This is a genomic window from Bacillus sp. N6 (assembly GCF_052805735.1).
The window spans coordinates 525001-640343 of sequence record NZ_CM127843.1; the positions used below are offsets into that span (position 1 = coordinate 525001).

The 115343-nt window shown below is 35.0% G+C and carries 90 protein-coding genes, 16 tRNA genes, 2 rRNA genes and 3 pseudogenes (2 of these 111 only partly in view); 86 read left to right on the forward strand and 25 right to left on the reverse strand.

Annotated elements, in window-relative coordinates:
* The 17 genes from ACUXVC_RS02680 to ACUXVC_RS02760 all read left to right on the forward strand — a co-directional run.
* Positions 1-1384: ribosomal RNA gene (locus tag ACUXVC_RS02680) — 23S ribosomal RNA — on the forward strand; it begins 1538 nt to the left of the window's first position.
* Positions 1385-1485: 101 nt separating this feature from the next.
* Positions 1486-1601, forward strand: a 5S ribosomal RNA gene (gene rrf / locus ACUXVC_RS02685).
* Positions 1602-1609: 8 nt separating this feature from the next.
* A tRNA-Asn gene (locus tag ACUXVC_RS02690) sits at positions 1610-1684 on the forward strand.
* A 2-nt stretch (positions 1685-1686) separates the two neighbouring features.
* Positions 1687-1778 (forward strand) — tRNA-Ser (locus tag ACUXVC_RS02695).
* Positions 1779-1795: 17 nt separating this feature from the next.
* A tRNA-Glu gene (locus tag ACUXVC_RS02700) sits at positions 1796-1870 on the forward strand.
* A 4-nt stretch (positions 1871-1874) separates the two neighbouring features.
* Positions 1875-1950 (forward strand) — tRNA-Val (locus ACUXVC_RS02705).
* A 26-nt stretch (positions 1951-1976) separates the two neighbouring features.
* Positions 1977-2053: transfer RNA gene (locus ACUXVC_RS02710), tRNA-Met, on the forward strand.
* Positions 2054-2056: 3 nt separating this feature from the next.
* Positions 2057-2132: transfer RNA gene (locus ACUXVC_RS02715), tRNA-Asp, on the forward strand.
* A 9-nt stretch (positions 2133-2141) separates the two neighbouring features.
* Positions 2142-2217 (forward strand) — tRNA-Phe (locus ACUXVC_RS02720).
* Positions 2218-2235: 18 nt separating this feature from the next.
* Positions 2236-2311: transfer RNA gene (locus ACUXVC_RS02725), tRNA-Thr, on the forward strand.
* A gap of 10 nt (positions 2312-2321) precedes the next feature.
* Positions 2322-2405 (forward strand) — tRNA-Tyr (locus ACUXVC_RS02730).
* 7 nt (positions 2406-2412) lie between these two features.
* Positions 2413-2486, forward strand: a tRNA-Trp gene (locus ACUXVC_RS02735).
* Between the two features lie 19 nt (positions 2487-2505).
* A tRNA-His gene (locus ACUXVC_RS02740) sits at positions 2506-2581 on the forward strand.
* 63 nt (positions 2582-2644) lie between these two features.
* Positions 2645-2719: transfer RNA gene (locus tag ACUXVC_RS02745), tRNA-Gln, on the forward strand.
* Positions 2720-2724: 5 nt separating this feature from the next.
* A tRNA-Gly gene (locus ACUXVC_RS02750) sits at positions 2725-2799 on the forward strand.
* Positions 2800-2813: 14 nt separating this feature from the next.
* Positions 2814-2884 (forward strand) — tRNA-Cys (locus ACUXVC_RS02755).
* A 10-nt stretch (positions 2885-2894) separates the two neighbouring features.
* A tRNA-Leu gene (locus ACUXVC_RS02760) sits at positions 2895-2976 on the forward strand.
* Positions 2977-3141: 165 nt separating this feature from the next.
* Here ACUXVC_RS02760 and ACUXVC_RS02765 read toward each other — a convergent pair.
* Positions 3142-3461 (reverse strand): annotated as a pseudogene (locus tag ACUXVC_RS02765) (DUF3884 family protein).
* 352 nt (positions 3462-3813) lie between these two features.
* Between ACUXVC_RS02765 and ACUXVC_RS02770 the strand changes: the two are divergent.
* From ACUXVC_RS02770 to ACUXVC_RS02825, 12 genes are all read left to right on the forward strand, one after another.
* The gene (locus tag ACUXVC_RS02770) at positions 3814-4533 is read left to right on the forward strand and encodes a YebC/PmpR family DNA-binding transcriptional regulator (RefSeq protein WP_000532949.1); all 720 of its coding nucleotides are present in this window, start codon (positions 3814-3816) and stop codon (positions 4531-4533) included.
* A 148-nt stretch (positions 4534-4681) separates the two neighbouring features.
* Positions 4682-5143 carry an NUDIX hydrolase gene (locus ACUXVC_RS02775; protein WP_000400463.1) on the forward strand — a complete coding sequence of 154 codons (462 nt, stop codon included), beginning with the start codon at positions 4682-4684 and terminating at the stop codon, positions 5141-5143.
* A 483-nt stretch (positions 5144-5626) separates the two neighbouring features.
* Positions 5627-6403 (forward strand): transglycosylase domain-containing protein, encoded by a 777-nt coding sequence (locus tag ACUXVC_RS02780; RefSeq protein WP_000664716.1) that lies wholly within the window; start codon positions 5627-5629, stop codon positions 6401-6403.
* 187 nt (positions 6404-6590) lie between these two features.
* Positions 6591-7241, forward strand: a complete 651-nt coding sequence (locus ACUXVC_RS02785; protein WP_000841308.1) for a DsbA family protein — start codon at positions 6591-6593, stop codon at positions 7239-7241.
* Positions 7242-7356: 115 nt separating this feature from the next.
* Positions 7357-7430: transfer RNA gene (locus ACUXVC_RS02790), tRNA-Gly, on the forward strand.
* 202 nt (positions 7431-7632) lie between these two features.
* Positions 7633-8775 (forward strand): tRNA epoxyqueuosine(34) reductase QueG, encoded by a 1143-nt coding sequence (gene queG, locus ACUXVC_RS02795; protein ID WP_095691448.1) that lies wholly within the window; start codon positions 7633-7635, stop codon positions 8773-8775.
* A gap of 44 nt (positions 8776-8819) precedes the next feature.
* Positions 8820-9707, forward strand: coding sequence for an amidase domain-containing protein (locus ACUXVC_RS02800; protein WP_144465805.1), 888 nt, complete (start codon positions 8820-8822; stop codon positions 9705-9707).
* Between the two features lie 58 nt (positions 9708-9765).
* Positions 9766-10254 carry a tRNA (uridine(34)/cytosine(34)/5-carboxymethylaminomethyluridine(34)-2'-O)-methyltransferase TrmL gene (gene trmL / locus ACUXVC_RS02805; RefSeq protein ID WP_000538147.1) on the forward strand — a complete coding sequence of 163 codons (489 nt, stop codon included), beginning with the start codon at positions 9766-9768 and terminating at the stop codon, positions 10252-10254.
* A 126-nt stretch (positions 10255-10380) separates the two neighbouring features.
* A complete protein-coding gene (locus ACUXVC_RS02810; RefSeq protein WP_065481947.1) occupies positions 10381-12450 on the forward strand; it encodes a sensor domain-containing protein in 2070 nt (689 codons plus the stop codon).
* 391 nt (positions 12451-12841) lie between these two features.
* On the forward strand, positions 12842-14737 hold the full coding sequence (locus ACUXVC_RS02815; RefSeq protein WP_000353273.1) for a PrkA family serine protein kinase: 1896 nt from the start codon (positions 12842-12844) through the stop codon (positions 14735-14737).
* A 452-nt stretch (positions 14738-15189) separates the two neighbouring features.
* The gene (gene yhbH / locus ACUXVC_RS02820; RefSeq protein WP_000503516.1) at positions 15190-16365 is read left to right on the forward strand and encodes a sporulation protein YhbH; all 1176 of its coding nucleotides are present in this window, start codon (positions 15190-15192) and stop codon (positions 16363-16365) included.
* Positions 16366-16493: 128 nt separating this feature from the next.
* Positions 16494-19430 carry a leucine-rich repeat domain-containing protein gene (locus ACUXVC_RS02825; RefSeq protein ID WP_375853515.1) on the forward strand — a complete coding sequence of 979 codons (2937 nt, stop codon included), beginning with the start codon at positions 16494-16496 and terminating at the stop codon, positions 19428-19430.
* Between the two features lie 223 nt (positions 19431-19653).
* Here ACUXVC_RS02825 and opuD read toward each other — a convergent pair whose 3' ends face one another.
* Positions 19654-21204, reverse strand: coding sequence for a glycine betaine transporter OpuD (gene opuD, locus ACUXVC_RS02830; protein ID WP_064531949.1), 1551 nt, complete (start codon positions 21202-21204; stop codon positions 19654-19656).
* Positions 21205-21450: 246 nt separating this feature from the next.
* Here opuD and colA point away from each other — a divergent pair, with 246 nt between their 5' ends.
* The 7 genes and pseudogenes from colA (at position 21451) to ACUXVC_RS02865 (ending at position 31396) form a co-directional block, all read left to right on the forward strand.
* Entirely contained in the window at positions 21451-24348 is a 2898-nt protein-coding gene (colA, locus tag ACUXVC_RS02835; RefSeq protein WP_144465803.1) for a collagenase ColA, read from the forward strand.
* Between the two features lie 246 nt (positions 24349-24594).
* Positions 24595-25143, forward strand: coding sequence for an NfeD family protein (locus ACUXVC_RS02840; protein WP_001173146.1), 549 nt, complete (start codon positions 24595-24597; stop codon positions 25141-25143).
* 12 nt (positions 25144-25155) lie between these two features.
* Positions 25156-26724: a flotillin family protein gene (locus tag ACUXVC_RS02845; protein WP_095691443.1), complete on the forward strand. Its 1569-nt coding sequence runs from the start codon at positions 25156-25158 to the stop codon at positions 26722-26724.
* A 248-nt stretch (positions 26725-26972) separates the two neighbouring features.
* Positions 26973-28007 (forward strand): annotated as a pseudogene (locus ACUXVC_RS02850) (HAMP domain-containing protein); the annotation flags it as partial.
* 81 nt (positions 28008-28088) lie between these two features.
* The gene (locus tag ACUXVC_RS02855; protein ID WP_369812832.1) at positions 28089-28949 is read left to right on the forward strand and encodes a methyl-accepting chemotaxis protein; all 861 of its coding nucleotides are present in this window, start codon (positions 28089-28091) and stop codon (positions 28947-28949) included.
* 144 nt (positions 28950-29093) lie between these two features.
* Positions 29094-30701, forward strand: coding sequence for an ATP-binding protein (locus ACUXVC_RS02860; protein WP_003269387.1), 1608 nt, complete (start codon positions 29094-29096; stop codon positions 30699-30701).
* 2 nt (positions 30702-30703) lie between these two features.
* Positions 30704-31396, forward strand: coding sequence for a response regulator (locus ACUXVC_RS02865; protein WP_000503468.1), 693 nt, complete (start codon positions 30704-30706; stop codon positions 31394-31396).
* A gap of 46 nt (positions 31397-31442) precedes the next feature.
* Here the strand turns inward: ACUXVC_RS02865 and ACUXVC_RS02870 are convergent, their stop codons facing one another.
* Positions 31443-32747, reverse strand: coding sequence for a CitMHS family transporter (locus tag ACUXVC_RS02870; RefSeq protein WP_144465802.1), 1305 nt, complete (start codon positions 32745-32747; stop codon positions 31443-31445).
* A 254-nt stretch (positions 32748-33001) separates the two neighbouring features.
* Here ACUXVC_RS02870 and ACUXVC_RS02875 point away from each other — a divergent pair, with 254 nt between their 5' ends.
* The 20 genes and pseudogenes from ACUXVC_RS02875 to ACUXVC_RS02970 all read left to right on the forward strand — a co-directional run bounded on the left by ACUXVC_RS02875 (position 33002) and on the right by ACUXVC_RS02970 (position 53484).
* Positions 33002-33256, forward strand: coding sequence for a hypothetical protein (locus ACUXVC_RS02875; RefSeq protein WP_000857376.1), 255 nt, complete (start codon positions 33002-33004; stop codon positions 33254-33256).
* 135 nt (positions 33257-33391) lie between these two features.
* On the forward strand, positions 33392-33895 hold the full coding sequence (locus tag ACUXVC_RS02880) for a nitrous oxide reductase accessory protein NosL (protein ID WP_095691442.1): 504 nt from the start codon (positions 33392-33394) through the stop codon (positions 33893-33895).
* A gap of 286 nt (positions 33896-34181) precedes the next feature.
* Complete coding sequence (locus ACUXVC_RS02885) at positions 34182-35051, forward strand: ankyrin repeat domain-containing protein (RefSeq protein ID WP_000287335.1); 870 nt, start codon at positions 34182-34184, stop codon at positions 35049-35051.
* A gap of 151 nt (positions 35052-35202) precedes the next feature.
* On the forward strand, positions 35203-35883 hold the full coding sequence (locus tag ACUXVC_RS02890) for a GNAT family N-acetyltransferase (protein WP_095691441.1): 681 nt from the start codon (positions 35203-35205) through the stop codon (positions 35881-35883).
* A gap of 308 nt (positions 35884-36191) precedes the next feature.
* Entirely contained in the window at positions 36192-36758 is a 567-nt protein-coding gene (locus ACUXVC_RS02895; protein WP_064531964.1) for a glycerol-3-phosphate responsive antiterminator, read from the forward strand.
* On the forward strand, positions 36755-37852 hold the full coding sequence (locus tag ACUXVC_RS02900) for an ABC transporter ATP-binding protein (protein ID WP_000571382.1): 1098 nt from the start codon (positions 36755-36757) through the stop codon (positions 37850-37852). The genes ACUXVC_RS02895 and ACUXVC_RS02900 overlap by 4 nt, the downstream gene beginning before the upstream one ends.
* Positions 37852-38784, forward strand: coding sequence for a carbohydrate ABC transporter permease (locus tag ACUXVC_RS02905; RefSeq protein WP_064531968.1), 933 nt, complete (start codon positions 37852-37854; stop codon positions 38782-38784). Before ACUXVC_RS02900 ends, ACUXVC_RS02905 begins: the two co-directional genes overlap by 1 nt.
* Positions 38781-39602 (forward strand): carbohydrate ABC transporter permease, encoded by an 822-nt coding sequence (locus ACUXVC_RS02910; RefSeq protein ID WP_000635948.1) that lies wholly within the window; start codon positions 38781-38783, stop codon positions 39600-39602. The genes ACUXVC_RS02905 and ACUXVC_RS02910 overlap by 4 nt, the downstream gene beginning before the upstream one ends.
* 21 nt (positions 39603-39623) lie before the next feature.
* Positions 39624-41000: an ABC transporter substrate-binding protein gene (locus ACUXVC_RS02915; RefSeq protein ID WP_144465801.1), complete on the forward strand. Its 1377-nt coding sequence runs from the start codon at positions 39624-39626 to the stop codon at positions 40998-41000.
* A gap of 453 nt (positions 41001-41453) precedes the next feature.
* Positions 41454-42158, forward strand: a complete 705-nt coding sequence (locus tag ACUXVC_RS02920; RefSeq protein WP_016083591.1) for a metallophosphoesterase family protein — start codon at positions 41454-41456, stop codon at positions 42156-42158.
* A gap of 212 nt (positions 42159-42370) precedes the next feature.
* Positions 42371-43042, forward strand: coding sequence for a response regulator transcription factor (locus ACUXVC_RS02925; RefSeq protein WP_064532092.1), 672 nt, complete (start codon positions 42371-42373; stop codon positions 43040-43042).
* Entirely contained in the window at positions 43039-44289 is a 1251-nt protein-coding gene (locus tag ACUXVC_RS02930) for a sensor histidine kinase (RefSeq protein WP_095691439.1), read from the forward strand. The genes ACUXVC_RS02925 and ACUXVC_RS02930 overlap by 4 nt, the downstream gene beginning before the upstream one ends.
* Before the next feature lie 231 nt (positions 44290-44520).
* Positions 44521-45342: a transporter gene (locus ACUXVC_RS02935; RefSeq protein WP_095691438.1), complete on the forward strand. Its 822-nt coding sequence runs from the start codon at positions 44521-44523 to the stop codon at positions 45340-45342.
* Positions 45343-45355: 13 nt separating this feature from the next.
* The gene (locus ACUXVC_RS02940) at positions 45356-46105 is read left to right on the forward strand and encodes a C39 family peptidase (protein WP_372587753.1); all 750 of its coding nucleotides are present in this window, start codon (positions 45356-45358) and stop codon (positions 46103-46105) included.
* Positions 46106-46527: 422 nt separating this feature from the next.
* Positions 46528-47430, forward strand: a pseudogene (locus tag ACUXVC_RS02945) (cache domain-containing protein); the annotation flags it as partial.
* 120 nt (positions 47431-47550) lie between these two features.
* Positions 47551-48369 (forward strand): methyl-accepting chemotaxis protein, encoded by an 819-nt coding sequence (locus ACUXVC_RS02950; RefSeq protein ID WP_432804035.1) that lies wholly within the window; start codon positions 47551-47553, stop codon positions 48367-48369.
* A 78-nt stretch (positions 48370-48447) separates the two neighbouring features.
* Positions 48448-50052: a sensor histidine kinase gene (locus ACUXVC_RS02955; protein WP_048656053.1), complete on the forward strand. Its 1605-nt coding sequence runs from the start codon at positions 48448-48450 to the stop codon at positions 50050-50052.
* Entirely contained in the window at positions 50049-50756 is a 708-nt protein-coding gene (locus ACUXVC_RS02960) for a response regulator (RefSeq protein ID WP_000598666.1), read from the forward strand. The genes ACUXVC_RS02955 and ACUXVC_RS02960 overlap by 4 nt, the downstream gene beginning before the upstream one ends.
* 122 nt (positions 50757-50878) lie before the next feature.
* Positions 50879-52225 (forward strand): 2-hydroxycarboxylate transporter family protein, encoded by a 1347-nt coding sequence (locus ACUXVC_RS02965; protein WP_000512722.1) that lies wholly within the window; start codon positions 50879-50881, stop codon positions 52223-52225.
* Between the two features lie 59 nt (positions 52226-52284).
* Positions 52285-53484, forward strand: coding sequence for an NAD(P)-dependent malic enzyme (locus tag ACUXVC_RS02970; RefSeq protein ID WP_144465800.1), 1200 nt, complete (start codon positions 52285-52287; stop codon positions 53482-53484).
* 292 nt (positions 53485-53776) lie between these two features.
* Here ACUXVC_RS02970 and ACUXVC_RS02975 read toward each other — a convergent pair whose 3' ends face one another.
* Positions 53777-54301: a DUF4871 domain-containing protein gene (locus tag ACUXVC_RS02975; RefSeq protein WP_089170390.1), complete on the reverse strand. Its 525-nt coding sequence runs from the start codon at positions 54299-54301 to the stop codon at positions 53777-53779.
* 187 nt (positions 54302-54488) lie between these two features.
* Positions 54489-55415: a DMT family transporter gene (locus ACUXVC_RS02980; protein ID WP_144465799.1), complete on the reverse strand. Its 927-nt coding sequence runs from the start codon at positions 55413-55415 to the stop codon at positions 54489-54491.
* A 120-nt stretch (positions 55416-55535) separates the two neighbouring features.
* Between ACUXVC_RS02980 and pdxR the strand changes: the two genes are divergently transcribed.
* The gene (gene pdxR, locus ACUXVC_RS02985; RefSeq protein ID WP_095691435.1) at positions 55536-56936 is read left to right on the forward strand and encodes a MocR-like pyridoxine biosynthesis transcription factor PdxR; all 1401 of its coding nucleotides are present in this window, start codon (positions 55536-55538) and stop codon (positions 56934-56936) included.
* A 32-nt stretch (positions 56937-56968) separates the two neighbouring features.
* Here pdxR and ACUXVC_RS02990 read toward each other — a convergent pair whose 3' ends face one another.
* The 3 genes from ACUXVC_RS02990 to ACUXVC_RS03000 form a co-directional block, all read right to left on the reverse strand.
* Entirely contained in the window at positions 56969-57481 is a 513-nt protein-coding gene (locus ACUXVC_RS02990) for a GNAT family N-acetyltransferase (protein WP_000351212.1), read from the reverse strand.
* A 145-nt stretch (positions 57482-57626) separates the two neighbouring features.
* On the reverse strand, positions 57627-59072 hold the full coding sequence (locus ACUXVC_RS02995) for a HAMP domain-containing sensor histidine kinase (protein ID WP_095691434.1): 1446 nt from the start codon (positions 59070-59072) through the stop codon (positions 57627-57629).
* Between the two features lie 65 nt (positions 59073-59137).
* Positions 59138-59809 carry a response regulator transcription factor gene (locus tag ACUXVC_RS03000; RefSeq protein WP_063245908.1) on the reverse strand — a complete coding sequence of 224 codons (672 nt, stop codon included), beginning with the start codon at positions 59807-59809 and terminating at the stop codon, positions 59138-59140.
* 330 nt (positions 59810-60139) lie between these two features.
* Between ACUXVC_RS03000 and ACUXVC_RS03005 the strand changes: the two genes are divergently transcribed.
* Complete coding sequence (locus ACUXVC_RS03005; protein ID WP_001085006.1) at positions 60140-60262, forward strand: hypothetical protein; 123 nt, start codon at positions 60140-60142, stop codon at positions 60260-60262.
* Between the two features lie 506 nt (positions 60263-60768).
* Here ACUXVC_RS03005 and ACUXVC_RS03010 read toward each other — a convergent pair.
* Positions 60769-61275, reverse strand: coding sequence for a GNAT family N-acetyltransferase (locus ACUXVC_RS03010; RefSeq protein WP_016083577.1), 507 nt, complete (start codon positions 61273-61275; stop codon positions 60769-60771).
* A gap of 226 nt (positions 61276-61501) precedes the next feature.
* On the reverse strand, positions 61502-62308 hold the full coding sequence (fdhD, locus tag ACUXVC_RS03015) for a formate dehydrogenase accessory sulfurtransferase FdhD (RefSeq protein ID WP_095691433.1): 807 nt from the start codon (positions 62306-62308) through the stop codon (positions 61502-61504).
* 300 nt (positions 62309-62608) lie between these two features.
* Here fdhD and fdhF point away from each other — a divergent pair, with 300 nt between their 5' ends.
* The 7 genes from fdhF (at position 62609) to ACUXVC_RS03050 (ending at position 74171) form a co-directional block, all read left to right on the forward strand.
* A complete protein-coding gene (gene fdhF, locus ACUXVC_RS03020; protein ID WP_095691432.1) occupies positions 62609-65545 on the forward strand; it encodes a formate dehydrogenase subunit alpha in 2937 nt (978 codons plus the stop codon).
* Between the two features lie 12 nt (positions 65546-65557).
* Positions 65558-66040, forward strand: coding sequence for a DUF1641 domain-containing protein (locus ACUXVC_RS03025; RefSeq protein WP_001040540.1), 483 nt, complete (start codon positions 65558-65560; stop codon positions 66038-66040).
* Between the two features lie 155 nt (positions 66041-66195).
* Complete coding sequence (locus tag ACUXVC_RS03030) at positions 66196-68067, forward strand: glycerophosphoryl diester phosphodiesterase membrane domain-containing protein (protein ID WP_095691431.1); 1872 nt, start codon at positions 66196-66198, stop codon at positions 68065-68067.
* 368 nt (positions 68068-68435) lie between these two features.
* Positions 68436-69569, forward strand: coding sequence for an alanine dehydrogenase (ald, locus tag ACUXVC_RS03035; protein WP_001219741.1), 1134 nt, complete (start codon positions 68436-68438; stop codon positions 69567-69569).
* Positions 69570-69672: 103 nt separating this feature from the next.
* The gene (locus tag ACUXVC_RS03040; protein ID WP_001284897.1) at positions 69673-71088 is read left to right on the forward strand and encodes an amino acid permease; all 1416 of its coding nucleotides are present in this window, start codon (positions 69673-69675) and stop codon (positions 71086-71088) included.
* A 315-nt stretch (positions 71089-71403) separates the two neighbouring features.
* A complete protein-coding gene (locus ACUXVC_RS03045; RefSeq protein ID WP_000918378.1) occupies positions 71404-71781 on the forward strand; it encodes an ArsR/SmtB family transcription factor in 378 nt (125 codons plus the stop codon).
* A gap of 23 nt (positions 71782-71804) precedes the next feature.
* A complete protein-coding gene (locus ACUXVC_RS03050) occupies positions 71805-74171 on the forward strand; it encodes a heavy metal translocating P-type ATPase (protein WP_000796571.1) in 2367 nt (788 codons plus the stop codon).
* A 203-nt stretch (positions 74172-74374) separates the two neighbouring features.
* Here ACUXVC_RS03050 and ACUXVC_RS03055 read toward each other — a convergent pair whose 3' ends face one another.
* Positions 74375-75838, reverse strand: coding sequence for a nicotinate phosphoribosyltransferase (locus ACUXVC_RS03055; RefSeq protein ID WP_000150179.1), 1464 nt, complete (start codon positions 75836-75838; stop codon positions 74375-74377).
* Positions 75839-76036: 198 nt separating this feature from the next.
* Here ACUXVC_RS03055 and ACUXVC_RS03060 point away from each other — a divergent pair, with 198 nt between their 5' ends.
* The 3 genes from ACUXVC_RS03060 to ACUXVC_RS03070 all read left to right on the forward strand — a co-directional run bounded on the left by ACUXVC_RS03060 (position 76037) and on the right by ACUXVC_RS03070 (position 79304).
* Entirely contained in the window at positions 76037-77308 is a 1272-nt protein-coding gene (locus ACUXVC_RS03060) for a tetratricopeptide repeat protein (protein ID WP_095691430.1), read from the forward strand.
* A 1-nt stretch (position 77309) separates the two neighbouring features.
* Entirely contained in the window at positions 77310-77435 is a 126-nt protein-coding gene (locus ACUXVC_RS03065) for an NprX family peptide pheromone (RefSeq protein WP_000720172.1), read from the forward strand.
* Positions 77436-77603: 168 nt separating this feature from the next.
* Complete coding sequence (locus tag ACUXVC_RS03070) at positions 77604-79304, forward strand: M4 family metallopeptidase (protein WP_098126954.1); 1701 nt, start codon at positions 77604-77606, stop codon at positions 79302-79304.
* Positions 79305-79367: 63 nt separating this feature from the next.
* Here ACUXVC_RS03070 and ACUXVC_RS03075 read toward each other — a convergent pair whose 3' ends face one another.
* On the reverse strand, positions 79368-79916 hold the full coding sequence (locus ACUXVC_RS03075; protein ID WP_144465683.1) for a TVP38/TMEM64 family protein: 549 nt from the start codon (positions 79914-79916) through the stop codon (positions 79368-79370).
* Between the two features lie 398 nt (positions 79917-80314).
* Here ACUXVC_RS03075 and ACUXVC_RS03080 point away from each other — a divergent pair, with 398 nt between their 5' ends.
* Together ACUXVC_RS03080 and ACUXVC_RS03085 are read left to right on the forward strand one after the other, a co-directional pair.
* Entirely contained in the window at positions 80315-80833 is a 519-nt protein-coding gene (locus ACUXVC_RS03080; RefSeq protein WP_000822706.1) for an RNase A-like domain-containing lipoprotein, read from the forward strand.
* Between the two features lie 16 nt (positions 80834-80849).
* Positions 80850-81122 (forward strand): hypothetical protein, encoded by a 273-nt coding sequence (locus ACUXVC_RS03085; protein ID WP_098126956.1) that lies wholly within the window; start codon positions 80850-80852, stop codon positions 81120-81122.
* 42 nt (positions 81123-81164) lie between these two features.
* Here ACUXVC_RS03085 and ACUXVC_RS03090 read toward each other — a convergent pair whose 3' ends face one another.
* The 3 genes from ACUXVC_RS03090 to ACUXVC_RS03100 all read right to left on the reverse strand — a co-directional run bounded on the left by ACUXVC_RS03090 (position 81165) and on the right by ACUXVC_RS03100 (position 85043).
* Entirely contained in the window at positions 81165-82427 is a 1263-nt protein-coding gene (locus ACUXVC_RS03090) for a VanW family protein (RefSeq protein ID WP_144465682.1), read from the reverse strand.
* Between the two features lie 234 nt (positions 82428-82661).
* A complete protein-coding gene (locus ACUXVC_RS03095; protein WP_002153524.1) occupies positions 82662-83678 on the reverse strand; it encodes an LCP family protein in 1017 nt (338 codons plus the stop codon).
* Between the two features lie 186 nt (positions 83679-83864).
* Entirely contained in the window at positions 83865-85043 is a 1179-nt protein-coding gene (locus ACUXVC_RS03100; protein WP_089170402.1) for a NupC/NupG family nucleoside CNT transporter, read from the reverse strand.
* Between the two features lie 91 nt (positions 85044-85134).
* Here ACUXVC_RS03100 and gloA2 point away from each other — a divergent pair, with 91 nt between their 5' ends.
* The 3 genes from gloA2 (at position 85135) to aspA (ending at position 88535) form a co-directional block, all read left to right on the forward strand.
* On the forward strand, positions 85135-85521 hold the full coding sequence (gene gloA2 / locus ACUXVC_RS03105) for an SMU1112c/YaeR family gloxylase I-like metalloprotein (protein ID WP_144465681.1): 387 nt from the start codon (positions 85135-85137) through the stop codon (positions 85519-85521).
* Between the two features lie 108 nt (positions 85522-85629).
* Positions 85630-86928: a hemolysin family protein gene (locus tag ACUXVC_RS03110; protein WP_000353320.1), complete on the forward strand. Its 1299-nt coding sequence runs from the start codon at positions 85630-85632 to the stop codon at positions 86926-86928.
* A 173-nt stretch (positions 86929-87101) separates the two neighbouring features.
* Entirely contained in the window at positions 87102-88535 is a 1434-nt protein-coding gene (gene aspA / locus ACUXVC_RS03115) for an aspartate ammonia-lyase (protein ID WP_144465680.1), read from the forward strand.
* A 39-nt stretch (positions 88536-88574) separates the two neighbouring features.
* Here the strand turns inward: aspA and ACUXVC_RS03120 are convergent, their stop codons facing one another.
* Positions 88575-90194: an L-lactate permease gene (locus tag ACUXVC_RS03120; protein ID WP_016083562.1), complete on the reverse strand. Its 1620-nt coding sequence runs from the start codon at positions 90192-90194 to the stop codon at positions 88575-88577.
* A gap of 819 nt (positions 90195-91013) precedes the next feature.
* On the opposite strand from ACUXVC_RS03120, the gene ACUXVC_RS03125 reads away from it, so the two are divergent.
* Both ACUXVC_RS03125 and ACUXVC_RS03130 read left to right on the forward strand, forming a co-directional pair.
* Positions 91014-91301, forward strand: a complete 288-nt coding sequence (locus ACUXVC_RS03125; RefSeq protein WP_000081428.1) for an ArsR/SmtB family transcription factor — start codon at positions 91014-91016, stop codon at positions 91299-91301.
* Between the two features lie 191 nt (positions 91302-91492).
* Positions 91493-91672 (forward strand): acid-soluble spore protein H, encoded by a 180-nt coding sequence (locus ACUXVC_RS03130; RefSeq protein ID WP_000382683.1) that lies wholly within the window; start codon positions 91493-91495, stop codon positions 91670-91672.
* Positions 91673-91710: 38 nt separating this feature from the next.
* On the opposite strand, the gene ACUXVC_RS03135 is transcribed toward ACUXVC_RS03130, so the two are convergent.
* Complete coding sequence (locus tag ACUXVC_RS03135; RefSeq protein ID WP_000338318.1) at positions 91711-93060, reverse strand: peptide MFS transporter; 1350 nt, start codon at positions 93058-93060, stop codon at positions 91711-91713.
* Positions 93061-93440: 380 nt separating this feature from the next.
* On the reverse strand, positions 93441-94409 hold the full coding sequence (locus ACUXVC_RS03140) for an ABC transporter substrate-binding protein (protein WP_001010277.1): 969 nt from the start codon (positions 94407-94409) through the stop codon (positions 93441-93443).
* A gap of 172 nt (positions 94410-94581) precedes the next feature.
* Here ACUXVC_RS03140 and ACUXVC_RS03145 point away from each other — a divergent pair, with 172 nt between their 5' ends.
* The 3 genes from ACUXVC_RS03145 to ACUXVC_RS03155 are packed head-to-tail and all read left to right on the forward strand — an operon-like array spanning position 94582 to position 97475.
* Entirely contained in the window at positions 94582-95586 is a 1005-nt protein-coding gene (locus ACUXVC_RS03145) for a FecCD family ABC transporter permease (protein ID WP_000925211.1), read from the forward strand.
* Positions 95583-96641: a FecCD family ABC transporter permease gene (locus ACUXVC_RS03150; RefSeq protein ID WP_446025915.1), complete on the forward strand. Its 1059-nt coding sequence runs from the start codon at positions 95583-95585 to the stop codon at positions 96639-96641. The genes ACUXVC_RS03145 and ACUXVC_RS03150 overlap by 4 nt, the downstream gene beginning before the upstream one ends.
* Before the next feature lie 12 nt (positions 96642-96653).
* Positions 96654-97475: an ABC transporter ATP-binding protein gene (locus ACUXVC_RS03155; RefSeq protein WP_001167953.1), complete on the forward strand. Its 822-nt coding sequence runs from the start codon at positions 96654-96656 to the stop codon at positions 97473-97475.
* Positions 97476-97503: 28 nt separating this feature from the next.
* On the opposite strand, the gene ACUXVC_RS03160 is transcribed toward ACUXVC_RS03155, so the two are convergent.
* Positions 97504-98235, reverse strand: coding sequence for a class I SAM-dependent DNA methyltransferase (locus ACUXVC_RS03160; RefSeq protein ID WP_000885974.1), 732 nt, complete (start codon positions 98233-98235; stop codon positions 97504-97506).
* A 213-nt stretch (positions 98236-98448) separates the two neighbouring features.
* On the opposite strand from ACUXVC_RS03160, the gene ACUXVC_RS03165 reads away from it, so the two are divergent.
* Genes ACUXVC_RS03165 through ACUXVC_RS03175 form a run of 3 tightly spaced genes read left to right on the forward strand, consistent with a single transcriptional unit; the run spans position 98449 to position 101131 of the window.
* Entirely contained in the window at positions 98449-99639 is a 1191-nt protein-coding gene (locus tag ACUXVC_RS03165; protein ID WP_000095906.1) for a glycine C-acetyltransferase, read from the forward strand.
* Between the two features lie 44 nt (positions 99640-99683).
* The gene (locus ACUXVC_RS03170; RefSeq protein WP_000723125.1) at positions 99684-100649 is read left to right on the forward strand and encodes an L-threonine 3-dehydrogenase; all 966 of its coding nucleotides are present in this window, start codon (positions 99684-99686) and stop codon (positions 100647-100649) included.
* Between the two features lie 59 nt (positions 100650-100708).
* A complete protein-coding gene (locus ACUXVC_RS03175) occupies positions 100709-101131 on the forward strand; it encodes an NUDIX hydrolase (RefSeq protein WP_095691423.1) in 423 nt (140 codons plus the stop codon).
* 37 nt (positions 101132-101168) lie between these two features.
* On the opposite strand, the gene ACUXVC_RS03180 is transcribed toward ACUXVC_RS03175, so the two are convergent.
* The 3 genes from ACUXVC_RS03180 to ACUXVC_RS03190 form a co-directional block, all read right to left on the reverse strand.
* Positions 101169-103052 (reverse strand): vWA domain-containing protein, encoded by a 1884-nt coding sequence (locus ACUXVC_RS03180; protein ID WP_144465678.1) that lies wholly within the window; start codon positions 103050-103052, stop codon positions 101169-101171.
* A gap of 3 nt (positions 103053-103055) precedes the next feature.
* Positions 103056-103949 carry an ATP-binding protein gene (locus ACUXVC_RS03185; RefSeq protein ID WP_000892988.1) on the reverse strand — a complete coding sequence of 298 codons (894 nt, stop codon included), beginning with the start codon at positions 103947-103949 and terminating at the stop codon, positions 103056-103058.
* Between the two features lie 127 nt (positions 103950-104076).
* The gene (locus ACUXVC_RS03190) at positions 104077-105606 is read right to left on the reverse strand and encodes a cardiolipin synthase (protein ID WP_098976319.1); all 1530 of its coding nucleotides are present in this window, start codon (positions 105604-105606) and stop codon (positions 104077-104079) included.
* A gap of 214 nt (positions 105607-105820) precedes the next feature.
* Between ACUXVC_RS03190 and ACUXVC_RS03195 the strand changes: the two genes are divergently transcribed.
* Together ACUXVC_RS03195 and ACUXVC_RS03200 are read left to right on the forward strand one after the other, a co-directional pair.
* Entirely contained in the window at positions 105821-106159 is a 339-nt protein-coding gene (locus tag ACUXVC_RS03195) for a hypothetical protein (RefSeq protein ID WP_001106382.1), read from the forward strand.
* A 480-nt stretch (positions 106160-106639) separates the two neighbouring features.
* Positions 106640-108343 (forward strand): putative bifunctional diguanylate cyclase/phosphodiesterase, encoded by a 1704-nt coding sequence (locus ACUXVC_RS03200; protein WP_000893346.1) that lies wholly within the window; start codon positions 106640-106642, stop codon positions 108341-108343.
* Positions 108344-108374: 31 nt separating this feature from the next.
* Here the strand turns inward: ACUXVC_RS03200 and ACUXVC_RS03205 are convergent, their stop codons facing one another.
* The gene (locus ACUXVC_RS03205; RefSeq protein WP_000448446.1) at positions 108375-109772 is read right to left on the reverse strand and encodes an amino acid permease; all 1398 of its coding nucleotides are present in this window, start codon (positions 109770-109772) and stop codon (positions 108375-108377) included.
* A gap of 449 nt (positions 109773-110221) precedes the next feature.
* Between ACUXVC_RS03205 and treR the strand changes: the two genes are divergently transcribed.
* The 3 genes from treR (at position 110222) to treC (ending at position 114175) form a co-directional block, all read left to right on the forward strand.
* Complete coding sequence (gene treR, locus ACUXVC_RS03210; protein WP_053565260.1) at positions 110222-110932, forward strand: trehalose operon repressor; 711 nt, start codon at positions 110222-110224, stop codon at positions 110930-110932.
* Positions 110933-111072: 140 nt separating this feature from the next.
* A complete protein-coding gene (gene treP, locus ACUXVC_RS03215; protein ID WP_000513942.1) occupies positions 111073-112500 on the forward strand; it encodes a PTS system trehalose-specific EIIBC component in 1428 nt (475 codons plus the stop codon).
* A gap of 13 nt (positions 112501-112513) precedes the next feature.
* Positions 112514-114175, forward strand: coding sequence for an alpha,alpha-phosphotrehalase (gene treC / locus ACUXVC_RS03220; protein WP_144465677.1), 1662 nt, complete (start codon positions 112514-112516; stop codon positions 114173-114175).
* Between the two features lie 31 nt (positions 114176-114206).
* Here the strand turns inward: treC and ACUXVC_RS03225 are convergent, their stop codons facing one another.
* Both ACUXVC_RS03225 and ACUXVC_RS03230 read right to left on the reverse strand, forming a co-directional pair.
* Positions 114207-115331, reverse strand: coding sequence for a Ger(x)C family spore germination protein (locus ACUXVC_RS03225; protein ID WP_098678234.1), 1125 nt, complete (start codon positions 115329-115331; stop codon positions 114207-114209).
* Positions 115312-115343 carry the end of a GerAB/ArcD/ProY family transporter gene (locus ACUXVC_RS03230; protein ID WP_088022957.1) on the reverse strand. 1075 nt of this gene lie beyond the right edge of the window, so only the last 32 of its 1107 coding nucleotides appear in the window; its start codon lies beyond the right edge, outside the window — the gene reads right to left on this strand; the stop codon is at positions 115312-115314. Before ACUXVC_RS03230 ends, ACUXVC_RS03225 begins: the two co-directional genes overlap by 20 nt.

Genomic DNA, 115343 nt, shown 5'->3' on the forward strand with positions numbered 1-115343 from the left:
TAGGCAAATCCGCTTATCGTGAAGGCTGAGCTGTGATGGGGAAGCTCCTTATGGAGCGAAGTCTTTGATTCCCCGCTGCCAAGAAAAGCTTCTAGCGAGATAAAAGGTGCCTGTACCGCAAACCGACACAGGTAGGCGAGGAGAGAATCCTAAGGTGTGCGAGAGAACTCTGGTTAAGGAACTCGGCAAAATGACCCCGTAACTTCGGGAGAAGGGGTGCTTTCTTAACGGAAAGCCGCAGTGAATAGGCCCAAGCGACTGTTTAGCAAAAACACAGCTCTCTGCGAAGCCGTAAGGCGAAGTATAGGGGGTGACACCTGCCCGGTGCTGGAAGGTTAAGGAGAGGGGTTAGCGTAAGCGAAGCTCTGAACTGAAGCCCCAGTAAACGGCGGCCGTAACTATAACGGTCCTAAGGTAGCGAAATTCCTTGTCGGGTAAGTTCCGACCCGCACGAAAGGTGTAACGATTTGGGCACTGTCTCAACCAGAGACTCGGTGAAATTATAGTACCTGTGAAGATGCAGGTTACCCGCGACAGGACGGAAAGACCCCGTGGAGCTTTACTGTAGCCTGATATTGAATTTTGGTACAGTTTGTACAGGATAGGCGGGAGCCATTGAAACCGGAGCGCTAGCTTCGGTGGAGGCGCTGGTGGGATACCGCCCTGACTGTATTGAAATTCTAACCTACGGGTCTTATCGACCCGGGAGACAGTGTCAGGTGGGCAGTTTGACTGGGGCGGTCGCCTCCTAAAGTGTAACGGAGGCGCCCAAAGGTTCCCTCAGAATGGTTGGAAATCATTCGTAGAGTGCAAAGGCATAAGGGAGCTTGACTGCGAGACCTACAAGTCGAGCAGGGACGAAAGTCGGGCTTAGTGATCCGGTGGTTCCGCATGGAAGGGCCATCGCTCAACGGATAAAAGCTACCCCGGGGATAACAGGCTTATCTCCCCCAAGAGTCCACATCGACGGGGAGGTTTGGCACCTCGATGTCGGCTCATCGCATCCTGGGGCTGTAGTCGGTCCCAAGGGTTGGGCTGTTCGCCCATTAAAGCGGTACGCGAGCTGGGTTCAGAACGTCGTGAGACAGTTCGGTCCCTATCCGTCGTGGGCGTAGGAAATTTGAGAGGAGCTGTCCTTAGTACGAGAGGACCGGGATGGACGCACCGCTGGTGTACCAGTTGTTCTGCCAAGGGCATAGCTGGGTAGCTATGTGCGGAAGGGATAAGTGCTGAAAGCATCTAAGCATGAAGCCCCCCTCAAGATGAGATTTCCCATAGCGTAAGCTAGTAAGATCCCTGAAAGATGATCAGGTTGATAGGTTCGAGGTGGAAGCATGGTGACATGTGGAGCTGACGAATACTAATAGATCGAGGACTTAACCATATAATATGTAGCAAATGTTATCTAGTTTTGAGAGAATATAAAAAACTTGTTGACTTTTAAAGTAAATAAGTTATAATAATGATTGTCTCAAAAGAATAATGTCTGGTAATGATGGCAGAGAGGTCACACCCGTTCCCATACCGAACACGGAAGTTAAGCTCTCTAGCGCCGATGGTAGTTGGGACCTTGTCCCTGTGAGAGTAGGACGTTGCCAGGCAATATTATTCCGCAGTAGCTCAGCGGTAGAGCTATCGGCTGTTAACCGATCGGTCGTAGGTTCGATTCCTACCTGCGGAGCCATTGGAGAGCTGTCCGAGTTGGCCGAAGGAGCACGATTGGAAATCGTGTATACGTCACAAGCGTATCAAGGGTTCGAATCCCTTGCTCTCCGCCATAGGATTTATAATATTTGGCCCGTTGGTCAAGTGGTTAAGACACCGCCCTTTCACGGCGGTAACACGGGTTCGAATCCCGTACGGGTCACCACTTTGGAGGATTAGCTCAGCTGGGAGAGCACCTGCCTTACAAGCAGGGGGTCGGCGGTTCGATCCCGTCATCCTCCACCATATAAATTTTATATGAATAGTATTATCGCGGGGTGGAGCAGCACGGTAGCTCGTCGGGCTCATAACCCGAAGGTCGCAGGTTCAAATCCTGTCCCCGCAACCAAATGGTCCCGTGGTGTAGTGGTTAACATGCCTGCCTGTCACGCAGGAGATCGCCGGTTCGACCCCGGTCGGGACCGCCATTTTAATAAGGCTCGGTAGCTCAGTCGGTAGAGCAGAGGACTGAAAATCCTCGTGTCGGCGGTTCGATTCCGTCCCGAGCCACCATTTATTTCAATAAAATACGCCGGCTTAGCTCAATTGGTAGAGCAACTGACTTGTAATCAGTAGGTTGGGGGTTCAAGTCCTCTAGCCGGCACCATGTAAGTTTCGGAGGGGTAGCGAAGTGGCTAAACGCGGCGGACTGTAAATCCGCTCCTTCGGGTTCGGCAGTTCGAATCTGCCCCCCTCCACCATTTACATAGGGGCATAGTTTAAAGGTAGAACTGAGGTCTCCAAAACCTCCAGTGTGGGTTCGATTCCTACTGCCCCTGCCAAATATATTTACACAACATGGCGGTTGTGGCGAAGTGGTTAACGCACCGGATTGTGGCTCCGGCATTCGTGGGTTCGATTCCCATCAGTCGCCCCATTTTTATTTTAAAAATTACAAATAATTTAATTGATACTTACATATAATTAAGTAAGAATTCGATGGGCTATAGCCAAGCGGTAAGGCAACGGACTTTGACTCCGTCATGCGCTGGTTCGAATCCAGCTAGCCCAGCCATTTTTGCGGAAGTAGTTCAGTGGTAGAATACAACCTTGCCAAGGTTGGGGTCGCGGGTTCGAATCCCGTCTTCCGCTCCAATAAAATTTAATATGGCGGCATAGCCAAGTGGTAAGGCAGAGGTCTGCAAAACCTTTATCACCGGTTCAAATCCGGTTGCCGCCTTTTCTTTTGTGCCGATGTGGCGGAATTGGCAGACGCGCACGACTCAAAATCGTGTTCCTTCGGGAGTGTCGGTTCGACCCCGACCATCGGTATCATGAACGTCGTAAAAAAACTCTATACAATTAGTATAGAGTTTTTTTGTTTTCTTTTCTTTTCATTACATGACAAAATAAGCACAAAAAGTGTACGGTGAGTAAACTGTGAAACATTAAAAGGATAAAAACAAACATTCAATTTTATCCTTTTAATTGCGGTATTTAGAGAGAATTTCTCCACCCTGGTGACATGAAGTTAAATCCGACACCACCAGTAGATATTAGTACATTATCAACGGTTAAGTTTGTAATTTCTAAAAACTTCTTTTTAAACTCTTCTCTGTTGTACTTATACATTGTTGAGTGGCACGCCCACATTTGCGTTGAAGTACTTAACCAGTTCCCTAATTCCTTCAATTCAGGAAACGCCTCAAATTGGATTGGTTCATCTCATTTCATGAATCTTACTTGATAGATAGTTGGGTTTAACTTTTCTCCTATTCCTTTAAAAGCATGTGATTTTTTTCATTTGAATGTGTCATAATTCTCCCTTCATCTTTTCTTCAAATTTTTTCCTATTTTTATTATACAACAATAGAAAGTAATTATAGGAATATTATGGAAATAGGTATTAGCAATATAAAAAGACTCTAACAGAAATGTTAGAGTCTTTTTTGTTAAATTATATTATGTGATGCTAAAATTCGTAATAAACTTAGGAATTCATGTATAATATAACTTGTCGAAAGAACAAAATGATAGTGATTTATATTATGTCTGTAATATGAATCAAAAATGAACTTTTTATATTTCTTTTAAAAATGTGTTGAACACACATTATATTTCATATTAATATTTTTATGTAGATTTAAAACGAGAAAGAGAGTGGAAAGTATGGGCCGTAAATGGAACAATATTAAAGACAAAAAAGCATCAAAAGATGCAAATACAAGCCGTATATACGCGAAATTTGGACGTGAAATTTATGTGGCAGCAAAACAAGGCGAGCCAGATCCAGAATCAAACCAAGCGCTTAGAGTCGTATTAGAACGTGCGAAAACATACAATGTACCAAGAACAATTATTGATCGTGCAGTTGAAAAAGCAAAAGGCGGTTCAGAGGAAAATTATGACGAGCTTCGTTATGAAGGATTTGGACCAAATGGAGCTATGGTTATTGTAGATACACTTACAAATAACGTAAACCGTACTGCAGCAGATGTACGAGCTGCATTTAGCAAAAACAGTGGTAACATGGGTGTAAACGGTTCTGTAGCTTACATGTTTGATGCGACAGCTGTTATCGGCCTTGAAGGTAAAACATCAGATGAAGTTCTTGAAATTTTAATGGAAGCAGATGTAGATGCACGTGACATTCTAGAAGAAGAAGATGCTGTTATCGTGTATGCTGAACCAGATCAATTCCATTCAGTACAATCTGCACTTAAAGGTGCTGGTGTTGAAGAATTTACAGTTGCAGAATTAACAATGCTTGCACAAAGTGATGTTACACTTCCTGAAGATGCTCAAGTACAATTTGAGAAAATGGTTGATGCATTAGAAGATTTAGAAGATGTACAACAAGTTTACCACAACGTAGACTTAGGAGAGTAATACGATGAAAGCCCCTGTTCGTTTAACGAATAGGGGCTTTTTTTTATGAAGTTAATTAAGGTGATGAATTATTAAAGGTATTTTGGTGTAGATAGGGAATATGCTTATAGGGATATATGAAATAACCATTATTTCTAGGAGGCTTAGTATGGAACATAAGACACCAAAGCATATAGTTGCCGTAGCGGGTTATTTAACAAATGAGAAAAATGAAGTGTTATTAACAAAGGTACACTGGCGAGCTGATACGTGGGAAATGCCAGGAGGACAGGTAGAAGAAGGAGAAGCACTTGATCAAGCTGTCTGTAGGGAAATAAAAGAGGAAACAGGCTTAACGGTGAAGCCCATCGGAATTACAGGGGTTTATTATAATGCCTCTATGCATATTCTAGCTGTTGTTTTTAAAGTAGCATATGTGAGTGGCGAAATAAAAATTCAACCTGAAGAAATACAAGAGGCTAAATTTGTTGATTTAAATGAAGAGAACATAGATGAGTATATAACGCGTCCTCATATGAAATCCAGAACGCTTGATGCGATGAGAGCAACACATTGTATTCCATATGAAACGTGGGAAGTACAGCCATATAATTTAATAGGAAGATTGTAAAGAAAAGAGTAGCTGATTTGAGATACATTCAAATCACTACTCTTTTTTGTATACTGTTTAAGAAAAAGGTAAAAATAATAATAGTGTTAGTATTGATTTATAGAACGTTTGTTCTTTATAATATATATGTTATATACATTAAGATTACTAGATAGTCAAAAGTATATATATTTGTAGATGATATAATTAAAGTGTAAAGTGAAAATATAATAGCCTTAAGGCTTACTCTGTTATTGGTTATTCGTGATTGAATATAATCTATATTCAATATTTCAGATGAATAGTAGATAAAAAAGGTCTGTGATACAATACTTTTTTACCCCGCTATTTGCCGGGAACGTGATTGGTGAGGGCTGATTAAAGTTTCACTTTATACCTTACAATGATGTAAGGTACGTGTAAGAGAAATCGATGGGATATTTTTTTACAACAATGTATTCTTAAAGTAAGAGTTATATGCTGTGTGGAAAAGAGGTGTTCAAGATGAAAGAACGAGTATTATCTAGGGTGAACTATCATCAAAAAGTTGCATTAAATCCAATGACTAAACTTTTTTATAAAGCCATTATATTATTATTATTGTTAAGTTGTACGTTATTATTCATTGGAAATGTAATGATTGAGAAAAGTGACATTAGTAAATTACATGTACCGGCTAATTTAGAGGTGCCAGAATCATTAACACATGCATTTATTGCGACAGAAGATAAAAGATTTTATCATCATAACGGTTTAGATTATATAGCAATTATTAGGGCCTCTGTTGAGAATATAAAGGCTGGTGGTGTCGTGCAAGGAGGAAGCACGATTACACAGCAGCTATCTAAAAATGCTTTTTTAACGAATGAGCGTACATTTTCTCGTAAGTGGAAAGAGATTTTTTATACGAAAAAAATTGAACGCACATTTACGAAGGATGAAATTTTAAAATTATATGTAAGTAACATTTATTATGGTGAAGGAGCATGGGGAATTGAAAAAGCAGCAAACCTTTACTTCGGTAAAAAGGTGAACCAATTAACGTTGGCTGAAAGTGCAATGATGGCTGCTGTAGTAAAAGCACCTGCTTATTACTCACCTGCCCAAAATTATGATAAAGCAGTAGAGAGACGAAATGTCGTTTTGAGACTAATGGAGAAAGAAGGCTATATAAGCCATGATGAGTATGTTCAAGCAGTTAGTGAGAAATTAGTAATTCGTCATGATATAAAAATAGAGCAGTCGATGTTAAATAGTGCGCGTAAAAAAGCAGTAAGTTAAGAGAAGTTCCTAAAGAGGAGCTTCTTTTTTTGAATAAATTGTGACAAATTGTGACACAATATCGTCACAATTATTGTGTTTTTGTAATTTATGTGAGCGTGTTCATTGCGTGACGTATATAAGTGTTGATATTATGTGTATTGTGTACAATGCTGTATACAGAATATGAAATTAAAGAGGAATGTATATGAAATCAAATAAACTCATGGCTCTTGGTATAGTTTTTTCTATCGCAGTATTGATTGTAATTGGAACAATTGCGTATAGCATCATAAATGACAAAAAAGATAAAGGGAATGAGATGTTTGCTTATTCTACGCAACAATCTTTAGGGAAAGATGATGCTCCAGTTAAGGTAGTTGAATTTGGAGACTTTAAATGTCCTGCTTGTCGTACTTGGGATGTAACAGTATTACCTCGATTAAAAGAAGAGTATATTGATAAAGGCAAAGTGCAGTTATATTTTATTAACTTCCCATTTATCGGAAAAGACTCGGATTTAGGTGCAGCAGCTGGTGAAGCAATTTATAAACAAGATAAAGATTCATTCTGGATTTTCTATGATGAGATTTATCAAAATCAAAAGAAAGATACGGAAGAATGGATTACAGAAGATTTGCTTCTTAGCATTGTGAAAGAGAAACTTCCAAAAGTTGATGTAGAGCAATTTAAGAAAGATTTACACAGTAAAGAAATTACAGAAAAAGTACGTAAAGATTCAGATCGTGCTCAAAAATTAAAAGTTCAAGGTGCTCCTTCAGTATATGTAAACGGAAATCTTGCAAACCCTGATTTCGATAGTATGAAGAAGGCCATTGATAAAGAATTGAAAAAGTGATGAGGTCTCTCATCACTTTTTCGACTTTTTTCGATAAAATTCTTGCCTCTATTTTTTTAACATGCTATACTACTTTACATAAGTTATTCTAATATCTTATATGTAATTCATATTTGCGGGTGTAGTTTAGTGGTAAAACAAGAGCCTTCCAAGCTCTGGTCGAGAGTTCGATTCTCTTCACCCGCTCCAAATTTTATTAAATGTTTTTCTATAAATTGTGATCAACGCAGTGTTTCGTTTCCGAGATAAACGAGGCATTGCGTTTTTTAATGTTTGAAAAATATAATTACATGCGAAAATAGAAGTAAATAATAGTATTCCCAAAGTGAATTACTAACCAATAAAGTCGTTACATAAGGGATGATGGATTCATCTGAGGAGGCGATTAAGAGTGGATTTTGAACAATTAAAGCAAGATGTAATTGCGTATAGTAAAACAATTGGCATAGATAAAATAGGCTTTGCGAGTGCTTCTCCTTTTGAGGAATTAAAGCAGCGCTTAATCCAGCAACAACAATTAAATTATCAATCTGGATTTGAAGAGCCTGATATAGAGAAGAGAACGAATCCGCAACTTTTATTACCGGGTGCTAAATCAATTATTGCGATTGCTTTAGCATATCCTTCAAAATTAAAAAATGCACCATTAAGTAAGCGTGGAGAACGCCGTGGAATTTTTTGCCGTGCTTCTTGGGGACAAGATTATCATCTTGTTTTACGAGATCGTTTGCAAAAATTAGAAGCATATTTAATTGAAAAACTTCCAGATATAGAAGTGAAGTCCATGGTTGATACAGGTGAATTAAGTGATCGAGCTGTATCAGAGCGTGCAGGCATTGGCTGGAGTGGGAAAAACTGTGCTATTATTACACCTGAATTCGGTTCGTACGTATACTTAGGGGAAATGATTACAAATGTTCCATTCCCGCCAGATAAGCCGATAGAAGATCAATGCGGGGATTGTACGAAATGTATCGATATTTGTCCTACAGGTGCTTTAATACAGGGGGGACAGTTAGATTCGAAGAAGTGTATTGCGTTTTTAACACAGACGAAAGGATTCCTACCTGAAGAATATCGCGATAAAATAGGAAATCGTATATATGGATGTGATACGTGTCAGACTGTTTGCCCGAAAAACAAAGGAATGGATTTTCATAATCATCCTGAGATGGAGCCGGATCCTGAGCTAGTTAAACCATTATTAACGCCACTTTTAACAATTAGTAATCGTGATTTTAAAGAGAAATATGGGATTATGTCAGGGTCATGGAGAGGGAAAAAGCCACTGCAAAGAAATGCGATTTTAGCATTAGCACATTTTAAAGAAGCATCGGCAATTCCTGATTTAATTGGTGTTATGAAAGATGACCCAAGACCGGTATTGCGCGGAACGGCAGCATGGGCACTTGGGAAAATTGGGGGAGATGGAGTAGGCGAAGCGATTGAGAAAGCGATGGAACGTGAGAAAGATGAAGAAGTACTTCATGAAATGAATCGCGGGCTTGAATTGTTAGCACAGAAAAAAGAGTAGATAATATTTCCCTTTTTCATATTGTAATATGGGAGGGAAACGAAATGGCTGTAAAAATGAATATTGAAAAGCAAGTACAACAGTTTTTAGCATATATCACAGAGAAACGAACAGACATGGATGGTATTGCTGAGGATTTACCACAAATGGCACAGAGAAAGAAACAATTGTTTCAAAGGCGTAGTGCACATATAGTGAAAGCAACTGCGGATGTTTCTTTCATTAGGCAATTAAATAGTAATGACCATCAAGAAATTGATTATCAAATACATTTTAAATATTTAATTAAGCATAAAGAATTATTTTATATTGAAGAGGAACAATTAAAACGAAGAGTTTGTTTAAATAATAGTCGGATTATAAGCGATTATGATATTGAAGTGTCAGAAGAAATTAGAATGGGTGAGACATTAGAAAGGGAAATTACGAAAGAGAAGTACGGTTCTTATCAATATAATCGTTTAGAGGCAGTGAAATATGCAGAGCGTTGGTGGGATGACCGAAATCCTATGTATCGTAATTTCCCTGATAATTGTACGAATTTCATTTCTCAATGTCTTCATACTGGAGAAGTACCTATGAACGGATATCCTAATATTCGTAAAGGATGGTGGCAAAGGGAGAATCAGTGGAGTTGGAGCTGGGCTGTTGCACATTCTTTTTATTGGTATTTGTCAGGTGCTACAACAGGACTTCGAGCAGAGGCGGTAGAGAGGCCAGAAGAACTTATTCTTGGAGATGTTATTGCTTATGATTTCGAGGATGACGGAAGATGGAATCATACGACGATTGTAGTAGCAAAAGATGCAGATGGTATGCCGCTTGTAAATGCACATTCAGCGAATAGCCGTCGACGTTATTGGAACTATGAAGACTCTAGTAAATATACACCACAAATGAAATATAAATTCTTTCATATTATTAATGGGTAGAGATTTTTCGCTCAAGTGGTATAATACGTAGTAGACAAAAAACAGAGGTGAATATCGCGTGGGAGTACATGTTGTTTTATATCAGCCAGAAATTCCAGCAAATACAGGAAATATTGCTCGTACTTGTGCAGCAACTGGAACAGAATTACATTTGATTAGACCGCTTGGATTTTCAACGGATGATAAAATGTTAAAGCGTGCCGGATTAGATTATTGGCAGCACGTGAAAATTACGTATTATGATTCAATTGAAGAATTTTATGAAAAAAATAAAGATGGTGAATTCTTCTATTTAACGAAGTATGGCGAGAAAGCTCATACAGCGTTTGACTATAGCAAGCGCGAGAAGGATTACTATTTTGTATTTGGAAGAGAAACAAACGGCTTACCAGCTAATGTAATCGAAGAAAACTTTGATCATTGTTTACGTATTCCAATGACAGATAAAGTACGTTCATTAAATTTATCTAATACAGCAGCAATTTTAATTTATGAAGCATTCCGTCAACAAAATTACCCTGGATTAGATTTAGAAATCGTTTATTAAAAGTCGCCATATGGCGACTTTTTTTTATAAAATAAAATAATATGTAATCATACATTTAAAAGAGAGGACATAATCATATAGAATGGGATATATGATTAAAAATAGATAAGACGGGTTGAGATAAATATGAAGGAAGAATATAGTAATCAAAATACCTTTTTAAGTATGATAGATATGGATTTAATTAGACAAGGGTTATTACATGCTATTCAAGATTTAGTATTTATATTGAAAGTTATTGATGATGAAACGTTTAAATATATGTATGTGAATAAAATAGGAATGGATTATGCTAGGTTAAGCGAAGAGTGCTATGGAAAAACTTTTGCAGAAGTATTACCAAAAGATATAGCGGGGATATTGCAAAGGCAATATGAAAAAGTAGTGAGAGAAGCAAAAGCACACACTTTTTGTGATGTAGTCAAATTACCAAAAGGTGAGATACATTATGAATCTTCACTTAATCCTGTCTGCGATGAAGAAGGAATATGTCAATTTGTTATTTGTATTACAAGAGATATTACAGCTCAAATTGAGGAGAAGACAGAGATAGAGGAAAAACAAATGTTATTTAAGTCGTTACTGGAATATAATAATGACTCAATTATATCTATAGATTCTATAGGGAGAGTTACATATGCAAACCCGGCAACGTATGAAATATTTGGATACCGGTATGAGGAATTAAATAATAAATTTATTTTTGAATTTATTAATAAAGAATATGAAAAAGATTTTCAAATTATATTTAAGGGATCGATGCAAGGAAAAGCAAAACAAATTGTTTCAAAGAAATATGTTCATAAAGAAGGGTACGAGCTATATATTTCTTTGAGAACTATCCCGATTATTGTGAACGGTGAAATTGTTGGAGTGTATATTGTTACGAGAGATGTTACAAGGCAAGTATTAAACGAAATGCGAACAGAATATTTAGCTTACTATGACCAGTTAACGGGATTAATGAATAGAATTTCATGTGCAAATAAGTTAAATACTTTTTTAAATGAGAGTATAAATTTTGCGCTTGTATTTATAGATTTAGATGAGTTTCATCGTATTAATGATACATTTGGTCATAAAGAGGGAGATAAAGTATTACAAAAAGTTACAGAATGTTTAAGCAATCTAAAAATAGAAGGTATGCACTTATTTAGAGAACACGATGATCAATTTGTTATGTTAATAGAAAATATAACGAAAGAATGTGTAGAGGAAGTTGCAAAAAGCATACTGAAAAATATTAGTGAATATTTTGTAATCGAAGAAGAAGATGTATATTTAAGTGCGTCAATTGGAATTGTAATGGCTCCAGCAGATGGAGAAGATGAAAAAATACTATTTCAGAGGGTCGATGCTGCTTTAGAAAAAGCAAAAGAAAAAGGAAAAGGACATTATCATTTTTATTGTAGTGGATTAGACTGTGAGCGTGAACAAAGGTTTATAATAGAAAACCAGTTACATCGTGCTATAGAAAAAAATGAATTTTTCTTATATTATCAGCCACAAATTAATATTGAGACGAAAAAAATAGCTAGTATGGAAGCTTTAATAAGGTGGGAGAATAAGGAATTAGGATTTGTTTCTCCAAACCAATTTATTCCGTTGGCAGAAAGAACAGGATTTATTATTAAGCTCGATGAATGGGTAGTAAATCAAGTGTGTCAGCAACTGCGCGAATGGTTAAATAAAGGATATGAAGTGGTCCCAATCGCAGTTAATATTTCAGCTAGACACTTTCGCTCTATTACATTAATAGAGATGATTACACGGGCTTTAAATAAGTACAATGTACCAGCTCATTTATTAGCGATAGAGGTTACAGAAGGAGCTCTTATACATAAAGATATATCGAAGAGAGTGTTACTACAATTAAAAGAACAAAATTTAAAGATTCATTTAGATGATTTTGGAACAGGCTATTCATCTTTAAGTTACTTAAAAACATATCCAATTGATACTTTAAAAATTGATCGTTCTTTTATGGAAGGTATACATATAGATGAACGTGATACGAATATTACAGCTGCAATTATTCATTTAGCTCATACTTTAGAATTGAATGTAATTGCAGAGGGAGTAGAAAAAAAGGAGCAAATACAGTTTTTGAAAGAAAAGAATGTGAAGCTTGTACAAGGTTATTATTATAGCCGACCACTATCCAAATATGATATGGAAAATATGTATTATAAATAATGCATAAAAAATGATGTGCTAAAAGCACATCATTTTTTATGTGTACCTGGTTTGTCATTGTAACCGGATGTAAAAATAGCTGTAAGAAATGTGAGTGATACACCTAAAATTAATAATAATTTCATACTAATATCCTCCTTACTTTTTTCGGTTCACGAGTTTTATTTATTACCCAAAATGTATGTAAGGTTCTTAGAAGAAAAGAATTTATTTATAATGAATAGCAGTGTAAAAACGTTAATACCTATATTATACAGAATTTTCTTTGAATTTTGGAGAGAATTTTAGCGTGCTATTATATATTTCGTTTTGATTTAAAGAATGTTTAAGGACATCCTAGCATACCTTTTATAATAATCCGATTGAACAAGGAGATGGGGGAGGAGCTATAATGGATATTCTAAAAAAGATTGAACAGCATCGAGCAGCAGAAGAACGTTTACAATGGGAAGGTACGTTTGCGGAGTATTTGGAGCTTGTGAAAGAAAGACCATGGGTGGCTCAAACAGCACACTCTCGCATTTACAATATGATAAAAGATGCCGGAATTGAAGAAGTTGATGGTAGAAGAAAGTATAACTTCTTTAGTAATCAGCTCTTTGGATTAGAGGATGCTCTAGAACGTCTTGTAGAGGAATATTTTCATCCATCTGCAAAACGATTAGATGTTAGAAAAAGAATTTTATTATTAATGGGTCCTGTTAGTGGAGGGAAATCAACGTTAGTTACGATGTTGAAACGAGGATTAGAAACATATTCAAGAACAGATCGCGGAGCAATTTTTGCAATTAAAGGATGCCCAATGCATGAGGATCCACTGCATTTAATTCCACATCATTTACGAGATGATTTCTTTGATGAGTATGGAGTTAGAATTGAAGGGAATTTATCACCACTAAATGTCATGCGTTTAGAGCAAGAATACGGATCAAGAATTGAGGATGTAGTTGTAGAGCGTATTTTCTTCTCTGAAGATCGCCGTACAGGGATTGGTACATTTAGCCCGTCTGATCCAAAATCACAGGATATTGCAGATTTAACAGGTAGTCTGGACTTTTCTACGATTGCAGAATATGGTTCAGAATCAGATCCGCGTGCGTATCGATTTGATGGAGAATTAAATAAGGCAAACCGAGGAATGATGGAGTTCCAAGAGATGTTAAAATGCGATGAGAAGTTTTTATGGCACTTATTATCGCTTACACAAGAAGGGAATTTCAAAGCGGGAAGATTTGCGCTTATTTCAGCAGATGAATTAATTGTAGCGCATACGAATGAAACAGAGTATCGCTCATTTATAGCAAATAAGAAAAATGAAGCATTACACTCAAGAATTATTGTAATGCCAGTTCCTTATAATTTACGAGTAAGTGAAGAAGAACATATTTATGAAAAAATGATTCGTGAAAGTGATGTGTCGAATGTTCACATTGCACCACATACACTTCGCGTTGCAGCAATGTTCACTATTTTAACTCGTTTAAAAGATCCGAAGCGTCCGGATATTGATTTAATTAAAAAGATGCGTTTGTATGATGGAGAAACGGTAGAAGGTTATAATGCGATTGATGTAGAAGAATTACAACGCGAATATCAAGATGAAGGTATGAAGGGTATTGATCCTCGTTATGTCATTAACCGAATTTCGTCTACAATCATTCGAAAAGAGGTACCATCTATTAACGCGTTAGATGTACTTAGATCTTTAAAAGATGGGCTGGATCAGCATCCATCGATTAGTAATGAAGACCGTGAACGTTATATGAATTTCATCTCATTAGCGAGAAAAGAATACGATGAAATCGCGAAGAAAGAAGTACAAAAAGCGTTTGTTTATTCATATGAAGAATCAGCTAAGACGCTTATGGATAATTACTTAGATAACGTCGAGGCGTACTGCAATAAATCGAAATTACGTGATCCGTTAACAGGGGAAGAAATGAGTCCAGATGAAAAATTAATGCGCTCAATTGAAGAGCAAATTGGAATTTCAGAAAATGCTAAGAAAGCATTCCGTGAAGAGATTTTAATTCGCATTTCTGCTTATGCCCGTAAAGGAAAACGCTTTGATTATAATTCACATGAACGTCTTCGTGAAGCGATTCAGAAAAAACTATTTGCTGATTTAAAAGATATAGTAAAAATTACAACATCAACGAAAACACCGGACGAAAATCAGCTTAAGAAAATCAATGATGTTGTTGCGCGTTTAATTGATGAGCATGGCTATAATTCTTCTTCAGCAAATGAATTACTACGCTATGTAGGTAGCTTGTTAAACCGATAGTTTGATAACAAAACGCTGTCTCTTGTATTTTGCGGGACAGCGTTTTATTATCCGTTCATATGTGTGTAAAGTGTCATACCTTGTCCAAATGTAATAAATTAAGATGCAATTTCATGAATTTATTGTCAATTATTTTTACAATATGCATATGATAGAGTAACCAACCATTCATACGAAAAAAGCCAACACAATACAATATGTTGCAAAGTAAAAATGTGTGCAACAATGCATTGTGTTTCTTTCTTATCAGTGGCTGAATATTTCTTTCTATTATGTGAGTGGCAAAATTTTGTTTAGGATGCTCGGGGTATTGTATGAAAAACGTTATAAATGTTTATGGGATGATTTTCTATGGGCAGTTACCTTTCAAATATTCTAGCTTGCACATTACAGAACAAAATTTGTAGCTTGCTGTTCATACAGGAAGACAATTACAGTAAGGAGGGAAAGGAATGGGCGAAGAAAATCAACCAAATTATACGATTTCACAGGAAAACTGGTCCCTCCATCGCAAAGGATATGACGACCAACAGCGCCATCAAGAAAAAGTACAAGAGGCAATTAAGAATAATTTACCCGATCTTGTAACAGAAGAAAGTATAGTTATGTCTAATGGCAAGGATGTTGTAAAAATACCAATTCGTTCTCTAGATGAATATAAGATTAGATACAATTATGATAAAAATAAACATGTAGGGCAAGGAAACGGTGACAGCAAAGTTGGTGATGTCGTTGCGAGAGATGGATCAGGTGGTCAAAAACAAAAAGGGCCAGGAAAAGGGCAAGGAGCAGGAGATGCAGCTGGGGAAGATTACTATGAAGCTGAAGTCTCTATTTTAGAATTAGAGCAAGCGTTTTTCAGAGAGTTAGAGCTGCCTAATTTAAAGAGAAAAGAAATAGATGAAAACCGGATTGAACATGTTGAATTTAATGACATTAGAAAAACAGGATTATGGGGAAATATCGATAAGAAACGAACAATGATATCCGCATATAAACGAAATGCGATGCGTGGTAAAGCATCTTTCCATCCAATTCATCAAGAAGATTTAAAGTTCCGTACTTGGAATGAAGTATTAAAGCCAGATTCAAAGGCTGTTGTCTTAGCGATGATGGATACGAGTGGATCGATGGGAATGTGGGAGAAGTATATGGCACGTAGCTTCTTTTTCTGGATGACAAGATTTTTACGCACAAAGTATGAAACAGTTGATATTGAATTTATTGCTCATCATACAGAAGCGAAAGTCGTTACAGAAGAAGAATTCTTTTCAAAAGGAGAAAGTGGTGGAACAATCTGCTCCTCCGTATACAAAAAAGCACTCGAGCTAATCGATAATAAATATTCACCAGACCGCTATAATATTTATCCATTCCATTTTTCAGATGGTGATAATTTAACATCAGATAATGCTAGATGTGTAAAGCTTGTGGAAGAATTAATGAAGAAATGTAATATGTTTGGATATGGGGAAGTGAACCAATACAATCGCCACAGTACACTCATGTCAGCCTATAAAAATATTAAAGATGAAAACTTTAGATACTATATTTTAAAGCAAAAAGCAGACGTATTTCATGCGATGAAAAGCTTTTTTAGAGAAGAATCAGGTGAGAAAATGGCATAACCTCTTTTAAAGAGGTTCTTTTTTTGTAAACTTTTTATTTTTTCAGTTGACAATGATAATGAAAATCATTATCATTTATTCGAGAAATGATTACATTTCGAATTATATATTTCAGAGGAGATGTAAAGTTGAAACAAAATAAAAGAAAACGTATAAATGCAATGATTATAGCGGCGGCGTTATCACTTCCGTTTGCTGTGTATTCGACACCTGCTTTAGCGGCAGTAGCAATTGAGGCGAATAAAACTGGACAAGGTTTAGAAGATGGTACATATGACGCTGTTATTAAAGCGTATAAAGATAAAACCAATGAAGAGTCTATGGCAGCTGTTTATATAAAGGATCCGAAATTAACAATTGAGAATGGAAAGAAAATTGTAACAGCAACATTAAGTGATAGTGATTTCTTTCAATACTTGAAAACTGAGGATATTCATACTCCAGGTGTGTTTCATGATGTGAAAGTAATATCAGAAGATAAAAAGAAAAATGGAACGAAAGTGATTCAGTTTGAAGTAGGGGAATTAGGAAAAAGGTATAATATGCGAATGCATATTTATATTCCAACAATGGCCTATGATAATAAGTACCAAGTACAGTTTGAAGTAAATACATTGAATTTAGATAAAGATGTTCCAGAAGCACAAAAGGAAAATAAAGAGGATAAAGTGGATCAACAAGTTGCGAATGTAATAGTAGATAAGCAATTACAAAGGCATATTAATAAATATAACTTGAATAGAGAGAATCTAGATAATCCAATAACTAAGGAAGATTTATTAAAAGTTAAATCCTTAATAGTCGTTGAAGCTAAAAGTAAAGGAATAAAAGACGTAAGTGGTCTAGAATATATGACGAACTTAGAAAACTTAACGTTGGAAGAAGTTAAGTTAAAAAATATAAAATTTATCTCGGACTTGAGACAATTGAAATCATTAAGTATAACCTATGGTGAACTTGAAGATATTGGACCTTTGGCTAAGTTAGAGCATATTGAGTTTTTAACTTTGAGAAACAATAAAATCTCAGATTTAAGCCCATTAAGCCAAATGAAGAAGATTAAAATGCTAGATTTAAATAGTAATTATATAAAAGATATTAAACCATTATTTACAGTGAAATCTTTAAGGACTTTGACTGTAGCAAATAATCAAATTAGTAATGCAGGTCTTGAAGGAGTTCACCAATTAAAGAATTTAAAGACATTTGAAATAAGCAATAATGGATTGAGTAATGTTGAACATATTAATGGAATGAATAAATTAATTGAATTAGGGCTTTCCAAAAATGAATTAGTAGATCTTACGCCATTATCAAAATTGTCAGGGTTACAGAAATTAAATCTAGAAGAAAACTATATTTCAGATATAACGCCACTTAGTCAATTAACACGTTTATATGATTTAAAACTAGGTTCAAATGAAATTCGTGATGTTAGACCAGTTCAAGAACTAGGAAAAAGAATGTATATCGATATTCAAAGACAAAAAATTTTTTTAGATGATGTAGAAAAAGATAAGGAAGTTAAAATACCTATCTATAATTTACAAGGAGAGCCACTTGATACTATTCAATTGAAGAGTGAAGGTGGGATCGTTAATAATGGTTCTGTTAAATGGGGGACTACCGGTGAAAAAACATATGAATTTATGTTGGATATAAATCCAGAAGAGAATCGTATTAAGTTTAATGGAACAGTAATTCAAAATGTTGTTGAAAGATTAGACGAAATCAAGGAAACAATAAAAGAGAATAATGAACAAAAGGAAAATGTAATTCTCGATAAAACTTTACAACAACATATTAATAAAGAGAATTTAGGTAGAGAGAATGTAAACGCTCCTATCACAAAAGAAGATTTATTACAGATTAAAAAATTAGAGATACTTAAAGAAAAAGGAAATGAGGTAAAAGATATAACAGGTTTAGAATACATGACGAACTTAGAAAAACTCACTTTAGAAGGAGTAGGCCTGAAAAATATTGAGTTTATCTCAAACTTGAAACAATTGAATAATGTGAATGTATCTCATAATCAAATTGAAGATATAACACCACTATCTTCATTGGAAAATTTACAGTGGTTAAATCTTGCGGACAATCATATTAAAGATGTAACGGTTATTGGTTCCATGCTAAACTTATTTAGCTTAAATTTAGCTGGAAATGAGATTCGTGATGTAAGGCCGTTAATACAATTAGGTCAGTGGTTTACAATTGATGTTGGAAGACAAAATATCATTTTAAATGATGCAAAAATAAACGAAGAAATTCAAGTTCCTGTATATGATTTAGAAGGAGAAAGTATTGAAAATATTCAATTGGTAAGTGAGGGAGGGACGTTTAATAACGGAGTAATAAAATGGAGTACCCCAGGTGAAAAGGTGTATAAATTTGATTTAGATTCTGATGAAATTAGCATAAGGTTTAACGGAACAGTTATACAGAATATAGTGGAAAAAGAAGAAGAAAAAGAGCCGGTAAAAGAAATTGAAGAAACAAAAGAAGAAGTGAAAGAGCCAGTAAAAGAAGTTGAAGAAACAAAAGAAGAAGTGAAAGAACCGGTAAAAGAAGTTGAAGAAGCGAAAGAAGAAGTAAAAGAGCCAACAAAAGAAGTTGAAGAGGTAAAAGAAGAAGTAAAAGAACCAACGAAAGAAGTTGAAGAAACAAAAGAAGAAGTAAAAGAACCAATAAAAGAAGTTGAAGAAATAAAAGAAGAAGTGAAAGAACCGGTAAAAGAAGTTGAAGAAACGAAAGAAGAAGTAAAAGAACCGGTAAAAGAAGAGAAAGAGGAAGTAAAAGAGCCAACGAAAAAAGTTGAAGAAGTAAAAGAATCAGCAACAGGATTGGATCAAGAGCCAAAAGGGAATAATCAAGTTGTTGAAAAAGAGGGAAGAAAAGCAGATACTTTAAATAAACAACATGCTAATAAGTCTGAGGAAGATAAGAAATCTTTACCATCAACAGGCGGTGAAGCTAGCACATCGACTTTACTTTCTGGAATAACACTTGTTCTTTCCGCACTAAGTATGTTCGTATTTAGAAAGAGATTATTTAAGAAATAAATAACGTTTAATCTTATTATTATATGTAATTAATTTTTACTTTTTTGAGAAGACATTATCATGGCAGTTTCATTAGAAACATGCATATGATGATGTCTTTTTGTATGAGAAATAGAGTGAAAAACCCATTCGTATGAAAATAATATTTCATATGAATGGGTTTTATTAATTTACTTTTTTCCTCAGTCATCACGGATTCAGAAGTAATTTGAGGTGCCAATTGTTACATAACTTTTTTTATTTTTTGAGATACTTCTTTCGTTTGCGAATTAACATCTTCTTTTCGCAGCTCTTTAAAGAGCGAAGTAACCATAAGAACGACTACGATAGAAAATGGTAGTGCTGCGATTATAGCTGCAATTTGTAGTGCATTTAATCCTCCAGCTTGTAATAAAAGAGCTGCAATGATCGCGATTGTTAATCCCCATATAAGTTTTAAACTATTTTTCGGTGATAAGCTTCCGTTACTCGTTTGCATGGAAACAACAAATGTTGCTGAATCAGCAGAAGTAACGAAAAATGTGGCTACTAAAATTAACCCGATAATCGTTAAAAATGTAGAGAATGGTAGATGTGAAATAACAGCAAATAATCCAATCTCTGTACCATTTTTTGCAATTTCATCAGCTATTCCAAGCGATTGGAACATTTCCATATGAATTGCGGTACCACCAAATACTGCAAACCAAAATGTACAGATAAGAGTTGGGACTAATACAACTCCAAAAATAAATTCTTTTATTGTACGCCCTTTAGAAATACGTGCGATAAATGTGCCGACGAATGGAGACCAAGAAATCCACCATCCCCAATAGAAAATAGTCCAGTTTTCAATCCAAGAAGAAGATTTTTCATTAAATGCTCCTAAATTTAATCCCATACTAGGCAAAGCTCCAATATAAGAACCGAGTGTAGATGTGAAATATTTCATAATAAATACGGTTGGCCCTAAAAGTAAGAAAGAGATGAGTAAAATACCTGCAAGAGAGAAATTCAAGTTACTCAAATATTTAATCCCACGATCTAAGCCAGTTTGTGCACTTGTTAAATATAAAACAGCGAAGATAGCTATAAGTACGAGCTGGGTAAGTAAAGTGTTATGAATGGAAGGGAATAAATAGCTTAATCCTCCAGCAATTTGTTGAGCACCAATCCCAACAGATGGTACAATGCCAAACACTGTGGCTAAAACAGCTAAAATATCAACTGTTTTTCCGATACGGGAATTTTTCGATCGATTAAATAATGGAGTAACTGTAGCCCCGATAGTGCTACCTTTTTGTTTGCGGAATGTGAAATATGCAATTGTTAAAGCGACCATTGCGTATAGTGACCACGGAAAGAGTCCCCAGTGGAAAAATGAATATTGCATAGCGAGTTTGGCGCTTTCTTCTGTACCTGCTTTTCCTGTTAATGGATCTGTAAAATGTGAAATCGGTTCAGCGATTCCATAAAAGAGGAGTCCAATTCCCATTCCTGCCCCAAACAACATGGATAGCCAAGATGGATAATTATATTTTGGCTTTTCTCCATCTTTACCAAGACGAATAGAACCGTACTTAGAAAATGCTAAATAAGCAGCCAAAATAATCATTGTAGTCATAAGTAGAGAGTAAAACCACCCAAATTTATTGAGGATAAATGAGTTTAAAGAAGATGTAACACTTTGTAAATCGTAGCCTTGTATCCAACTTGCTGGGGTAATTCCCCATATAATGAATAATGTTGTTAGCAAGAAGGAGATATAAAATACACTGTTTTCTTTTTTTATCATAGAATCCCACCCTTATTTAATAAAGTTAACAATTATAATAATCATAACAATTAAGTTTTTAATTGTCAAAAAATTCTCTTTATGTAACATGAAAGGATGTAATTTGTTTTAGGGAGGTAAAGAGAAATGCGTTCACGATATGTACAAATTATAGGAAGAAATAATATGAAATATTGCATTTTATATTGTTACATCCAGATTTTATGTTAAATTCTTGAATGGAATATTAAAATAGGGGGCAAGGATATGAACAAGAAATCAAAGATCAATAAAGTGATGCTTAGCATTAGTACAATGGCTTTATCGTTAGGGGCACTTCAAACTCATGCAGCAGCGGAAGAAAAAGTACCGTATAACGTGTTGAAAACGAAACCGGTTGGAATTGAAAAGTCGGTAGAGGAAGTTGGACATATTTCAAAAGTTGATGAAACTTTATCATTTCAAGAACGTTTAAAAGTAGGAGATTTTTCACAGCGACCAGCATCTATTACGAAGAAAACTGCAGTAAAGCAAGTTAAAGAAAGCTATTCAATGGCTGATTTAAACAAAATGAATGATCAAGAATTAGTTGAAACGTTAGGCAGTATTAAGTGGCACCAAATTACAGACTTATTCCAGTTTAATGAAGATGCAAAGGCTTTTTATAAAGATAAAGGAAAAATGCAAGTCATTATAGATGAATTAGCTCATAGAGGTAGTACATTTACGAAAGATGATTCAAAAGGAATTCAAACGTTTACTGAAGTGTTGCGTTCAGCTTTTTATCTTGCATTTTATAATAGTGAATTAAGCGACTTAAATGAAAGAAGCTTCCAGGATAAATGTTTACCTGCTTTAAAAGCAATCGCAAAAAATCCAAACTTTAAGCTTGGTACAGTTGAACAAGATACAGTCGTATCTGCATACGGTAAATTAATTAGTAATGCTTCAAGCGATGTTGAAACGGTTCAATACGCATCGAATATTTTAAAGCAATACAATGATAATTATACTACTTATGTAAATGATCGAATGAAGGGACAAGCAATATACGATATTATGCAAGGTATTGACTATGATATACAGTCGTACTTAACTGAGGCTCGTAAAGAAGCGAATGAAACGATGTGGTATGGAAAAGTAGATGGGTTTATTAATGAAATAAATCGTATTGCTCTTCTAAATGAAGTAACGCCAGAAAATAAATGGCTCGTTAATAATGGCATTTATTTTGCTAGCCGTTTAGGGAAGTTTCATAGCAATCCAAATAAAGGATTAGAGGTTGTTACACAAGCCATGCATATGTACCCGCGCTTAAGTGAACCTTATTTTGTTGCGGTAGAACAAATTACAACAAATTATAATGGTAAAGATTATAGCGGGAATACAGTAGATTTAGAGAAAATACGTAAAGAAGGAAAAGAGCAATACTTACCAAAAACGTATACATTCGACGATGGATCAATTGTGTTCAAAACAGGAGATAAAGTATCAGAAGAAAAAATTAAGAGACTATATTGGGCTGCGAAGGAAGTAAAGGCACAGTATCACCGTGTAATTGGAAATGACAAAGCGTTAGAGCCAGGAAATGCGGATGATGTATTAACGATCGTAATTTATAATAGTCCAGATGAATATCAGTTAAATAGACAATTGTATGGATATGAAACAAACAACGGTGGAATTTATATTGAAGAGACAGGAACATTCTTTACATATGAGCGTACGCCAGAGCAAAGTATTTATAGTTTAGAAGAGTTATTCCGTCATGAATTTACTCATTATCTGCAAGGGAGATATGAAGTTCCTGGTTTATTTGGAAGAGGAGATATGTATCAAAATGAAAGGCTAACTTGGTTCCAAGAAGGAAATGCAGAGTTTTTCGCAGGATCTACTCGTACGAATAACGTTGTACCAAGAAAGAGTATAATTAGCGGATTATCATCTGATCCTGCAAGCCGTTATACAGCAGAGCGTACACTATTTGCTAAATACGGTTCTTGGGATTTCTATAATTACTCGTTCGCATTGCAGTCTTATTTATATACGCATCAGTTTGAAACATTTGATAAAATTCAAGATTTGATTCGTGCGAATGACGTGAAAAATTATGATGCATATCGTGAAAATCTAAGTAAAGATCCTAAGTTAAATAAAGAGTATCAAGAGTATATGCAGCAGTTAATTGATAATCAAGATACATACACTGTACCAGAAGTAGCTGATGATTATTTAGCTGAACATGCAACGAAGTCATTAGCAGCGGTGAAGAAAGAAATTAGTGATACGTTGCCTATGAAAGATACAAAAATGACAAAACATAATTCTCAATTCTTTAATACATTTACAGTAGAAGGTACGTATACAGGTAGTGTCACAAAAGGTGAATCAGAAGATTGGAAAGAAATGAGTAAAAGAGTAAATGAATCTTTAGAACAATTGGCGCAAAAAGAATGGAGTGGCTACAAAACTGTTACGGCATACTTCGTCAATTATCGTGTGAATAGCTCAAATGAATTTGAATATGATGTAGTCTTCCATGGAATCGCAAAAGATGATGGAGAAAATAAAGCTCCAACGGTTAATATAAATGGCCCTTATAGTGGTCTTGTAAAAGAGGGAATTCAATTTAAAAGTGATGGCTCAAACGATGAAGATGGAAAAATTGCTTCTTATTTATGGGAATTTGGAGATGGAAGCACAAGTGCAGAAGTGAATCCAGTACATGTATATGAAAGAGAAGGTTCTTATAAAGTATCGTTAAGAGTAAAAGATGATAAGGGAAAAGAGAGCAGAAGTGAAACAACTGTTACGATTAAAGATGGAAGTTTAACAGAATCAGAACCAAATAATCGTCCAGAGGAAGCAAATCGTATCGGGCTAAATAGTACTATAAAAGGTAGTCTTATTGGCGGGGACCACACTGATGTTTATACATTTAATGTAGCATCAGCGAAAGATATCGACATTTCTGTTTTAAATGAGTATGGAATTGGGATGACATGGGTACTTCACCATGAATCAGATATGCAAAATTATGCGGCTTACGGTCAAGCTAATGGGAATCATATAGAAGCAAAATTTAATGCAAAACCAGGTAAGTATTACTTGTATGTATATAAATATGATAATGGCGATGGAACATACGAATTGTCAGTAAAATAAGTGCTTTTCCAATGTATGTTTAACTTTACTTTTTGTGGAAAATAGTATATTATATAGATATATAATATATCGGTTATTTTCTAGGAGGAGCCTGTCACAATAGGTTTCTCCTGTTCTTTTTTAGAGGCCTGTCTTACAGGCTTTTATTTAAAAGGGAAATGACTGAAAATTAAGAACGATAATCTTTGAAAGAGGTGGGGCATACACATAACAAAAAAGGGATTGTTTAAGAGAGGGGGATAAGAAATGGCTTTGTTTGGTTATCCACTTGAAACAATTTATTTATATGGATTTATTATTGCTACTATACTCACTGTTATTTATATCTTTTTTGGAGATATATTTGAATCGATATTTAGTTTTGGGGGCGGATCTGTATCCGTTGTTACTTTATTACTTAGTTTTTTCGCCATGTTATGTGGGCTTAGTTATATAGGAGAGTACTTATTCTCCTTTAATAGTATTACTATTTTCGGGGCTGCATTTGCTATATCTTTTATCGGTGTTTTCATCATGAAAATACTAATTTTAAAACCGATTGCAGAAGCAGAACAAAATACGATGCAACGTATGGATGAATTTATCGGTTGCAAAGGAGAAGTCATTACGACAATTCCTACAGAAGGATTTGGTGAAGTATTAATTTCATCCCAATTTGGAAGTAATGCAATCCCAGCTAAAACTGTTGGAAAAAAAGATATTTCGCAAGGAACAGAGGTTATTATCGAGGGAGTCCAAGATGGTGTTTTACTTGTACAAAACATCGCTTATTCTTTAAAGAAACCAAAATTATAAGGGGGAATTTACATGACGATTCCATTAATTATCGGTGGAGTTTTACTCGCAATTTTAATTCTACTCATTTTAGTATTTATTACGAAGTATCGTACGGTTGGTCCGGATGAAGCGTTAATTGTTACAGGGAACTGGCTTGGTGGAGGAAAGAATGTAGTTACCACTGATGATGGAAAGAAGATTAAGATTATTCGCGGGGGCGGTACTTTCGTAGTTCCGATTATGCAAAGAGCAGAGCCTTTAAGCTTATTAAACTATAAATTAGAAGTTGGTACACGTGATACGTATACGAAACAAGGTGTACCGATCACAGTAAACGGTGTTTCTATTATTAAAGTGGGATCAACAATTGAAGAAGTTTCCACAGCAGCTGAACAATATTTAGGAAAAGAAACAGAAGAGTTAAAAATAGAAGCAAAAGAAGTTTTAGAAGGGCATCTCCGTGCTATCTTATCTTCTATGACAGTAGAAGATGCGTATAGTAATAGAGAGCAATTTGCTCAAAAGGTACATGAAGTAGCTTCTACAGATTTAAAGAAGATGGGACTTCGCATTGTTTCTTTCACAATTAAAGAAATAATGGATAAAAACGGATACTTAGATGCGCTTGGTCAGCCGCAAATTGCGACAGTTAAGCGTGATGCAACAATTGCGAATGCAGAGCGTGAAAAAGAAGCACGTATTGAAAAAGCCCGTGCTGAAAAAGAGGCAAAAGAAGCAGAATATCAACGTGATGCACAAATCGCTGAAGCTGAAAAACATAAAGAATTAAAAGTACAGTCTTATAAGAGAGAACAAGAACAAGCGCGTGCAGATGCGGATCTTTCTTACGAATTACAACAAGCGAAAGCACAACAAGGTGTTACAGAAGAGCAAATGCGCGTTAAAATCATTGAGCGTGAAAAGCAAATTGAGTTAGAAGAAAAAGAAATTGCGCGTCGTGAAAAGCAATATGATGCAGAAGTTAAGAAAAAAGCTGATGCAGATCGCTATGCTGTTGAGCAATCAGCGGAAGCAGAAAAAGTAAAACAAATTAAAAAAGCCGATGCGGATCAATATAAGATTGAAGCAGAAGCGAGAGCACGTGCAGAAGAAGTACGTGTAGAAGGTTTAGCGAAGGCGGAAATTGAAAAAGCACAAGGTCAAGCGAAAGCGGAAGTACAAAAAGCACAAGGTACAGCAGAGGCAGATGTTATTAGATTAAAAGGTTTAGCAGAAGCAGAAGCAAAACAAAAAATCGCAGAAGCATTTGAATTATATGGTCAAGCGGCAATTATGGACATGGTTCTTAAAATGCTTCCAAGTTATGCGAAGGAACTTGCAAGTCCGCTTAGTAATATTGATAAAATCACAGTTGTCGATACAGGCGGCGGTGGTAAAAATAGCGGGGCCGGAAAAGTTGCGGGTTATGCGACTGATTTAATGGCAACGATGCAAGAAACGTTAAAAGCTTCTTCTGGCATTGACTTAAAAGAGCTATTAGAAGGATTTGCAGGAAAAGGAGCGGTACAACAATTATCAAGCGATAAACCTGTTGTATCTGTAGTAGGAGATGAGAAAAAAGAAGTAGATAAAGAATAGTAAGGTGGAAAGAACCTCTAGTAAGTGAAATACTAGAGGTTCTCCTATGAATTATAATATTTCGAATAATATACATTTTTATACATTGTTTTAATTATTTAATTTATATAGAATGAAAAAGATATGTATCAATTCTTTAGATGTATAAAAAGATAGAGAGTCTCATTGATACATTTAAATCGTATTATTTTTATAGAAAGATTAAATGTTAATTAATTACATTTAAAACGGTATGGAGGGGTAGAAGTATGTTTCAAAGGAAATTAAGGAGTAGTAGTTTAAAAACAAAGTTACTTGTATCATTTATTATTATTTTAATTCTTCCAAGTATTGTAATTGGTTGGACGTCTTATCAACAGGCGAAGACGAATTTTAATGAAACAATTTTAAACTCGGCGAAAGATAATATAAAAATTTTGGATAATGTAATTAATAAGGAATTGGATAGTAAAAAAATAGATGCAACTTATTTTACGAAATTATTTACACAATCAAGTTACCAAGCAGATCAAATTCAAAACATACAAAATAAACTAGAAGAATACAATAAACTGCATCCAGAAATGGAAGCAATCTATACAGGATCTAGTAATGGACAGTTCATTCAATCACCAGCTATTCAGATGCCAGATGGATATAATCCTACAGAAAGAGATTGGTATAAAGAGGCAGTGAAGAAAAGCGGAGAAGTAATTGTAACTGCTCCATATAAGTCAAAAACGACAGGAAATATTGTTATTACACTAGCAAAACAAAACGAGGATAAAAGTGGAGTTCTTGGGATTGACTTAATCATTAATGATATCGTTACTACTTCCAAGATGGTTAATATCGGTAAGGAAGGATATGTAGCGATATTTGATCAAGATAAAAATGTAGTAGCGCACCCGAAAATGAAGCCAGGAGAGAAATTAGAAGAGAAACTTAGTAAAGAATTGTATAAACAGGAAGCTGGGGATTTTCATTATTCATTAGATGGTGAAGATCGCAATATCACTTTTAAAACGAATAAGAAAACTGGATGGAAAATAGCAGGAATTATGCCTTCCAAAGAAATTATCGAAGCGGCTGAACCTATTTTCTATAAAACAATAACTGTTCTTGGAATTTCACTAATAATCGGTGGGATTGTAATTTACTTCATAATTGCGTCTATTATTAAACCGTTAAAACAACTTGTCATATCATCGAAGAAGATTAGTGAAGGTGATTTAACAGAATCAATTACAGTTCATTCTAAAGATGAAATTGGACAGCTAGGAGAAAGTTTTAACGAGATGGCTGCATCGTTACAAAGTGTCATTTCCAATATAAACACTTCAGCAAGTCATGTAGCGGCATCTTCAGAAGAATTAACAGCTAGTATGAAGCAGACAAGCGAAGCAACGGAACAAATTACACAGGCTATAGAGCAAGTATCAAGTGGTGCAGAAATACAAACGAAAGAAGTTGAAGAAGGAGCAACATTGTTAGAAGAAGTTACAGAAGGAATTCAGCGTGTTGCAGATAGTTCTTCATTAGTATCTACAGCCTCTATGTATACGAAGAAAAAAGCTGAAAATGGTGGGAAGTTAGTTGAACAAACTGTGAATCAAATGCAATTAATTCATGAGTCTGTTTCACAGTCAGACAAAATCATTGGTTTGTTAGACGATAAGTCGAAACAAATTGGAGCAATCCTTGAAGTAATTCAACATATTGCAGAACAGACAAATTTATTAGCGTTAAATGCGGCAATTGAGGCTGCGAGAGCTGGAGAGCAAGGTAGAGGATTTGCAATTGTAGCAGATGAAGTGCGAAAGCTAGCGGAACAATCAGGACAGTCTTCTACGGAAATTGGGAAACTAGTGAAAGAGATTCAATTTGATATAAAAGAAACAGTAAGCTCTATGAATCAAGTTGGAGCAGAAGTACAATCAGGACTTGTAGTTGCAAATGAAACGAAGCAAAGCTTTGTCGAAATATTGAAGTCTACAAATGATACAGTTGTACAAATTGATAGCATGGTAGATGTAGCAAAACAAATGACGGTAGATGCAAAACAAGTAAGTGCATCTATTAATGAAATTGCAGCTACGATTGAAGAAAATGCCGCAAGTGTTCAAAATATTGCTGGTTCCTCTGAGGAACAATTAGCTTCAGTAGATGAAATAAATGCAGCAGCAGTCCATTTATCACAAATGGCAGAAGAATTACAAGAGATGATTGGTAAGTTTAAAATATAATAAAAAACTGTTAAGAAACGAAGTAGTACTTATGCTTCGTTTCTTTTTTTATGAAGATAAAAAAGAAAGAAATATATAGTAACCGTGTTATGATAATAAAAAACTGTATTTTCTTTAAATTCTATCTTTAATCATGTTAGGGGAATGGTTTTGAAATTTAAAAAATTAAAACTCCAACCGAGAATTACATTAACTATTAGTACACTTATTTTAGTTGTACTTATGCTAACGAGTTATTTATTTTATTACATATTATCTGAAACGGTAGAAGAGCAAATTGGTAAACGGGCTTTGCATGTTGCGAAAACAGTTGCCGCGATACCAGAAATTCAGGAAGCTTTTCAAAAAGAAAATCCAGCTTCTATTATTCAGCCAATCGCAGAAAAAATTCGAATTGATACAGAGGCTGACTTTATTGTAGTTGGAAACAAAGAGGGGATTCGTTATGCGCATCCTGAGCGAGATAAAATAGGAGAAAAAATGGTTGGCGGAGATAATAAAGGCGTTTTATTAGAAGGGAAATCTTATGTTTCTAAAGCTAATGGATCATTAGGCCCTTCGTTGCGTGGGAAAGTCCCAGTCCGTAACCAGGAAAATGAAATTATTGGTGTGGTGTCTGTTGGGTTTTCAATGGCTGATATTCATGGAGCAGTAGAAGTGTATGGAAAGCGGGTATTCTGGATTACAATAATAGGTCTTTTAATTGGGATAATTGGCTCTATATATTTAGCGGCAAGTATAAAAAGAATGATGTTCGGGATGGAACCAGAAGAAATTTCATCTTTATATGAAGAGCATAGTACAGTGATTCAATCTGTACGTGAAGGGATTATTGTAATCGATAAAAATGGCATGATTAGTTTAGTCAATCAAGCAGCTTATGATATTCTTTCGCTAGATAAGCAACAAAATATTATTGGGGAATTTATTTTAAATGTAATTCCTAATTCAACGATACTAGATGTACTTCAAACTGGTGAAGAACAGTTTGATCGCCAATTAAATATAAAAGGACAGGCTGTTATTGCGAACCGTCTACCTATTAAAGTAAAGAATAAAGTAACTGGCGTTGTATCGAGCTTACGTTTGAAATCTGAAATGGATCAGTTAACAGCAGAATTATCTCAGACGAAGCAATATACAGAGGCATTACGAGCGCAAACGCACGAATATAATAATTTATTGTATACGCTTTCAGGTCTTATCCAATTAGAATCATACGAAGATGCTTTAGAGCTTATTCATAAGGAAACAGCGGTATATCAAGATTTTGTTCAATTTATTATGAAGCGGATTCAAAATCCATGGCTAGGTGGAATTTTAATTGGATTTTATAATAGAGCACGAGAGTTGAAGATTGATTTTATGCTAGATAGAGAAAGTGGTTTAGACAAATTAAGTCCACATATTGAGAGTAATTATGTCGTTTCTATTTTAGGGAATTTAATTACGAATGCATTTGAAGCAATTGAAAAAAATGAAGAGAATGATAAGAAAGTAAGGATGTTTGTAACTGATATTGGAGAAGAAATATTAATTGAAGTGGAAGATTCAGGGCAAGGGATTCATGATGAAATAATTACTAGCATATTCTATAAAGGCTTTTCGACGAAAGAAGGAGGAGAGCGAGGGTATGGATTAGCAAAAGTGAAAGAGTTAGTAGAAGATTTAAATGGAAGTATTGCAATTGAAAAAGGGGATTTAGGTGGTGCGTTATTTATTATTGCACTACCGAAAGAGAGAGGCGAATAGTAATGGGTGAGGAGATTGAAGTATTAATTGTAGAAGATGATATTCGGATTGCTGACATTCATCGTCGTTTTACTGAAAAAATTGAGGGATTTAAAGTAATTGGAACGGCAACGACTGGAGAACAAGCGAAAGAATGGCTAGAGCTTGTGAAGCCACAGCTCGTGTTATTAGATGTGTACTTACCTGATATGCAAGGAACGGAACTTGTCACATATATTAGAAATCATTTGCACGATACAGATATCATTATGATTACAGCGGCATCGGAAACAGATGTAGTGAGGCACGCCCTACGGGGCGGAGTAACAGATTATATCGTAAAGCCACTAATGTTTGATCGATTTAAAGCAAGTCTAGAAGGCTATCAAAAAAAGATTATACAGTTAAAGAAGAACAATCAATTATCTACGGAACAAATTGAATATTTATGGTCTCAAAGAGGCGTGAAGGGAGATCAAATAGAATATGCCCCGAAAGGGATAGATCCTTATACTTTAGCGAAAGTAAAAAAGCACATGTTAACAGTTAATGAAGAAGGGATTACAGCAGAAATGTTAAGCTCAATGATTGGAGTAAGCCGATCAACGGCAAGGCGCTATTTAGAGTATTTGATATCTGGGAAGAAAGTCCACGCAGAGCTAATATATGGAAGTGTTGGGAGACCGGAGAGACGTTATTTTCTTGCTTCTTCATAATAAAAAACAGTAGAGGATTTTATTTCTTCTACTGTTTTTTTGCATCTTATATTGGAATAATCCCTATTACAATTCCGGTAATTAACATAACCATTGTCGTTCCAACGGCCCACAATAAAGTGAAGCGTTGATGTTCACCGAAATCAACTTTGGCCATTCCGACCAATAAATAAGTGGAAGCGACAAGAGGACTTAATAAGTGAACGGGTTGCCCAAGTAAGGAAGCGCGTCCCATTTCAGCTGCACTAATTCCGTAAGTAGCAGCAGCTTTCGTCAAAATAGGTAATACCCCGAAGTAAAATGCATCATTAGACATGAAAAATGTGAATGGCATACTGAGAAGTGCTGTAATAATTGGTAGTTGTGGTCCAAGTGCATCTGGTATAAGAGTTACTACACTGTTAGCCATTGCATCTACCATTTTTGTTCCAGATAAAATACCAGTGAAAATACCGGCAGCAAATACGAGAGAAACAACTGCTAATATATTCCCTGCATGAGAAGCAATACGTTCTTTCTGTTGCTCTAAGTTTGGATAGTTAATCATAACAGCAATAGCAAAAGCGACTGTAAATAAAACAGGTAACGGCATAACTTCTAGTATGAGACAAACAAGTAATGCAGCGGTTAATAAAAAGTTAATCCATAGAAGTTTAGGGCGTTTATGCGCTGCAGCTTCAACAGTTGCAGCTTGCTCATCCATTGTTTGCATTTGTTTTAAATACTGTACATCCATAATTCCTAAACGTTTTCTTTCTTTTTTTCCAAGATAGTAGGCAACGAAAACAACCCAAATTGCACCAGCAATCATTCCTGGAATAAGAGGTGTAAATAATTCGGAAGCCTCAAGTCCAAGTGCGCTCATAACACGAGCTGTAGGTCCACCCCAAGGTGTAAGATTTGTTACCCCCGCCCCTAACATAACAACTCCAGCTAATATGAGGGGGTTCATTCCAAGGCGCTTATATAGTGGATACATTGCGGAAACTGTAATCATGTATGTTGTTGTACCATCACCATCTAGAGAAACGATAATAGTCAATATAGCCGTTCCGACAACGATTTTTAAAGGATCTCCTTTTACAAATTTTAAAATCTTACTAATGACAGGATCAAATAAACCGCTATCAATCATAATCCCAAAATATAAAATAGCGAACATAAGCATAATACCAGTAGGTGCTAATTTTTGAATCCCCTCTAACATCATAGGCCCCATATTGGCATAGAATCCGCCAATTACTGCAAAAACACTCGGAATTAATATTAAGGCTACTAGTGCTGACATACGTTTCGTCATAATTAAAAACATAAAGACAAATACCATCGCAAATCCAAGTAGTGCTAACATGTAATTTCCCCCTCAAAAGAATGATTGCGCTTTCAAAATAGAATAAAAATTCAGAAAAAGGTTTTTTATTTATAATAAAAGCATCTATTCAAATGGTAAATAATTTGAAAAATAACATCATTAGAAGCATAATTTTTATTTTGTTCATTTTGTTCACGGTAGTTAATTTGAATTTTTAAAAAGTAAGCCACTCCTCGTAAGAATGGTAGAATAAGATGAAAATAGTGAAGTGTGAAATAGGGAGTAGATGTTATATGAAAACGAGAATAGAAGAGATTTATAGCTCTTATGAAGGAAAAGTAGAGGAGATTTTTATTAATGAATCTTCTTACGTATATGAATGGGAAAAATTACTGATGATCCGAAAAAATGACGGTGAGCTAAAAAAAATTGCAGTCGGGATTAGTGGAAATATAAGATTGGTAAATGTAGAAGTTGGACAGGAAATTAGTGCGGATACATTATTAGTTAAATTAGAAGATGATTTATTAATTACAGGTTGTGAGTGATGAGAGATGTGTAGAAATAACTACACATCTTTTTTTGTTTCCTATATTACAAAAAGCACATTGTTTTTTCACAAATCTCACACAACCTTTTGGTATTCTTTTCGTGGAGTATACGGTTTCTAGGGAGGAATATTGATGAAAGCAAAATATGTCGTACTTGTTATATGTTTATGTTTCGTATTTACAGTAGTCGGGTGTGGAAAAAAGGAAACAGCAGCTATTGCCATTGATGAGAAACATGATAAATGTGATATTTGCCAAATTGGGGTAACAGATAATCAATTTGCAACAGAAATTATTTTAGAAAATGGAAAAGCGTTAAAGTTTGATGATATCGGTTGTATGTATAAATGGATGGAGATCAACTCAGATGAAAAGACGAAAGAGAAATTTGTCCGAGATTATGATTCGAAAGATTGGATTTCGTTAGAAGACGCTACTTACGTATATGATAAAACAATAACGACACCGATGGCTTATAATGTCATTTCATTTAAAAATAAAAAAGATGCAGAGAGCTTTGTATCTAACTATAAGGGGAAAGTTCTTTCGTATAAAGAGCTAGCAGAGCATAAATGGGAAATGAATAAAGAGATGATGGGGAAACCGAAAGCAGGAAATCATGGTGGACATCATTAATAGAAAAAGACAACTATGTAGTTGTCTTTTTCTATTATTACTCAGGTGCAAATATAGAAAAGGTGTAAAATTTTTAGCAGAACGGTTACAATGGAATATAGTAACCTAAAGCAATCATTTATGTACTTTTTAGAAATGTATACAAATGCGGTAAAAACGTGCTAAACTAATTGCTTCATAATGTTAATGATGGGGCCATCAGGCGTATCATTTCAATAGGTTGAGAAACATAGTATAAGCTTAAGATAATCCGATTAAAGAAGGAATCTAAAGGGCTTATGGATAAATGTACTCAAGAAGAGTTATTGTATGTGATGGAGGAATGGTTAAGAAAACATTATCTTTCATAGGAGCTGTAGTTGTGAGAAAACAAAAAATTTTATTATGTATTTTATTAGGACTTTTAATGACGGTAGTGGCTTGCGATAAGCAAGAAGAACCAGAATCGAAACCGGTTCATGTGAAAAATGAAAAGAAAAAAGAGAAGCATAAAGAACAGGAAGAATCTAAAGAAGAGAAAAGTATAAATTTAATGGACAAACAGTTGTTACTTTCAGCTACTCTTGGAGACACAGAGACAGCTATGAAGTTGATTCAGGATGGAGCGAATATAAACGTAGAAGGTGACAACGGAGAAACGCCTGTCCTTGCAGCGACGTACCAAAATCATGTAGAGACAGTTAAAGCATTAATTGGTGCAGGTGCTAATATTGAAATTAAAGATGAGAAAAAAAGTAATCCACTTCTTTATGCAAGTAGAGAAGGATATACGGATATTGTAAAAGTATTAATTAATGCAGGAGTTAATACGAAAGAAACGACTAGGTCAGGTGGGACAGCACTTATTTCTGCATCTGAACGTGGCCATGTAGAGGTTGTTAAAGAATTATTAGAGCATACAGATATTGATGTGAATTATAAAAATGAACGTGGTGGAACAGCGCTATTAGAAGCAATTGTATTAGGAAATGGTAGTGAAAACCATAAGAAAGTAATTCAATTGCTTATTGATCACGGTGCAGATGTAAACATGGCTAACAAGGAACATCTGACGCCACTGCAATACGCTGAAAAAAGAGGTTTTAAAGATATTGTAAATATGTTGAGGTTAGCTGGAGCGAATGAAGTAGTACAGCCACAACAACCAGTAGAGTAAAAAACGAAAAATAATCCCATTTAGATAGACAGAATGAAGAAATCAGTTAGTATGATGGATTCAGTAATGTGTATTTAAATGGGATTTTTATTTTGAACATGAAAAATAGATTATGAATGGATGGTATATGGAGTAAATAAGGAGGATAAAAATGAGGCTCTCAAAACTTGATTTAATAGTAATTCAGGCAGAGGTTTTATTTGTTCATAATCAAGTAGGAAAAATGAAATATGTAAATGAACAAGGAAATCCGAAAGCACCACGTTTTTTTCTTGGCAGAACTCGTGAAGGGAGTATAACGAGATATCATTGTAATGTGGATGATGAAACGGTAAGTAAGATTGAGAAGTTAATTCGAGAACCTTCAAAGCATATAGAGATAGCAAAGATTATTAATATATTAAATGAAGAAAGAACAGTGGAAAATATTTGGATGGGTCCTGCTTTCATGTTTCATAGTAATTTACATAAGCCGACTAGAGCAATACAAATAACTGAGAAGAATAGAGAGCTTTTGCGAGAAAATTTTCCTAATCTAATAGAACAGATGGAATGGAGGAAACCTTATTTTGCAATTGTAAAAAATGAAAAGGTAGTTTCTGTTTGTTGCAGTGCTAGAAGTACGCCCGTAGCTGCTGAGGCAAGTGTGGAAACTTTAGCGGAATTTCAAGGGAATGGATATGGTACTGATGTTGTTACAGCTTGGGCCTTATCAATACAAGAGGAAAAGCGCATTCCACTTTATAGTACTGCTTGGGATAACTTTGCTTCGCAAGCAGTGGCAAGCAAACTAAAACTTATTAACTATGGAATGAATTTACATATTGATTGAATTTTAAGTATTGTTTTGTTCTATTTGTTTGCATTTAAATATATAGATTAATGTAAATGGTGATATGGTGAATATTAACATTCGGTTAACACCTAATTAACAATCTATCAAAACTGACTTAATAAATGCGTAATATAGTAAAGGTAACAAAATAACTAGGGTAGAGAACATTTGAGAACACCCACTTACATATAATGTGCCACTTTCTTAGGTGTGCTCTATTCCCTAGAGTTCAAATAAGGAGAAAGGCGTTCTATGTAAGTAGGTGTTTTTAGTTTGGATAAAAATAGAACAGTTAGGTGGAATAAATGTTTAAAGAACCTTATATTGCGATGATAAAGGATTGGAAAGGATACAAAGCATACAAAAAATTGCCGAAAACAGTTTTTCTTATGACTGGTTCAATGTTGGAATTACCAGAGCGTGTATATGAATTGCAGAAACATGGACATGATGTATTTCTTCATTGTGATTTTATACAAGGTTTAAATACGAATACAGAGGAAGCGCTTTTGTATATTCAAGATGTTATCGGGGCACAAGGTATTATTTCAACAAAGGGTTCGACAATTCGAAATGCTAATAAAATTGGATTGAAAACAATTCAACGTATTTTTATTGTAGATACTTTATCTCTTACTAAATCAATTGAAAATTGTAAAACGACTAGACCAAATGCAGTAGAGATTATGCCGGGGATTATGCCTTCTATAATTAAACAGCTAGTAGAGGAAATAGAGTTTCCTATTATTGCAGGCGGGTTGATTCAAACGCGAGAAGATGCGGAAATTGCAATTCGTGCAGGAGCAAGTGCGATTTCAACAAGTCATTATGAAGTATGGATACATGAAGAAAAAAGGAGTGCAACTTTGTGATTGAATTGAAAAATGTTTCAAAGGTATATAAAAATGCAGAAGAGACAGCGGTTAAAGGCGTATCGGTTCATATTAAGAAGGGCGAATTTTTTGTTTTAGTTGGACCTTCGGGATGCGGGAAAAGCACATTATTACGAATGATCGCTGGCTTAGAAGAGATTTCTTCGGGAGATTTAATTATTAATGAACGTGTTGCAAATGATCTAGAGCCGAAAGACCGTAATCTATCAATGGTATTTCAAAATTATGCATTATATCCACACTTATCTGTAGAAGAAAATATTTTATTTGGACTTAAGGTAAGAAAAGTACAAAAAGAAGAGCGACAAAAGCGACTAATGGAAGCTATTGAAATGGTAGGACTGAAAGAGTATGTGAAAATGAAACCAGGTCAATTATCAGGCGGACAAAGACAGCGTGTTGCGCTTGCTAGGGCGATCGTGAGTCAAGCACCAATCTGTTTAATGGATGAACCACTTTCGAATTTAGATGCGAAATTACGTGCGCAAATGAGAATTGAAATTAGAGAAATTCAGCAGCGATTAGGAATTACGATGATTTACGTTACCCACGATCAAATAGAAGCGATGACTATGGGAGATCGTATCATGGTTTTAAATAAAGGAAGTATACAGCAAGTTGGAACACCACTTGACATATATAACGAACCAGCAAACGAATTTGTTGCAAGCTTTATAGGTTCTCCTTCTATGAATATAAATGATGGAGAAGTGGATAAAGAAAAAGGTGTATTACATATAGGGAAATTGCAAATTCCATTATCTATTGGACAGTTAAAGCAATTACCAGAAGGAATAATTCGTATAGGCATGCGTCCTGAGCATATTGCACTGTCTGAGGAAGGGCAAGAAGTGACGCTGCAATCTGTAGAAGTATTAGGGAATGAATCTATATTAAACTTTGCGGTAAATGGAACAACTTGGAGTGCGAAAGTCATCGGACAGTTACTCTTGAACAAAGGTGACAAAGTAAAATTATTATTCTCACAAGAAAAGTTATGCTTCTTTAACGAAAACACGAATGAACGCTTAAAAGTGGTAGCTGAAGAAGAGTTGAAAGTGGTGGCGAAATAATGATCGAAGTAAGTAAGTTACCAGTTCAAACAAAGGTGTCAAAAAAGAAAAAAATATGGGGGAGAACGAAAGATTTAAGAATAGGATTATTGTTTTTGGCGCCATCTATTTTGCTATTTTCGATTTTTCTGTTCTATCCATTGTTTAGGACGATTTATTATAGTTTTTATTTAACCGATATACATGGAGAAGCTAATCTTTTCGTTGGCTTAGAAAATTATCAATATTTATTCTCTGATCCAGCCTTCTACAAAAGTATAAAATCAACTTTATTATTTGTTTTATATACAGTTCCTACGAGTATTATATTTGCTTTGTTTCTTGCATTGATTGCAAATGGAAAGGTAAGAGGTATTGGGTTATTCCGAGTTCTGTTTTCTTCGACGATGGGAATATCAGTAGCTGCTAGTGCAGTGATTTGGCTATTTTTATTTCATCCAAGTGTAGGATTATTTAATAATATATTAGCCTCTATGAACCTTCCTGCAATCGCATGGTTAACGAGTCCGGACTGGGCACTATTCTCTGTATCAGTTACAACAGTTTGGGTGAATACAGGTTTTGCATTTTTAGTTATATTAGGTGGTTTACAAAATATTGATACGTCTTTATATGAGAGTGCATCTATAGATGGTGCTAGTTATTTATATAAGCTTCGCCGTGTTACATTACCGATGCTATCGCCAACTTTATTCTTTATTGTAACAGTAACATTAATTAGTGCGTTCCAAAGCTTTGGACAAATTGATATTTTAACGCACGGTGGACCGAATGATGCAACGAATTTAATTGTGTACTCGATTTACAAAGAGGCGTTTGTGAATCATCAATTTGGAACAGCAAGTGCACAAGCGATGGTATTATTTGTTTTCATTTTCGTTGCTACATTACTTCAATTTAAGTTTGCTGAGAGAAAGGTGCATTATAAATGATTGTTAAACAGTGGAAGCAAAATTTCCTATTATACATGCTGCTCATAATTAGTGCAGTAATGGTATTTTTTCCTGTACTGTATGCGTTTTTAATAAGCTTTATGACACCAGACGATATTCAAATGAGAAGGTTATTTCCGACCCAGTTTACTTTTGATAATTTCATTAATATTTTTCAAAAAGTACCGCTTTTTACATACTTATATAACAGTTTAATTGTATCGACAGTCGTTATGATTGGACAACTTATCGTATCAAGTTTAGCAGCTTATGCTTTTGTTTTTCTTCAGTTTAAAGGGAGAAACTTAATTTTCTTCCTGTTTATTTCAACGATGCTTATTCCGTGGGAAGCAACGATGGTGCCTAACTTTTTAACGATTCAAAACTTTGGCTGGATCAATAGTTTCGCCGGGATGACAGTGCCGTTTTTTGCAACAGCTTTCGGTATTTTCTTGTTACGTCAACATTTTATGACACTCCCGAATGAACTGAAAGAAGCTGCTTTTATTGAAGGGATTGGAAATGTAAGGTTTTTATTTAGCGTTGTAATACCGTATTGTAAAACGAGTTTTATTACGCTTGGAGTATATAGCTTTTTAACAACATGGAATATGTATTTATGGCCACTTTTAGTGACCACTGATGAAAAAGTAAGAACAGTGCAAATCGGTGTGAAGCAGCTTCAGTCTCAAGAAGTTGCAACTGATTGGGGAAGCGTAATGGCCGGTGTTACGGTTATCGTTATTCCAACATTGATTTTACTATTTTTAGGGCAAAAGCAATTACAACAAGGATTAACAAAAGGTGCAATTAAATAACTAAGAGAAGGTGAGCTTAAAATGAGTTTAGTAAAAAAAGGTGCTGCTCTATTAATGGCAGCAACAATGGCATTATCTAGTGCCGCTTGTTCAAATAGTAAAACAGAGGTAAAACCTGAAGCGCAGGCAAAAGTAGCACCAGTTGAAAAAAATGGTGATAAAACTGTAATTCGGTTCTGGCATGCGATGGGTGGAAAAACACAAGGGGTACTAGATGGTCTTGTTGCAGACTATAATAAGTCACAAAATAAATACGAGATAAAGGCAGAGTTCCAAGGAACATATGAAGAGTCTTTAACAAAATTTAGAACGATGTCTGCAACGAAAGAAGCACCAGCTCTTGTTCAATCGAGTGAAATTACAACGAAATATATGATTGATAGCAAAAAAATCACACCAATTGATAGCTGGATAAAAAAAGATAAGTACGATACGTCAAAATTAGAAAAAGCAATTACAAATTATTATTCAGTTGATGGAAAAATGTATTCTATGCCATTTAATTCATCTACACCAGTATTAATTTATAATAAAGATGCTTTTGCAAAGGCGGGCTTAGATCCAGAGAAAGCTCCGAAAACATATGCGGAATTACAAGAAGCAGCGAAAAAGTTAACGATTAAAGAAGGCGGAAATGTAAAACAATATGGATTCTCCATGCTTAACTACGGTTGGTTCTTTGAAGAATTGTTAGCGACACAAGGTGCTTTATATGTAGATAACGAAAACGGCCGTAAAGATGCTGCAAAGAAGGCGGTATTTAACGGTAAAGAAGGACAGAAAGTATTTGGAATGTTAGATGATTTAAATAAAGCTGGCGCACTTGGAAAGTATGGAGCAAGTTGGGATGATATTCGTGCTGCGTTCCAGTCTGGACAAGTTGCTATGTATTTAGATTCTTCAGCAGGTGTTCGTGATTTAATTGATGCATCTAAGTTTAATGTAGGTGTTTCATATATTCCATATCCAGAGGATTCGAAACAAAATGGTGTTGTCATTGGAGGCGCATCATTATGGATGACGAATATGGTTTCAGAAGAAACGCAACAAGGTGCTTGGGACTTTATGAAATATTTAACGAAGCCAGACGTACAAGCAAAATGGCATACGGCAACAGGTTATTTCTCAATTAATCCAGATGCATATAATGAGCCATTAGTAAAAGAGCAATATGAAAAATATCCACAGTTAAAAGTAACAGTAGATCAACTGCAAGCGACAAAGCAATCTCCAGCAACACAAGGTGCTTTAATTAGCGTATTCTCAGAATCACGAGATGCAGTTGTAAAAGCATTAGAAGGAATGTATGACGGGAAGAATAGTAAAGAAGCGTTAGATGAAGCTGCCAAAGCAACAGATAGAGCAATTAGCATTTCAGCTCGTACGAGTCAAAAATAAGAGAAAGCCGTATCCTTAAAAGGGATACGGCTTTCTCTATAGGAAGATAAGGGATCAAAGAAATGATGAAGTCTTATCTCTTTTATATGAGTAAAGGGTCTAGAGTGAATGTTGTCCTTTTCATTATTTATTTAACTCCATTGCGACTTGTTTACCATTTACGAAAACCTCTACTACCGCTACTATAACTTCCATTACTTTTTTCATCTCTCATCTCTCCTTGTTTTTGTTTCATTTCTTACTCTCAGTATAAGGAAATACAGTAATTACAACTATCGAATTGGATGACAAGAGACTTACATTGTTGTAAGGATAATAGTTTAGTTTGTAATAAAGTGAAACTGTAATCAGTGGGGGGGCTTACTGCCCGTTAATGCGGGATAAATGTGATTCAAGATTAAGATTCGGAATTTTCCGTTGTTTTGAACTATAATTAGAAAGAAGGGGGATAATATGAAAAGAATTCTTGTTATTAGTGATATTCATGGAGAGATAGAAAAGTTCGAACAGTTATTGGAAGAAGCTCAATATGATGCGAAACAGGATCAATTAATCTTACTGGGAGATTATGTAGATCGTGGTCCAAATGCGCGTGCTGTAATTGAAAAGGTAAGAGAATTGAAAGAAGAGGGAGCACTCATTTTAAAAGGAAATCATGAAGATATGATGATTAAAGCGTTAACGACAAATGAGGAACGTTCATGGAACCATTGGGTAAAAAGAAATGGTGGAGATAAGACATTATATAGCTATGGATTTGTAGAAGAAGATATTGCGGTTAATGAGAAAGACTTCTCAAAACCGATTTTACAATCTCGTGTATTAGAGGAACATATAAAGTTTATTCAAGAATTAGATCATTACATTGAAACAGAAGAGTATATATTTGTACATGCTGGGGTTGAGCCGATGAAACGAGTTTCTGAATCTGAACCATATACGTTAATGTGGATCCGTAATGAATTTCATAATGGATATAGCGGTGAAAAGGTTGTTATATTTGGGCATACGGAAACAAAAACGCTTCATGGTAGTGAGGATTGCGGAGTGTATTTTGGTAGTAATCGTATTATTGGAATTGATGGCGGGGCTGTGTATGGTGGTCAGCTAAATTGTTTGGAGTTGCCGAGTAAAAAGGTATATGTAATAAAAAATTGAAAGAGATAAGAGGAATCTTATTTCTTTCAATTTTTTATTAAGGTAAATTTAAGACAAAGCTTTTATAATAAAACTTCAAAATTTTATATAAAGCAAAACTTCAGAAGAAAATAGTTGAAAATGAAATTACGTAATGTAACTACATTCTTTTGTTACGAAGAGAAGAAACGTAATAATAAATAGAATTGAACTATATGATGGAAGGTGACAGTATGCGCTTACTCGTAGTAGAAGATAATGCTTCGTTACTAGAGTCTATCGTACAAATTTTGCGTGATGAATTTGAAGTAGATACAGCAATAAATGGAGAAGATGGATTGTTTTTAGCGCTTCAAAATATATATGATGCAATTTTGCTGGATGTGATGATGCCAGGGATGGACGGATTTGAAGTAATTCAAAAAATACGTGATGAAAAGATTGAAACACCAGTCCTGTTTTTGACAGCGAGAGATTCTTTAGAAGATCGGGTGAAGGGATTGGACTTTGGTGGAGATGACTATATCGTTAAGCCATTTCAGGCCCCTGAATTAAAAGCGAGAATTCGCGCTTTACTACGCAGAAGTGGTAGTTTAACAACGCAGCAAACGATTCGTTATAAAGGGATTGAATTGTTCGGAAAAGATAAAGACGTTCAAGTAGATGGAAAAAGTATTAAGTTGACATTGAAACAATATGAGCTACTAGAGTACCTCATTCAAAATAGCGGGAAGATTTTAATGCGTGAACAAATTTTTGATCGTGTTTGGGGATTTGATTCAGATACGACAGTAGCGATTGTAGAAGTGTATGTGCATCATTTACGTAAAAAATTAGAACCATTCAGTTATCAGAAAGATATTCAAACCGTTCGAGGTATTGGATATATATTAAAAGAACAATGAAAAAGGGAAGTATGTTTCAAAAGACACGCATTCGTTTGACTATAGTGAATTCATTAGTATTTATCCTATTAATAGGTATATTAGGTAGTATTATTTATTCATACACATATAAGCGTATTTATAATGAAGTGGATCAATCTATAAAAATGATGGCTCAGTATAGAGAAAAATTAGATGTTAAAATACCACCAAGAAAACGCATGGAGAATATCCAAATTGGAGATCCGCGAGTAACTAGAATAACTTGGAATGGAAAAATAGTGAAAATAGAGGGCGATAACCGTAAATTCCGTTCTATTTTTGAAGAGAATTTGGAAAAGTTTTCTCCAAAAAATTTAGAGGAGTTACAAGATATTGAAGTACAAGGACGATATTTTAGAGTATTTTCGCTTCAAAAAGATGGAGAAATAGTTCAAATCGTGCGAGATATAACAGCGGAAGAAAGAATGTTAAATACTTTATTTTTAATCCTTGTTATAGGTTGTAGCATAGGAAGCCTCTGTGCGATAGGTATCGGCTTTTTCCTAGCTGGTAGAGCACTCGTACCTATTCAAAATTCATGGGAGAAACAGCAGCAATTCGTTTCTGATGCATCACATGAACTCAGGACACCACTTGCAGTTATTCAATCAAAAACGGATGTTTTATTCCAGTCACCATCCGCTACGATAGAAGAAAAAGCGATGGATATTTCTACAATTTCAAAAGAATGTAGGCGGTTATCGAAACTCGTTAGTAATTTATTATTGCTAGCACGTTCTGATTCTAATCAAATTGAGATGGATAAGAAAACATTTGAACTTGATAAATTGTTAGAAGAAATAGTAGCTCCATATAAGGAGATTGCTTCTTATCAAGAAAAAGAAATGATGCTAAAAGTAGAACGTGGTGTATCTTTTATGGGGGATAGAGAGCGGATTCATCAAATGATGGTCATACTGTTAGATAATGCGATGAAGTATACAAACGAAGGCGGGCATATTCAAATTGATTGCACGCAAACGAGTAGTGCAATTCGTATACAGGTGAAGGATAACGGGATAGGAGTGAAAGAAGAAGATATTCCGAAATTATTTGATCGTTTTTATCAAGGGGATAAAGCAAGAAGTACGTCAGAAGGAGCTGGATTAGGTCTTTCAATCGCAAATTGGATTGTAGAAAAGCATTATGGAAAAATATCAGTAGAGAGCAAATGGGGAGATGGAACTTGCTTTGAAGTGATATTCCCTAAAAATCAAAGAATATAAGTAAGAAGACGATCTTGTTTTTACAAGGTCGTCTTTTTTTAAGATAAAGTTAAGAAACTATTTATATTATGTATGGCATAAAGAAAGTTCGTTACATGAAGAAGAGACTAGGTGTATGTGAGTGAGTTTTATCAATCATAATGTTATCTCAAGCAGCGATGAGATGTATGTATAGTATTAAAAAAATTATGGGAATGATGGAAAAGAAAGTGTAAGAGGGAGGAATTAATTTTGAAAAAGAAAATGATGACGGTATTCACTATTGGAGTAATGAGTTTAAGCATATTAGGGGGTGCCTCTCCTTCTGAAACATCAAAAGGAAAGACAGATTACACACAGCGCAGTAAAGAACAATTAAACAATGGAAAGATACATGCGGTGAATACAGAAGAAAAAGCGGAGAAACTAGGTATTGAAACGGAAGGAAAAGAACAAATTACGCTAGAAAAAGAAATTCATGAAACAGAAGTAGGAAGAGAAGCAGAGCAGTTAGGCATCTCGATTGAAGGAAAAGATGTTGGAACTCTGTCTGAAGAAATCTATGAAACAAAAGTGAAGCAAGAAGCCTTAAAGCTAGGCATATCGATAGAGAATACATCAATTGTAGATTTAATTAATCAAATTAATACGATTAAAATTAAAAATGAAGCGGATAAATTAGGTATTTCAACAAATGGAAAAGAAATCGAAGACATTGCGGAAGAAATCTACGGAACGAAAGTAAGAGAAGAAGCAGGGAAGTTAGACATTTCGCAAAAAGGGAAGGAAATCGAAGAGTTAGCACAAGAAGTGTACGAACAAAAAGTACAGGAAGAAGCAAAAAAATATCATATTGATTTGTACGGTAAAGATATATATCAAGTGTTAAGAGAAATTAATGAACAAAAGGTGCTACAATTGGCAGATGAGCTTAATATAGACAAAGCGAACATGAATATTCAAGAGCTAACAGAAAAAATAAAAAAAAATCAACCTGAGAGAGAAAAAGAACTAAATTTTGTACCAGTGATTCGAACGGATGCTGACGCATTTTATTCTTATTTAACGAACTAAAAAGGGCGTGAGAGTGATACGGAGGTTTAAGTGGTATATATGTATAGCATTACTAGCTATAGCTGTATGGAGTGTATATACAAATGGAATTACAAAGTATGTGGAGAAGTTGACATTCTTCAATATACAAAATGGAAAAGAACCGGAATTTAGTAATAATGATGAAAAGGCCATTTTATCAGGTGTACCATTAATTCAGCAACTACCAGAGCTAGATAGAGGCTGTGAAGTGACAAGCTTAGCGATGATGTTACAATACGCTGGTGTTTCAGTAGATAAGATGACGTTAGCAAATGAAATAAAAAAAGTTAATTTTATAGAAGATGGTGTGCGCGGGAATCCGAATGAAGGATTTGTAGGTAATATTTATACATTCTCTGAATCAGGATACGGTGTATATCATGGGCCACTTTTTCAGTTAGCGGAAAAATATTTACCTAATAAAGCTGTAGACTTAACAGGGAAGAATATAGAAGAAATTTATAAGAGTGTAAAAGCAGGGCAACCTGTAGTCATGATCACAAATGCAACATTTGCACCATTAGATGAAGATGAATTTACTACATGGGAAACAAATAGTGGAGATGTTTCTATTACGTATAATGAACATTGTGTTGTACTTATTGGGTATGATCAGGAATCTGTATATATTCGAGATCCACTTGAGGATAGCTTAGATGTAAAAGTACCGAGAGAAACCTTTGAACAGGCATGGGTACAAATGGGAAGTCAGGCGATTAGTTATGTAAAGAGCGCTAAATAAATTAGGACGAAGATTTTTAGTAATATGACTATAAGGTGAAGGATAAACATTTGAGGATTATAAGAGAAGTTCTATAGAGTAGACGCTGTTAAGAAATAAGAGAACTTTAGCATATATAATGCTAAAGTTCTCTTATTTTTATGATTAAAATACGTATAAGGAATGAATATGCAAAAATGCATAATTGAAGAAAAAATTACATTTTATCATTATATATTGTTTTATATATGTTAATTGTATAAAATGACACAAGTATCCACATTACATAAAGGAGGCTTATTATGCAAAAAATATTTAACTGGGTTAAATGTATGAGTATCAATAAAAAATTAATCATTTCATTTTTTATTATTTTAACTATACCAGGAATTATTATCGGTGGTGTTTCATATCAAACTGCCAAAACAAATTTTGAACATCAAATGACAGATAAAGCAAAGGAGAATATTTCGATTTTAAATACTGTTATTTCTCAAAATATAGAAGAGAAATTTGTTGATGCGACGTACTTTGCAGACATCTTAACAGAGGATACATATCCAAATGGACAAGAAGAAATAGTAAGAACGAAGTTAGCACAATATATAAAGCTTCATCCAGAAGTAGAAGGTATTTATATTGGAACAGAGACGGGAAAGTTTATAAGAGAACCATTTATCCAAATGGCTGATGGGTATAATCCAACAGATAGATCTTGGTATAAAGAAGCACATGAAAATAAAGGGAAAGTAATTGTTACTGCGCCATATCAGTCAGCATCTACAAAAAATATGGTAGTGACAATTGCGAAAGAAGTAAAAGATGGTAAAGGTGTTATAGGAATTAATTTAAACTTAGATAACATCTTAAAAATTTCCAAAATGATTAACATTGGTGAAAAAGGTTATGCAGTTATTTTAGATCAAAATAAGCAAATTGTTAGTCATCCATCTAGAAAACCAGGTGCAAAAGTTACTGATCCTTGGATTAAACCAATTTATGAAGATAAACAAGGAAATGTGTCTTATACAGAACAAGATGATAAAAAGAATTTAATCTTTGCAACAAATGAGAAAACGGGCTGGAAAGTAGTTGGCGTTATGTTCGATGAAGAAATTACCCAAGCTGCCAGTCCAGTGTTTTATAAGACTTTGATTGTCATTGCTATTGCTATTGCATTTGGTAGTGTATTAATTTATTTCATTACAAAGTCTATTACAAGGCCATTACGAAAAATAGCTGAATCGGCATATAAAATTAGTAACGGAGATTTAACAGAGAAAATTACAATCCATTCCAAGGATGACATAGGAAAATTAGGGAATTCATTTAATGAAATGTCTACGTCTTTACAAGATGTTATTACCCAAATTAGCTTTTCAGCAGAACATGTTGCAGCATCGGCAGAAGAGTTAACAGCAAGCGTACAGCAAGCAAATGATGCGACAGACCAAATTACAATTGCAATGGAACAAGTATCAGGTGGGGCCGAATCACAAAGTCAAGGTGTTGAAGAAGGTGCGGCTACATTGCAACAAGTAAATACAGCAATTCAAGATGTAACTGGAAGCGCAGAGTCAATTTCTATTTCCTCATTACATGCGCGAGAAAGAGCAGAAGAGGGAGAAGATTTAGTTGAACAAACCGCAAAACAAATGCAGTCTATTTCTAGATCGGTATCCGAGTCAGATGCTATTATTAAACTTCTTGATGAGAAATCAAAGCAGGTAGGGGCTATTTCTGAAGCAATTCAAAACATCGCTACTCAAACGAACTTATTAGCTTTGAATGCGGCTATTGAAGCAGCAAGAGCAGGTGAACAGGGACGAGGATTTGCTATTGTAGCAGATGAGGTTAGAAAATTAGCAGAGCAATCAGGAGAGTCATCTGGAGAGATTGCAAATTTAATCGCAGAAATTAAGGCGGATATTGAACATACTGTTAAGGCAATGGATAATGTGAATGGAGAAGTTCAACAAGGCCTTGATGTTGTAACAAAAACGAAAGTAAGTTTTACGGAAATTTTAAGTTCTACTACACATATTGTTTCTCAAGTTAATCAAATGGTAGAAACAACGAAGAGAATTGCTGGAGATGCAAATGAAGTGACAAATGCTATTGATGAAATTGCAGCTGCTGCAGAAGAAAATACAGCTAGTATGCAAAGTGTTGCAGCTTCAACAGAAGAACAGGTTAATTCCATGGAAGAAATTAGTTCAGCTTCGCAAAACTTAGCTGAGATGGCCGAAGAACTACAAGCGATGACTAGTAAATTTAAAGTATAATAATAGCAGATAAGTAAGGTGAAAATAATATCACCTTACTTATTTTTCTATTCAGCAATTAGGGGAGTCATTAACGGGATGAACAAAAGAAAAAGACTATGGAATTTGTGGAAAACGATTACATTGTTAGTTTGTACAGTTGTAATTTTTTCTTTACTTGTGACAGATATATTAATTAGTCATAATGTAGAACGGACGACGGAGGATAGCCAAGCAGAGAAAGCAAAAACAATTGCACACATTGTGGCGAATGATTCGATTGTAATCGATGGCTTGGTTGGGAAAGCAGATACCTCTGCAATCCAAACGTATACAAATAGGATATTAAAAAACACAGGTGTTCAATTTATTGTAGTTATGGACATGGATGGAATAAGAAAATCTCATCCAGATCCTCAAAAAATAGGTCATCATTTTATTGGCGGGGATGAAGGGCCTGTATTGAAAGGAAAAGAACATGTATCGTTAGCAGAAGGAACTTTAGGTATTTCCATGCGAGTGTTTGTACCAATATTTTCCGAAACAGGTGAACAACTTGGAGCAGTGGCTGTTGGTATTTCAGCAGATAATGTAAAAGAGAGAGTTAAGGAAAGTAGACATATCATTTATATTGGTGTCGGAGTTGGTGTATTAGTCGGAATTATAGGAGCAATATTGCTAGCTAGACATATAAAGAAAAGCTTATTCGGTCTTGAGCCGCACAGGATAGCAAAAATTCTTGAAGAAAGAAATACGATGCTACAATCTGTAAAGGAAGGTATTATTGCTGTAGATAGAGAGGCTAGAGTAACGTTAATTAATAATGAAGCGAAACGTCTATTTAAAAAAAGCGGACTTGAAGAAGATTTTATCGGTAAAGATGTTGAGTTGTATATGCCAAATTCACGTATAAAAGAAGTATTGCAAACGGGAGAAGTACAATTAAACGAAGAACAAAATATTTACGGAATTACGATTGTGACGAATCGAGTTCCTTTATATGTAAAAGGAGAAATAGTTGGTGCAATTGCAACATTTCGTGATAAAACAGAGATTAGAAAACTAGCAGAGGAACTAACTGGTATTAGACTATATGCAGAAGCATTACGGGCACAATCTCATGAGTTTATGAATAAGATGCATGTCGTATTAGGGCTTACACATATGAAACAGTATGAAGAATTACAGAAGTATATAAGCGGCATGGTATCAGAGCATCAATATGAAATTGGTGGAGTTATGAAAAGAATAAAAAGTCCAGTATTTGCTGGTTTTTTACTAGGTAAGCTCAGTTATGCTAGAGAGAAAAATATAAAATTAATTATAAGTGAAGATTCTTATATGCCGGAAATAGATGATGAAAGTATTGCTCATGAACTTATTACGATTGTCGGAAATTTAATTAATAATGCATTAGAGGCAGTTACGAATTGTGAAAAGAAGCAAGTTGAAGTTAAGATACAACATGGGGATATATTAACTATTACAGTACAAGATACGGGAAAAGGTATACAAGAAAAAGAAATAGAGGAATTATTTACGAAAGGTTATTCCACAAAGGGAGATAACCGCGGTTATGGTTTGTATCTTGTAAGAGAAAGTATACAGCGAATAAATGGGGAAATTCATATTCATTCATTAGTAGGAAAGGGAACAACGATAACAATTGAAATACCTAAAGGTAGGGATGAGAGGCAAATATGATTAAAGTTTTAATTGTAGAAGATGACCCGATGGTAGCAATGTTAAATACGCATTATTTAGAGCAAGTAGGAGGGTTTGAGCTTGTTCAAGCAGTTAACTCAGTAAAGTCGGCGATAGAAATATTAGAGAAATCACGAGTAGATTTAGTATTACTTGATATTTTTATGCCTGAAGAGACTGGGTTTGAGCTTTTAATGTATATCCGGAACCAAGAAAAAGAAATCGATATTATAATGATTTCAGCTGTACATGATATGGGAAGTATTAAAAAAGCATTACAATATGGCGTAGTAGATTATTTAATTAAACCATTTACATTTGAACGATTTAAAGAGGCATTAACTATATATCGAGAAAAACTTACTTTCATGAAAGAACAACAAAAAATTAGTCAATCGGAATTAGATTCGTTAATTTTACAAAAAGAAAAAAGGGAGCCTACTGTCACGAAAGAGCTTCCGAAAGGGTTAACGAAGCAAACGTTGCAATTAATTTGGCAGAAGATCGAGTCGTTGAATGGAAGGGTGTTTACAACAGATGAAATGGCACAATTAGTTGGAATTTCAAGAGTTTCTATTCGAAAATATGTAATGTTTTTGACTGACATTGGGGTGTTAGAAAACGAAATGATGTACCAACATGTGGGAAGACCTGTAAGTAAATTAAGATGTGTTGATCAAAAGAAAATAGAGTTTTACGTATAAGCGACTTAGTATAAGTCGCTTATACTTTTTTTAATTACAAAATCAATTACAAAACTTACAAAAACTATTTTTACTATTGAAAGCGTTTTAATATTGTTATTAAGAAAACGAGGGGGTGCCATATGGGAATTCAAAAGAATGTGGAAGCGGTATCATTTTCTGAAGGAAATGAAGTACAAAGAGAATCTTTCGCTTCTAAAATTATGAATGTAAAAATCGGTGTTATACCTTTACCGTTATATGTAGTATTGGCTGCTATTATTTATGGGGCGTCTGTATATAATAAATTGCCAGCAGATATGATTGGTGGATTTGCAGTTATTATGATCATGGGGATTTTCTTAGGCGATATTGGGATGAGAATTCCAATTTTAAAAAATATCGGCGGTCCAGCAATACTTTCGTTATTTATTCCATCATTACTTGTATTTTTTAACTGGATGAATCCAGCTTCAATGGAAGCTGCGACTATGTTAATGAAAAAATCGAACTTTTTATATTTATATATTTCTTGTTTAGTAGTCGGAAGTATTTTAGGAATGAACCGTAAAGTGTTAGTACAAGGTTTCGTTCGCATGTTTATTCCTTTAGTAGTAGGGACGTTAGCTTCTGTAGCAGTAGGGTTATTGGTCGGTTCATTATTTGGATTTGAAATGAAGCACACATTCTTCTTTATCATCGTACCAATTGTGAGTGGTGGTATCGGGGAAGGGATTTTACCACTGTCGCTAGCTTATAGTGATATTTTAAATGAATCGTCAGCAACGTTTGTATCACAGCTTATTCCAGCAGCTATTATTGGAAATATGTTCGCAATTGTAAGTGCAGGGTATATGAAGCGTTTAGGTGAGAAGAAACCGGAGCTTAGTGGTAACGGTGTATTAGTGAAAACAGACAATCAAGCAGAATTATTAAAAGAACAAAATACAGAGAAGCCAATTGACTTCTCATTAATGGGAGCAGGTTTATTAATTGCGTGTACGTTCTTCATCTTCGGAGGATTTGCTTCTAAGTTCATCGGTATTCCTGGGGCAATCATTATGATTTTCTCAGCAGCACTTGTGAAATACTTTAAATTAATGCCAGCAAAAATGGAGCAAGGAGCATTCCATTTATATAAATTTATTTCGAAGAATTTAACTTGGCCTTTAATGGTTGGATTAGGATTGCTATATATTCCGTTAAAAGACGTAGCAGCAGTTCTTTCAGTAGGATATGTTGTTGTGTGCGCATCGGTTGTTCTTACAATGGTAGCATCAGGTTTTCTTGTAGGGAAAGTGATGAAAATGTATCCAGTTGAATCGGCGATTGTAACTGGATGTCATAGCGGTTTAGGCGGAACTGGAGATGTTGCTATTTTATCGGCTTCAAATCGTATGGAATTAATGCCGTTCGCGCAAATTTCAACTCGTTTAGGCGGGGCGGCAATGGTTGTAACGGCGACAATATTATTAAAAATGTTTTCATGATCAAACAAGCTAGCTATATTCATATAGCTAGCTTGTCAAATTAAGGGGAGATTATAAGTATGTTAGCAAATCAAATTAATGAAAGATCATTGTTATTGCATAAAGAATTAGTAGGGAAAATTGAAATTACAAGTAAAGTGGAGGTAAATTCAGCGGATGATTTAAGCCTGACGTATACACCAGGTGTAGCGGAGTCTTGTAAGGCAATTGCGGCAGATGAAGAAACAGTGTATGACTATACAGCACGTGGCAATATGGTGGCAGTTGTTTCAGATGGAACAGCGGTACTCGGTTTAGGAAACATTGGACCGAAAGCGGCTATGCCTGTTATGGAAGGAAAAAGTATTTTGTTTAAGAAGTTTGCGAATGTAGATGCTTTCCCATTATGTTTAGGCACAACGGATGTAGATGAAATCGTTACCCTTGTAAAAAATTTAGAGCCTACATTTGCAGGGATTAATTTAGAAGATATTGCAGCACCGCGTTGTTTTGAAATTGAAAAACGATTAAAAGAAGAAACGAATATTCCTGTATTCCATGATGATCAACATGGAACAGCTATTGTCGTTTTAGCAGCTGTTATTAATGCATTAAAAGTTGTTAGCAAACAAATGGATAATGTGAAAATCGTTATTAACGGTGCGGGTTCGGCAGGAATTGCAATTGGAAAATTATTATTAAAGGCTGGTGCAAAGCACATTACGTTAGTTAGCCTAGAAGGTATTGTTTGTGAAGGTGAAACATGGATGAACGAAGCACAAATTGAAGTTTCAAAAAAGACAAATCGTGAACATGTGCGTGGAACGTTAAAAGAAGCGATTCACCAAGCTGATATTTTTATTGGCGTATCTGCTCCTGACGTATTAACGAAAGAACTTGTACAGACGATGAATGAGAAAGCAATTGTGTTTGCAATGGCGAATCCAATTCCAGAAATCTTCCCTGAGGATGCATTAGAGGCTGGGGCAGCTGTAGTAGGAACTGGGCGCTCGGATTATGCGAATCAAGTAAATAATGTATTGGCGTTTCCCGGAATATTCCGCGGTGCGTTAGATGTGCGCGCAACTGATATTACAGAAGAGATGAAATTAGCGGCAGCATATGGGATCGCTAACATCATTACTGACGAAGAACGTAATGCGAATTATGTAATCCCGAATCCATTAGATAAAAGAGTTGTTCCAAGTGTTGCAGAAGCAGTAGCGAAAGCAGCTATTGATTCAGGCGTGGCACAAATTACGAAAATACCACGTTATTAATAGCGAAAAGCAGTGCCTAAAAGGCACTGCTTTTTTGAGATAAGAAATCAAAATAATGAAGAAGTGTAGAATTATTTATGTTTCTTCACTATTTATTTAATTCCATTGCAACTTGTTTACCATTCACTAAAACCTCAGTTACTGCTACGATCACTTCTATCATTTTTTTCATCTCTCCTCTCTCCTCGTTTCATTTCTTACTTTAAGTATAAGAGAAGAGAGATAATTCAACTATCGAAGTACATGACGTAGAAATTACATTGTTGTAAGAAAGTGGTTTATTTTTGTCACTTTACTCAGCAGTGATTATAAACTGATCATAATATTTTTCATTCACATATATATTTAATAACCATAATCCAGATGAAGGTAGTGACATAGCGAGAGGGAGTTCGTTTGTAGTAGAATCGATTGTATTTGAAGTAGTCCAAGTTTGTTTGGAAGTTTCTTTTTGAAAGAGTACTGGTGTTGGAGTTACAGATCCTTGTTTTAGCGCAATAATAGACAATTTTCCAGTTGGCATCTTAGAATCTAGAAAGTGCCACATTATTTCATTTTGTTCATTTGCGATAATGGGACTATCAGCCATTGCGACTTTACCTTCGATGCCTTTTAAAGGCATTTTTCCTTCTACGAAAGAAGGTGTTTCTTCCCAATTTACATCTTTTAAAACACTAAGATGAAAGAAGGAAGGTGCGTTCACTTGATTGGATGACGTTGCGACAGCTTCAGTTTTAGATGCTTTTGAATCAGGTTGTGCTGGTGTGCATCCAGTGATGAGGAAGGAGAGAAGTAGCATAGTTCCGATTTTTTTCATGGTGCCACACTCCTAGTTTTTATTGTTAGTGTAATTGTATTTGCTAGAAGGCGGGACAATTCCTTTAAAGTATAAAAAGAGGTCGTAAGTTTTGTACGACCTCTTTTGACATTTTTTATCCCGTAAAAGCCCGATTGGTGTAGGTTAATAATCAATGGGAGATAGCCCCACTAATTAAAGTTTCACTTTATACTTGTTCAGTTGTATAGGTTGTTTCGGTTTCTTTTTGAGGCATCGTCAAAAAAATAACGGACAGAACGATACATACGCCGCCTAATAATTGATATGTTCCAAAAGATTCATTTAGCCAAGTGATTGAAACGATGGCAGCTACAAGGGGTTCAATGCTAGATAAAATGCTTGTTTCTGTTGCGGCTAAATATTTCAGACTACCGATATAAAGAAGGAAAGAAAGAGTGCCGCTTATAATGATAAGGATAAGCATAGAAAAAGTTTTTGGTGTAAGAGTTTGTGAAAATTGATTCCACCCGAATGAACGATTATAAATAAGTAGTGCAATTCCTCCGATTAACATCCCCCAACCAATTACTACAGTTGTCCCGCATTCTTTAATGAGAGAAGCCGGATGAAGGGTATAAAATGCAAATCCAATTGCTGTTAATAGTCCAAAAATAATAGCTTCTTTAGATAAAACAATATTTTCAATTGAGCCATTTGTAATAATAAAGTATGTTCCTATTAGCGCGGCTATAATTGCGAATAGTTGCATGGAAGCAGGGAATTTTCTTTGTTCAAATGCAACATACATGGTTATAAGAACAGGACCTAGAAATTGAAATAGTGTTGCTGTGACCGCGTTACTAATATGAACTGTTTCGATAAAGGCGTATTGCGCACCAAGCATGCCGAGAATAGAAAAAATAATAAGTTGTATAGAATATCTAGGGTGTTTCCAAATTTGAAATATGTTTTGTTTCTTTATAAGTAAGAAAGACAAAATAAATATTCCTGCAAGCAACAATCGAATTGTTAAAAAATCAATTGAGGATACATTAGTATGTTGAAATAGCCACTGAATCATTGGACCAGATAATCCCCATAATGTAGCCCCTGTAATAATCATAATGAGTCCGATATGTCTACCATTGTTCATTATCATGTTTCTCCTCTCCGGTATTTGATTTTTTATGTGTGACATGATACAAGGAATTATATATAAAATCTGGTACTGTAAAAAGTATCAGATTTTAGTTTTATTAAGGGGTCAGATATTATGTTAGAATTAACGCCTAATTTAAATATGAATAGTAAAAAGGCATTGTATGTGCAATTGTATGAGTATATAAAAAAAGAGATTAAAGATGGATCGATTGTCCCTTTTACGAAATTACCGGCTAAGCGAAAGTTAGCGATACATTTACAAGTAAGTAAAAATACAGTAGAGGCAGCGTACGAACAATTACTTGCAGAAGGTTATATTGAGTCGATATCGAGAAAAGGTTATTTTGTATGCAAGATTGAGCAAATGGTTCATGTAGAGGATAGCGGAGAGAGAATAGAAGAAGTACTGTTTCAGGAGAAGAGTTATAAATTTGACTTTACACAAACAGGAATTGATACGAATGCTTTTCCATTCAATATGTATCGGAAAATTGTAAATGAAGTATGGCAGCCACATAATAACGAACTTCTCTTTCTAGGACACCCTCAAGGGGAAGCGAGCTTAAGAGAAGAGATTACGAATTATTTGTATGAATCTAGAGGTGTACGTTGTTCAGCTAGTCAAATTGTATTAGGAGCGGGAACACAAATATTAGTGAAACTATTGTTTCAGTTGTTAAAGGGAAGCAATTATGCAGTTGAAAACCCAGGGTATCATAGGAAGATGGTTGTTTTTGAACAGGGAGAAGCAAGAGTCAAAATGTTATCTTTAGATAGAGATGGAATTTGTATTGCAGATTTAGAAAATAGCGATGCAAATGTTGTATTTGTAACTCCCTCTCATCAATTCCCATATGGAATGATTATGCCTATTACGAGAAGGACGCAGCTTTTACAATGGGCGAAGAAAGAAGAGAGCAGGTATATTATTGAAGATGATTATGATAGTGAATTTCGCTATTCTGGAAAGCCTATACCGGCGCTGCAAGGGTTAGATACAGAGGGGAAAGTTATTTATATGGGGACGCTATCTAAAGCATTATTGCCATCGCTACGGATGAGCTATATGGTGTTGCCGAAGAAATTAATTAAAAAGTATCAACAGCAATATTTATTTTATACACAAAGTGTTTCAAGAATGGACCAAGAAGTGATTAGAAGATTTTTAAATGAAGGCTATTGGGAAAAACATATTCATAAAATGCGTGTCGTCTACCGAAAGAAGAGAGATCGACTTGTTTTTGAAATAGAGAAGTATTTCTCTAATCGTGTTGAAGTGATAGGAGAAGATTCGGGATTACACATTTTACTAAAGGTGCATAATGGAATGCGGGAAGAAGAACTAATTAAAGAAGCTGCAAAACATAGTATTAAAATATATCCTGTTTCTACGTACTATAAAGATGGTACTGCACCTGAAAATGTAGTTTTACTTGGGTTTGCGATTTTATCAGAAGAAGAAATTGCGAAAGCGATTCAATTATTACACACGGCATGGTTTACAAGAAAGTAAAAAACATCCTCCAAACATGAGGATGTTTTTTATTATTTATTTTCATCTAAGAATAAGACCATATGCTCTTCGTCCCAATATTGTCCGTTATATTTTAATGAACGTTCTTGTACACCGAATGTTTTAAAACCTAATGATTCATAAAGTTTTTTCGCTCCATCGTTGCCAACAACAACATCAAGCATAACTTGTTCTACTTCTAAAGATTTAGCAAGCTCAAGACATTCTTTAATAAGTGCTTTTCCTGCTCCAAGTCCGCGCGCTTTTGGAGATACATATACAGAACCGATTTTAGCTTTATGTTCTTGTTTTACATATGGTTTCGTTTCCAGTGTTGCAACCCCGATTAATTTTCCATCTTTAAATGCACCTAGCGTATAGTTTTCATCTTGTGCTAATTTTTGTGCTTTATATTCAATCGCACACTCTTTATTAATAATATCTTCATAAGAAGAGCTGAATGCTTCAGGGTTTTGCTTTAATCCTTCTACGCGAAGTTCTAAGTAAATTTCTGCTTCGTCTTTTGTTAATACATGGATATCCAATTATATCACCCTCCAAATCTTTGCAAATGTACCTTTATTTTATATTGAAATAAGAATAATTTCAAAAGCTTAGCTTATGTGAGCTGTTTTTATGAACAAAATAACACCAGTAGTGTTTACTACTACTGGTGTTTTCACACGCATATTATTCAAAAGGTAGCTCGATTATAAAGTTTGTTCCCGCACCTAATTGGCTTGTTACTAGAATAGAACCATTATGCAATTCTACAATTTCCTTTGCAACAGCTAGCCCGATACCTTTTCCGCCTGTAGCTCGTGTTCTAGATTTATCGACACGATAAAAACGGTCAAATATATGCGGGATATCTTCTTCAGGGATACCTTCACCTTCATCTTGTACACTTATTGTAAAAGAATCTGTTTTTGTAAGTACACGTATCGTAATGGCTGTGTTTTCTGGCGAATGTTGATAAGCGTTGTGTAATAAATTTAACATAACTTGTTCCATACGTCTTTCGTCTATACAAACTTCTAAATCATCTTTGCAATATACATGAAGTTGCATTTGCTTATTTGTTAATGTTGTTTTTGTTTTTTCTACCATTCGTTCTAAAAATGGCTGAAGAAGCACTTTTTGTTTTTTTATAACAAATTGGTGTTGTTCTAATTGTACAAGCATAAATAAATCTTGGACGAGATCTGTTACACTATCCGTTTCATCCTCAATGATTTGTAAGTATTCTTCTCGCTCCTCTTTTGTTAAAGAGTCTCTCTTTGCTACCTTCGCATAACCTTTCATATAGGTCAATGGAGTTAATAGTTCATGAGCGACACTAGCGAGAAATTCATTGCGCTCTTTTTTCATATACGTAAGTTCGCTTGATAAATCTTCAATTGTTTTTGCTAAACTTCCGAGTTCATCATTCCGTTTAATACCTAATTGAATTGGCTTGTTTAATTTTGACATTTTTTCTGTCGCTCTTTTCATTTTTATAAGAGGATCTGTAATAACTTTAGAAAAAACAAAGACAGAAATAGTTGTTAAAATAATCGTCAAAATACTAATGATAAGAAATTGATGCAGTAGTTTAAGTAACATCTTTTCTAAGAAAGACGTCTTTAATAACATATATAAATTACCTTGAAATCCTTGAATTTCAAGTGGACTTACTGTTGAAATGAATTTTGATTTTTTCCAGTTTCTTTCTACAATTAACCCGCTTTTTGGGATAAATTCTGTTTTGCAAGTAAGTTGTTTTTTCATTTCTTTCGTTACGGGTTCGGAGTTAGAAATAATTTTGCCTTTATTGTCAGTTATAACGATTGTGATATCAGTATTAGCGATTAATTCGGAACCGATTAAATCTTCAGCTGCATGCTCGATAGTGAAATCCTGATACCGAGGGTGTTTAGGACGTTCTATGTATTGCTGTTGTTTAGAATGTTCATTCCATCTTGCACGGTTTACAATCTTATCACGATACCGATTACCTTTCTCTAATAGAGCATCGGTTTCTTCTTTAACACGCATTGTTGAAAGGCTCTTATAAAAAGATACGAAAGCAATTGTTTCAATACATAAAGCTAATATTAAAAAGTATGTCCCAATTTTAAGGGAAAGTTTACTCATTTTTTCACCATACCTTATTCATAATAAAGAGTCAGTGGTATACGATTTCCCACTGACCGAAGTAATTATTCACTTTTCCATTTATATCCGACTTTATAGACCGTTTCTAGGTAATTTTCAATTGGAAATCCTTTTTTGCGTAGTTTATCACGGATGTTACGAATGTGTGAATCAATTGTTCTATATTCGATATCTGTTTCATAGCCCCAAATTTTTTCGATTAAATCATCTCGGCTATAAGCACGGTTTGTATTTTGCAAAAATAGTCCGAGTAACGAAAATTCGATGGGAGTTAGCGAGATTTTTTCATCGTACACTGTGACGGTATGTTTCGTTTTATCCCACTCAATACCATTAAAACTAACAAATCCATCTTTTTTTGTACGGCGTAATATAGCCTCGATTCGCGCGACTAATACATGCTCATCAAATGGTTTTGTAATATAATCATCTGCGCCCATCGTGAGGCCTTTCACCATATCGTAGTTTTGGTTGCGAGCTGTTAACATAATGATAGGAACGTTGGAAATTTGACGAATTTGATAGCAAGTATCCCATCCATCCATATTTGGCATCATAACATCTAATAAAATAATATCGAATTCTTTTTGTTCGATTAATTTTAGTGCTTCAAGGCCAGAGGTAGCTTTCATACAAAAATAGCCGCGAGGGCTTAAGAACAGATCTAATAATCGTAACATACGTTCTTCATCGTCTACTAATAAAATTTTTACCATAATCTTGTGCACCCCAAACTGTTCATTCTACTTGTATAGTTTACATGAAAATAATAAAAAACTCTTTTTATGTGATTGAATGGAGGGCTGATTTTTTCGCTCAGAGTAATTGACATAAAAAATGCACTAGTTTTGCACAACTATTTTTTATAATAGAAAACGTAGCGACACAAAATACCCTATGTTGCGACATAACGTCATGTCATTTTATTTATAAAATGACAATTCCATTCTATTGTGTATGTGAGATAGAGAGGGTTTTCGTATTCACCTCGCATCGGATAAGAAAAATTTCCTATCTCACACTTTTTTTAAAAGGAGATCATACACATGAATTCAAAAGAAGAAATTTCAAAAAAAGAAAAGCAAGATCGTAATACGGTTGTCATGTGCGTTGCCGTATCTATGGTTATTATTATAAGTTGCGTAAATAAAATTTTGGGGATTTTATAATATAAAAAAAGCTGATTGCTTCTTAAGAAGCAATCAGCTTTTTTCGTTGTTAGGGGGAGTGTTCATATAATAAACCAAGGTAAAATTGCTAATCCAGAAGTTATAATTGCTGTAGTAAATATTAAAAGCATAGCTCGTTTGTTTTGTTTCATGTCACATTCTCCTCTACATATCAAGTACATGCGATCAGTGTGAGAGGGGGTTCCACACTGAGTAAAGTTTCATTTTATATTTTTAGTATAATGAATGGTAAGGATTGGTACGATCGATAAAGGTGACATGAAGATTACATTGTTGTAATGAAAAAAAGCATCTTTCTTATTAAGAAAGATGCTTTTTGAAAACTCCCCCGCTATTTGTGGGCAGTAACTCCCACCTTAAAATTCGGCGAATACGAGGGAGTTAGGTGGGAGTTACTGCCCGTAAAAGTCCGATTGGTTCAACTAATACTCAGTGAGGGGTGGAAAAATCTTCCGATGAGTAAAGTTTCACTTTATATTGAAGTATTAATCATTTAAGAACAGAACCATATGTTCCTCGTCCCAATATTGACCGTTATGTTTTAATGAACGCTCTTGTACGCCGTAAGTTTGGAAACCTAATGACTCATATAGTTTTTTGGCACCAACGTTACCAACTACAACATCGAGCATGAGTTGTTCTACATGTAATTTATTGGCATTTTCAATAATTGCTTTAATTAGAGCTCGTCCTGCTCCGAGACCACGTGCTTTTGGAGAAACAAAAACAGAGCCAATTTTTGCTTTATGTTCTTGTTTAATAAATGGTTTTGTTTCTAAAGTAGCGATACCAATTAAATCATTATCTTTGAAGACACCTAGAGTATACTTATCCGGATTGCTTAATCGTTTAGCCATAGCAGCCACAGGATCTTCATGTTTAAGAACATCTTCATAAGAAGAGCTAAAAGCTTCCGGATTCTTCGTTAAACCTTCCATACAAACTTTTAAATATATTTCTGCGTCCTCTGTTGTTAATAAGCGAATTTCCATAGTTGTAACCTCCCTGGTGGATTTCAAATAAATCCATTACTTTTATAAGATTGTGTATGTGTTTTGTTAGCAGTCTCTTTTAATTTGTAAAAGAATGAAAAGATATATGCTACAATGTTTTGTTTTTTAATATGTAATGAAATTATATATTAACTTTATTAACTATTCAAGTCTTTAATATATTACATTTTCATAACTAAAATAACTCCTCAATTGAGGAGTTATTTTAGTTATTCGATTGATAACCATCAATTCGATGTGGATGTGTGTAAATATTGCAGGATTCATTTCTGATAAATCCTACGACTGTAATGCCTAAATCGTGAGCGAGTTGCAATGCTAGTTTTGTTGGGGCAGATTTAGATAGAACAATTTCACATCCGATTTTTGAAACTTTGAGTAAAATTTCGGATGAAATACGTCCGCTAAATGCGATAATTTTTCCTTTAACAGATATATCATTGCGTAAACAATGACCGTATATTTTGTCTAATGCATTATGTCTTCCGATATCCATTCTTGATAGAAGGATATTATTTCGATCACATAGCGCGGTATTGTGAACACCACCAGTTTGGCGAAAGGTAGTGGAAGATTGTTGTAAAGTATTCATTAAGTAAAAACATTCTTCAGGAGTAATTTTTACATGTATATCATGTAAGTCTTTTGCTTTTGCTGCATCGTTTACGAAAATAAAACCTTGTCTACCTTTTCCGCAGCAAGAAGTGATGTATCGTTTATTATATAAAGTTTGATAGAGCGGATTCACTTTTGATGATTTTACATGGACAATTCCGTTATCTTTTTGAACCCATAGTTCTTCAACATCTTTATAGGAAGAAATAATCCCCTCAGAAATTAAAAAACCAATTACCATATCTTCAATATAATTTGGTGTGCATACGACTGTTACATATTCTTCACCATTCAATTTAATAGTAATAGGAGATTCTGTAACAATCTCATCAAGTTGTTTTGAAAATGTACCAGATTGATAACGTACAATTGTATAAGTCTCTTGCGTAGGCCCCATATTTCATTCCCCTTTTATATGTATTTCTCTCCCACATTTATCATAAAACAATGGAAAAAATAAAAACACCTATTAACAAGAAGATCACAGATTATTTTGGTTATTATTGTATATGTACGATATAATAGAACTGTAGAATAGTGATATTTTCAAGCTTTCGTAGTTATACCTTATAACATCTAGAATCGACTTCATAAGAAAGTATTTGGGTAGAGCGTTTCAAAAATATGTACAGTAATGCGATTTTGAAAACGGATTCATAATTGTGTTGTACAGTTGGTTGTAAGGAGAGGGGAAACTATGGCAGAACAGACAGTCCGTGTAACCGTCGATGGTAAAGAATTTTCTGCATCAGGTGAAAAGACGATACTACAATTATTTAACGAGAGTAATTTGGAACATCCTCAAATTTGTCATGTACCAGAAGTAGATCCAATTCAAACTTGTGATACGTGTATTGTAGAAGTAAATGGAAAGTTATTGCGTGCTTGTTCAACGAAATTAGAGAACGGTATGCATATCGAAAGACAGTCCCAGCGTGCAAAAGAGGCACAGACTGAGGCAATGGATCGAATATTAGAGAATCATCTACTGTATTGTACCGTTTGTGATAACAATAATGGTAACTGTAAAGTCCATAATACAGTACATATGATGGGAATTGAGGAACAGAAATATCCGTATGAGCCAAAAGTAAGTGCGTGTGAAGTGGATATGTCACATCCATTTTATCGATATGATCCAAATCAATGTATTGCTTGTGGGCAGTGTGTAGAAGTATGTCAAAACTTACAAGTGAATGAAACTATATCGATTGATTGGAGCTTAGACCGTCCACGTGTTATATGGGACAATGGTGTAAGTATAAATGACTCATCTTGTGTAAGTTGTGGACAGTGTGTAACAGTATGTCCATGTAATGCGTTAATGGAAAAAACAATGCTGGGTGAAGCCGGATTCATGACTGGATTGAAACCGGATGTGTTAGATCCGATGATTGATTTTGTAAAGGATGTAGAGCCTGGATATAGTAGTATTTTAGCAGTTTCAGAAGTAGAGGCTGCGATGCGTAAGACGAAAGTGAATAAAACAAAAACAGTTTGTACATTTTGTGGTGTAGGTTGTTCATTTGAAGTATGGACGAAAGACCGCCACATTTTGAAAGTACAGCCTGTTTCAGATGCGCCGGTTAACGGTATTTCCACATGTGTAAAAGGAAAATTCGGATGGGATTTTGTAAACAGTGAAGATCGTATTACAAAGCCATTAATTCGCCAAGGAGATATGTTTGTTGAAGCTTCATGGGAAGAGGCTCTTGAAGTTGTTGCATCCAATATGCAGCATATTAAATCAGAATATGGAAGTGATGCATTTGGATTTATTTCTTCTTCGAAAGTAACGAATGAAGAAAATTATCTTATGCAAAAACTAGCCCGTCAAATATATGGAACGAATAATGTAGACAACTGTTCCCGTTATTGTCAATCTCCAGCAACTGATGGTTTATTTAAAACTGTCGGTATGGGAGGGGACGCTGGAACAGTGAAGGATATTGCGGAAGCAGGCCTTGTCATTATCGTTGGAGCAAATCCAACAGAAGGACATCCTGTACTTGCAACGCGTGTAAAACGTGCTCATAAATTACATGACCAAAAATTAATTGTGGCGGACCTTCGTAAACATGAAATGGCAGAGCGTGCGGATTTATTCATTCATCCGCGCCAAGGAACTGATTATGTATGGCTCGCTGGTATTACGAAATATATTATTGATCAAGATTGGCACGATAAAAAGTTCATAGCTGAAAATGTGAAGAATTTTGATGAATATAGCAAAATGGTAGAAAAGTATACGCTTGATTATACAGAAGAAATTACGGGGATTTCGAAAGAAAATCTGAAAGAAATGGCTCGTATGGTATATGAAGCAGATGGTACTTGTGTACTTTGGGGAATGGGTGTAACGCAAAATACTGGAGGAAGTACAACTTCAGCAGCAATTTCAAATCTATTGCTTGTTACGGGTAACTATCGTCGTCCTGGTGCAGGAGCATATCCATTACGCGGACATAATAACGTACAAGGTGCTTGTGATATGGCAACATTACCAAACTGGCTTCCAGGTTACCAAGCAGTTTCAGATGATGCGCTCCGTGCGAAATTTGAAACTGCATACGGTACTACAATTCCGAAAGCACCAGGGTTAAATAATATTGCAATGTTACTTGCGGCAGATGAAGGAAAACTGCGTGGTATGTATGTTATGGGTGAAGAAATGGCTTTAGTAGATTCGAATGCCAACCATGTACAACATATTTTAGCGAATTTAGATTTCCTTGTTGTTCAAGATATGTTCTTGTCGAAAACAGCTCGTTTTGCTGATGTTATTTTACCGGCAGCACCAAGCTTAGAAAAAGAGGGAACATTTACGAATACAGAGCGCCGTATCCAAAGATTATATGAAGTATTGAAGCCGCTTGGTAATTCAAAGCCAGACTGGTGGATTTTACAAAAAGTAGCTCGTGCACTTGGCGGGGACTGGAATTATGAAAGTCCAAGTGAAATCATGGATGAAATTGCATCGCTTGCACCTTTATATTCTCAGGCAACATACGATCGTTTAGAAGGATGGAATAGTTTATGTTGGGGTAGCCATGATGGCAGCGATACACCACTATTATATGTGGACGGATTTAACTTCCCAGATAAACTAGCTCGTCTATCATTAGATGAATGGGTACCACCAGTTGTAGCGCCAGATGAGTATGATTTACTTTTAAATAATGGTCGTATGTTAGAACATTTCCATGAAGGGAATATGACGAATAAATCGGCTGGTATTTTATCTAAAGTATCTGAAGTGTTCGTTGAAATCTCGCCTGAACTTGCCCTAGAGCGCAATGTGAAAGATGGTGGTCTTGTAGAATTAGCATCACCATTTGGGAAAATTAAAGTACAGGCACTTGTTACAGATCGTGTAACGGGGAAAGAGCTATATTTACCGATGCATGCAACGGTAAATGAAGAGGCAATCAATATTTTAACTGGAACGGCGACAGATCTTTATACGTGTACACCAGCGTACAAACAAACGATGGTAAAGATGCGTGTACTACGTGAAAAAGGGAATCGTCCGTTACCATCTTCAAACCCGAGAGATAAAAAGCGTAATCCGCAAAACGGTGTTGAAATCCAGCAAAAATGGCAAAGAAAACAATACGTATCACTTGTGGACTAGGGGGCGGAGATAGTGGCGAAAGAAATTACTGTAATTAAAAAGAAAGTTGTAACAGAGGAAGAACAGAAACAGCAAGTAGCAGATGAACTTCTAAATGAGCTATCTAATAATCGTGAAGCAGTAGAAGAAACGATGCAGCTTTTAGCACAGTTGCAGAAGGCTGGTATATTAGATGCGGCAATTAGTTTACTTGCTGCGAAGGAAGATGTTTCAAAAATCGCTGTGGAGCAATTAAATCGTGAACCAGTTAAAAATGCACTCAACAATATGATGGGGGCAGGAGAAGCGTTATCTTCAGTTGACCCAGAAATAACGAAGCAAATTACGTCCAGTTTAGTTACAGGATTGCAATTTGCAACAGATGAATTAAATAGTGGTAAAAAAACAAAAGTGATGGATTTCTTTAAAGTATTAAAAGATCCAGATATCAATAGAGCTATTACATTCGGTTTTAGCTTCTTGAAAGCATTTGGACAAGGGCTAGAGAAAAAATAGAATAAATGAAAAAGTGATGGGAAGTAGCCATCACTTTTTTCATTATATGTATAAGAGTGTTCATGTTAAGCGGAATATATTATTATTAAAAAGATGGATTAGAACTGGAAATATGGAATCCATCTCAAATATCGTTTTAGAATGTGGAGGAATATATGCAACACCGTAAAAAACTATCTATACCAGGAGTAATAGGACATTCCTTTCAAACAGTTAAATTTGCTTTTTGGAATGTATTAACTTTTCAACTTGCTTATAAATTATTAGCAGCGATTGTGTTTGTTCCACTATTTGGAATCATTTTTAATAAGTTATTGTATTTTGGTGGTTATGCAAATGCGACAAATGATGAATTATTAGCGTTTTTAAAGACGCCTTATGGGATCTTAGCAATCGTAATTTTATCATTGTTAGCACTGTTTCTTATCTTTACAGAATTTGCGGTGCTTATTATTATTTCGTATTTCGCTCATAAAAGACAGAAGGTGAAATTACGTCCGATTTTATATAAAACGGTAACGTATTTACCTACTCTTTTTACATATTGCTTACCAGGATTTATTTTATATGCTGTCGTATTGTTGCCTCTTTTAAATATGGGATATGAAACGGCATTAATCCCGCAAATTCAAATTCCTAACTTTATTACAGGAGAACTGTTTAAGACAACGATGGGACAAGTTGGTTATTACACGTTCTTTGCTGTAGTCGCATATTTGAATCTTCGATGGATTTTCGTTCTACCTATTGTTGTTTTAGAGCAAAAACCATTTCGCGTGGCAGCACGTAAAAGTGCAACTTTAGTAAAGGAAAGCTTTTTTAAAGTACTATTCTTTTTAGTAGGGTTTTTTATTTCAATTGGAATTGTATATGTCGTGTTTTTGGGAATATATTTATTGTGCCTATGGGGTGTTTATGAATTTACAAACCCGAAAGGAACATTTGCATTATTAGCTGAATCAACGATTTCTGTATTTTTAACGAGCACATTGTATTTATTCAGCTTTATCGTGACGCCATTTTATATTATGGCGATTACGCGATTATACTTACAAAAGGTACCGGTTGAGGATGTTTTATTAGAAGAAGGATTAGATTATTCGAAAACGAAAGCAGATAAATGTTTTTTTCAAAAACATCGTTGGAAATTCATTGGCGTATACATTGTAGGAATTATTACTGCCGGAATGGTCGTTGCCTTCATTGTAACGTTTATTTCAAATTCGTATAAAGAACCGATTATTATGGCGCACCGCGGGTATATATCAAAAGGCGTAGAAAATACGAAAGAAGCTGTGCAAGGTGCTATTGATGCAAAAGCAGACTACGCTGAAATAGATGTATTACAAACGAAAGACGGTGAACTAGCGGTTATACATGATTTGAAGCTGAAACGTCTCGCAAATGCCAATGTGCATGTGTCAGATTTAACGATGGCGGAGTTAAGGCAACTTACCCTTAGTCAAGATGGACTTTCAGGACAAATAAGTACACTTGATGAAATCATTAAGCTAGCAAATGGCAAAATCAAACTTAATATAGAAGTGAAGCTTCATGGGGGCGAAAAAGATTTTGTAAACAAAGTCTTAAAAACGATTAAAGATAATGAATTTGAGAAGCAATGTGTAATTCAAACGTTACACTATCCACTTATTAAAGAGTTTAAGCGTGCAAATCCAGATATAAAAGTAGGGTATATATTGTATGCAAGTAGAGCTAACTTAAAGAATGTGAAGGCTGACTTTTACGTAGCAGAAGAATATATGTTAAATAAGAAATTAGTAAAAGAAGCAAGGAAGTTAAACAAACCAATTTACGTATGGACAGTAAATGATATGGAAAATTTAAAGGCATATTATAAGTTGAACGTAGATGGTATCATAACCGATTACCCTGAAGACGCACGTGAAACAATTAAGATGTTAAAAGAGCAAGAAGCGGAAGAGAGTGATTTGTTTGATAAAATTACTGAAACGACAGATGATTTGTTTTTAAAATTATTTATAAGTTACCCAGCTGCTAGCTAAATGCTAGCAGCTGTTTTTTTGTGAAAAGAATATATCTCTAAAGTATTAAGTAAAGTAATAACTGTATATGTATACGTTATCGCTTAGTTTTTTACATTGTTACATTATTGTCAAATAATAAATGATTACTGTTTATTTTGAAGAAGTATAATAAAAATCGAGTGAAAGATAATGGAATGTCACGAAACCCCTAATAGAATCAATGTTTTATATATTTACACTATTCTAAATATATAAACTTTAGAAAAATGATATGTTAGCGTTTTCATAACTTTTAAGTTATGCTAGAATAAGGACATAAGTTATTAATTATTACAAAAAGAAAAAAGAATCTCTTTTTTCTGTTAATTATAAGGGGGCATTTCATTATGCGTATTGGGGTACCAGCAGAAATTAAAAACAACGAAAACCGTGTGGCAATGACACCAGCAGGTGTTGTACATTTAATTCGTAACAATCACGAAGTATTCATTCAAAAGGGTGCAGGTTTAGGATCTGGTTTCACAGACGCTCAGTATGTTGAAGCGGGAGCAAAAATTGTTGATACAGCTGAAGAAGCTTGGAACATGGAAATGGTTATGAAAGTTAAAGAACCAATTGAAAGCGAATACAAACATTTCAGTGAAGGCTTAATCTTATTCACATACTTACACTTAGCTCCAGAGCCAGAATTAACAAAAGCGTTAATTGAGAAGAAAGTTGTTGCGATTGCATATGAAACAGTACAATTAGAAAACCGTTCTCTACCATTACTTGCACCTATGAGTGAAGTAGCTGGTCGTATGGCTGCACAAATTGGTGCGCAATTCCTTGAGAAAAACAAAGGCGGTAAAGGTATCTTACTTGCAGGTGTTCCAGGAGTTAAACGTGGTAAAGTAACAATCATCGGTGGTGGACAAGCTGGTACAAATGCTGCTAAAATTGCAGTTGGACTAGGTGCGGATGTAACAATCATCGACTTAAGCGCAGAACGTCTTCGTCAATTAGATGACATTTTCGGAAATCAAGTAAAAACTTTAATGTCTAATCCTTACAATATTGCAGAAGCTGTAAAAGAGTCTGATCTTGTAATCGGTGCAGTATTAATCCCAGGTGCAAAAGCTCCAAAACTTGTAACAGAAGAAATGATTAAATCAATGGAACCAGGTTCTGTTGTTGTAGATATCGCGATTGACCAAGGTGGTATTTTCGAAACAACTGACCGTATTACAACTCATGATAACCCAACTTACGAAAAACACGGCGTTGTTCATTATGCAGTTGCAAACATGCCAGGTGCGGTTCCACGTACATCAACTCTTGCATTAACAAACGTAACAGTACCATATGCAGTACAAATTGCTAACAAAGGCTACAAAGAAGCTTGCCTAGGCAACTCTGCATTATTAAAAGGTATTAATACATTAGATGGCTATGTAACATTTGAAGCAGTTGCAGAAGCTCACGGTGTAGAGTACAAAGGTGCTAAAGAATTATTAGAAGCAGAAACAGTATCTTGCTAATAGAAGCATTATACAAAACAAAATCGAACAATATATAATACAACATGATAAGAGCTAAGAGATAATACCTCTTAGCTCTTCTTAGTAAAAGGGGGCATACATCGTGGCCAACCTATTTAAAAAGAAATCCGTTACGCAATTGTTAGGGGAAAGTAAAAGTAAAACTTTAACGAAAACGCTAGGGGCATTTGACCTAACAATGCTAGGGATTGGTGCGATAATTGGTACAGGAGTTCTAGTATTAACTGGATTAGTAGCAGCAAGAGATGCTGGTCCAGCAGTTATTTTTTCATTTATGATTGCAGCAATTGTTTGTGGATTTGCAGCATTATGTTATGCAGAAGTTGCGTCTACACTTCCTGTTTCAGGTAGTGTGTACACATATTCGTATGCAACAATTGGTGAGTTTGTTGCTCATTTAATGGGATGGACATTGTTATCCGTATATGTCGTAACGACTGCCGCAGTAGCTGGCGGATGGACTGGTTATTTCAATAATTTAGTGAGTGGACTGGGACTTGAAATTCCGAAAGCGTTGCTAACAATTCCAGCGCAAGGTGGTATGGTAAACTTACCAGCAGTTATCGTTACGTTAGTGATAACTTGGTTATTATCACGAGGTACGAAAGAAAGTAAGCGTGTGAATAACATAATGGTATTAATTAAAATTGGTATTGTTGTTTTATTCATTGCAGTTGGTGTATTCTACGTGAAACCAGAAAACTGGATACCATTTGCACCTTACGGTTTAAGTGGAGTGTTCGCAGGGGGAGCAGCAGTATTCTTTGCTTTCTTAGGATTTGATGCATTAGCAACTTCTGCTGAAGAAGTAAAAAATCCGCAACGTGATCTACCAATTGGTATTATTGCTTCGTTAGTTATTTGTACAATCATTTATGTTGTAGTTTGTCTCGTTATGACGGGTATGGTTTCTTATAAAGAGCTAGATGTACCGGAAGCGATGGCATATGTGTTAGAGGTTGTAGGACAAGATAAAGTGGCTGGTGTAATTGCTATTGGAGCTGTAATCGGTATTATGGCTGTAATTTTCGCTTACATTTATGCGACAACACGTGTATTCTTCGCAATGAGTCGTGACGGTTTATTACCAAAATCTTTTGCGAAAATTAACAAGAAGACTGAAGCGCCAACATTTTCAGTTTGGTTAACAGGAATTGGTAGTGCTTTAATTGCTGGATTTATCGATTTAAAAGAATTGTCGAATTTAGCGAATATTGGAGCGTTATTAACATTCGCCATGGTTGGTGTAACTGTTATCATTCTTCGTAAAACGCATCCGAAATTACAACGTGGATTTATGGTACCACTTGTACCGATCTTACCGATTATTTCAATTGCATGTTGTCTATTCTTAATGGTAAATTTACCGTTAACAACATGGATATACTTTGGTATTTGGTTAGCGATTGGAGTAGTTGTATACTTTGTTTATTCGAAAAAACATAGTCATTTAAAAGACGATGGAAGTTCGCAGGATAATTTAGAACAAGCTAATTAAAGGGATATAAACACAGTAAGCCTTGTGCGTCTAGGGAGCGCGCAAGGCTTTTTCTTTTGTTGAAATAAAGGGAACATATATTACTTTGTTGAATTTTTATGTCGGAATATGAAAAAAGGGTGTGCGAATTGTACATCCTTTTTTGTATGAGAATATAGAGGATGCGGAAAATATGTATATGCCTTACTAAAATGTGAACGAAATGTTCATAAAAAAATTCAGATTTCATTGACACATATGAGTAGGCGCTCATATAATAAGAGTATAAGATATATGAATGATTGTTCATATGTTCAATTAAAGAGGTGAGCTATAATGGCTGGAAATAAAGTAGAAACACCACAAGAGACATGTTCTCAAACGATAATTCATGAAGAAGTTGTTGAGCAAGTAAAACAAACAATTCCAACTGATGAAAGTTTAAGTAAAGTAGCAGAACTATTTAAAGTATTAGGTGACCGTACACGTACGAGAATATTACATGCGCTATTTGAAGCTGAAATGTGCGTTTGTGATTTAGCTTATTTATTAGGAATGACACAATCATCTATTTCGCATCAGCTTCGTGTGTTAAAGCAAGCGAAACTTGTGAAGAATCGTAAAGAAGGAAAGGTTGTTTATTATTCGTTAGCTGACCAGCACGTAATTCATATCTTCGAGCAAGCGTTTGAACACGTAAACGAAGAAGAATAAAAAGAACGCGAGGAGGGAGAACGATGGCTGAAGCGTTAGTGAAAAAGAAACTGATGTTAGAAGGTTTAGATTGTGCGAATTGTGCAATGAAAATTGAAAAAGGTGTTGGGAATATAGAAGGAGTAAATTCTTGCTCTGTAAACTTCGCAACAAAGACAATGATCTTAGAAACAGCACAAAATAAAGAAAACGAAGTTGTTACGGAAGCAAAACAACTCGTTACAAAATTAGAACCGCATATTAAAGTGCAAGAAGAACAAAAAAATAAAATTGCTAAAGAAGTATTTATATTAGAAGGTTTAGATTGCGCGAACTGTGCAATGAAAATTGAAAATAAAGTGAAGGAAATGCCAGCTGTCTCAGAAGCAACTGTTGATTTCGTATCGAAGAAACTACGAGTAGAAGTTGCGAATAAAAGAGAACTAGAAGCAACTGTAGCAAATATAACAAATGTCGTTCAAAAGTTAGAGCCAGATGTGAAAGTTGTTCGTGAAGAGAAGAACGGTCATGACCACGGACATAGTCACGATCATGGTGAAGCAAACGTGAAAAAGATGGTAGGGAGATTAGTGGTCGGCGGAATTTTGACAGCAATTGCTGCATTAGCGAGCTTACCACAAATGGTAACAATTCCGTTATTCGTCCTTGCTTATTTATTAATAGGTGGAGATATCGTTTGGAGAGCGGTAAGAAACATAACTCGCGGCCAAGTATTTGATGAAAACTTCTTAATGGCAATTGCAACTGTAGGAGCCTTTGCAATTCAGCAATATTCAGAAGCCGTAGCAGTAATGCTATTTTATCAAGTAGGAGAACTATTCCAAAGCATTGCGGTAAACCGCTCTCGAAAATCAATTACTTCATTAATGGATATTCGTCCTGATTATGCGAATGTAAAGATTGGGAATGAAACGAAACAAGTATCACCAGAAGATGTACAAATTGGCGATTATATTATCGTTAAGCCAGGTGAGAAAGTACCATTAGACGGAAAAGTAATTGAAGGAACATCAATGGTAGATACTTCAGCATTAACTGGTGAATCTGTACCACGTGAAGTTGAAGTTGGAAATGATGTATTAAGTGGCTTTGTGAACCAAAACGGTGTATTAACAATTGAAGTTACAAAAGAGTTTGGTGAATCAACTGTATCGAAAATTTTAGATTTAGTTCAAAATGCAAGCAGTAAAAAAGCACCAACAGAAAACTTTATTACGAAGTTTGCGCGTTACTACACTCCAGTTGTAGTTATTACAGCGGCGATCATGGCGTTTATTCCACCGCTTATTTTAGAAGGAGCTACATTCTCTGAGTGGATTTATAGAGCTTTAGTGTTCTTAGTAATCTCTTGTCCATGTGCGTTAGTTGTATCCATTCCTCTTGGATTCTTTGGAGGTATCGGTGGTGCATCTAAAAGTGGTGTGTTAGTAAAAGGTAGTAACTATTTAGAAGCTTTAAATGATGTAAAATATATTGTTTTTGACAAAACAGGAACATTAACAAAAGGTGTTTTCAAAGTTACAAAAATGGAACCGAGCGAAGGTACTACAAGCGAAGAGTTATTAGAGTATGCGGCATTTGCTGAAGTGTATTCTAACCATCCAATTGCCCAATCTATTCGAAAGGCATATGGAAAATCAATTGATGAAAAAATAATCGATGATTATAACGAAATTTCTGGTCACGGTACAGTCGTAAAAGTACAAGGAAAAGAAATTTTTGCAGGTAATGCAAAATTAATGAGAAAAGAAAATATTGAATTTAAACAACCAGAAACAGTAGGTACATTAGTTCACGTTGCTGTAGATGGAAAATATGCAGGTTATATTGTTATTTCTGATGAGGTAAAAGAGGATTCGAAACAAGCGATTCAAAAGTTAAAAGAACTAGGTATTAAAAAGACAGTAATGTTAACTGGTGATGCAAAAACAGTTGGTGAAGCTGTCGGTAAAGAATTAGGCTTAGATGAAGTTCATGCGGAATTACTACCGCAACAAAAAGTAGAAGAGATTGAAAAAATTGATGCAGCGAAGCATGGAAAAGAAAAAATTGCCTTCGTTGGTGACGGTATTAACGATACACCAGTATTAGCCCGTGCAGACGTTGGTATTGCGATGGGTGGTTTAGGATCAGATGCAGCAATTGAAGCGGCAGACATCGTTATTATGACTGATGAGCCTTCAAAAATTGCGACAGCTGTAAAAATTGCAAAACGCACAAGAAGTATAGTGTGGCAAAATATCATCTTTGCTTTAGGTGTAAAAGGGATCGTTCTATTACTTGGTGCCTTTGGTATTGCAACAATGTGGGAAGCTGTTTTCTCAGATGTTGGTGTGACACTACTTGCAGTGTTAAATGCAATGCGTGTATTACGAGTGAAAGATTTATAAAAAAGAGGACGCAACCTGCGTCCTCTTTTTTATTGGTTATTTTGTTGAAATTGATTTAATAAAATAATATCAAATATTATTTTATTTTTAAATAATATAATATTAAAATTTAAAAATAAAAAACATTCGTCGTATTATTTTAATATATTTTTTACAAATATCCATATAGTATTGAAAAAACAGAGAAGGAGAAACTTCTCTGTTTACTTTTGTATGTTTTTTTCAACTTGTTCTCGAACAGTTTGAATGTAATTCATTTTATGATCCCAACATTCTTGGCTTAAATCGACAGGATACTCTTCGGGATTTAAAGTTCGCATGTATTCTTCCCAAAATAGAGCGAGACTCTGTTCATTATATTGTTGAATATCTAATATACTTGGTAGTTCATATGTTCTTTCACCGTTAACGAAAATATCTTTATGCAGTTCACGGGCTTCAAAGTTTGTTACGAATTTACTTATATATGTGTGAACTGGATGGAACATTTTTAAGCGCTCTTCTTTTTCAGGTTCTTCAGAATCTAACGCAATATAATCGCCTTCTGCATGATCGTTAACCCGATTGATAATACGATAAATTCGTTTCAGTCCTGGAGTGGTAATTTTTTCAGGATTAGATGAAATTTTAATCGTATCATTTAATTTTCCGTCAGTATCTTCAATCGCAACTAGTTTGTAAACAGCCCCTAATGCAGGTTGCTCAAAGGACGTAATTAATTTCGTCCCAACGCCCCATACGTCAATTTTTGCTCCTTGAGATTTAAGGTGCATAATTGTGTATTCATCTAAATCGCTAGAAGCGATAATTTTTGTATTTGTAAACCCTGATTCATCTAGTAGTTTTCGTGCCTTTTTCGATAAATAAGCCATATCACCACTATCAAGACGTATACCATAGAAATCAATACGATCCCCAAATTCTTTTGCAACACGAATTGCATTTGGAACACCAGATTTCAATGTGTCATATGTATCAACGAGAAAGACGCACTTTTTATGAGTTTCAGCGTATTTCTTAAATGCGACGTATTCATCGCGATATGCTTGAACGAACGAGTGCGCATGTGTGCCAGCTACAGGGATCCCAAAGCGTTTCCCAGCACGAACATTGCTTGTAGAGGAGAAACCACCAATAAAGGCAGCACGCGTCCCCCAAAGGGCAGCGTCGAACTCGTGGGCACGTCTTGTGCCGAACTCTAAAAGCTCATCATTATTTGCAGCATGTTTCATACGGGCTGCTTTTGTTGCAATTAATGTTTGGTAGTTCACAATATTTAAGAGAGCGGTTTCAATAATTTGTGCTTCACCGAGTGGTGCATCAACGCGTAATAAAGGCTCGTTATTAAATACAACTTCACCTTCTTGCATACTACGAATCGTCCCAGTGAATTTCATATTTTGTAAATAATGAAGGAATTCTTCTTCAAATTGTAATTCTGCTAAATAAGCGATATCGCTTTCAGTAAAGCTGAAATTTTCTATGTACTCTACAATTTTCTCAAGGCCAGCAAAAACAGCATAACCGTTCTCGAATGGAAGCTTTCGAAAGTATAAATCAAACACGGAACGGCGATTATGAATACCATCTTTCCAATATGTATAAGCCATGTTGATTTGATATAGGTCTGTATGTAAGGCATAACTATCGTCTTTATAATGAGTCATCGCGAGAACACCTCCATAATTTGGTTATAGTATACCAATTTTTCACCATTCGTAGCAAAGAAGAGATATTGAAGTGAAGTCAAGAGAGAAAAAAATGAAATTATGCATATTTTTTAGAAAATTTATATTTATCAATTTATATTTCTCCAAATTTTATGTATTATTAGAGTAATGGGGTAATGAGAATGGAGGAGGACAATGCAACAAACATTAGAAAAAATAGGCAAACAAGTCTTTTACAAACGGCTTCAGCAAAAAATGACACAAGAAGAACTATGTCAGGGCATTTGTTCTGTCTCATACTTAAGTAAGATCGAAAATGGAAAGATCGAAGCATCAGAAGAAATTCTACAATTGCTCTGCGTAAGACTAGAAATTGCTGTGACGGATTTGAGAGATGTAGAAGAAGATGTGAAGGGGAAGCTAGATGAATGGTTGAATGCACTAGTTCATTTGGACAAGCAACAAGTAGAACGTATATATGAAGAGTTGCAAGGTGAAATGAAGCATGTGTTGGATTTTGAAATTATAAATTATTATAAACTGCTGTATACACGTTATTTAATTATGAAAAGGGATTTTCCTGCTGTCGAAAAAGAGTTAGAGAGCTTAAAGAAGATGTACAAAAAGTATTCACCATTCCAAAAATTATTATATACGTATAGCAAAGGGTTATATTATTTTTTACAACATAGATATAAGAAGGCATTGGAGTATTTGACTCGAACAGAAGTAATGGCAAAGGAACAAGGTTATCATGAGAATGGAATATATTTCAATTTGGCTCTTGTTTATAATGAATTAGAAGTTGAACATATGACTTTACATTTTGCTAATGTAGCAATGGAAGGATTTAAGAATGAATATAAATTCCGTTATGTGATAAATTGCCAGTTACTTATTGCGTTGAGTTATATACAAAAAAAGCAATATAATGAAGCACTATCTATTTATAATAATATTTTGAGGGAAGCAAATTCTTTTGCTGATAAAGAAAGTATAACAGCTATTGCTTTAAATAATTTAGGCTTCTTGTACTATAACTTAAAAGATTATTCAAAAGCAAAAGATTATTATTTACAATGCCTAAAGTACAAAAAGGAAGAGGATTTAAATTATATTGATGCAGTGTATGAGATCGCTTTGCAGTGTATTGAATTAAAAGAATTTGAAGAAGCGAAAGATTGGATTAATAAAGGAATAGATGTTGCCAAGAGGGATGAAAAGTATAAAAGTATGCTATATATACTTTCAATGCTTAAGAATAAATACTTTGAAACGAAAGATGTTTATAAAAGATTTTTAGAAGTTGAGGCAATCCCATTTTTTAGAGGCGAAGAAAATAAAAAGGAATTAAAAATGGTGTATTTAGAACTAGCAGGATATCACGAGGAATTACTAGAATTTAAGGAAAGTAATAACTACTATAAATTAGCAATTAATTTATTAGAAGAAAAGGGAGGAAAATAATATGAAAAAAATAATTATTGGTGCTTTGGCTTTGGTAGCTGTATTAGTGGTATTGGAACCGCAATATGCTTGGACATCGGATATTTATGGTCAAGGAGAAAAAGTAGTAGAATTAATAAATTCTTAACAGAAACCCCTTTCCAATCGGAAAGGGGTTTTTCAATATTTGTTCCTCAAAATTCTACAAAACTTGAGAAAAAAATTATTTGAATTTTTAGTATATTAATAGTGGAAACATAATGCTAATATGAAACTACTCTTTTTCAAAAAAATTTTTTATTAGGGGGAAGGTTATATGAAAAAGAAGAGTTTAGCATTAGTGTTAGCGACAGGAATGGCAGTTACAACGTTTGGAGGGACAGGCTCTGCATTTGCGGATTCTAAAAATGTACTCTCTACGAAGAAGTACAATGAGACGGTGCAGTCACCTGAGTTTATTTCTGGTGATCTAACTGGAGCGACTGGTAAGAAAGCAGAATCTGTTGTGTTTGATTACTTAAACGCAGCAAAAGGTGATTACAAGCTAGGGGAAAAGAGTGCGCAAGATTCTTTCAAAGTGAAACAAGTGAAGAAAGATGCTGTAACTGATTCAACAGTAGTACGTATGCAACAAGTTTACGAAGGAGTGCCTGTATGGGGTTCTACTCAAGTAGCTCACGTAAGTAAAGACGGTTCTTTAAAAGTATTGTCTGGAACAGTTGCACCTGATTTAGACAAAAAGGAAAAGTTGAAAAATAAAAATAAGATTGAAGGCGCAAAAGCGATTGAAATCGCGCAGCAAGATTTAGGGGTAACACCGAAATATGAGGTAGAACCAAAAGCGGACTTATATGTATATCAAAACGGTGAGGAAACAACATATGCATATGTTGTAAATCTAAACTTCTTAGATCCAAGCCCAGGAAACTACTACTATTTCATTGAGGCAGAAAGCGGTAAAGTATTAAATAAGTTTAATACAATTGATCATGTGACGAATGATGATAAGTCACCAGTTAAGCAAGAGGCTCCTAAACAGGATGCGAAAGCTGTTGTAAAGCCTGTTACAGGAACGAATAAAGTAGGGACTGGTAAAGGTGTATTAGGAGATACGAAGTCGCTTAATACAACGTTATCTGGATCATCTTACTACTTACAAGATAATACGCGCGGGGCAACGATTTTCACATATGATGCGAAAAACCGTTCAACATTACCAGGAACTTTATGGGCAGATGCAGATAATGTTTTCAATGCAGCGTATGATGCAGCAGCGGTAGATGCTCATTATTATGCAGGTAAAACATATGATTACTATAAAGCTACATTTAATAGAAATTCTATTAATGATGCAGGAGCTCCGTTAAAATCAACAGTTCATTACGGAAGTAATTATAATAATGCATTCTGGAACGGTTCACAGATGGTATACGGAGATGGTGATGGTGTAACGTTTACTTCATTATCTGGTGGAATTGATGTAATTGGTCACGAGTTAACGCATGCTGTTACGGAAAATAGTTCAAATTTAATTTATCAAAATGAATCAGGGGCTTTAAATGAAGCGATTTCTGATATCTTTGGTACTTTAGTAGAATTCTATGATAACCGTAACCCAGATTGGGAGATTGGTGAAGATATTTACACGCCTGGTAAAGCAGGAGATGCCCTTCGTTCTATGAGTGATCCTACGAAGTATGGTGATCCAGACCATTATTCTAAGCGTTACACTGGTTCAAGTGATAACGGTGGCGTTCATACAAACAGCGGCATTATTAATAAACAAGCTTATTTATTAGCAAATGGTGGTACGCATTACGGTGTAACTGTAACTGGTATCGGTAAAGATAAATTAGGTGCGATTTACTACCGTGCAAATACACAGTATTTCACGCAATCTACTACATTTAGTCAAGCTCGTGCTGGTGCAGTACAAGCTGCTGCAGACTTATATGGTGCAAATTCTGCTGAAGTAGCAGCAGTTAAGCAATCATTTAGTGCTGTTGGTATTAACTAAGGATTTAACGGATAGCTATTAATAAAATACCTCAAAAATAAAGAAGGAGCCTATGCTCCTTCTTTATTTTTTTCTCCATTTTTTCCACAAATAAAACAATCCAATAACGCCTGCGATTGTTACAACCCACTTCGCTTCATTTGTTCCGTTCATGACTTGGTATGCCGAATATACTTCAATCAATAAGGCCGGTATTTTACCTATTGTACTGGCAATACTGAAGGAGAGTAATGACATCTTACCTAGAGCCGCAAATAAAGTGACGATACTTGATGGGATGAAAGGTATCAATCGAAACGATAGAACGAGTAGAAAGGCCTCTCTACCTTCTACATAAAGAAGACGCTCTACCTTTGGGTACTTATTTACTTTATCGTGAGTGAACTTTTGAAGACCCATACGGTAAATATAAAACGAGATAATAGCTCCTAATGCTTCGCCTACGATCGAAATAACAGTACCATTTGTTACGCCAAAGAGCTGTATATTAATGGCGGTTAAAAAGATGCTAGGAATAATACCTAAAAGACTAATGATGATGTTAATTAAGATACTAAGTGGAATTGCGATTGAATAGTATTCTGTTAAGAAATTTTGAATCGTTTCAGCCATTGTTTAAAATCCTTTATCTTTTTTTGCATTACACCATATTTCGTTTGTATAGGCAAGGGTAAATTTACATAATGTAGAAGAATGTTGATAAGAAGGGGTATTAATACCTTATATGGGTATTGGGTATGTAAAAACAGGGGTATTTTAAAATATTTTAAAAAATACTATAAAAACCTTTGTATAAAAGAGATTTATAGTTATATTATCAGTGTTTTCATTTGGGAAATAATCATAAAATATAGGGGGTATATATTATAGAAGTCGAAAAATAGAGGGTTGATGAAATTGCGCGGGTAAATATGGAAAAATAGATGAAAAAAATGAAAACTGATAGATTTTTTCGTTGTGAAATTGACTTTTAGTGAAGTTGCGATAATAATCATGAAAGAGGTGATATGATGAAACGAATAAGTAGTCTTTTCTTGAGTGGTTTATTGGCACTAATGCTGATCTTAAGTGGATGTGCAGGAAAAGAACAAAAAACAGAGAAACAAACAGGGAATCAATCGACATCAGTAGAAAAAATTAGTGATAATATTTTAGATGAAATGGAAGGGCCACCTAAAAATGGTCATACGATTGAAAGACATGTAGGCAAATCAGAAGAAGATTTGAAGAATCGCTTGAAGACAGATAAAGTATCAGCAGCGAGTACATACTATGACAAGGAAACAGCAACGAAAGCTGTAAAAGATAGTTTGAAGCAGCATGATAAGGAAATTCAAGACTGGTTAAAAAATTCTAAAGAGGCTCGTCTCGTATTAAATACAACACATTCATTCCCGGTTGGAAAAACGGTAATAAAGAAAAATATGAGTGTAAAAGACAAGTTGGTAAAAACTGTTACTGTTTTAGCAAGAGATAAGTCAGGAGAATTAGGGTTTAAGATTATTACTTCTTATCCATCTGATAAATAAGAAGGGGGAGTACATTATGTATACGACATTACAATACTTTCTTAAATCGTACTGTACGTTAAGTATTCATGAGGATGAAATAGTAAGAGTGATGGAAGAGTTTATTGAACAAGAAGACGAAGAAATTGTTTTGAAATTACGTGATGAATTAATAAATATGAAGAAAAAGAACGCGTGGGAAGAGGCGTGTGTATTAGCTGCGAAGCAAGGCAATCGTATGTGGTCTTTAGAAGAAACGAAAGACCATCTTGAAACTTTTTTACTATTACTGCAAAAGAAAAAGGCGTGATATAATCACGCCTTTTTCTTTATGCTATTCGGTGGATATTATCTATTCTTTTGGAGCGCTTTTATATACGCTTTTTGAAATTTGTCCATTTGATATTACTTCCCCGTTTTGTGTTACTTTTTTATACGTAACCGCTGTGATTTTATCACTAGTTCTACTAATTACTTGAGAAGAAACTTCAACATTTTTACCAGTATTTGTACCGAAAATGCGTGTAGTAATACTACCTCCATTTGAAAATGCTTGAATATAAATATGATTGCCCGTATTATTTTTAAATTTTAAATCTGGACCATAATCTGCTACTGCTGCATCTTGCCCAAGTGGTAAATAATTTACCGGCATAGAATGATTGCTTCGAGAAACAATACCTAAATCTGCCCTTAAAGCTGCGCTGTATAATGTACTACTGACTTGGCAAACTCCTCCGCCTGCACTTTGTATTACTTTACCTTGTGAATATACTGCTGCAGATTTGTAACCATGTGCAGCATCAGTTACACCAACGCGGCCGTTAAAACTAAACGTTTCATCAGGTGCGACAATAACCCCACTTAAAGTATTGGCTGACTTATTTACGTTAAATGATTGATTTCCGTTACGGCCGGCCATTGGAGTAGAATATTCAGCGATGACTTCTTTAATACCCATTTTCTGTATGTCTTCTGTAGAACGTTCGGGTTTTATGAATGTAACTGGCAATGTAACATCTGATTTACCAGTAGTAATAGCTTCGTTTGTTAAACCGTTTAGTTTCCCTTTATCAATTTTTTCTCCGTTTTGGCTTTGACTAACATTTACTGTTGAGCCTTCAATACTCAATTCTGCATTAACAGGATTTTTTAATGTTTCATTATATTTATCTTTTATAAAGGTTTCATAAGCTGTTGCATTTAATTGTGGTGTTAATTTATAGTCACGTTTTAATTCACCGTTTTCAGCTTGCTTACGCATTTTGTAACGATTCATTACGTTTCCTTCTTGTTCTTTGAAGATTTTGTCAATAATATCTTTCTCTTTATAATTTATCCCTAAATCTTTCCATGTGTAAGTTTGTTTATCGTTTTGGAATATGTAGGTAAGGGATTTTTGATCTAACTCAGTTACCTTTTGATTAATAATTGCTTGAATATCTTTCTTATTTTTTCCGTCGAGAGAAATACCTTCAAATGTAGTATTTGGTAATGTAGTAGTATCTAATTGATTATTTAATTTGGATACATATTGATATCCCCCAACACCGCCTCCACAAAGTAATATGCCCCCAGCAATTGCAGAACCAATCAGTATTTTACTTAGCTTCATTTATTTCCCCCCAGAAATTTATGTATAAATATATGTATTACATTTTTTGTATAAAAATGATGAAAATAACATTATGTACGTACTAGTATACTATTATTTTCACTATGTGTGTAATGTTTTTATAAAAAATGTTACATCTCTGTAATAATTGTCACTTATTGTCACAATGTGTATGAAAAATATGTTGAAAAATATAATAAAAAGGCTGTCTAGAAAGATCTAGCAGCCTTTTTATTATAATTTTTTATGTTCATTTTTATTCGTAACACCGAGATGTTTTTGAAGGGTAGTTGAAATAGTATCGACGCTTTTTTCATTTGGAACGTAATAATAAATACCACCTATATATTTATCTGTACCTTCTACTTGCATTTTTTCCATCTTTAAATTTGAATCCATTGAATTTTTTGTAATTGTCATCATATCATCAAACGTTAAATTGGTTTTTAAATCCTTATCGACAGCGTCTAGTAGGCCACCGATTTTATTAATTGAATTAAGAGATAGTGCCTTTTCAGCAATGGCCTCTAATACAAGCTGTTGTCGTTGGCCACGCATATAATCACTATCGATATGACGAGTTCTAGCTAGCGCCAATGCTTCTTCTCCATTTAAATGTTGACGTCCTTTTTTAAGATGAATTGCATCTGCTTCATCTTTACTATTTTGCTCTGTGAACTCAACTGGAACGTCTACAGTAATACCACCAAGAGAATCAACAATTTTAATAAAGGATTTAAAGTTGAATTTTACATAGTAATCAACTGGAACATCTAAAAAGTTCTCTACCGTATCAATTGTGCTGTCTACACCACCGAATACGTGCGCATGTGTAATTTTATCGTATTTATCACGTGATTTAATGTAGACGCGTGAGTCACGTGGAATGCTTACAAGTTTAACGGATTTATCGTTTTTATTAATTGTTGCAAGTAATAACGCATCTGTTCGAGTCGCTTTTCCATAACCTTTTTCCCTAATTTCACTTTCATCAACACCCATAATAAGTACGGAAATGTTGTCGGTCATAGGTTTAACAGCTTTTTCACGTTTGCTGGACTTATCTCCTCGACCTAGTTCAGCATAAGCATTATTTAAGACGGACTTTGCTTTACTGTATATATGGAAGGAGTAGCCTCCTGCTCCAAGTGCTACAATTAGTAATGGAATAAGAAGGAACCAAAGTAAGCGTTTTTTCTTTGAGCGTCCTTTTTTGGCTCGCGTATTGTTGTTCGTGTCGGATTTCATCATTTTTTCTCCTTTAAAACTATCAAAGTGTATACATTTAGAAGTGTATTCAAACACATAAAAAATATTTTACGCTAAATAAAAGCGATTGTACATGTATAAAAAATAGATGTCTTGATTATTTATAAGACATCTATTCGTTATTGTATACAAAAGATAGGGATAAGAAAATGATAAAATTTTACCTAATTACAACATAATGCTTACGATAATTGCAGATAAAATGCTAACGAGAGTAGCTCCATATAGTAATTTAAGGCCAAACCTCGCAACAACGTTTCCTTGTTCCTCGTTTAGTCCTTTTACCGCACCTGAAATAATACCAATGGAAGAAAAATTGGCAAAAGACACAAGGAAAACAGAAATAATACCAACTGTACGGGGAGAAAGGCTATTAGAAATTTTACTGAGGTCCATCATTGCAACAAATTCATTCGTTACAAGCTTCGTTGCCATAATACTGCCAGCTGCGACAATTTCAGAAATTGGTACACCGATAAGGAATGCGATAGGTGCAAATACATAGCCGATTAATTGTTGGAACGTAATACCGAATATAATGAGGAACAGGTCATTAATACAACTAATTAATGCGACGAATCCGATGAGCATAGCGCCGACAACAATGGCTACACGAAAACCATCAAGAATGTATTCTCCAAGCATTTCAAAAAAGCTCTGTTTTTCACCTTTGATTTCTAAAATATCTTCGTCATCTTTAACGTCGTAAGGGTTAATGATGAGTACGATAATAAAACCGCTAAATAAATTGAGAACGAGTGCAGTTACTACATATTTAGGTTCAATCATTGTCATATAGGCACCTACGATAGACATAGATACGGTTGACATAGCAGAGGCACAAAGTGTATAAAGACGGTGTTTTGGAATTTGAGCTAATTGCTTTTTCACTGTAATAAAAACTTCTGATTGGCCGACAATGGCAGAGGCAATAGCGTTGTAAGATTCTAATTTCCCAAGACCATTTATTTTACTAAGAAAGTACCCGATCCAATGAATAAAAAATGGTAGTATTTTGAAATGTTGTAATATACCAATTAAAACAGAAATAAAGACGATTGGTAATAATACATTAAGGAAAAATGGCATTTCACCTTTATTTGCAAGACCACCAAATACGAAATTTATTCCATCAGCAGCATACTCGAGTAGCTTGGTAAACAAACTGGAAATGATTCTAATTAGTATGAGGCCGACTTCTGTATTTAGTAGTAAATAGGTTAAAATTAACTGTATAATAAGCATGATAAAAATTGGTTTAAATTTAATATGCTTCTTATTATTGCTAGCAATATAAGCGAGCAAGAAAACAACAATTAGTCCGACGAAAAAAGTAATGAATTTCATGATAAGCCCCCTAAAAGAGATATTCTGCTATATATGTTTTTCATTTCAAGAGAGAATATGCATCTTTGGTAAAGAAAGGAATAGAGAGAGTATGAATATATGTAGAGTGCATCACGTTGCAATTATTTGTTCGAATTATGAGACGTCAAAGTATTTTTATGCTAGAATATTAGGATTTAAAGAACTTAATGAAGTATATAGAAAGGAACGAGATTCTTATAAATTAGATTTATGTGTAGGAGAAGAGTATCAAATCGAATTATTTTCATTTCCAAATCCGCCTGAGCGCAAAAGTTTTCCAGAAGCAGCAGGTCTTAGACATTTAGCATTTGCTGTTACAAATATAGAAGAAGCTGTGAAGCATTTAAATCAATGTGGTGTTGAGACAGAATCGATCCGTATTGATGAAATAACGGAGAAGAAATTCGTCTTTTTCCAAGATCCCGATGGTTTACCTTTAGAATTGTATGAGGTTTGAAAATTGGTGGATTTTATATAGAGTTGCTTTCCAATAATTGAAGAAACTAAAGTGAAACTTCTTTTTAAAAGGAGGTGTAACTTTAGCTAAGAAAGCTAAAGGACATATGTGGATATTTTAAAATTATTGATGGTAGTCATTCTTATTGGGTTAACAGCATTTTTTGTGGCTGTTGAATTTGCAATTATTAAGGTACGTAGCAGTCGTATTGATCAACTCGTTAGCGAAAAAAGACGAGGTGCACTGGCAGCTAAAAAGGTAACTTCAAATTTAGATGAATATTTATCGGCCTGTCAGCTAGGTATTACAATTACTGCTTTAGGGCTCGGGTGGTTAGGAGAGCCAACCATTAAACATTTACTCGAGCCGTTGTTTTTAAAATTACAATTCTCACCTGCGATTTCCAGTACAGTTTCATTTATTATTGCCTTTGCAGTAATTACATTTTTACATGTTGTCATTGGGGAGCTTGCTCCAAAGACATTTGCTATACAAAAAGCAGAACAAGTTAGCTTATTGTTATCGAAACCGCTTATTTATTTTTACCGAGTTATGTATCCGTTTATTTGGGCGTTGAATGGTTCAGCGAGGGTTGTAACTGGTTTATTCGGATTACATCCAGCTTCTGAACATGAAGTAGCTCATTCAGAAGAAGAATTAAGGTTAATCTTATCTGAGAGCTATGAGAGCGGAGAGATTAACCAAAGGGAATTTAAATATGTAAATAATATTTTTGAATTTGATAATAGAGTAGCAAAAGAAATTATGGTACCTCGTACGGAAGTTGTAGGCTTATATGAGGACGAACCATTTGAAACACATATTAAAGTAATAGCACAAGAAAAATACACGAGATATCCTGTATTTGGTGAAGATAAAGATGAAATTATTGGGATGGTTAATGTAAAAGATTTATTTATTCGTTATATGGATGGGAATCGGGACGAGGAGTGCTCGATTATGCCATATACAAGGCCAGTTATTGAAGTGCTAGAAAATATTCCAATTCATGATTTACTATTACAAATGCAAAGAAAACACATACCATTAGCTGTATTGTATGATGAATATGGTGGTACAGCAGGGATTGTTACACTAGAAGATATTTTAGAAGAAATTGTTGGAGAAATTCGAGATGAATACGATGAAGATGAGAATCCACCTATAGAGCATGTAAGTGAAGGTTATAAAATCGTAGAGGGAAAAGTGCTTATTAGTGAAGTAAATGATTTGCTTGGCATACATTTAATTGCTGATGATGTAGATACAATTGGTGGCTGGATTATGGTACAAAAACAAATCGTTGCTGAAGGAGATGTTATTGAGAAACACGGTTTTTATTTTAAAGTCCTTGAAAAGGATATGCATCAAATTAAACGAGTGGAAATAAGGAAAGTAGAAGAATGATTTTCTATAAACTTTAATAAAAAGGATATACAGAAAAATAAATGTTTGCGCTTTCAAAAAAGGTGCTATATAGTGAAGGTGGATACTGAAAAATTCTTCTGAATGATACTCGTGTTTTTAGAGGGCGGATTTTTTGGATAAGGATTTAGAATGAAAAAGTATAGGTGATAAAAATGATAGCAACGAAGGATATACGTATAGAAAAAGATTTTTTAGGTGAAAAAGAAGTACCAAGTGCAGCTTATTATGGTGTACAAACATTACGTGCCGTAGAAAACTTCCCAATTACAGGATATCGCATTCATCCATCACTCATTACAGCAATGGCAATTGTGAAAAAAGCGGCGGCGCTTGCGAATATAGATACTGGTTACTTAGCTAAAGACATTGGATATGAAATTGCAGAAGCAGCGCAAGAAATTGTTGATGGAAAGTTTCATGATCAATTTATCGTGGATCCTATTCAAGGCGGAGCCGGAACTTCTATTAATATGAATACAAATGAAGTAATTGCGAATAGAGCGTTAGAACGTATGGGGTATGAAAAAGGGGCGTATGCGAAAATTAGCCCAAACACTCATGTGAACATGGCCCAATCAACGAACGATGCGTTTCCAACAGGGATTCATATTGCAACTCTTATGATGTTAGAAGAGCTTCTTATTACAATGGAAGCACTTCATTCTGCTTTTTGTAAAAAAGCAAAAGAGTTTGATCACGTTATTAAAATGGGACGCACACATTTACAAGATGCAGTTCCAATTCGCCTTGGGCAAGAATTTGAAGCGTATAGCCGAGTGCTTGCGCGTGATATAAAAAGAATTAAACAGTCTCGTCAACATTTATATGAAGTGAATATGGGGGCGACAGCTGTTGGTACAGGATTAAATGCAAATCCTACGTATATTGAACAAGTAGTAAAACATTTAAGAACGTTTAGTGGATTCCCACTTGTTGGTGCAGAGCATTTAGTTGATGCAACGCAAAATACAGATGCATACACAGAAGTATCTGCAGCACTCAAAGTATGTATGATGAACATGTCTAAAATTGCAAACGATCTTCGTATTATGGCGTCTGGGCCACGTGTTGGGTTAGCTGAAATTCAATTGCCAGCACGTCAGCCGGGTTCATCGATTATGCCAGGTAAAGTAAATCCAGTTATGGCAGAAGTGATTAACCAAGTCGCATTCCAAGTAATCGGAAACGATCATACAATTTGCTTAGCATCAGAAGCAGGACAATTAGAGTTAAACGTAATGGAGCCTGTGCTTGTATTTAATTTAATTCAATCTATAAGTATTATGAATAATGGATTCCGTGTATTCCGTGAATATTGTATTGAAGGAATTACAGCAAATGAAGAATTGCTGAAGCAATATGTTGAGAAAAGTGTTGGAATTATTACAGCAGTTAATCCTCATATTGGTTATGAAGCAGCATCTCGTATTGCACGTGAAGCAATTGAAACAGGAAAATCTGTTAGGGAGTTATGTTTAGAACATGGTGTACTGACAGAAGAGGAATTGGATATTATTTTAGATCCATTCGAAATGACTCACCCTGAAATTGCTGGAGCTTCTTTATTAAAAAATAAAAAAATGTAATGTGAAAAACACCGATCCATTTGGATCGGTGTTTTATTTTTAAAAGATATTAAATACAGCGTTTAATTGAAGTAAGCTAATAACAGCTAGGAAAATTAAACTGTATTTCATTGCTGTTTTAAATAGAGCAGATTCTTTACCAACTAGTCCAACTGCGGCACAAGCAACTGCTACAGATTGTGGTGAAACCATTTTTGCCATTGTACCACCTACTACATTTAAGGCAACGAGTGTAGAAGGAACGATGTTTAACTGGTCTGCTGTTACTGCTTGAAGTGGTGCAAATAAAGAACCACTTGAAACTACTGAACCTGTAATGAATACGCCAATCCATCCTAAGATTGGAGAAAGAACTGGGAATGCATTACCAGTAGAAGAGAATGCAAGTCCAAGTGTAGATGACATACCAGAGTAGTTCTCTACGTAAGCTAAAGCGATAACGCTACAAATTGTATATACTGGAGCTTTTAATTCTTTCATTGTTTCAATCATTAATTCTTTAACCATTTTACCTTTTACGCGGTAAACGATAAGTGAAACGATAATTGCTAGTACAATCGCAGTAGTTGTAGAAGAGAATACATCGAATTTGAAAACAGCTGCGAAAGGTGTATCAGCTTTTGTAATTGGTGTAGTTTTCATAACAGCATTATGAAGACCAGGGAACTGAATGTTAAATACTAAGTTTGCTAACGCACCATCTGGAGCAAATAAAGCTTTAATCGGTTTTAAGTTAAAGATTGTTACAAATGCAGTTAAGAATACGAATGGAGACCAAGCATATAAAATTTGATTGAATGTATGTGATACTTTAGTTTCTTGTTTTTCTTCTTTAGTAGAAGATTTTGGTTGCCAAACACGTAAGAATAATGCAAGAGCAATCATACTTACAACGGCTGCGAAAATGTTAGTAAGTTCTGCGCCTAAGAAGTAAGTTACAAGGAACTGAGTAATTGCGAAAGAAACACCACTTACAAGAATACCTTGCCAAGTTTCTTTAATACCTTTAATTCCATCGACCATTGAAACAAGTAAGAAAGGTAAGATGATACTAATGAAAGGTAGAATAAGAACAGTTTGACGACCGATAGTTAATGCGTCAAGTTCAGTTAATTGTGCTGGTACTGTAACTGGAATACCCATAGCACCCATAGCACCACCAGCGATATTAGCTACTAAACAAATACCTGCTGCTTTTAATGGGTTAAATCCCATACCTACAAGTAGTGCAGCTGTAATAGCAACTGGAACCCCTAGACCAGCTGCGCCTTCTAAGAAAGCACCGAAAGAATAAGCGATTAATAATACTTGTAAACGTTGATCATTTGTAATGCTTGAAATACTATCGCGAATAATATTGAATTGCTCTGTTTTAACAGTTAATTTGTAAAGGAAAATTGCGGCGATAACGATAGTACAAATTGGATAAAATCCAGATAAAACACCGAACCCGGCAGATGCTACAGCTACTGTTGCTGGCATTTTATAAACAAATATTGCAAGGATAATAGCGACAATCACACTATAAAGACCAGCCATGTAACTTTTCATTTTGAATCCCATTAAACAAATGATGAAACAAAAGATTGGAAGTGCTGCGATTAGTGCAGATAACCAAATATTGTTTAATGGGTCATAAATTTGTGTCCAAGTACTCATAATAATGACAACTCCTATCTATTATATGTGAAGAAATTCACATTATTTGTGAAACTATTCACAATCAACTTACATGCTTAGTATATTCTCCTTCAACACTATTGTCAACGTAAAAAAGTATAATTATTCCATAATAGTGTTAAAAGAAAAGCTTTGTTCATAAAGTAGACAAAAAACACACTCAAATGAATTTAAGTGTGCTGTATAAGTTATTTGCATATTATTTTGCTTATTCAGATGGCATGTTCCTTATAGGCGTATATTAGATGCCATCTTTTATATCGAGTATAAAGTTTGATATATGAACTGATCTGTCCTGTTTGATCTAGTGAGGGAGGAATGGTGAGTGGATTTAATAGGAAGTTTTGCGCAATAGTCCAACCGCTTGCAATACGAATAAAAAATTAGAAACAAATTTTTAATACCACATCATCTCTTTTTACTGAAAATTCCTTTTAGCGTAACAAAGAGGTTAAGTATAGTTCAGCTACATTACGATAGGTTATCAATTATAGACGGTATTTTACAATACCGTTACTGTGCATTTCAATGAGGTGAAAATATAACAAAAAGCCTGATAAAACAACGTTTGCAAGCAAAGTATTCGTAGGCCATTATTTTGCTTTTTCGTTATATCATATAGTATAATATTCAAAATCAACAAGGATTTTTTCCTGAATTTTTGTTGATGAAAATGGAAAAATTTTTCGGCTTTATAGGTTGATAAAGTTATGTCGTAACAGGAAATATAAGAACAGATATATAAATAAATAAAAAGAACATAAAAACGCAAATAAAAACGAAAATGAGGGGAACTTTATGAGCCAAAATCAATTCGAATGTCGTATTTCAGAAGAAGATGTACAAATGTTAAGAGCGTTAGCTCACCCACTTCGTCTACGTCTAGTAATGGAACTTATGCAAAGAGGAACATGTAATGTAACACAACTACAGGAAGTATTAGAAATTCCGCAATCAACGGTTTCACAACATTTAACGAAGCTAAAGCAAAATAAAGTAGTGCGCTTTGAAAGACGAGGATTAGAAGTGTATTACCAAATCCATAATGATAAAGTAAGTGCGGTAGTAAAAACATTATTTTCTTAAAATTTGAATATTATGGAAAAAGACGTGTAGAATATACGTCTTTTTTTATTTGTCAGAAAGGTAGCGAGAGAGTAAATATTAGCATGTGAGGAAGAAATGACTATCAATCAACATGCTGCCTTACGGAATATATTCTAAAAGGAAAAGAAAAAATAGAAAGGAGTGTAGTAAGCAAAAGGAGGGATAGTAGTATGGATGTAAAACGTGTGAAGCAAATTTTATCTTCTTCAAGTAGAATTGACGTTACATATGAGGGCGTACCAGTATGGATTGAGAGCTGTGACGAGCAGAGCGGGGTTGCTCAAGTGTATGATGTATCTAATCCTGGAGAAAGCGTTCACGTGAACGTGACGGCTTTAGAGGAGAAGTAATAGAAAAGACGCTTCTAAAATTAGAAGCGTCTTTTTTGTTATTCCATCATATGTGCAATTTTCTTAGAGAACATAAGAAGTACTAATCCCAGTACGATTACGATAATACCGATGCTTGCGAATACTTCTAAATATCCTAAAGATTGAGTGAAAGCAGCTAATTGTCCTGCTAAGAAGTTTGCACATCCAGTACCAGCTAACCATACACCCATTAATAATGATGCTAATTTAACAGGAGCGATTGCACTAACCATAGATAATCCGATTGGTGATAAGAATAATTCACCGATTGTATGGAACATGTAAGTGAATACAATGAATAGTAAGTTTGCCTTCATTGTAATGTTACCTTCATCGCTACCAGTTTTTAGAACAGCTAAAGTTAAAACTAAGTACCCGATTCCTAGTAAAATCATACCGAAAGCCATTTTTGTAGGGATTTTTAAATCACCATTTTTTGTTTTTGAAAGTTTAATCCATAAAGCTGAAACAGGTAATGCTAGTAAGATAATGAATAGTGGGTTTACAGATTGGAACCAAGGTGTTGGAATTGTAAATCCACCAATTGTACGATCTACGAACTTATCTGTGTAAAGTGTTAAAGAACTACCAGCTTGTTCAAAGCCTGCCCAGAAGAATACAACGAAACAAGTTAAAATTAAAATTGCAGCTGTACGTTTTTTCTCTTGTGATGTTAAAGGTTTTTTCTCAATTACTTTTGCAGTCTTTTCTTTAGACTTTTTACCTACAACAGTTGTACCAATTGTTCCTAAGTAACGAGGTGCTAAGAAATTAAAAGCAACCTGTCCAATGATCATACCGATACAAGCTGTTAGGAATCCATATTTGTAATCTGTGAAGTAACCGCAAATGAATGGAGCGATAAGAGCTCCTAAGTTAATTCCCATGTAGAAGATAGTGAAGGCACTATCACGACGAGAATCGTTGTCGCTATATAATTGACCTAGTAAAGTCGAAATATTTGGTTTGAAGAATCCATTACCAATAACTAATAAGCCTAATCCTAAAAATAGTCCAGTTTTCGTATTCATTGAAAATAGTACGAAGTTACCAATAGCCATAATGATACCGCCAATAGTAATGGCATGTCGTTTCGTAATGAAATGGTCAGTTAACCAACCGCCGAGAATCGGTGTGAAGTATACTAACATTGTGAAAATACCGTAAATTTGAACGGCAACTGCTTTATCAAATCCTAAACCGCCACTTACTAAGCTCGTTGTTAAATAAAGAACTAATAAGCCACGCATTCCGTAATAACTAAATCTTTCCCATGCTTCTGTAAAGAACAACAAGTATAACCCTGGTGGATGTTTTTTTGGTGATTGTTGCTCTCCAGCTTTGTCTAATTTTAAAGCTGCATCCATTTTTGTTTCCCCCTAATCCTGTATAACGGATATTTATGTAATCATTTTAATTTACAAAATATTTAGAAGTCAATAGAATTATATGGAAATAGAAAGAAAATTTCTAAAAAAGTTCTATTTTTCTTCGACCGTTACTGTATTTTGCCCTGAAAACGAGATGATAAGCGTTTTCAAATGTAATAATTGAATTCTAAAAGAAAATAAAATAGTGATTAATCAGAAAATTTAGATTACAACATCTATTCTGATATAGAGAAAATATATTCTATTTACTTTTATAATATAACATATTGGGAATAAAAATACAAAATGAAATAATGTGACACTTCAGTGAAATGAAAAAACCAGCTCCATCAAAGAGAGAGCTGGTTAGAATAAAATTATTTAACAAAGCGTTTTTCGATATCATCTAATAGTAGGTTAGCAGCCATTACACCACCAGCTGTATTCCAAATAACGTCATCAACTTTGTATGCTTTACCATTTTTCACTGCATTTAAATTTTTAAATAGCGGATCATTGATATATTCTTTTTCTAATTCAGAGCCTTTTTTCTCATTTCCTTTATCGAATGTGAAGTAGAATAATACGTCGCCATCCATTGCAGAAATACGTTCTTTAGATACGTTACGCTCTGCAAAGTCGTCTTTATTTTGATCGCCAGGGCGTTTAAATCCAAGCTCTTTTAAAATAACACCAGAGAATGTATCACCATGATAAATACGAACATCACCAGGCATGAAACGAACCATAGAGATTTCTTGATTTACTTTATCACCAAGTTTGCCTTTTAAATCTTTCATACGTGATTCGTAATCAGCTACAACTTTTTGACCTTCTTTTTCTTTATTTAATGCTTTTGCATAAAATTTGAAGTTATCTTTCCATTCACCACGTAATGTTTCAGAGAATACAGTAGGTGCAATTGCTTTTAGTTGTTCGTACACTTTTTCGTGGCGCATTTTGTTACCGATAATTAAGTCTGGTTTTAAAGAAGCAATTGTTTCAACGTTAACTTGTCCTTCATCACCAACAACTTTTACATCTTTCATTTTATCCTTAATATGTGGATACCATGGGTCACCAGTCCAAGACTTTACAGCACCAACTGGTTTCACACCTAATTCAAGTAAAGCTTCAGTTCCTTCATTTGTTAAGATAACTACACGTTTTGGATTAGCAGGAACTTCTGTTTTACCCATTGCATGTTCTACAGTAACCACTTCTTTTTTATTATCTTCTTTTGTAGATTCTTCTTTGTTATTTGATTTTCCACAAGCGCTTAAAAGCATTGAAAATGCTAGTAAAAATACAAATACTGTAAACGATTTCTTCCGCATGAAATTCATTATGTACCCCCTACATGTTGAGAATATTTTTCAATAGCAAGCATGATATTAAGCCTTTATCTTTTGATTGTCAATACATATGGTTGAAAATAATTCTCATTTCCGTTGACAATAAGAATTAAGTTGAAATACACTTACAACGTATCATTATACATTGAAGGGGAAACGCTGCATGTTATTAAAAACAAATCAAGCAAAATGGATTGGATTATTTGTTGGAATCATTGCAGTCGTTATTTGTATTTGGGGAAGTATTATTTTCGGATATACAAATACGAGCTGGAAATTAGCGCTAGATGCTTTTTTCCATTTTAATGGTTCTAATGAACATATTATTATTCAAAATGTGCGCCTTCCAAGGGCACTTATAGCAGCAAGTGTTGGTGCTAGTTTAGCCATCGCGGGTTGTCTTATGCAAACTTTAACTAAGAATCCACTTGCTTCTCCAGATTTTATTGGATTAAATTCAGGTGCTGCGTTCTTCATAGTTGTAGCAATTGTAATCTTTTCAGTAACATCATTATCAGCTTTCACATGGATTGCCTTTTTAGGAGCGGCGGTTGCCGCTGTACTTGTATTTGCTTCTAGTTCTTTAGGAAAAGAAGGGACTACTCCTCTGAAGTTAACGTTAGCAGGGGTCGCAATTAGTGCGTTATTTTCATCATTAACACAAGGATTACTTGTGTTAAATGAAAAAGCACTTGAAGAGGTATTATTTTGGCTTGCTGGATCTGTGCAAGGGAGAAAGTTAGAAATTTTACAATCTGTATTCCCATATTTATTAATAGGATGGATTGCATCTCTTATGATGGCAGGGAAAGTAAATACATTGATGATGGGAGAAGACGTCGCGAAAGGACTTGGACAACGAACAATTTTAATGAAATCATTCGTGTTACTTATTATTGTACTATTGTCTGGTGGTTCAGTTGCGGTTGCTGGTCCAATTGGATTTATTGGAATTATTACTCCGCATTTTGCTAGATTTCTTGTTGGAGTTGACCACAGATGGAGAGTACCTTATAGCGGATTGTTAGGTGCAATACTACTAATATTGGCTGATATAGCAGCAAGATATGTCATTATGCCACAAGAAGTACCAGTAGGAGTTATGACAGCATTTATTGGAGCACCGTTCTTTATTTATATTGCACGTAAGAGAGGGCTTAGCAAATGAAGAAATATATTCCGTTTCGTATAGGAAAAGGCGAGCTCTCGTTTTTAATGTATAAACGAGCTTGTCTCGTCTTGTTAAGTTTACTAGTTGTTTTAATAGGATTATTCTTTGCGAGCGCAGGTATGGGAGACATGAAAATTGCTCCTTATGACGTATGGCAAGCAATTACCGGAAATGGCGATGCAATGTCAAATATGGTTGTAAATAAGTTTCGTATGCCGCGTATTTTAATTGCTATCCTCGTAGGAATTGCGCTTGCGGTAGCGGGCTGTATTTTACAAGGGCTCGTTCGAAATCCACTTGCTTCTCCTGATATCATCGGGATTACGGGCGGGGCAAGTGTCGCAGTTGTATTATTTCTAGCGCTATTTAGTGATAAAAATAATGCACTAACGGTAAGTATTCATTATATGCCGCTCGCAGCTTTTGCAGGAGCAACGATTGTAGCGGTTTTTGTATACTTATTTGCATGGAAAAATGATGGATTATCACCAATTAGTCTCGTTTTAATTGGTGTTGGATTTTGGGCATTAACGAAGGCGGCGACAACATTATTTATGTTGGTAGCACCAATTTATCAAGCGAGCCAAGCGAATGTATGGATTACGGGTACCGTTTACGGCTCTTCTTGGCAAAATGTTATGGTACTTGCGCCTTGGGTTCTCATTTTAACAGTAATATCATTTATCGCAGCTAGGCATTTAAATGCACAAGAGCTAGGGGATGATATAGCGGTAGGACTTGGGGTTCCTTTAACGAAGTCGCGTGTATTTATGTTATTACTTAGTACAGCTTTAATTGGTGGTGCGGTAGCTTTTGCCGGAGGGATTGGATTTGTCGGTTTAATGGCACCTCATATTTCACGAAGATTAGTTGGTTCTTTATACGGTGCATTACTCCCAGTTGCAGCTATTGTCGGTGCAATTCTAGTACTTGCTGCAGATTTAATAGGGCGTACAATTTTCACACCACTTGAAATTCCAGCAGGGGTATTTACATCAGCAATTGGTGCACCTTATTTCATTTATTTACTTTATAAAAGTCGGAATTCATAAAGGGAGATGAATATGCAAAAAGCATTGGAGACGAAACGCTTGACGTTGTCTTATGGTGAAACAATTATTATTGATGAGCTGAACTTAGAAATTCCAAAAGGAGAAATTACAATTTTTATCGGTTCTAACGGTTGCGGGAAATCAACTTTATTACGTTCACTAGCTAGATTATTAAAGCCAACAAATGGTGATATTTTGTTAGATAATCAAGCAATTCAAAGTATGCAAACGAAGCAAATTGCTCGTCAAATGGCGATTTTACCGCAAGGACCACAAGCACCAGAAGGACTTACAGTATTACAACTTGTAAAGCAAGGGCGCTATCCATATCAAACATGGCTGAAGCAATGGTCAGAAAAAGACGAGGAAATGGTACAGAAGGCACTTGCAGCAACAGGTATGACAGAATTTGCTGAGCGTGATGTGCATGCTCTTTCAGGTGGGCAGCGTCAACGTGCTTGGATCGCAATGACACTTGCACAAGATACAGATATCATTTTACTGGATGAGCCAACTACATACTTAGATATGACTCACCAAATTGAAGTGCTAGATTTATTATTCGAATTAAATGAAACAGAACAAAGAACAATTGTTATGGTATTACATGATCTGAATTTAGCATGCCGCTATGCAGATAACATTGTAGCAATTCAAGATAAACAAATATATGCACAAGGTAAACCTGAAGAAGTGGTAGATGAGAAACTAGTACGTGATGTATTCCGAATGGAGTGTCAAATTAGTACGGATCCGTTGTTTGGAACACCGCTTTGTATCCCTCACGGAAGAGGAAGACGTGTAGTTAAAGAAGTTGCTCAGGCAATGAGATAAAAAAACGATGAGTGAGTCATCGTTTTTTTTATTTGGTACAAGAAAATAACAGGAAGAGAGGAATACGTAAGCGACGTTTATACTCTTCTTCATCTTGAAAATAGGTTGGATTTGGTGTAGCTTCTTTTAATGATGTAATGGTAAATCCGGCTTGCTGTAATAATGTGAAATACTCTTCCGTTGTACGATGATATTTAATAACTTCTTGGTCAATCCATGGTTCAACCCGTTTGCCTAGTTTAAAATAATCATCGACGAGCCAACTCGTTCTTTTACCACTTGTTTGTAAGCTTTCAAATGAAGAAGTAATAACGGGATGTTGAACACTAAAGGTAAAGGTGCCATTTGTTTTTAAAGTTTGAAACACATTTTGAAAAATGATATCAAGATGTTCAATATAATGTAAGGCAAGTCTAGAGGTTACTAAATCAAAAGTGGAAGAGGGATAGGTATAATCTTTGAGGTTTAAAAAATGAACAGATCCATTTTTATTTTCTAGTTGTTTTTTAGCTTTTCCATACATAAGCTCGGAGCCTTCAATGCCGGTGTAAGAGTAGCATCCCTTCTCTAATAATTCCGCACCAAACTTAGCATCACCACAGCCTAAATCGAGAATTTGTTTTCCTTGCACATGACCAATGAGCTGAAAGAATACTGGTTTTTCAATGGATTCATTTGGGCTATTTTCTCGGTATCTTCGTTTCATATATTGTTCGAAAAATGCTGTGTTATTGTATACATCAGATTCTGTAAATGCCATGTTTGAAGCCTCCCTAAATATTTTTTTAATTCTATCAAATATGAAAAGTAAATGATAGATTTATTGTAATGAATCATATATAATCCAGAATTGTAAGCGGTTACTTTAAACTATTTTTCTATAATAAATTCTGAAAACGTGTTAAGCTAGTAGAGGGATTATTAGAACTATTAAGACAATAATCCGCTTACATGAACGATGGGAGGCTTCACAATGTCTAGTAAAACACTTGCGAAATTTTTAGAAGAAAATTTAGAGGATTTAAAATCAAAGGGGCTTTATAACGTAATTGATCCGCTTGAGAGTTCGAATGGACCAATCATTACAATTGGCGGAAAAGAATATATTAACTTATCTTCAAACAACTATCTTGGATTAGCAACAGATAGCCGTTTGCAAGAAGCAGCAATTGGTGCTATTCATAAGTACGGTGTTGGAGCAGGGGCTGTTCGTACAATTAACGGTACTTTAGATTTGCATATTAAGTTAGAAGAAACAATTGCAAAGTTTAAACATACAGAAGCAGCGATTGCTTATCAATCAGGATTTAACTGTAATATGGCAGCGATTTCAGCTGTTATGGATAAAAATGATGCGATTCTTTCAGACGAATTAAATCATGCATCTATTATTGACGGTAGTCGTCTATCAAAAGCAAAAATTATTGTTTATAAACATTCTGATATGGAAGATTTACGCCAAAAAGCAATCGCGGCGAAAGAATCAGGTCTTTATAATAAATTAATGGTAATTACAGACGGTGTTTTCTCAATGGATGGAGATGTTGCAAAACTACCAGAAATTGTTGAGATTGCAGAAGAGTTAGATTTAATGACATACGTAGATGATGCACACGGTTCAGGTGTACTTGGAAAAGGTGCAGGAACTGTAAAGCACTTCGGTCTTTCTGATAAAGTTGATTTCCAAATTGGTACATTATCAAAAGCAATTGGGGTAATTGGTGGATATGTAGCAGGGAAACAAAACTTAATTGACTGGTTAAAAGTTCGTTCACGTCCATTCTTATTCTCTACAGCATTAACACCAGCTGATGCGGCAGCTTGCATGAGATCAATTGAAATCTTAATGGAAAGCACAGAGTTACATGATCGTCTATGGGAAAATGGTCGCTATTTAAAACAAGGGTTAAAAGAACTTGGCTTTAACATTGGGGAAAGTGAAACGCCAATTACACCTTGTATTATTGGGGACGAAGTATTAACACAAGAATTTAGTAAACGTCTAAATGAAGAAGGCGTATACGCAAAATCTATCGTGTTCCCAACTGTAGCAAAAGGAACAGGTCGTGTTCGTAATATGCCTACAGCAGCTCATACGAAAGAAATGTTAGATGAAGCAATTCGTAAGTATGAAAAAGTAGGGAAAGAAATGGGCATCATTTAAGTAACGACATCTTTTGAATAGCTTGCAAATGAGGAGTGGGGAAAATGAAAAAAATTCTAGTAACCGGTTCTTTAGGGCAAATTGGTTCTGAACTAGTAATGAAACTTCGTGATGTATACGGCGCATCAAATGTTATTGCAACAGATATTCGTGAAACAGACAGTGAAGTAGTAACGTCTGGTCCATTTGAAACGTTAGATGTAACAGATGGACAAAAACTACATGATATCGCAAAGCGTAATGAAGTAGATACAATTATTCATTTAGCAGCTTTACTTTCAGCAACAGCAGAAAAAAATCCGTTATTTGCATGGAATTTAAATATGGGTGGACTTGTAAATGCTCTAGAAGCAGCTCGTGAATTAAACTGTAAGTTCTTCACGCCAAGTTCTATCGGTGCATTCGGTCCATCGACGCCAAAAGATAATACACCGCAAGATACAATTCAGCGTCCTACTACGATGTATGGGGTAAACAAAGTAGCAGGAGAATTACTATGTGATTATTATCATCAAAAATTTGGCGTAGATACGCGCGGTGTCCGTTTCCCAGGTTTAATTTCTTACGTAGCTCCTCCAGGAGGCGGAACAACTGATTATGCAGTTGAAATTTATTATGAGGCGATTAAAAAAGGTGCATACACCTCATACATTGCTGAAGGAACGTACATGGACATGATGTATATGCCTGATGCTTTACAAGCGATCATTTCATTAATGGAAGCTGATCCAAGTAAGCTAGTGCATAGAAATGCATTTAACATTACAGCAATGAGCTTCGAGCCAGAGCAAATTGCAGCGTCAATTCGTAAACACATTCCGACGTTTACAATGGATTATGCAGTAGATCCAGCTCGTCAAACAATCGCTGATAGCTGGCCAAACTCTATTGATGCAACAGCAGCAATGAAAGAGTGGGGCTTCAAAGCAGAATACGATTTAGATAAAATGACAACTGACATGCTGGCTAAGTTAAAAAAAAAGCTCACAGCTGAGTTAGTGATGAATTAATAGGAAGAGTCGATTCTTAGGAATCGACTCTTCATCATTTTTGGAGGGAGAGAAGCCTTATGCAGAGAGTTGATGTCGTATATGCACTAATACATGACGAAGAAACAGATAAAATATTAATGGTACATAATGTAGAACAAAACGTTTGGTCATTGCCAGGCGGGGCTGTGGAAAAAGGTGAAATATTAGAGGAAGCACTAATAAGAGAAGTGAAAGAAGAGACAGGTTTAACTGCTGCGTTAGCTGGACTTGTTGCGATTAATGAAAAATTCTTTGAAGAATCAGGGAATCATGCGCTATTTTTTACATTCCGAGTGAATGTAGTAAAAGGTGAACTTATTGCGGAAGATGAAGGTGAAATTTCTGCAATAGAGTGGGTGGATCGAACAATTGCGAATGAGCGCTTCTCATACTATGACGGAGGATTTGAATCTTTGTTAGAAGTAGCCATTCCATACAAGTTTCAACCAGAAACAAAGTAATTGAACGAAAAAACAGGAGCCACAAGGCTCCTATTTTCTATTCAATCGTCTTCAGTAATAATTTTTTCAATAGTGGTTTAATCTTTAGACGTAAATCTTCAGCGTGATTTGCAACTAAGAAGTGATGGTTATAAATGTTTTTCATCAATTGATAAGTTGCTTCTTTCGCTTCGCCTTCTTCGATGAAGATACCGATTACTTCCATACCACTTTTACGCGCGAGTTTAACAGCTTCATGCGTATCTAAAATTCCGTCTTGTTGATAGTCTAGCGCAGAAGGCTCACCGTCTGTGAAGACTAGTAAGAATTTATGTTTCTCAGGTCTTTTGGCAAGCTTTTCAGAAACGATACGAATAATATATCCGTCGCGGTTATCTTCTTCTTCACGAAGTTGCATAATTTCTGGACCAACGTTTGGTAACGTTGAGTTTTTATAATTTACAACTTCATGGATAACGTTCGGCTTATCTTCAGGTTTAGCGCTAGAGGCATCTTCCCAAAATCCGCTAATAGCGTGCGGGATTTTTAAAGATTTTAAAGCTTCATGGAATAGTACAACACTCTTCTTCGTTTCTTCCATTTTGTTATACATAGAACCAGAACAGTCAACTAACAGTTGGAATGCAACATCGAGTTCTTGTGACTCTTGTCCTTTTTTATAAAACATCCGTGGTTGTTTTTCGGTATAAATACGAAGGAATTTCTTACGAAGTCTTCCGTAATATTTATCACTATTCGCATTCGTTTTATTTTCAATCGTTTTTTCGATAATTTTCTTTAATTCTTTTACATCTTTATTGACGACTGATTTGATAGCTTGGTAATCTTTTTTCTCATCAATATTTACTTTGCGAGCTTCTTTAAATGTATGAGAAGCACCTACATTATACTTCCCATATGCACCGTCGTGCTGGCTAGAAGCGTGTGAAGCCCTTGCTTCTTCTGTATCAGCGCCATCAAAGTTGGATTGTGTACTTTTTTGAGAAGTACCTTGTACAGAACCAAGTGCTTGGTCGCCATCTTCTGATTCACGAGCAGTATCGCCCATCATGTTTGTTTTTGTTCCGCTTTCTAATTCAAAGCGTAAAAAGTTCTCGTTTTCGTTATTTTTATTTTCACGATGCCATGTGGAGAAACTCTCATCCATTTTGTTTTTATTTTCATCGTCATCTATAAGCTGCGTATCATCATTTGCTAAATCTTCGACGCGACAGTTCTTTTCGTCTGCAAGAACAGATAAGTAAAGTGGAGCATGTCCGAAATAGTTGTTAAGCATATCACTTTCAAGAAGCGCCTCTAAGCGATAGCGAATTTTCTCAACGATATACATAATATCTTCTGTATTACGTGCTTGGAATGTTTCATGTAAAATCGCTTCAATTTGCTCAAAATATTCATTATTAAACATTTCATATTTATCGCTCGTTAATGAAAGATAGCATAGGCAAAATAGACGATCACCGTGATAATTACGAACGCGGTTTATTTCATTTTGAGAGCCGAAATAATTGCGGTACATTTCTTTTCGGCGTTTAAAAATATGTTTCGTGCCAGGACGTAAGTTCTTTACGATTTCCTCAACGCGTAAATCTTCTAATAGAACAAATAATTGTGTTAAAAACTTTTTTAGGGGCGATTCTTGCAATTCAATCGCATACGAACGAATTAAAGTCATGTCCGAGTAATGTTTATTACCAAGTGCTTTTAAGAACACTTCGCTTTTTAATCCGATTACTGTATCTTCTTCTTGTCGATCATCCCAAAAGTGACTAATGACAACTTTCTTTTCAATTTCGTCGTAGTATGCTTTATAGCCATATTCAAGATAGGCATCGTCTTCTTTTAGAAGGGCATACATTAAATTTTCCATTTGTAGAAACAGCGACGCATCAATTTTTTTGTCACTAAAAATTTGTCTCATAAATTATCCCTCAAAGAAATAACTTTCTGCTAATTCACGGACAGTCATTTGTTCTGTTTCATCATTAAGTTTTGCAATTATGCTTCGTTCAATAGCGCGCATAACAGGAATATATACACCTAAATCACATGCGTCGATAATACCACGAATACTTGCTGCTTCTTCACTTACACGTCCGTCGCGAGCTAAAGGCATAAGGTCGCTTGCAAATGCAACAAACTTTTCAATTGTTGCAACATCATTTAATTTTGATTCTGCTAATAATAGTTCTTTTAATGTGTCACCTTGAATGTAAGGAACTTCAATAATAACGAAACGGTTTTTTAATGCTTCATTTAGTTCACTTGTTCCAACGTAACCTTCGTTAATCGCAGCAATTACACGGTATTCGTCATCACCGTATACAACCTCTTGTGTAAATGGGTTTGTGATCATTTTACGGTAATCTAATGCGCCGTGAAGTAGCGGTAAAGTTTCAGGTTTTGCCATATTGATTTCGTCAATATATAGGAAGTGACCGTTCTTCATTGCTTTCATAAGAGGACCGTTAACAAATGAAACTTCAGATGCACCATCTTTCGTTTGTAGTGTGTTGTATCCTAAAATACCTTCTACATCTAAGTCGACAGAGCAGTTAATGCTATGCATTGGTTTTTGGAATAAAGAAGAAAGAGTTTCCGCTAGTACTGTTTTACCACTACCAGTCGGTCCTTTTAATAGAATGTTCTTGCCAAGAAGAAGTGCTGTAATCGCATCTTCAATAATGCTATTATCAGACGCTTTATATATTTTCGTTCCGATTAAATGTGCATTTTCACCAGCTTCTTGTTTATTCTTTTCATGAATCGTAGAAAGCTGTTGTTTTAAATCAGAATGTATATGAAATTGTTCTAACATGTATTTCCCACCTAACATTATTTTCATAAAGTAATACATCTTATGATAACTTGTTTTAATATGGTATGCAAAGAAAAGGAAGGAGGATAAAGGGAAAAGAAAAAGCAATCAAGATGAAGTTGATTGCTTACAGTAAAGGAGAAATGAGCCTCATGAAAGACTCCAATATGCGTTTTTTTATACTTCTTTTTTGGAAAGAGTTCCATTTAATTTCAGTTGAATGTTTAAAGTCTTCTTCAAAATCACGTTTAATATCGTGAACTGTTTTTGATTCATAAAGTACGCTAATAATTTCGTAATTCAATTCAAAGCTACGTACATCCATGTTTGCTGTTCCAATCGTTGCAATTGTATCATCAACGAGTACAATTTTTGCATGCATAAAACCATCTTTATAACTGTAAATAGAAGCACCAGCTTTTAAAAGCGGAGTGAAATAGGATTGAGATGCTTGATCACTAATGATGCTATCACTTTTACCTGGATATAAAATCCGTACATCTATTCCGGCAATTGCACTTAAGCGTAATAATGTTAAAGTTTCTTGATCTGGAATAAAGTAGGGTGTAGCAATCCAAATTGATTTTTTTGCAGAGCCCATAACAGCTAATAATGTATTACGAATACTTTTATCATCGGAGCTTGGTCCGCTGGCTACGATTTGAACAGCACCTTCTGCATTTGAAATCTCTTTACCTGGGAAGTATTGTCTATTCATGAATTGATCCCAGGAATAAGTATTTAAACCACTAGAGGCATAGAGCCAGTCTTCTAGAAAGATTGCTTGTAATTTATATAATGCTTTTCCTTCTATTTTTAAATGACTATCACGCCAAACAGGAAATTTCTTTGAACGACCAAGATATTCATCACCGACATTGAGTCCTCCGGTAAAACCAATTTCTCCATCTACAATAACAATTTTTCGATGGTTACGATAATTGACAGTTTCAAGTAACCAAGCTGAAAAAATAGGGTCAAATTCTACAATTTCAATCCCAGCTTCTTTCATAGGTTGTAAAAATCGTCTTCTTAACGTATTACTTCCAAGGCCATCATAAAGGAAGCGTACAATAACACCATCTTTTGCTTTTTGTATTAAAGCATCTCGAACTTTTGTACCAATTTCATCAGATTTATAAATGTAGTATTGAATATGTATATGATGTTTTGCCTGCTCTATAGCTCGCAAAATTTCTGAAAATGTTTGATCTCCGTTTGTTAAAAGTTTTGTAGTTGTTTTATCTGCGACAGGACCGCCCCCAAATTTTTGTATGACTTCTGTTAAATGTAAGGAACGTTCATTTAGTGGGACTGTGAGTAATAACTCTAGTCTTCTTCCTTCTAATATTTCACGGAATAATTTTCTTTGTTCTTCTGAACGATGGAGATGTTTTTTTCTTCTCCAGCGGCTGCGTCCGAAAATAGCGTATAAAAGCACACCTATAATAGGAAGAAGTGCTAATACTAAAAACCATGCTAATGTACTTTGTGGAGATCTATTTTCTATAAAAATAACGAATGAAATTCCTACGATTGTGATGGACCATAGAGCACCGACAAATGTATATAACGAGATATACGATGTATTTAATAGGAACAGAACGATAGATACAATTGTAAATATTAATAGTAATTGAACGATAGGCTTCTTCATTTCTATATAATTCCCCTAATCTTTTTTCAATATAGACTTCTTAAATAGAAGATGTAATATGACATCTTTATTATAAGGTGTTTTGCTTTTTTTACAAAATATAGACATTTCACCTATACTTTCCGCATTTGTCCTACATACAGTGTACTATCCCATTTTTTATCTCACTCTTAACGCATATGAAAATGAAAAAATCGAAAAGGAGCGGAGAAACATGAATTATATAGAAAATAATGGATTGTACTATCGGAATCATCATGGAGGACACAATCATAACGGCGGACATCATCACCATGGAGGACACAATCACTATGATCACCATCATCATCACGGAGGCGGATGGGGCTGGGGTGGTGGTAGTTCATGGGGAGGCGGATTTTTCCCTGGAAGCTTTGCAGGAGGAGTGTTAGGCGGACTGACAGCGGGTGCATTAACAGGTGCAACAAGTGGAGGATATTATCCGGCTCCATATCCAGTAGCTTATCCATCACCATACCCTGTAACGTATCCAATGCCATACCCAGGTTATCAGCAAATACCATATTCGTATTAAACTAAAAAAGAGGCTATCCTCTTTTTTAGTTTAATACGGTATTTATTTATAAAATACTTCCAAAATTAAGGTGAAAATATGTTAATATTTTGTTATTGTAATTCAAAAACATATACATTGATGTAGAGTTTTATATTATTATTCGTGAATAGTTATGTAGTATGTTCTAATTTCTATTTCGTTATTAAAAACAAAGAGATCAGATGTGAGTGGTATTAGTTGGAAACAAGGCTTGCATAGAGCCACTTAAAGGGATTGCAGTATAATAAGGCGCGAAATAATTAGGGAGATGAGAAGCTACTAGTTATAATTGGAACGGTATAATATTGCTTTTTATTACAAATAATATTATGTTATTTTAATCGGTCTATTTAAAAAGATAATTTATGTAATGGGCTAGTATTAGAAAATGAAATATCTCTATTTCTATGAAGAGAAACAGGTTGTGTTTTAGTCAGATAGAAGCAAGGAGAGATGCGCATGCTAGAACAGAGAGGTCATGCATTATATGACTCTTCATTGCGAGATTTAAAGTTAGCATTAGATGAGTCTTCAATTGTTGCAATTACAGATCGAAAAGGTCTTATTACATATGTAAATGATAAATTTTGTGAAATCTCTAAATACAAAAGAGAAGAATTAATTGGAAAAGATCACCGTATTTTAAATTCAGGACATCATCCAAAAACCTTTTTTCAAGACTTATGGAAACGTATTTTGAATGGGAAAGTATGGACAGGTGAGATTCGGAATCGAGCAAAAGATGGTACATATTATTGGGTCAAAACAACAATTGTTCCATTTTTAAATGAAAAAGGAGAGCCATACCAGTTTATCGCAATTCGAAATGATATTAGTAGTAGAAAAGAAGCGGAACATAGACTACGGCTAAGTGAAAGTCGTTATAGGGAACTTGCCTATCACGATGCTTTAACGAGTTTGCCTAACCGTTTACAATTAATAACGACCGTTAATAAATTGATTGCAGATAAAAAAGAATTTGGTATGATTTACTTTGATTTGGACCGTTTTAAATTAGTAAATGATACGTTAGGTCATATGATAGGAGATTTACTTTTAAGCGAAGTTGCTTCAAGGTTGCATTATGTACTAGGAGAGAAAGATGTTCTGGCTAGGCTAGGTGGCGACGAATTTGTGCTGTTAACAAAAAATCATAGACAAGATGATATGAGTCAGTTAGCGACATCTGTGTTGTCATGTTTCCAGGCACCATTTATGCTTGAAGGCCATGAAGTATACATTTCAGCTAGTCTAGGACTTTGTTCTTATCCACAAGACGGACAAGATGTGGAAACTTTATTGAAAAACTCTGACTTAGCTATGTATAGTGCAAAAGAACAGGGGAGAAACGCTGCATGTTTCTTTACAGATGAGCTACGCGCGAAAATAAATCGTAGAATGAAAGTTGAGTTTGCTTTGCAAAAGGCAATTCGTGATGAAGAGTTAGATGTAGCATTGCAGCCTATTATTGATTTGAAAACGAAGAGATATTCTGGTATAGAAGCTCTAGTACGTTGTATGACAGAAGACGGACCTATTTCACCAAGCGAATTTATCCCTGTTGCTGAAGAGTCTGGACTTATTATAAAGCTAGGAGACTGGGTATTAGAAAAGTCATGCCGATTGTTTAAAACATTGCCAAATTACCAAGAAGGACTAAAGTTATCTGTGAATTTATCTATACAACAATTAATGCAGAAACGTTTTATTTTGTCTGTACGTAGCATTTTAAAGAGGACTGGTTTTCCTCCGAACCGTTTAATATTAGAAATAACGGAAAGTATTGCAGTTCGCCATTTTGATTATATTATTGCTACATTACAAGAATTAAGAAATATGGGTGTTTTAATTGCTTTGGATGATTTCGGAACTGGCTATTCTTCCTTATATTATTTAAAACAACTACCACTGGATATTGTAAAAATTGATCGTAATTTTATTCGTGAATTTCATTATGATCACGCACAACCAGAACGAACGATTGTAAAATCCGTTATTGAAATTGCTCATAGTTTAAATTTAGCAGTAGTTGCTGAAGGGGTAGAAACAGTAGAGCAAGAGAGTTTGTTACAATCAATGAGCTGTGATTATGTACAGGGATTTTATTATGCGAAACCTTTATCTGTAGGAGAGCTAAAAGAAAAGTTAATTACAGATTTTTAATAAAAAAGAGAAGCCAGCAGCTTCTCTTTATTTAATCCGTTTTTTGTGAGTCTTTCATTAGTACAGGATAAAGAATAAGACCTAATACGAACAATCCAATTCCTAAGAAGAACGTTTTTAAGTCAGCAGTTCCTGTTTTGATAACCCAAATTGAGTATACAAAAGCTAATGTAGTGATGATCCCGTCCTTTATTCGAGAACCAGGCATTATATCATACGTTTCTCCTGTAATAACCAGTTTGAATTGGTACAGAGTAGAAACAAGGTATGGAATTAAATAGGCTAATGTTGCTACGACGATAGCGAAACTATACGCTTCTGAAACAGTACCAGAAATCGTTGAAAATAAGAAGATTTGCGTCATTACATTTGTAATCAATAATGATTTTGAAGGACTACCTTTTTTATTTGTTTTCCCGAAAAACTTAGGGAAAAGTCCATTCTTTGCTGCCTGGTAAGGTACTTCTGAACTAACAACAATCCAGCCAACTGTAGATCCAAATAAAGATATAAGAGCGAGTAAAGCCATTATATATGCACCTTTATTTCCAATTGCTAAATTTAATGCGTCTACTAAAGGTTTTTGAGACTCTTTTAAAGCATCTTGCGGAAGAGCTCCCATTGTAAGTAAAGTAATTGACATGTAAATAAGAAGAGCGATAATTAATCCGAAAATCGTAGCTTTTTTTACATCGCGCTGTGATTTTGCACGATTAGAAAGCATAACTGCTGATTCAATACCGATAAATGCCCAGAGTGTTGCAATAGCAGCTGAATTGATTTGTCCACCTAATGAGATTGATTGTCCAGCTTCATTCATAAAGGTTTGACCATCTCCGAAATTAGAGGCGTTGAAAATGAATAATGTAATTACAATAAACATTGTAAATCCGATAATTTTTGCAATGGTAGCAAGTAGATTCATGTTTCCAGCTCGATCAATATTTTGAGAAAGAATATATTGAATTCCCCACAGCATAAGGCTACATACGAGGAAAGTTAACCCTTTTCCGAGTTCCAGTGAAAATCCATTTATTGAAAAAAGAATTTGCTTACTTTGTAAAACTGGAAAGAATGTTGATAAATATCCAGCAAAGGAAATAATAACAGATGCTGTTGCAGCCCAGTTAGCAGCCCAATATCCCCATGCCATACTATATCCTGCAACTTTACCAGCTTTTTTTGAAGGAAACATCGCTTGAGCATAGCTTTGTGGTCCAGCTTTTAATTCTGGTTTCCGAATCGCTAAATTTCCAAATACAAGTGCAATCATAAATACGCCAAGGCCTGTAATACTCCATGCGAGTGTAGAACCCATTGGCCCTGATACTTGTGCTAAATTTGCTGGAAGCATAAATACGCCACCGCCAACCATATTCCCGATAACAAATGCTGTTAAAACCCATAATCCCCATTTTTTCGTTTCCATTTTTGTTAACTCCTTTGTAGTAAGTTTTGCTTAAACATCATTTTTTACTAGCTTTTTGACAATAAAAAAAGAGCCATGTAGATAAAAAATACCTACATGGCTCTTTGCCTAACGTAGGTACAACGGGAATAACCCTTGTACCTACGCGTAATTTTTCCGCTAGGTTTCAAGGGTTACGTATGATGATGATGTTTTTGTGCAAATGTAACTACAGTTGTTGTATAAGTAAGCATAGTTCTTTGCTCCCTTTCTCCTCTGATTTTGAAGTTAGTATACTACATGTTTTTTTGAATGAAAAGAAAAATATAAAAATTTTTATAAAAATACGTTTTAAAGATTAAATATTTACCTATATTTTTCTTGTACTGGAAAATAAGTGAGAGATTGGCAGAAGAGTGAAGCATGTTATAATACATATAGAATTAGAAGGTGACAAGGGGCTATTGTAGATGATGAGTAAGTATGAACAAATTTATACAGAAATCAGTAAATCTATTGATAATAAACAATTAAAAGAGGGATGCAAAATCCCATCAGAAACAGAATTAATGAAGCAGTATGAGGCAAGCCGAGGAACGGTAAGAAAAGCGGTAGATTTACTGCAAGAGCGTGGATATGTGCAAAAAATTCATGGAAAAGGTGTTTTTGTTTTAAAGCGAAAGAATATTGAATTTAATTTTGGCGGTATTGTAAGTTTCCAAGAAGAAAATGAACGTTTAGGACGTCATTGTATTACAGAAGTTGTGGAAATGGGCAAAGAAAAAGCCACAAAAGAAATTGCGAAATTATTAAATGTAAAAGAAAAAACAGAGATTGACCATATTAAACGTGTACGAAATATTGATGGAGAAAAAGTAATTTTAGATATAAATCATTTTGTATCTGAGTTTATTCCAGGATTAACGAAAGAAATTGCAACAGCATCGATTTATAAATACATCGAGAAAGAGCTTGGGCTACACATTAGTTATTCGCAGAGGGTAATTGAAGTACAGCCATGTACAGAGGATGACAGAAAGTATTTAGATTTAAATGGAACAGACTATGTTGTCGTTGTGAAAAACTTTACACATTTGTATGATGGAAGTCAGTTTGAATATACAGAATCACGCCACCGTTTAGATATTTTTCACTTTTCGGATGTGGCACGCAGGAAGTAAAGAGGTGGAACAAAATATTGTTTCATCTCTTTTTTTATAAAAAAAACACAAACTCGTATATACGAGTGTTGACTAACTTATATATACGAGTTAATATGTAATTGTAAACGGTATCAAAAAAAGAAAAGAGGGACGGGAATATGGGGAAAGACTATCGTAAAACAGCAGAGGAAGTGTTGCAGTATATTGGTGGGAAAGACAATATTGAACAAGCTGCACATTGTGTGACGAGGCTCCGTATCGCTTTAAAAGATGAAAGTAAAATAGATAATGATAAATTACAGTCTGTTTCATTAGTGAAAGGAGCGTTTCATAACGCTGGTATATTTCAAGTTGTAATTGGTCCAGGGGATGTAGATCGTGTTTACGCTGAATTGATAACGCTTGCAGGTATGAAAGAATCGACTGTAGCTGACGTAAAAGACTCTGGAAATCAGAAGTTAAATCCAGCTCAAAAGTTTGTAAAAATATTTTCGGATGTATTTATGCCGATATTACCAGCGATCGTAACAGCTGGTTTACTAATGGGTATTAACAATTTATTAGGGGCAAAGGACTTATTTTTTGATGGGAAAAATTTATTAGATGTTTATCCGAACTTAGGCGGGCTTTGGGATTTAATTAATATGATGGCCAATACAGCATTCGTATTCTTACCAGCACTTGTCGGATGGTCAGCAACGAAGCGTTTTGGTGGTAGTCCAATACTAGGGATTGTTATGGGATTAATGCTTGTGCACCCGGCCTTATTAAACGCTTGGGACTATGGAAAAGCAGCGACTGGTTTAGAGGGTCAAAAGATTGAGTACTTCAACATTTTAGGACTGTTCCAAATTGAGAAGGTAGGATATCAAGGACAAATTTTACCTGTTTTAGTAGCAGCATTTGTATTAAGTAAAGTGGAAATTTTCTTAAAGAAACATGTACCAAATGCAATTCAATTATTAGTTGTACCAATTACAACAATCGTTGTGACAGGTGTGTTAGCATTAGGAATTATCGGTCCGGTTACACGTCATATTGGAGATTTATTAACAGTAGGATTAGTAGGTGTATATGAAACAGTACCAGTAGTTGGAGCAGTATTATTTGGAGCGTTATATGCACCGCTCGTAATTACAGGTATGCATCATATGTTTATTGCAATTGATTTACAATTGATTGCACAACATGGCGGTACATTTATTTGGCCGATGATCGCTCTTTCTAACATTGCGCAAGGTAGTGCGGCACTTGCGATGTTCTGGATTTCTAAAAATCAAAATGATAAAAGTATGGCATCAACATCAGCCATTTCAGCATACTTCGGTATTACAGAACCAGCGATGTTTGGTGTGAATTTACGAAATAAGTTCCCGTTCTATGCAGCGATTATAGGGTCTGCTGTGGCAGCGATATTCATTACATTAAATGGTGTATTAGCACCTGCTATCGGAATTGGCGGATTGCCAGCATTTATTTCTATCATTCCGAAATCGATTCCAATGTTTATTGTAGGAATGATTATTGCAGTTGTGATCCCATTTACTTTAACATGGTTATTTGCAAAAAGAGTCAAACAGAAGTAGGAGGAAGTTAAACATGAAGGATTGGCATAAAAGTGTAGTCTATCAAATTTATCCGAAGAGCTTTAATAGTTATTACAATAGAGAAACCGGGGATATAAAAGGTGTTACAGAGAAACTAGATTATTTAAAAGAACTCGGAGTGGATTATATATGGTTAACACCGATATACCAATCACCACAAAATGATAATGGATATGATGTAAGTGATTACTACAGCATTGATCCATCTTACGGAACGATGGAAGAGTTTGAAGAACTTTTAGCAGAAGCGAAAGTACGTAACATTGAGATTATGCTTGATATTGTTGTAAATCATAGTTCGACTGAACATAAGTGGTTTAAAGAAGCGAAGGAAGATAAAAATAGTCCATATCGTAATTACTATATTTGGCGTGATGAAAAAAATAATTGGCAGTCTAAGTTTGGTGGATCTGCTTGGAAATATGATGAGAAGACGGAGCAATATTATTTACATTTATTTGATGAAACACAAGCTGATTTAAATTGGGAAAATGAAAAACTTCGTGAAGAAGTATATGATATGATGCGTTTTTGGCTGGATAAAGGAGTAACAGGATTCCGATTAGATGTCATTAACTTAATTTCAAAAGACCAATGCTTCTTAAACGATGAAGGTAGTACTGCGACAAGTGATGGACGCAAGTATTATACAGATGGTCCGCGTGTTCATGAATATTTACAAGAGATGAACCGAAATGTTTTTGCAGGAAAAGATGTAATTACAGTTGGAGAAATGTCATCTACGACAATTGATAATTGTATTAAATATTCTAATCCTGAGCGTAATGAATTAAGCATGACGTTTAGTTTCCATCATTTAAAAGTAGATTATCCGAATGGTGATAAATGGACGAAAGCAGAGTTTGATTTTATTAAATTAAAAGAGATTATGTCTAACTGGCAAATTGAAATACAAAAAGGCGGAGGATGGAATGCGTTATTTTGGTGTAATCATGACCAGCCTCGCATCGTGTCACGCTTTGGTGATGATGGAAAGTACCGAAACGAATCTGCAAAAATGTTAGCGACAGCCATGCACATGCTGCAAGGAACGCCTTATATTTATCAAGGGGAAGAAATCGGTATGACGAATCCTAAATTTGAGTCCATCGAGCAATATCGTGATGTGGAATCGTTAAATATATACGATATAAAGCTAAAAGAAGGGCTATCAAAAGAAGAGATTATAGGGATTTTAAAGCAAAAATCTCGTGACAACTCGCGCACTCCAATGCAGTGGAATGAAGAGATGAACAGTGGTTTTACAACAAGTAAACCTTGGATTTCAGCGGCTGAAAACTTTAAAGAAATAAACGTAGAGAAGGCATTAGAAGATAAAGAGTCCGTATTTTATCATTATAAAAAGTTAATAGAACTTAGAAAAACGTATGATGTAATTACAGAAGGAGAATATGCTATTTTGGATAAAAATGATCCTAAAATTTGGGCATATACTCGTACTATAGGAAGTGAAGTACTACTTGTTATAAATAACTTCTATGGAGAAGAAATAACGTATTCTGTACCAGCGCACGTTCAATTAGATGGAATGAAACAAGAAGTACTACTATCGAATTATAAAGATGCTAGCAAGGATATTGCAAAACTTAACTTAAGACCATATGAATCAATTGTGTATCGATATACGAAATAAAAGGTTGTATGCCGCATGGGCATACAACCTTTTATTTTAGGACACCACTGTACAAAATGTTTACCTCTACCTCAGGTTTGAATTTTACTTTTGCATAATCTTTATTCCAATTTTTCTTCTTCCATAAGTCAGGGTGATAGGCGATAAGGTGTCTGCCGATACCGAAAGCATCACAGTTTGCTTTTTGTAACTTTTTCGTTATCTTTTTAGCTTCTTTCGTAAGTTGTTTAGACAATTCTTTATTTAGTTTTTTTCTTTCATCCATTTTGTAAAGATTATCTCTCGGAGCTTCAAGCGCTATAACTTTTAGTTGGAGCTTAATGTGAGCATAAACATTTCCTTTTTTATCTGTTGTTATTTTTAAGTCTCGTTTTAACTTTCGATTGCTTACTTCAATTGTAAGATAGTCAGATGTACTAGATGAATCGTTATTTGTAAGTTTTTGGGTTATGCGAGCGCTTTTCCCCATTTTATCAGTTAGTAATACGAAGAGTACCGATTGGCGTAAAGGTAAAAGTCCAGTTAATTTATCCTTGTTAAATAAAGCTATCCCATTGGTTACAACTTCTTTTCCTTTTAGCTTTATAGATGGGAGGGTGAAATCTTTTCCGGGATCTAACATTTTTGTAGCGGCCGTTTCTAAAGTTTCCTCTGGAAATATACTCATGTCTTCTAAACTCTGTACTTTTTTCTTTAAAAAGTCTCCAATTAATAAATTTCCTACCTTCTTTTGGGCAAGTATTTTATCCGTTTCCCCATCTACTGATATAAGTTTTACTAATGCGGTTGGATTTGTTGGGTCTCTAAATCCAACGTCTAAATAAGGGAGTATGCCTTTCTTTTGGATTTTCGTTCCCAATAGTTCTACTCCATATTTAAAATAACGAATATTACCAGTAACGTTTTTTCTCAAAGAATCACTTGTATCACGTATGTTATAGCCAGTTGCTGAATGTACTTCATTTTTAAATGAAGATTGATCCCCACTTGAACTCTTTACGAGCTCAATGGTTTGCTGCAGTTTATTTTCTTCTGTAATATCAAAGCCAATACTATAAGCTAATCTCGCATCTCTTAAAGGTTCTTGATCCCAACAACCAGAAAGAAGTGAGCCAGCGCACAATATGCTACATAATTTAATTGTTTTTTTGTGCATATGGAGCTCCTT

Bases quoted from the DNA above. Each gene is read 5' to 3' on its own strand.
- ACUXVC_RS02770 (WP_000532949.1), top strand. From the start codon at position 3,814: ATGGGCCGTAAATGGAACAATATTAAAGACAAAAAAGCATCAAAAGAT.
- ACUXVC_RS02775 (WP_000400463.1), top strand. From the start codon at position 4,682: ATGGAACATAAGACACCAAAGCATATAGTTGCCGTAGCGGGTTATTTA.
- ACUXVC_RS02780 (WP_000664716.1), top strand. From the start codon at position 5,627: ATGAAAGAACGAGTATTATCTAGGGTGAACTATCATCAAAAAGTTGCA.
- ACUXVC_RS02785 (WP_000841308.1), top strand. From the start codon at position 6,591: ATGAAATCAAATAAACTCATGGCTCTTGGTATAGTTTTTTCTATCGCA.
- ACUXVC_RS02800 (WP_144465805.1), top strand. From the start codon at position 8,820: ATGGCTGTAAAAATGAATATTGAAAAGCAAGTACAACAGTTTTTAGCA.
- ACUXVC_RS02810 (WP_065481947.1), top strand. From the start codon at position 10,381: ATGAAGGAAGAATATAGTAATCAAAATACCTTTTTAAGTATGATAGAT.
- ACUXVC_RS02815 (WP_000353273.1), top strand. From the start codon at position 12,842: ATGGATATTCTAAAAAAGATTGAACAGCATCGAGCAGCAGAAGAACGT.
- yhbH (WP_000503516.1), top strand. From the start codon at position 15,190: ATGGGCGAAGAAAATCAACCAAATTATACGATTTCACAGGAAAACTGG.
- opuD (WP_064531949.1), bottom strand. From the start codon at position 21,204: ATGATAAAAAAAGAAAACAGTGTATTTTATATCTCCTTCTTGCTAACA.
- colA (WP_144465803.1), top strand. From the start codon at position 21,451: ATGAACAAGAAATCAAAGATCAATAAAGTGATGCTTAGCATTAGTACA.
- ACUXVC_RS02840 (WP_001173146.1), top strand. From the start codon at position 24,595: ATGGCTTTGTTTGGTTATCCACTTGAAACAATTTATTTATATGGATTT.
- ACUXVC_RS02845 (WP_095691443.1), top strand. From the start codon at position 25,156: ATGACGATTCCATTAATTATCGGTGGAGTTTTACTCGCAATTTTAATT.
- ACUXVC_RS02855 (WP_369812832.1), top strand. From the start codon at position 28,089: ATGAAGCAGACAAGCGAAGCAACGGAACAAATTACACAGGCTATAGAG.
- ACUXVC_RS02860 (WP_003269387.1), top strand. From the start codon at position 29,094: ATGGTTTTGAAATTTAAAAAATTAAAACTCCAACCGAGAATTACATTA.
- ACUXVC_RS02865 (WP_000503468.1), top strand. From the start codon at position 30,704: ATGGGTGAGGAGATTGAAGTATTAATTGTAGAAGATGATATTCGGATT.
- ACUXVC_RS02870 (WP_144465802.1), bottom strand. From the start codon at position 32,747: ATGTTAGCACTACTTGGATTTGCGATGGTATTTGTCTTTATGTTTTTA.
- ACUXVC_RS02875 (WP_000857376.1), top strand. From the start codon at position 33,002: ATGAAAACGAGAATAGAAGAGATTTATAGCTCTTATGAAGGAAAAGTA.
- ACUXVC_RS02880 (WP_095691442.1), top strand. From the start codon at position 33,392: ATGAAAGCAAAATATGTCGTACTTGTTATATGTTTATGTTTCGTATTT.
- ACUXVC_RS02885 (WP_000287335.1), top strand. From the start codon at position 34,182: ATGTACTCAAGAAGAGTTATTGTATGTGATGGAGGAATGGTTAAGAAA.
- ACUXVC_RS02890 (WP_095691441.1), top strand. From the start codon at position 35,203: ATGAGGCTCTCAAAACTTGATTTAATAGTAATTCAGGCAGAGGTTTTA.
- ACUXVC_RS02895 (WP_064531964.1), top strand. From the start codon at position 36,192: ATGTTTAAAGAACCTTATATTGCGATGATAAAGGATTGGAAAGGATAC.
- ACUXVC_RS02905 (WP_064531968.1), top strand. From the start codon at position 37,852: ATGATCGAAGTAAGTAAGTTACCAGTTCAAACAAAGGTGTCAAAAAAG.
- ACUXVC_RS02910 (WP_000635948.1), top strand. From the start codon at position 38,781: ATGATTGTTAAACAGTGGAAGCAAAATTTCCTATTATACATGCTGCTC.
- ACUXVC_RS02915 (WP_144465801.1), top strand. From the start codon at position 39,624: ATGAGTTTAGTAAAAAAAGGTGCTGCTCTATTAATGGCAGCAACAATG.
- ACUXVC_RS02920 (WP_016083591.1), top strand. From the start codon at position 41,454: ATGAAAAGAATTCTTGTTATTAGTGATATTCATGGAGAGATAGAAAAG.
- ACUXVC_RS02925 (WP_064532092.1), top strand. From the start codon at position 42,371: ATGCGCTTACTCGTAGTAGAAGATAATGCTTCGTTACTAGAGTCTATC.
- ACUXVC_RS02930 (WP_095691439.1), top strand. From the start codon at position 43,039: ATGAAAAAGGGAAGTATGTTTCAAAAGACACGCATTCGTTTGACTATA.
- ACUXVC_RS02950 (WP_432804035.1), top strand. From the start codon at position 47,551: ATGGAACAAGTATCAGGTGGGGCCGAATCACAAAGTCAAGGTGTTGAA.
- ACUXVC_RS02955 (WP_048656053.1), top strand. From the start codon at position 48,448: ATGAACAAAAGAAAAAGACTATGGAATTTGTGGAAAACGATTACATTG.
- ACUXVC_RS02960 (WP_000598666.1), top strand. From the start codon at position 50,049: ATGATTAAAGTTTTAATTGTAGAAGATGACCCGATGGTAGCAATGTTA.
- ACUXVC_RS02965 (WP_000512722.1), top strand. From the start codon at position 50,879: ATGGGAATTCAAAAGAATGTGGAAGCGGTATCATTTTCTGAAGGAAAT.
- ACUXVC_RS02970 (WP_144465800.1), top strand. From the start codon at position 52,285: ATGTTAGCAAATCAAATTAATGAAAGATCATTGTTATTGCATAAAGAA.
- ACUXVC_RS02975 (WP_089170390.1), bottom strand. From the start codon at position 54,301: ATGAAAAAAATCGGAACTATGCTACTTCTCTCCTTCCTCATCACTGGA.
- ACUXVC_RS02980 (WP_144465799.1), bottom strand. From the start codon at position 55,415: ATGAACAATGGTAGACATATCGGACTCATTATGATTATTACAGGGGCT.
- pdxR (WP_095691435.1), top strand. From the start codon at position 55,536: ATGTTAGAATTAACGCCTAATTTAAATATGAATAGTAAAAAGGCATTG.
- ACUXVC_RS02995 (WP_095691434.1), bottom strand. From the start codon at position 59,072: ATGAGTAAACTTTCCCTTAAAATTGGGACATACTTTTTAATATTAGCT.
- ACUXVC_RS03000 (WP_063245908.1), bottom strand. From the start codon at position 59,809: ATGGTAAAAATTTTATTAGTAGACGATGAAGAACGTATGTTACGATTA.
- ACUXVC_RS03005 (WP_001085006.1), top strand. From the start codon at position 60,140: ATGAATTCAAAAGAAGAAATTTCAAAAAAAGAAAAGCAAGATCGTAAT.
- ACUXVC_RS03010 (WP_016083577.1), bottom strand. From the start codon at position 61,275: ATGGAAATTCGCTTATTAACAACAGAGGACGCAGAAATATATTTAAAA.
- fdhD (WP_095691433.1), bottom strand. From the start codon at position 62,308: ATGGGGCCTACGCAAGAGACTTATACAATTGTACGTTATCAATCTGGT.
- fdhF (WP_095691432.1), top strand. From the start codon at position 62,609: ATGGCAGAACAGACAGTCCGTGTAACCGTCGATGGTAAAGAATTTTCT.
- ACUXVC_RS03030 (WP_095691431.1), top strand. From the start codon at position 66,196: ATGCAACACCGTAAAAAACTATCTATACCAGGAGTAATAGGACATTCC.
- ald (WP_001219741.1), top strand. From the start codon at position 68,436: ATGCGTATTGGGGTACCAGCAGAAATTAAAAACAACGAAAACCGTGTG.
- ACUXVC_RS03045 (WP_000918378.1), top strand. From the start codon at position 71,404: ATGGCTGGAAATAAAGTAGAAACACCACAAGAGACATGTTCTCAAACG.
- ACUXVC_RS03050 (WP_000796571.1), top strand. From the start codon at position 71,805: ATGGCTGAAGCGTTAGTGAAAAAGAAACTGATGTTAGAAGGTTTAGAT.
- ACUXVC_RS03055 (WP_000150179.1), bottom strand. From the start codon at position 75,838: ATGACTCATTATAAAGACGATAGTTATGCCTTACATACAGACCTATAT.
- ACUXVC_RS03060 (WP_095691430.1), top strand. From the start codon at position 76,037: ATGCAACAAACATTAGAAAAAATAGGCAAACAAGTCTTTTACAAACGG.
- ACUXVC_RS03065 (WP_000720172.1), top strand. From the start codon at position 77,310: ATGAAAAAAATAATTATTGGTGCTTTGGCTTTGGTAGCTGTATTAGTG.
- ACUXVC_RS03070 (WP_098126954.1), top strand. From the start codon at position 77,604: ATGAAAAAGAAGAGTTTAGCATTAGTGTTAGCGACAGGAATGGCAGTT.
- ACUXVC_RS03075 (WP_144465683.1), bottom strand. From the start codon at position 79,916: ATGGCTGAAACGATTCAAAATTTCTTAACAGAATACTATTCAATCGCA.
- ACUXVC_RS03080 (WP_000822706.1), top strand. From the start codon at position 80,315: ATGAAACGAATAAGTAGTCTTTTCTTGAGTGGTTTATTGGCACTAATG.
- ACUXVC_RS03085 (WP_098126956.1), top strand. From the start codon at position 80,850: ATGTATACGACATTACAATACTTTCTTAAATCGTACTGTACGTTAAGT.
- ACUXVC_RS03090 (WP_144465682.1), bottom strand. From the start codon at position 82,427: ATGAAGCTAAGTAAAATACTGATTGGTTCTGCAATTGCTGGGGGCATA.
- ACUXVC_RS03095 (WP_002153524.1), bottom strand. From the start codon at position 83,678: ATGATGAAATCCGACACGAACAACAATACGCGAGCCAAAAAAGGACGC.
- ACUXVC_RS03100 (WP_089170402.1), bottom strand. From the start codon at position 85,043: ATGAAATTCATTACTTTTTTCGTCGGACTAATTGTTGTTTTCTTGCTC.
- gloA2 (WP_144465681.1), top strand. From the start codon at position 85,135: ATGAATATATGTAGAGTGCATCACGTTGCAATTATTTGTTCGAATTAT.
- aspA (WP_144465680.1), top strand. From the start codon at position 87,102: ATGATAGCAACGAAGGATATACGTATAGAAAAAGATTTTTTAGGTGAA.
- ACUXVC_RS03120 (WP_016083562.1), bottom strand. From the start codon at position 90,194: ATGAGTACTTGGACACAAATTTATGACCCATTAAACAATATTTGGTTA.
- ACUXVC_RS03125 (WP_000081428.1), top strand. From the start codon at position 91,014: ATGAGCCAAAATCAATTCGAATGTCGTATTTCAGAAGAAGATGTACAA.
- ACUXVC_RS03130 (WP_000382683.1), top strand. From the start codon at position 91,493: ATGGATGTAAAACGTGTGAAGCAAATTTTATCTTCTTCAAGTAGAATT.
- ACUXVC_RS03135 (WP_000338318.1), bottom strand. From the start codon at position 93,060: ATGGATGCAGCTTTAAAATTAGACAAAGCTGGAGAGCAACAATCACCA.
- ACUXVC_RS03140 (WP_001010277.1), bottom strand. From the start codon at position 94,409: ATGAATTTCATGCGGAAGAAATCGTTTACAGTATTTGTATTTTTACTA.
- ACUXVC_RS03145 (WP_000925211.1), top strand. From the start codon at position 94,582: ATGTTATTAAAAACAAATCAAGCAAAATGGATTGGATTATTTGTTGGA.
- ACUXVC_RS03150 (WP_446025915.1), top strand. From the start codon at position 95,583: ATGAAGAAATATATTCCGTTTCGTATAGGAAAAGGCGAGCTCTCGTTT.
- ACUXVC_RS03155 (WP_001167953.1), top strand. From the start codon at position 96,654: ATGCAAAAAGCATTGGAGACGAAACGCTTGACGTTGTCTTATGGTGAA.
- ACUXVC_RS03160 (WP_000885974.1), bottom strand. From the start codon at position 98,235: ATGGCATTTACAGAATCTGATGTATACAATAACACAGCATTTTTCGAA.
- ACUXVC_RS03165 (WP_000095906.1), top strand. From the start codon at position 98,449: ATGTCTAGTAAAACACTTGCGAAATTTTTAGAAGAAAATTTAGAGGAT.
- ACUXVC_RS03170 (WP_000723125.1), top strand. From the start codon at position 99,684: ATGAAAAAAATTCTAGTAACCGGTTCTTTAGGGCAAATTGGTTCTGAA.
- ACUXVC_RS03175 (WP_095691423.1), top strand. From the start codon at position 100,709: ATGCAGAGAGTTGATGTCGTATATGCACTAATACATGACGAAGAAACA.
- ACUXVC_RS03180 (WP_144465678.1), bottom strand. From the start codon at position 103,052: ATGAGACAAATTTTTAGTGACAAAAAAATTGATGCGTCGCTGTTTCTA.
- ACUXVC_RS03185 (WP_000892988.1), bottom strand. From the start codon at position 103,949: ATGTTAGAACAATTTCATATACATTCTGATTTAAAACAACAGCTTTCT.
- ACUXVC_RS03190 (WP_098976319.1), bottom strand. From the start codon at position 105,606: ATGAAGAAGCCTATCGTTCAATTACTATTAATATTTACAATTGTATCT.
- ACUXVC_RS03195 (WP_001106382.1), top strand. From the start codon at position 105,821: ATGAATTATATAGAAAATAATGGATTGTACTATCGGAATCATCATGGA.
- ACUXVC_RS03200 (WP_000893346.1), top strand. From the start codon at position 106,640: ATGCTAGAACAGAGAGGTCATGCATTATATGACTCTTCATTGCGAGAT.
- ACUXVC_RS03205 (WP_000448446.1), bottom strand. From the start codon at position 109,772: ATGGAAACGAAAAAATGGGGATTATGGGTTTTAACAGCATTTGTTATC.
- treR (WP_053565260.1), top strand. From the start codon at position 110,222: ATGATGAGTAAGTATGAACAAATTTATACAGAAATCAGTAAATCTATT.
- treP (WP_000513942.1), top strand. From the start codon at position 111,073: ATGGGGAAAGACTATCGTAAAACAGCAGAGGAAGTGTTGCAGTATATT.
- treC (WP_144465677.1), top strand. From the start codon at position 112,514: ATGAAGGATTGGCATAAAAGTGTAGTCTATCAAATTTATCCGAAGAGC.
- ACUXVC_RS03225 (WP_098678234.1), bottom strand. From the start codon at position 115,331: ATGCACAAAAAAACAATTAAATTATGTAGCATATTGTGCGCTGGCTCA.